The sequence below is a fragment of the Thauera sp. K11 genome (assembly GCF_002354895.1).
In the GTDB taxonomy this organism is placed as follows: domain Bacteria; phylum Pseudomonadota; class Gammaproteobacteria; order Burkholderiales; family Rhodocyclaceae; genus Thauera; species Thauera sinica.
This window is the reverse complement of record NZ_CP023439.1, coordinates 4,674,212-4,789,554: the sequence shown is the minus strand read 5'-3', so window position 1 is coordinate 4,789,554 and position 115,343 is coordinate 4,674,212. Positions and strand designations below refer to the sequence as shown.

The following is a 115,343-nucleotide window of genomic DNA, read 5'->3' as shown; positions in this document are numbered from 1 at the left end:
GACGCAAGGCCGTCGCCCTCCAGCTCGATACCGGCGACGTCGCTACCTTCGCGCCCTTCGCCGAGCGCCTGCGCAGCGCGTTGCACCAGACCTGGGGGCGCGAGACCTTCGAGCACCTCGTCAACAACGCCGGCCACGGCGACTATGCGCCGATCGCGCAGACGACCGAGGCGCAGTTCGACAGGCTGGTCGATGTTCACTTCAAGGGCGTGTTCTTCCTCACCCAGGCGCTGCTGCCCCTCATCGCCGACGGAGGCCGCATCGTGAACATATCCTCCGGCCTGACCCGGTTTGCCGTCCCGGGGTGGGCGGCCTATGCCGCGGCGAAGGGCGCCATCGAGGTGCTCACGGTCTACATGGCGAAGGAACTGGGCAGCCGCGGGATCGCGGTCAACACCGTCGCCCCGGGTGCCATCGAGACCGACTTCCTCGGCGGCGCCGTCCGCGACACGCCCGAGGTGAACAAACTCTTCGCCGACATGACCGCGCTTGGCCGTGTCGGCGTAGCGGACGACATCGGGCCGATGATCGCCAGCCTGCTCTCCGAAGACAACCGCTGGGTGAATGCCCAGCGCATCGAGGTGTCCGGCGGTCAATCCATCTAGATAGAAGAAGACTGGAGCGGAACCTGCGGGGCCGTCCTCACGACCCGTAGCCCTGGCTCAGCCAGTCCACCAGCCGCAGGCCGCGCGGACGCGGCTTGCGCGCCGCCTGGCGCTGTGCATAGACCTCGTTGAGCAGCACCTCGCCGCCGGCCAGGCGCTGCAGCGTCAGGCGGCGGGCGAAGGTTTCGGTGGAGCCCGGATGCGGGCCGATGACGATGGCGCCGGTGTGCGGCAGCGCCTCCGACAGCAGGCGCAGCATCTCGTCGGCGGAGGCCGGATCGAGCGCATCCAGCGCGCCGCCGAGCACGACCCAGCCCGGCGCATTGAGCAGCAGGCGGGCGATGGACAGGCGCTGCTGCTCGGCCCCGCTCAGCACGCGCGCCCAGTCGGCGTGCTCGTCCAGGCGCTCGGCGAGGTGCCTGAGGCCGACGCGGCCGAGCGCGCCGCGCAGCAGGGCGTCGACGTGCTGGCTGTCCGGCCGCGGGAAGACGAGCGCGTCGCGCAGCGTGCCCTGGGGCAGGAAGGGGCGCGTGCCCACCGCGATCATGTCGTCGTCGGCCGGCAGCGCCACATCGCCCCTGCCCCACGGCCAGATGCCGGCCAGCACGCGAAAGAGCGCCGCCGCCGCGTCCGAATCGCCGTCGACCAGCACGTGCTCGCCGGGCAATACTTCGACGTTGAGCGCCGGCAGTATCGCGGTGCCGTCGGGCGAGGCGATCCACAGGTCGCGGACGCCCAGCCGCGCCCGACGGTTGCGGTCGAGGTTGATGGCGGTGTCGCCGCTGCGCGCCGCCTCCGCCGCCACCGTGCGGACCGCCTCCTCGAGCGCCAGCACCCGTTCCACCGACGCGCGCCATTCGGCCAGCCGCGGCAGGTTGTCCACCGGCCAGGACAGCGCCGCGGTGACCTGCTGGAAAGCCTGCGCCGACTGCATCAGCCCGCCCAGCGTGAGCAGGCCGCCGAGAAAGCGCGGCGTGCTGACCAGGATGGGAAAGACCGGCGCGAGGATGGTGTAGGCCGACGAGAAGGCCAGCAGGCGCGCCAGGCTGGCCGACTGCGCGTGCCAGGACTGCACGATGGTCTCGAACAGCCTGCCGAGGCGGCCGCGCTCGACGGATTCGCCGCGCGCCAGCGAGATCGCCTCGCCCAGCTCGCGCGCCCGCACCAGGCCGAAGCGGAAATCCGCCTCGCGCGTCTGCCGGGTGTCGGTGGCGCGCACGAGCGGCCGGCCGAGCATGAAGGCGACGCCCGAGCCGACGCCGGCATAGGCGATGGCCAGGAACACCAGGTAGCCGGGCACATCCACCCCCGCCACCTCGACGCGGCCCGACAGCGACCACAGGATGTCGACGAAGGTCACCAGCAGCAGCACGCAGTAGAACAGCGAATTGGCCAGATCGAAGGCCGCCTCGGTGGCGATGCGGATGTCCTCGGCGATGCGTCCGTCGGGGTTGGCATGGTCGCCCGGGATGAGCGCCGCCTGGTAGTGGCGCGCTTCCACCATCCAGTGGCCGACGACGTGGCCGGTCAGCCAGCGCCGCCAGTCGAGCTGCAGCCAGCGGCGCACCACCAGGTGCAGGGTGTTGACGGCGACGGAGCCGAGCACGATCAGCACGAAGACGAGGATCTGCTCCATCGCGCGCTCGGTGGAACGGCGCTCGAGCGCATCGAACAGGTCGGCGTTCCACAGGTTGAGGCGGATCGCCAGCCCGACCTGGCACACGACCAGGAGCGCGAGCAGCAGCGTGAGCAGGCGCTGCCGCCAGCGGCCCGGCGCGGTCCAGTACGGGCCGGCCAGCCGCGCGAAGGCGTGGAAGAAGCGCAGCGGGCGGCCGTTGGCATCCTGCACGCTCACCGCGCTGTCCTCCTGCCGCCGCGCTGCGAAGGGCCGGCGGCGGCCTGTGCGGATGACGCCCGGACGGGAGCAGTGGAACCCATGGCGGAGAAAGGACGGCGGCGGGGAAGGGGCGTACGATCGGAATCGAGTATTTCGGGTTCCGTGACCTAGGTCAAATGCCGTACTTCACGGCGAGGCTAAGGTGAATGTCATTCGTCCGCCCGCGCGCATGCATGCGGACCGACCCGGGAAATCGTCATGAAGCACACCTTCACCATAGACGGCAACGAGGCTGCCGCCTCGGTCGCCTTTCGCCTGTCCGAGGTCATCGCCATCTATCCGATCACGCCGTCGTCGGGCATGGGCGAGCTGTCCGACGAATGGTCCGCGCAGGGCAGGACGAACGTCTGGGGCAGCGTGCCGCGGGTCGTCGAGCTGCAATCCGAAGGCGGCGCCGCCGGCGCGGTGCATGGCGCGCTGCAGGCGGGCGCGCTGGCGACGACCTTCACCGCGTCGCAGGGCCTGCTGCTGATGATCCCCAACATGTACAAGATCGCCGGCGAGCTGACGCCCACCGTCTTCCACGTCGCGGCGCGGGCGGTCGCGACCCATGCGCTGTCGATCTTCGGCGACCATTCCGACGTGATGGCCACGCGCGGCACCGGCTTCGCGCTGCTGTCCGCGGTGTCGGTGCAGGAGGCGCACGACTTCGCCGCGATCGCCACCGCCGCCACGCTCGCCGGCCGCATCCCGGTGCTGCACTTCTTCGACGGCTTTCGCACCTCGCACGAGGTGGCGAAGATCGAGACGGTCGCCGATGGCACGCTGCGCGCACTGCTGCCCGGCGAGCTGATCGCCGCGCACCGCGCCCGCGCGCTGTCACCGGAGCACCCGGTGCTGCGCGGCACGTCGCAGAACCCGGACGTGTTCTTCCAGGGGCGCGAAGCGCAGAACCCGCTGTTCGACGCCTTCCCGGACGTCGTGCAGCAGGCGATGGACCGTTTCGCCGCCCTCACCGGACGGCACTACCAGTTGTTCGACTACGCCGGCGCGCCCGACGCCGAGCGCGTGATCGTGCTGATGGGCTCGGGCGCCGACACCGTGGAAGAGACCGTCGAGCACCTGGCCCGCCGCGGCGAGCGCGTCGGCCTGCTCAAGGTGCGGCTGTTCCGCCCGTTCGCACCCGCCGCCCTGCTCGCCGCACTGCCGGCCAGCACGCGCGCGATCGCGGTGCTCGACCGCTGCAAGGAACCCGGCGCCGATGGCGAACCGCTGTTCAAGGATGTGACGGTGGCGCTGGCCGAGGACCAGGCGTCGGACGCGCCGCGCTTCGCGGCGATGCCGCGGCTGATCGGCGGACGCTACGGCCTGGGTTCGAAGGAATTCGATCCGCCGATGGTGAAGGCGGTGTTCGACGAACTGGCCGCGACGCTCGCCGGCAGCCGCCACCGGCGCCGCTTCACCGTCGGCATCGAGGACGACGTCACCGGCCTGTCGCTGCCCTTCGACCCCGCCTTCCGCACTGACGCGGCGCGCGAGTGCTTCGCCGCGGTGTTCTACGGCCTGGGCTCGGACGGCACGGTGTCGGCCAACAAGAACTCGATCAAGATCGTCGGCGACGAGACGGCGCTGTTCGCGCAGGGCTACTTCGTCTACGACTCCAAGAAATCGGGCGCGATGACGGTGTCGCACCTGCGCTTCGGCCCGCAGCCGATCCGCTCCGCCTACCTGACGGGCGAGGGCGACGCGCGCTTCGTGGCCTGTCACCAGCCGTTGTTCCTGGACAGCCACGACCTGCTGGCGCACGCCGCGCCGGAGGCGGTGTTCCTGCTCAACACCACGGTGCCGCCCGAGCGCGCCTGGGATGCGCTGCCGCCGGCAGCGCGGCGGCAGATGGTGGACAAGCGCATCGCCTTCTACGTCATCGACGCCTACGCCGTGGCGGAGGAAGCCGGCATGGGGCGGCGCATCAACACCGTCATGCAGACCTGTTTCTTCGCCATCTCCGGCATCCTGCCGCAGGAGCGGGCGATTGCCGCGATCAAGCACGCAGTGGAAAAGACCTACGGCCGCAAGGGCCGCCGCATCGCCGAGCAGAACTGCCGCGCCATCGACACCACGCTGGCGCGCCTCTACCGCGTCGAGGTGCCGGCGGAGGCGGACGGCATGGCGCTCCGCGGCGAGGCGGGCGCACGCCGGGTGATCGGCATCCGGCCGCTGGACGATTTCACGCGCGACGTGACCCTGCCGCTGATCGCCGGCCGCGGCGACGCGCTGCCGGTGTCGCGGCTGCCGGTCGACGGCACCTGGCCGACCGGCACTGCGCGCTTCGAAAAGCGCAACCTGGCGCTGCAGATCCCGGTGTGGGAGGCGGACCTGTGCACGCAGTGCGGCAAGTGCGTGTTCGTGTGCCCGCACTCGGCCATCCGCGCCAAGGTCTTCCCCGCCGCGCAGGCGGCCGATGCGCCGCCTGCCTTCAAGCACGTGCCCACCCGCAGCAAGGACTACCCGGCCGGCACCCGCATCGCCTACCAGGTGGCGCCCGAGGACTGCACGGGCTGCACGCTGTGCGTGGACGTGTGCCCGATCCGCGACAAGTCCAACGTGTCGCGCAAGGCGCTCAACATGGCCGAGCAGGCGCCGCTGCGCGCTGCCGAGGCCGAAAACTGGGACTTCTTCCTGCGCCTGCCCGAGCGCGACCCGCGCGAGGCCAAGCGCACCACGATCCCCGGCTCCATGCTGCTGCCGCCCTATTTCGAGTTTTCCGGCGCGTGCGCGGGCTGCGGCGAAACACCCTACATCCGGCTGGCGACGCAGCTCTTCGGCGACCGCATGCTGGTGGCCAACGCCACCGGCTGCTCGTCCATCTACGGCGGCAACCTGCCGACCACGCCCTACACCAAGGATGCGGACGGCCGCGGCCCGGCGTGGAACAACTCGCTGTTCGAGGACAACGCCGAGTTCGGCCTGGGCATGCGGCTGGCAACCGACCAGCTCGCCGGCGCGGCGCGCACGCAACTGCGCGCGCTGGCCGGCGAGGTAGGCGCGGACCTCGCCGCCGCGCTGCTCGACGCCGACCAGCACGGCGAAGCCGGCATCCACGAGCAGCGCGAGCGCGTCGCGGCGCTGAACGCCCGCCTGGCAGAGATCGGCACGCCGGCGGCCGCGGCGCTGGCCGCGCTCAGCGAACACCTGATCCGCCGCAGCGTGTGGATCATCGGCGGCGACGGCTGGGCCTACGACATCGGCTTCGGCGGGCTCGACCACGTGCTCGCCTCGGGCGAGGACGTAAACATCCTGGTGCTCGACACCGAGGTCTATTCCAACACCGGCGGGCAGAACTCCAAGGCCACGCCGCTCGGCGCGGTGGCCAAGTTCGCCGCCGGCGGCAAGCCCACGCACAAGAAGGACCTGGCGCGGATCGCGATGGACTACGAGAACGTGTACGTCGCCAGGGTCGCCTACGGCGCCAAGGACACGCACACGCTGAGGGCTTTCCTCGACGCCGAGAGCTACCCCGGCGTGTCGATCATCATCGCCTACAGCCCCTGCATCGCGCACGGCGTGGACATGTCCTTCAACCTGCAGCAGCAGGATCTGGCGGTGAAGTCCGGCCACTGGCCGCTGCTGCGCTACGATCCGCGGCTGCGGGCAGAGGGGCGCAATCCGCTGTCGGTGGACAGCGCGGCGCCCAGCATCCCGTTCCGCGACTTCGCCGCCCGCGAGGCGCGCTTCACCGTGCTCGAACGCCAGCGGCCGGAAGCCGCCGCGCGCTTCATGGAGCGGGCGGGCGAATTCGCGCGGCTGCGGCATCAGGAATACGTCGAGCTGGCCGCGCTGCCGCTGCCCGAGGCGCGCATCGCCGAGCTGGCCGCAAAAGACCGGACCGAGGGAGGAGGAGACCCCCATGACTGACCTGAGCACCCGCTACCTGGGGCTGCGGCTGAAGAATCCGCTCGTCCCCTCATCCACGCCGCTCAGCCACAAGATCGAGCGCGTGCTGCACCTGGAGGATGCCGGCGCGGCGGCCATCGTGCTGCATTCGCTGTTCGAGGAGGACGTGCGCAACGAGGAACGCATGCTCGACCGCTTCCTGCTGAACCCGGATGCCTCCGGCGAGGCGGCCGGCCATCTGCCGCTGCGCGACGACTACCTGAGCAAGCTCGACGCCTACCTCGAGACGATCGCGGTGCTCAAGGCGCGCTGCTCCATGCCCGTCGTCGCCAGCATCAACGGCGCCTCGCCGTCGGGCTGGGTGGAACTCGGGCGCGAGATGCAGAATGCCGGCGCCGACGCGCTCGAACTCAACGCCTGGTACCTGCCCGGCGACGCCGAGGTCGCCGGGCAGGCCATCGAGGACGACTACCTGGCCCTGCTGCGGAAGCTGACGTCCGGGGTGACGATCCCGGTGGCGATGAAGCTGTCGCCCTTCTTCTCGTCGCTGCCGCATTTCGTGCGCCGGGTCGAGGAGGCGGGCGCGGCCGGCGTGTCGCTGTTCAACCGCTTCTTCCAGCCGGACATCGATCTCGGCACGCTGACGGTGGTGGACCGCGCGCAACTGTCGTCCTCCGCCGACGTGCTGCTGACCATGCGCTGGATCGCCATCCTGCGCGGCCGCTGCTCGCTCACTCTGGCGGCGACCGGCGGCGTGCATACCGCGGCCGACGCGCTGAAGATGCTGCTCGCCGGCGCCGACGTGGTGCACATGGCGAGCGCGCTGCTGCTGCACGGCCCGGAACGGCTGCGCACGGTGCTGGCCGACATGGCGCGCTGGCTGGACGAGAACGAGTACGCCTCGGTGGAACAATTGACGGGCGCGATGAGCCAGCAGAACGTGCCCGACCCCTCGGCCTTCGCGCGCGCCGCCTACCTGCACGCACTCGACTCCTTCACGCCGCCCGCCGGCGTGCGCTACTGAACGCCCGGCCCGCCGCATCGCGGCACCGGGATTGATCGCCACGACAAAGGCCGCCACACTGTTCGCTTCCGAGAAACAATGGAGCGCGAACCCATGGATCGCCTGCAGGCGATGCAGCTCTTCACCCGCATCGTCGAACTGGGCAGCTTCAGCCGCGCGGCCGAACAACTGTCGCTGCCGCGCGCTTCCGCCACGCAGATCATCAAGCAACTGGAAGCCCATCTCGGCGTGCGCCTGCTGCAGCGCACCACCCGCCACGTCAGCCCGACGCTGGACGGCAGCGCCTACTACCAGCGCTGCGTCGCCATCCTGGCCGACATCGACGAGACCGAAGCCTCCTTCTCGCAGGCGGCGCGCCACCCGCAGGGCCGGCTGAAGATAGACCTGCCCGCCTCGCTCGGCCGCATCGTGGTGATCCCTGCCCTGCCCGCCTTCTGCGAACGCTATCCGCAGATCACGCTCGACATCGGCGTCGGCGACCGCTACATCGACCTCGTGCGTGAAAGCGTGGATTGCGTGGTGCGGCTGGGCGAACTGCGCGACTCCTCGCTCGTCGCCCGCCGGCTGGCCGCGCTGCGGCAGGTCACCTGCGCGAGCCGGGCCTACGTCGAGCGCTTCGGCGTGCCGGCCACGCTCGCCGATCTGGACGCGCACCGCGCGGTCGATTACGTGTCCGCCTCCACCGGCAGGTCGAGCCCGCTCGAATTCATCACCGGCGGACGGACGGAAACGCGCACGATCCCCAGCATCATCGCGGTCAACAACGGCGACGCCTACCTCGCCGCGTGCGAGGCCGGCCTCGGCATGGTGCAGATCCCGCGCTATCGCGCCGGACGGCAGATCGCCGACGGCACGCTGATCGAATTCCTGCCCGACTCGCCGCCTCCCAACCTGCCGCTGTCGGTGCTCTATCCGCACCACCGCCACCTGTCGCCACGCGTGCGCGTCTTCGTCGACTGGCTGGCCGAACTGCTGGGGCCGCTGCACTGACCGGACGCTGGACGGCGGCACCGCCGGTCCGTACAATGCGCGCCGTCATCGGGGAGTAGCCTCCCTTTGCCGTCCGCGGCGAAGGGGCCTGCGTCAACATGCTTGGCCAGCCGGCCATGGCGCAGGCAGTTCCGACCTGGCAAGACCTTTGACCATGCCGCCTCCGGATTGGCCGGGGAGGCGCATGGTCATCGGTTATCTTCCGGCCAGGGATCATTCATGGAAGCCTTCCTCGTCTCGACGAGCATCGTCGCCCTTGCGGAAATCGGCGACAAGACGCAACTGCTCGCCTTCATCCTCGCCGCAAAATTCCGCAAGCCGCTTCCCATCGTGCTGGGCATCCTGCTCGCGACGATCGCCAACCACGCCTTCGCCGGCGCCGTCGGCACCTGGCTCACCTCGCTGGTGAGCCCCGAAACCCTGCGCTGGGTGCTCGGCATCTCCTTCATCGCGATGGCGGTGTGGACGCTGATTCCGGACAAGTTCGACGAGGACGACGCCCGGCTGGCGCGCATGGGCGTGTTCGGCACCACGCTGGTCGCCTTCTTCCTGGCCGAGATGGGCGACAAGACGCAGGTCGCCACGGTGGCGCTCGCCGCGCAGTACCAGGCCCTCTTCGCCGTCGTGGTCGGCACCACGCTGGGGATGATGATCGCCAACGTGCCGGCCGTGCTGCTCGGCGACCGCATCGCCCAGCGCATGCCGACGAAGCTGGTGCACGCGGTGGCGGCGGCGATCTTCGCCGTGCTGGGCGTCGCGACGCTGCTGGGCGCCGGGGAAGGCCTTGGCCTGTAGACAGCCGCGGCGGGCGATCCGCGTCGCCCGCCGCGGCGGTCCGGGACGCCGCCCCGCCGGCCCGGCCGGCGGACAGGCGGGCGCGCCCGGCCGGGCTTACTTCAGCGCCGCGAGCGCGGCCGCGTAGTCGGGCTCGTCCTTGATCTCGGGCACGAGCTGCGAATGCACGACCTTGTCGGCGGCATCGATCACCACCACCGCGCGCGCGGTGAGGCCGGTGAGCGGGCCGCCGGTGATCGCGACGCCGTAGTCCTGCGCGAAGTTCGGGCTGCGGAAGGTCGACAGCGTCTTCACGTTGGCCAGCCCCTCCGTCTCGCAGAAGCGCTTGGCTGCGAAGGGCAGGTCGGCCGAGACGACCAGCACCACGGTGTCGGCAAGGTTGCCGGCCTCGGCGTTGAACTTGCGGGTGGAAGTGGCGCAGGTGGGCGTGTCCAGGCTGGGCACGATGTTGAGCACCTTGCGCTTGCCGACGAAGGCAGAAAGGCCGACGTCGGCGAGGTCCGCGCCGGTCAGGCTGAAGGCGGGCGCGGCGTCGCCGGCCTGCGGGAAGCGGCCGGCGAGCGGTATGGGATTTCCGGCCAGGGTCACTGTGCTCATGTTCCTCTCCTCTGTCGAGCTGGGGGCGTTCCGGCCGCCGGGGCGGCCAGGGTGGGGAAGCGTAGTAGCCCACACCGCCGCGCCCGCCGTCAACCCGGCTGGCATGTCGGGATTACCGTCATGCGGCCGCAGCGGAGAGCCACGCCGGAGACCCGCCGGATGCCGGGCCGCACCGCCCCGGCAGGCGCCGCGCCGGTTCGGCGTTCCTGCGCCTTCCAGCGCGCTACGGCCGGCCTGCCATTCGTCGGGGACATCGCGGCGGCGGATCGCCGGCCAGGAGCGAGGAAACCGGGTGGCGGAAGAGAATGGGAGTCGAACCCACCTGGGACCGGCTGACGGCCCCACCCGGTTTTGAAGACCGGTCGCCCCACCGGGGAACGCGTCTCTTCCGCAACCGGCAAGGATCATAGCCCGCCCCGCGGCGGTTTGGCAGCAGCCGGACGAACGACGCCGCGGCGAGGCGACACACCCGCGCCGCCTGCGGCAGGCGCCCGGCATGGCACCCCAAACGCGGAGTGCGGGTGCGGGTGCGGGTGCGGGTGCGGGTGCGGGTGCGGGTGCGGGTGCGGGTGCGGGTGCGGGTGCGGGTGCGGGTGCGGGTGCGGGTGCGGGAAATTGCGCTGCGCGCAGCCCCGGCCGGCGAACGCACACCCGGCGGGGCCGTTCCCCTCGCCGGGCCGTGCGACCTCAGGCGGGCATCTCGTCCGCCGGCACCGGCGGCTCGCCGCGCAGCACGTGGGCGCGGCGCTGCCCCTCGCCGACGCGGCGCGTGTATCCGACGCGGTCGAAGAACTCCAGGATCTGGATCGCGCGCTTGCGGCCGCCGCCGATGCGGTCGCGGAAATCCGCGGCGCGGATGCGGCGATCATCGCCGGCAGCCAGTCCGGCGGCGATCGCCTGCATCTCCGCCACGTTGCCGCGCGCGTAGAACAGATCCCGCACCACCTGGAACACTTCGCCGCGCATCGCCAGCCGGCGCAGCAGGCTGCGCACGTCCGCTTCGGCGAGCGCGCAGGCCGCCGCGAGGTCACGCACCCACGGCGGATCGAAGCCGCCGGCGGCGAGCCGGGCGATCAGTTCGTCGGCACGCGCGCGGTCGGCGGCGCCGAGTTCCGCCGTGTGCGCCGGCAGGTGCCAGGCCGAACCGGCGCGACCGATGAGTCCGTCGGCGAGCAGGGCTTCCAGCCGCGCCTGGAAGGCCGGCGAGGGCAGTTGCGGTGCGCACATGCGGCGCAGGCGCTCGCGCTCGACGCCGGGTTCGTCGGCGAAATCGGCGTGGTGCGCCGCCAGGCGGGCAAGGATGGCATCGCCCAGCCGGGCCCACGCGGCGGCGCCGAGCAGGCGGTTCGCAGGCCGCGGCAAGGCCACCGCGCCGGCCGGCAGCAGCGCACGCCAGCCGTCCCCGGGCAGGTTGTGCGCGGCAGCCACCTCGTCGGCATCCAGCCCGGCCGGCGCGGCTTCCAGCAGTGCGGCCAGCCGCGCGGCGGGGTCGGCATCTTCCAGCGCGGCGAGCAGCGCGAGGCGTTCGGGCCGGCGCCGGTGGCGCGCGGACGGAAACGGGTCGAGCACGCGGCCGCCGCCCAGCGTCTCGCGCCCGGCTGCATCGCGGATGACGACGCGGTCGCCGTGGCAGGCGAACACCGGGCGGTCGAGCACCGCCTGCACCAGCCCGGATGCGCCCGGCGCCAGCCCGCCGGCCTCGAGCGCGCCGTCGAGCAGCGCCAGCCGCGCCATCGCGTGCCCGCCGGCATGATGCAGCGTGACGCCGGCCCACTGGCCGAGCCTGCGTCCGGCTTCCGGCAGCAGGTGCAGGCGCAGATCGAGCCGGTCGGTGGCGCAGGCCAGCGCGGGCGCGAGCAGCCAGTCGCCGCGTTCGATGTCGCCGTAGTCGATGCCGGCGAGGTTCACCGCGCAGCGGCTGCCCGGCCCGCCGGCCTCGGCGCGGCGGCTGTTCACATGCAGGCCGCGCACCCTGACCTCGCGCGAGAAGCCGGAAGGCCGCGCCAGCAACAGGCGGTCGCCGATGCGCACCGTGCCGGCATGCACCGAGCCGGTGACGATGGTGCCGGCACCGGCGATCGCGAAACGGCGGTCCACCACCAGGCGGAAACCGCCCGCCGGCACCACTTGCGGCTCGGCCTTCGCCACCGCCTCGAGATGGGCGCTCAGCGCGGGGACGCCCTCGCCGCTGGCGGCCGACACCGCGAACACCGGGCTGCCGGCCAGCCGTGTGGGCGCGAGCAGCCCTCCGACCTCGGCCGCGACCTCGGCGACGCGCGCCGCCGGCACACGGTCGCACTTGGTCAGCGCCACCGCGCCGCGCCCCACGCCCAGCAGGTGCAGGATGGCCAGGTGCTCGCGCGTCTGCGGCATCACGCCGTCATCGGCGGCCACCACCAGCAGGGCGTAGTCGATGCCCGCCGCGCCCATCAGCATGGTGGGCACGAAGCGCTCGTGCCCCGGCACGTCGATGAAGGCCAGCACCTGCCCGTCCGCGAGCGGCGCGTAGGCGTAGCCCAGCTCGATGGTGATGCCGCGCTGCTTCTCTTCGGGCAGGCGGTCGGTGTCGACGCCGGTGAGCGCGCGCACCAGCGTGGTCTTGCCATGGTCGATGTGGCCTGCTGTGCCGATCAGCATGGGTCGGATTCCTCCCGTTGGAGTGCGAAGCGGGAACGACGGCGCAAGCAGCGCAGCATACAATCGCGCAACCGAACACGCTGCAGGAAAACCCGGCCCATGCAGGAAGCACCGACAAGGCGCAGGCGGCTCGCCAACGCGAAACTGCAGCTCGACGAACTGGTGCAGATGCTGGCGGCCGACGGCCACCTGGCGCCGGCCGACGGCGACAGGCTGCTCGCCACCCGCCCCGCCCGCGACCAGGACGTGCATCCGCTGGTCTGGGTCGGCGACCACCGGCTCACCGACGCGAAGGACGGCAGCCGCGTGCTGACCACCGAGACGCTCACCGAATGGCTGGCCGCGAGGACGCAGCAGCCCTACCTGCACATCGACCCGCTCAAGATCGACGTCGCGCGCGTGTGCGGCGTCGTCACCCATGCCTACGCCGCGCGCTACCACATCCTGCCGGTGGAGGTGAGCACGCAGGAAGTGACGGTGGCGACCGCCGAACCCTTCGACCGCGAGTGGCAGGGCGAACTCGAACGCATGCTCGGCCTGCGCATCCGCACCGTGCTCGCCAATCCGGCCGACGTGCGCCGCTACCTCGGCGAGTTCTACAGCCTGGCGCGCTCGGTGCGCCGCGCGATGGAGCGCCAGCAGGAACTGCCGCAAGGCATCACCAACTTCGAGCAGTTGGTGCAACTGGGCAAGAGCAGCAACATCGACGCCAACGACCAGGCGGTGGTGCACATCGTCGACTGGCTGCTGCAGTACGCCTTCGAGCAGCGCGCCAGCGACATCCACATCGAGCCGCGGCGCGAGGAATGCCTGGTGCGCTTTCGCATCGACGGCCAGATGCACCTGGTGTACCAGGCGCCGATGCAGTTGATGGCGGCGATCACCAACCGCATCAAGCTGCTCGGCCGCCTCGACGTGGTGGAAAAGCGCCGCCCGCAGGACGGCCGCATCAAGACGCGCTCGCCCGGCGGCGACGAGATCGAGCTGCGCCTGTCGACCATGCCCACCGCCTTCGGCGAAAAGCTGGTGATGCGCATCTTCAACCCCGAACTGCTGCTGAAGAACTTCGCCGAACTCGGCTTTTCCGACGACGAAAACCGGCGCTGGCGCGACCTCATCCAGCAGCCCAACGGCATCATCCTCGTCACCGGCCCGACCGGCTCTGGCAAGACCACCACGCTGTATTCCACGCTGCGCGAACTGGCCACGCCCGAGGTGAACGTATGCACCGTGGAAGACCCGATCGAGAACGTCTACCCGCACCTCAACCAGATGCAGGTGCAGCACAACATCGGCCTCGACTTCGCCGCCGGCGTGCGCACGCTGCTGCGCCAGGACCCGGACATCATCATGATCGGCGAGATCCGCGACCTCGAGACCGCCGAGATGGCGGTGCAGGCCGCGCTCACCGGCCACCTGGTGCTGTCCACCCTGCACACCAACGACGCGCCCTCGGCCGTCACCCGGCTGCTGGACCTCGGCGTGCCCGACTACCTGATCCGCGCCACGCTGCTCGGCGTGCTCGCGCAGCGCCTGGCGCGCACGCTGTGCCCGCACTGCCGCGCACCGGCCGACACCGACGAGCGGGCCTGGAACGAACTGGTGAGCCCGTGGAAGTCCAACATGCCGCGCCAGGTGTCGAAGCCGGTCGGCTGCCTCGAATGCCGCATGACCGGCTACCTCGGCCGCACCGGCCTGTACGAGATGCTCACCGTCACCCCGACCCTGCGCCGCCTGGTCGGCGAAGACAAGGACGGCGCGCAACTGCGCGAACAGGCGATCCGCGAAGGCATGCGCCCGCTGCGCCTGAGCGGCGCGCTGAAGGTCGCCGCCGGGGTCACCACCATCGACGAGATCCTGCGCAACACGCCGCCGGCACGGCCGCGGTGAACGTGCGGCGCGGAACTCCCGCGTTGCTTGATTCGACGGAACGCCATGCCGGTCAAGCCCGGCTCCAGAAACCGGCCGGATCGCCTTGCCCAAGGCCGTTGTCTACCGTCCGGCCTCGGCGGACTATTTCGACGCAACGCAGTTGCCGAAGAGGCCGGCCAACCTTCGTGGCTCGATTCCACATACCTTTCAAGAGTGGAGGAACGAAATGATCAGCAAGAACACGATTTGTCTCTGGTACGACGGCACCGCCCTGGACGCCGCGCAGTTCTACGCCGAAACGTTTCCGGACAGCGCCGTGGGAAGCATCCTCCACGCACCCGGCGACTATCCCTCCGGCAAGGAGGGTGATGTCCTGACGGTCGAGTTCACCGTCATGGGCATCCCCTGCCTCGGACTGAACGGCGGCCCGGCGTTCAGCCACAGCGAGGCTTTCTCGTTCCAGGTCGCGACCGACGACCAGGCCGAAACCGATCGCCTGTGGAACGCGATCATCAGCAACGGCGGCCAGGAAAGCGCATGCGGCTGGTGCAAGGACAAGTGGGGCCTGTCGTGGCAGATCACGCCAAGGGCCCTCACCGCCGCGATCACCGATCCCGATCGCGCAGCGGCCAAACGCGCCTTCGAAGCGATGATGCAGATGACGAAGATCGACATCGCCGCCATCGAAGCGGCTCGGCGGGGCTGACGTTGCTTGGCGTCTGCTTGCGCTGGTTGGGAGAGGGGGGACTGGGTGGGGAGTGGATGAACGGGCACGATGCCATTCGGCCAGTACCCACCATCGGCCGTGCTTGCCCATAGCGGACTTTCAGAGCCAACAATACGTAGGGTACTGGCACGCCGCTTTCCTTTTTTTTAGTAGATATGGTCACTGGGTCCAACACTCCGGGATACTCCAACGGTGCAGGTTTCCGGCGATATGACAGTCCGAAGTTAGGGCGCAAAACTGCCTCCCCAAAACAAAGTTGGCGTCTCAATAATGATCCCACTCCGAACTGCTTTTTATTGTCTCGTAGTGTTAATGATGACGGCCTGTGGTCAGCACGACCCGGGATGGACAACTCTCGCTCTAGAGCCGCAGGACATCGCGCCGCTTGCTTGGATTGATACCAATACTTTGGTAGTCGGCCACCGAGATTCGATTTATCGGTATGACTTAAAATCACGTCAACTCAAGCAACGCCTTGCAGAGAAGTACGATACGACGGACTTTCAACATTCGAATTGCTTCTCATCACGTGGAGGGCGTTTTGGAATCAATTTACCCGTTCGCTCTACCAAGAGCAATGTCACAATTATTTCCGCGCCTAAAGAGCAGCGATTTCGTCATGTGCGCGACTGGTCTCGGCCGGAACTGAATACTGAAGATTCGGATCTGTCGATATGGTGGAATACCAATCCATTGGATTGCAGCCCTTTTGACTACAAAGAACGCGAACGAAAGGTCGCCATACTTAAACGCGGCGAGACTCTGGTTCAATCTCCCCGCCCATTGCTGCTTGCAAGTGAAGGGGATGCATTCGTCACAGTGGACAAGAGCGCCAGAAGCACGGGAAGTCGTATCCTTCACCTGTTCAGCCATGGTTCTGATGCACCTTCCAGAGCAATCCCGCTACCCGGTGCAACAAACTCATCGCCCGACATGGGCTCGGAATTGCATTCGTTCCGCGACTCCGACGGCAGCTACGTAATCTACGAATCAAATCGCGAATTCGATGCCAACCGCAACGTCTGGCCACTTACCGCGTGGCGCCTTGCACCCGATCTTACGGTTACGCGAGTGCTCATGTTGCCTGGTGGGCCATGGGTTCGATCACATGGATTGCTTAAGGCATTTAGCTGTTTTTCTTGTGGGTGTTCGTGCTACGCGCATTTTGACCTAGCTGGGGCACAGGGCCGCATCTATGCACATATTTACGGCAAATCGGTTGGAGATTCCGTTGCCGGAGTGTACGAACTAACGCACGTTAAGGCTGAGACGCACTGGGTTCAGGGTGTTGCAGGCAACTTTAGCGGGCCGATCCTTGTCTCACCCGAAGGTTGTCGAATCGCGTATGCAGATGCAGATGGACGGCCTTGGATAGTCCAGGTCAAGTCTTGCAAATGAAATGCACCTTCAACATGGGATGAGCGCCCAACCCATCATTCCACCGGACCTGCGCGAAAAGCCGTACGGGCCGGTGAATTCAGACGTTGGACATCGCAGTCCTACTACCCTGCATTTTTCCGTATATCATAGGAGGATCAAATGGACGGTTTCGAAGGCCCGTTTAGGTTTGAGCTTGATGCCGAGGGAACTGTGCTTCCCTGGGAAACGCTTGACCCCACGATAAAGGCAGAATTGTTATCCGACGGCAATATTTCACAGGAGTCCTCCAAGGTATATTTATTCAAGATGGCCGTTATGCCTAACGATTACAGAATTGAGAAACATCACGATTGGCAGAAAGTTTCGAGGCTCTTTGTTCAGGCAACTGTCGGTCATGACTCAATGAAATTGGGTGGCATCTCGCCTCGCAACAAGAAGGCTGCCAATGCTCGACAGTTGGACATGGGGTTTGACGGGAGGTTAGAAGCCGAGGCCAATCTCTTCAGCATGGCCAAGGTAAAACTCGTGCTTTCGAACTTCATCAAGAAAAATGCGACAGCAGATCGGATGGCAGTACTTTCCTCCTGCACCAAGAAAATTGCTCAATGGGTTTACTCCAGCGCGTGGCCATTCATTGACTTTAAGAAATATGTTTACGTTGCGGTACCCGATCTGATTCCCGCAGATCAACGGTATCTCAAGGTTTCAATTAAGGTTGTGCGCAAGGGAAACATCGAGATCACCCAAGCTGGAGTACATGAGCACACCGTGCACCTCGCGTAGCGATGCCCAACCAGTTGGAGGGGACGCTCCGTCGAAAATCCGGCGGAGCGTCCCTGAACTCGAGCGTTGAAGTCCGCTTTCGCAATTCATGTCGCTAGCCCGTCTGATCACAATGATTCCGAATAATCGATCACGCCAAACCGGCGCAAACGCTCACCGGTCACCGGAATCCGCAATACAGCCCCGCCACCTCCCAGGACACGGCATTCAAACCCTGAAGCCGGTCCGGCAGCCGGGACACACCCGGCGTTCCACGCAAACGACCTTGCCGTAAACGCGCCCGCTCCGCGCATCCCTCACCACCATCCCGACAGCCGCGAAGGCTCCAGCGCGACCTCCCCCTGTTTTCCTGCGCCCCCGGGATAAACCCGGTAGCCGGCGGAGCGCGGCATGGCGCTGGACGGGTGAGCATGGGCGCCGGGGATGCACACCCTTTTCCAGTCGCGGCGCCGCATGCGCCGCGCGCAACCCGTGCCCTCCCCGGGCCGGACCGCCTTCGGGTGGCGGCCGGCATCCACACCACCCACGGAGGAAACGACATGAGCATGATGCGGGCTGCGCGCTTGCACGAGATCGGCGGACGGTTTTCGATCGACGAAGTCCCCATCCCGACTCCCGGCAAGCACGACGTGCTGGTGAAGGTCGAAGCCTGCGGGCTGATTCCCAACCTGCGCAACGTCGTCACGCACTTCCCCACCTGGTATCCCTTCCTGCCGCTGCCGGCGCTGCCCGCCACCTTCGGCCTGGACAGCGCGGGCACGGTGGCTGCGGTCGGCGACGGCGTCACCGCCTACCGGCTGGGCGACCGGGTGTATGTGAATCCCGGCGTCGGCTGCGGCGAATGCCGCTGCTGCGTGCAGGGCGAACCGACGCGCTGCGACAGCTACACCTTCATGGGCTATTTCGGCTTCGGGCCGGGCTCGCAGGCGGTGTTCGAGCGCTATCCCCATGCTGGCTACGGCGAGTACATGACCGCGCCGGCGGCAAACCTGGTGCGCCTGCCGGACAACCTCGGCTCGGCCCGGGCCGCCCGCCTCGGCTACCTCGGCACGGCGTATTCGGCGATCCGCAAGTCGGCGCTGCGGCCCGGCCAGAGCCTGCTGGTCCTCGGCGCCACCGGCACGCTGGGCGTGGGCGCGACCCTGCTCGCGCTCGCCTTCGGCGCCGCCCGCGTGCTGGTCGTCGCGCGCGACCGCAAGGCGCTGGACCGCCTCGTCGCGCTCGACCCGCGGCGCGTGGTGCCGGTGGTGCTGGGCGAAGGCGGCATCGCCGAGCAGGCGCGCCGGCATCTTCCGGGCGGCGTGGACGCGATGCTGGACACGCTGGGCGCGAAAGCCCCGGCCGAACTGTCGGTCGATGCCATGGGGGCGGTCGCCCGCGGCGGACGCATCGTGCAGATCGGTGGCGTGGCCGGCCCCATCCCGATCGACCCGCATCCCTTCATGTGCGCGCAACTGCAGTACATCGGCTCGCTGTGGTTCACCCCGGCCGAGGGCGCAGAACTGGTTGCGATGATCGAGTCGGGCATCGTCGACCTCGACCTGCTCGAACCCCGCGCCTACCCGCTGGAACGGCTCAACGAAGCGCTGGAGGCCGTGGAGTCGCAGGCCAACGGCTTCACCAACTTCCACATCGTGCACGCCTGAACCCCTCGCGCCGGCGGCCGCGCCCGCCTCGCCGAGGCGGGGACCGCCGGCGACATCCCGCAGGAAGGAGAACCCGATGCAAACGACACGAATCGTCACCGGCCACGACGCGAACGGCCGCGCCGACATCGCCATGCGCGCACCGCTCGCCGGCGCCTTCGAGCACCATCCCGGCTTCGCAGCCAGCCTGGTCTGGCGGACCGAGCCGCTGCCCACGATCCCCGCGAGCCCGTCCGATGCGGTGGCGGCGGTGGAATCGGTCATTCCGCGGCCGGGCGGCACCATCGCGATGGCGGTGACCTTCCCGCCCGACAGCGTCATGCGCTCGGACCAGTTCGACCCCGCCGCCGCCGGCATGGAATTCGCGCAGCGGCTGCCGGGACTGGCCGAGAGCTTCGACCCCGACGGTTCGGGCTTTCACCGCACCGACACGATCGACTACGGCGTCGTGCTCGACGGCGAGGTATGGCTGGACCTCGACGACGGACGTTCGAGCCGCCTGCAGGCGGGCGACGTCGTCGTGCAGCTCGGCACCCGGCATGCGTGGCGCAACCAGAGCGAGCGGCCGGTGCGCATGTTCTTCGTGCTGATCGGCGCGGTGCGCGGCTGATCCGAGACGGCGAGGGGCCCGCCTGTTGCGGGCCCTCGACAGCCCGGGCCGTGATAACATCCGTTATAACAAGACTCGCCGCGAGGCCAGACATGAAGCTCAAGATCACCAGCATCGGCAACTCCGCCGGCGTCATTCTTCCCAGGGAGCTGCTGGCGCACCTGCGCCTGGAAAAGGGCGACGAACTCTACGCCCTGGAAACGCCCGATGGCATCAAGCTGACCGCTTACGACCCGGTGCTGGCGGCACAGATGGCCATGGCCGAGCAGATCATGCGCGAAGACCGGCAGGTGCTGCACCAGCTCGCGAAATGAGCGGCGCGAAACGATGATCGTCTGGATCGGCAAGCCGCTGGTGCAGGCCATTCACGACCGCCAGCTTGCCGAACATGGCGGCGCCGGCGGCCCGCGTGACGAAACGCTGCTCGAATCCGCGCTGGCCCGTCCGCAGCAGCTCCATGCGTATGGGGAACCGCCGCCGGACCTCGCCGATCTGGCCGCCAGCCTCGCTGCCGGCCTGGCCCGCAACCATCCGTTCGTCGATGGCAACAAGCGCACTGCGCACGTCTGCTACCGGGTATTCCTCAAGCTCAACAACTGCGATCTGAAAGCCAGCGACGAAGAAAAATACGTCGCCATGGTCGGCCTCGCCGACGGCACCATCGAAGAAGCCGGGTTCGCCCACTGGCTGCGCTCGCGCATCGTCACCCAGGCGGGCGGCAGCGTGCAGGAAGCCGGCGCGGACTACCGCTGACGGTACGTCCGCCGGGGCGGAGTTCGAACCCGCCCCTGTGTCGTGCATCTCGATCCGATCGATGCGCCACGTGCGGCGCATGGCCGGCCGGCGCCTCGGGGCGGCCGGCCACGGCAGGGAATCTCCCTCAGAGATGCTTGTGCCCCCACATGCTGGTGACGTCGAACAGCTTCACGTCGCTGTCGTCCTCCATCTCCAGCCCGCCCCAGCCGCATTCGAACTGCAGCCTGGACGGCGATTCGCAGTAGAACGAGAACATGTTGTCGTTCACGTGGCGGCCGATCGAGCGCGTCTGGCGGAAGCCGTGCGCATGCACGCGGTCGAGCGTGAGGCCGACGTCGTCGATGCGGCTGACCTGCAGCATCAGGTGGCCCAGGCGCCGCGGGATGGGCAGGCTGCCGAAGGCCAGCGTGTGGTGGCGCGGATTGCAGCGCATGAAGATGAAGTCGCCGGCGAGCCCGCCGTAGTTCTTCGTCGACACGTAGTCGCTGGTGATGAAGCCCATGACGTCGCCGTAGAACTGCTGCACGCGCAGCGGGTCGTCGACCACCAGCATCAGGTGGCCCAGGCCCTGCTCGCCGGTGACGAAGCCGCCGTGGCCGACCGCCGCGCAGAAGGGCCGCTGCGGCTGCAGCAGCGATCCGTAGGAGACTTCGACCTCGATGCCGGACGGATCGACCAGCAGGCACATCTCGTACACGCCGCGCGCTTCGCACTGCTCCTTCGTCGCCATGCGGAACGGGTGCCCGGCCTTTTCCAGGCGGGCGCACACTTCCCGCAGGCCGTCGCGGCCGGCGACTTCCAGGCCGATCGTCTTCAGGTCGTCGCGCGCCCCGCGCGACACCTGGATGCGCCAGGGGCGCGCGTCGATGCGGAACTGCAGGCTGTCGGCGGTGCTGCCCGCCGCCAGTTCGCAGCCGAACACGTCGCGGCCGAACACCGTCCAGCGGTCGAGGTCGGAAGCCTCGATCTCCACGTAGGCAAGCCGTTTCACCAGTGACATCACAGCCTCCCGCCCGGTTTTTCGCGCCGCCACGCCAGCCGGGCGGTGCGTGCCTCGCGGGTGCCTTCCTCGATGCGCGCCACCAGCGTCAGTCCGCCGTCCTCGCCCCACACGATGCGGCGGCGCTGCTTGCCGCCCTGCCAGTTGGGGAAGATGCACAGTTCGACGTGGTGGGTGACGTAGTCGCCATCGACGCTGTAGCCGCCCGCATAGGAGAGGAACTCGTCGTAGGCAGTGGCCTTCTCCGCAGCGTCGGCGTCCCACTGGCCGCCGGTGGCGAACGGCGTGCGCGGCACCCTGGTCAGCAGGCAGAACATCGTGCCGTCGCCGTATTCGATGAAGCCGTCCAGCTTCTCGCCGAACGGGTGGACGACGCGGCCGTCGTCGTATTCCTGCGTCCATGACTGGACGTACCAGCGTCCCTTGATGTCGTTTTCCACTGTTGCACTCCTCGTCGTCATCCCGCGCCGCAGCGGCGGGATGGGTCATTGCTCGGTCAGGAAGTCGCGCACCAGGCGGGCGAAGCGCCCGGCGTGCTCGATCTGGGTCCAGTGGCCGCAGCGGCCATAGACGTGAAGCTGCGCGCGCGGGATCAGCTCGCACAGGCGCAGCGAATTGCCCAGGGGGATCACCCTGTCCTCGCGGCCGTGGATGATCAGCGTCTCGTGCTCGATGGCGCGGATCGCCGCCTCCGGGCTGGCCAGGGCCTGCACCCAGCGCTGGCGTGGCGCGGGAAACATGGCGGAGAACGCTTCCTGCGCGCCGGGCTGGACACTGGCTTCGAAGCGCGAGCGCACGATGTCCTCGGTGATGCGCGCGCGGTCGAAGGCGAAGATGTCCATCACGCGGCGCATGTCGTCCATCGACGGCTCGTAGCCCCATACCGCGTCCAGCCCCGGGGTCAGCTCGAAGTCGATGCCTGCCGCGCCCATCAGCACCAGCCGGCGGATGCGCTGCGGATGGCGGATGGCCAGCATCAGCGCGAGCGCGCCGCCGAAGGAGTTGCCGACGATGTCGGCCTGCTGGACGCCGAGCGCATCCATCAGCCCGACGGCCTGCGCCACCCACCGCTCCGGCGTGTAGCGGCCGTCCGGCGAGCGTGCGCTGTATCCGAAGCCCAGCATGTCGGGCACGATCACGCGGCAGGATTTCGCCAGTTCCGGCATGGCCAGGCGCCAGTTCACGAAGCCGCTCACGCCGGGGCCGGAGCCGTGGATCATCAGGACGGGATGCCCCTGTCCCACATCGTGGTAGTTGGTCTCGATGCCATCGACGTCGATCGAAAGCCCGATCTCGGGGTTCTGCTGCATTGCGCGTGTCCTGTATGGGCGTGCGCGCCGGGCGCGCCGCCGCGTACCGGGCGCCGGCGCTGTCCGCGGCGTGCGCGTATCTGCTGGAAACGGAGTCGCCCGGCCCGGCCCACGGCCGGGCCGCCGGTTCAGAAGTCGACCTTGTCGGTCTTGTAGCGCGGCGGCTTGCCGTCGGCCGTTTCCCTGTAGCGGATGGCCGAATCCTTCGTCGCCCCGTTCACACCGCGTCCCGGCTTGGCGATGCCGCGGTTCCAGCGCGAGGCCAGCTTGCGCCAGGTGATCGGCGACAGGTCGGTGGAGACGAGTTGCTCGTCGTCCCAGCCGGTGCCGTCGGCGTAGAAATACTGCATCGCCTCGCGCGCATAGACGTCGCAGTCGTTGAAGCCGTGCAGCGCCAGCGGCTTGTAGACGCGCTCGAAGCGGTACTTGTAGTCGTCCAGTTCCTGCGGCGTCCTGCACACGCGAACGAGCACTTCCCAGTATTCGTGCGTGTCGTCGGTGATCGGCACGTTCCACTCGTACTGCACGACGTGCTCTTCCGGCCAGTTCTCGACCATCAGCACGCCCGGCATCACGACCGACGTGCGGTAGGGACGCGCATTGACGCCCTTGACCTCGACGCCCAGTTCCTTGTTCTCGAGGATGGGCTGCCACTTGTCGGTGAACAGCCACTGCATCATGCCCTTCGGGCCGTTGTCGTCCTCGACCACGGTGATCGCGTCGTCGCCGGTCGGCACGATGCCCAGCGGCAGCACCCACTTCATCGCCTGGACGATGCTGCAATCCTTGTGCACCAGGATGTGCGCGTTGTCGAAGCCGTTCTCGATGGCGACGCGCCAGTTGCCGTAGCCGGTGCGGTGCATGCCCATCGCCACCGCGCCCTCGTCCAGCAGGCTGGGCGTGTCCGGCCACAGCGGATGCGGGAAGCGCTCGTTGTCCTTCGGGAAGCGGAACGGCAGGTCGTGTTCCAGCGGCGGCACGTCCTCGTCCGGATAATCGTCCTCGCGCACGAAGACGAAGATCATGCCGGCGACTTCATGCACCGGGTAGGTCGTCACGCCGGTGGTGCCGATCAGCTTGTCGTCCGGGTTGCCGACGATGGTCGTCAGGCGGCCGTCCTTCAGGTCGAACGTGAAACCGTGGTACCAGCAGGAGACGGTCTTCTTGTCGAAGCACATCTTCTTCTCGGACATGCGCACGCCGCGGTGCACGCACTGGTCCTTGAGCGCATAGACCTTGCCTTCCGAACGACGCAGCACGATGGGCACGCCGCAGATCTGGATGCCCTGCACCTCGTCTTCCGGAAGCTCGCTGCTGAAGAGGGCCGGATACCAGTGGTTGATGAACCCCCAGGCCGCATCCTTGTACGGCTGGTACTGGCTCTGCGTCTTCTGGTTGTTGACGCGCTCTTCGCTGATCGTGTTGAGCTTCTGGGTGCGCCTGCGGATGATGGGTTGGTCCGACATCTGAATCTCCCGGTTGCTGATTGAACGAGATTGCGGTGAATCCGGGAGTGATGTTATTGGGCCGCTTTTTGTTCGACGCTCCACCCAATGCCGCGCTTATCCCCTTAGCGCAAGAATGAAACGGCGGATGAAAACGCGGTTTCCGGCGGCCTGGAACGGACGCGGTTCGCCTGCGCGGCGGGCGCGCGGACCCGCGCCCGTCAGCGCGCCAGCGTCTGCGACGGGCTTTCGCCGAAGCGGCGTTTGTAGTCGGTGGTGAAATGGCCGAGATGGGTGAAGCCCCACTGGTAGGCCACCGCGGTGACGGTGGTCTCGCCCGGCGTGAGGCGCTTCAGCTCTTCATTGACGCGGCGCATGCGCACTTCCTTCAGGTACAGCATCGGCGAGGTGTTGCGGAAGCGGCGGAAGCCGTTGAAGATCGAGCGGCTGCTGACGCCGGCATGCTCGGCCAGATCGACGATGGTGATCGGCTCGTCGGCATGCTCCTCGATGTAGCTGTAGCGCTCGATGCGCTTCACGAAGGCCGGCGCGATCGAGCGTTCCTCCCCGGCCAGTTCCTCGCTGTAGTTGTGCGGCTGACAGGTGAGCAGCATGGTGATCACCATCTGCTCGATCTGCGCGGCGATGATGGCCGGGTCGAAGCTCTGCTCGTCGATCGCGAGGCTTTCGTAGATCCAGCGCATCAGGCCGGTCCATCGCATGCCGCCCTGGCTGTCGAGCGACATCGACGGCCGGAACTCGAGCGGGCGGCGCATGCCGTGGCCCAGGTGCTGGATGCAGTTGCGCTCCAGCGCCTCGCGGTCCACCCGCACCACCAGCTTCTCGGTATTGGGCTCGTGGCGGATCAGGACCGGCGCATTGGCATTGATCACAGAGCCGTTCTTGCCCGCCGAACAGACCGCCTCGCCGCCCACCTCCACCAGTTCCCGCCCGCTCAGCGGCACCTGGACGAGATAGAAGGACTCGAAACTGCCCGGATCGATGTTGACCTCGCCGCCATAGGTGATGCGTCCGAAGCCCACGCCCCTGACCTTGCGCAGGTGCAGGCGCGCATTGATCGAGCGCTGCCGGCTGACCGTGTTCAGCGTGCTCTCGCAAAAGGTGCGCACGCCCCACTGGCGTGCCTCCTCGACGTCCTGGGTCTGAAACAGGCTGGCGCCGGCGATCACCGAATACGGCACGGGCGCGCTTTCGTGACGAGCGAGTTCCATTGAAATCTCCTCTGTTGGGCAGATGCCCGCGGTATTTTTTTCCTGAATCCGGCATCCGTTCCGATATCGGCAACGAATGCATGAAGTCTTGCGACAGATGCAAGACACCTCGACGCGCCGTCCGCTTCGCGCCCGCCGAAGGCTTTTCATTTGAACATCCTTCAATTGAAAAAGCACTCATGCAGTGCAGCAATCCGCGCACCCTGCGCATGGCCGCGATGCACCGGCGGGCGACGCACCGGGGATCGCCCCCGGCGCCTTAGTCCATGATTTTCCTAAGCAAAGGCCGTGCCGAAGTGCACCGGCCGGGCGCGCGCCGTGCTCCTGGACGCAATTCGTGCACTCCAGGGATAAACTGTGCACTCCACGCATTGCGCGCAATTCCCGAATTGAATCCATTCGATTCGATCGAGGCCGGTTCCGGCAATGCGCATTTCCCCATTTCCGTGCGCGATCCGATTGCCGCGCACCGAAATACGCCATCAGAAAACTGCACTGCAGGGATAAACGCGTTCTCCAGCGGAGCGACTTCCACCGGCCCGATTCCTAGGATGCATCCGACGCGCCGCACTCCGGGCGCGGTGTAAGCAAGCCATGGAAACGAGCCTCATGAACGATCGACCGCACCAGATAACCCTGCGCTTCGCCGACGGCGTGACGCACCTGATCGACGTCGAGAACGACCGCACCGTGCTCGATGCCGCCCTCGAGGCGGGCGCGCCACTGATGCACCAGTGCCATTCGGGCAGTTGCTCCAGTTGCATCGCCACCCTTTCCGCGGGGCAGGCCGCCACGCGGGCCGGCTCGAGCGCCAGCCTGCTGGGCAGCGAATACGCCGCCGGCCAGCGCCTGCTGTGCGTCACCCAGGCGCAGTCGGACTGCACCTTCGAACTGCCCTACACCAGCACGGCCGGCCTCAACACCGCGGTGGTGGCGCATGCCTTCGTCGATGCCATCGAGCGCATCGCCTCCAACGTCGCCAGGCTGACGCTGGAACTGGCCGACGGCGACTGGCTGGACTTCCGCCCCGGCCAGTACGTGCAGGTCGAGGTGCCCGGCACCGAAGAGGTGCGCAGCTATTCGCCGGCCAGCATTGCCGCCGCCCTGCCGCGCCTCGAACTGCTCGTGCGCCTCCTGCCCGGCGGCGCCATGTCGGAATGGCTGCAGCACCGGGCGCGCCCGGACGACGTGGTCAAGCTCAAGGGCCCCTACGGCGCCTTCTTCCTGCGCGAAGAGCACCGCCGCGCCCGGCACATCTTCGTCGCCGGCGGCACCGGGCTGGCGCCGGTGCTGTCGATGATCGACGGCATCCGCCAGTGGGGCGGGCGCAAGCCGCCGATGCTGCTCAGCTTCGGCTGCGCCACGCCGGAGGCCCTGTTCTGCCTGGACGAACTCGAACTGCGCCGGCAGTGGCTGCCCACGCTGGAGACGCGCATCTGCGTCGACCGCTGCGCCACCGGATCGCTGATCGAGGGCAGCCCCGTGTCCGCCCTGCGCGAAGGCGACGGCGGCCCCGACACCGTCGCCTACCTGTGCGGCCCGCAGCCGATGATCGACGCCGCCAGCCGTCGCCTGGTCGAACTCGGCGTGCCGCAGGAACACATCTACAACGAACAGTTCGTCGCCAGCCATTGACCCGGGAGCCCGCCATGAATGCCTCGTTCCAGCCCACCTTCACCGCCGAGCAGCGCGCCTGGTACGACCGGGCCTGCGCCAGGATCGACCCGCAGCGCCTGCAGCAACTGCTGTTCGACATCGTCGACATCCACAGCCCCACCGGCGCCGCGCGCGCCGCGAGCGAGTTCATGGCCCGGCGCCTCGCCGCGGCCGGGCTCGACTCGCGCTACCAGCCGATGACCGACACCAGCGGCAACCTCCTCGCCGAACTGCGCGGCAGCGGCGGCGGCGCGACGCTGATGCTGTATGCGCCGATCGACACCCACCTCGAACTCGACGAGGCCGAGCGCGCATGGACCGGCGCCAAGGGCGAGGCCGACATGCAGCCGCGCGCGCAGATGCTGGACGACTGGGTGTTCGGCCTCGGCGCCTCCAACCCCAAGGCCATGGTGGCGACGCTGACCGAGGTCGCCACCGCGCTCATCGAGGCCGGCGTGCCCATCACCGGCGACCTGCTGGTCGGCATGGCCGACGGCGGCATGCCGGTCGACATCGCCGCGCGCAACCATGCCGGCATGTCCAATGGCGTGCTGCACCTGCTCAACCGCGGCGCGGCGGCCGACTTCGCGCTGATCATGAAGCCGTGGAACTGGGTCTATCACGAGGAACCCGGCATGGGCTGGTTCAAGCTGCGGGTGCACGGCACCCTGGGCTACGCCGGCGTGCCGCACGACCTGCCCGCCTTCCGCAGCTCGGTCGTGCCGGCGGCGACGGTGATCCGGGAACTGGACGACTGGCTGCTCGAATACGCCGACCGCAACACCTCGGGCGTGGTGAAGCCGCACGGCTGGATCGCCGGCGTGCGCTCCGGCAATCCGGAGCGGCCCGCCTTTCCGTCGGCGATCACCGAGATCTTCCTCGACGTCCGCATCAACCCGCGCACCTCGCCGGCCGAGGTGAAGTCGCAGTTCGCCGGCTTCGTCGCCGGGCTGCGGCAGCGCCATCCCGACATCGTGGTCGACTGGGAGATGTACGGCTCGGTGCCCGGCGGCACCACCGACCCGCACAACTGGGTCGTGCAGTCGGCCAGGCGCGGCTGGGAGCACGTCGAACAGCGCACGCTCGGCACCCCGGACCTGCTCGGCGGGCAGACCGACGGCACCGCGCTGCGCCGCTACGGCGTGCCCACCGTGCGCATCGGCTGGCCGTGGCCCGCGCCCAACCCGCCGCTGCCGGTCGCCGAAGGGCTGGGCGGCATGGGCGCGACCTACGTGCCGGACCTCATCCCCTGCGCGCACAAGATCATGTACGTGGTCATCGACACGCTGACGCGCACGCGCAAGGAACTCGGGCTGTGAGGCCGCGGCGGGCCGGCGTCCCCGCCCGCGCGGCCGCGCAACGACGACACGCAACAGGGAGTCCGACCATGAACCGAGGGCCAGACGGCGAGCCTTTCGTCCCCCCGGGCGCCAGCCGCTTCGCCACCGCAGCCGGCGTGCGCATGCACGTGACCGGCAACGCCGCGCACCCCCTGCCGGCCTTCCCGGAGGGCCGTTGAATGAGCGCCGCCAGCGAACCGCACTACCTGGAAATCGCCGAACTCGCCCCGCTGCTGCGCGGGCGCCGGCTGTCGCCGGTCGAGCTGACGGAGGCGATGCTCGCGCGCATCGAAGCGCTCGACGGCCGCCTGCGCGCCTATGCCCGCGTCACCGCCGACGAGGCGCGCGCCGAGGCCCGCGCCGCCGAAACCCTGATCATGCGCGGCGAGTACCGCGGCCTGCTGCACGGCATCCCGCTCGCGGTGAAGGACCTGTTCTGGACGAAGGGTGTCGCCACCGCCGCCGGCACCACCGTCCATGCCGGCTTCGTGCCCGCCGAGGATGCGACCGTGGTGCGCCGCCTGCGCCAGGCCGGCGCGATCATCCTGGGCAAGCTGCAGCTCACGGAAGGCGCCTTCGCCACCCATCACCCGTCCATCGCCCCGCCGGTGAACCCGTGGGGGGCCGACCACTGGACCGGCGCCTCGTCCAGCGGCTCCGGCGTCGCCACCGCCGCCGGCCTGTGCCACGCCTCGCTCGGCACTGACAGCGGCGGCTCGATCCGCTTTCCATGCGCGGCGAACGGCCTCACCGGGCTCAAGCCGACCTGGGGCCGGGTGAGCCGCCACGGCAGCTTCGAACTGGCGGCGCTGCTCGACCACGTCGGGCCGATCGCGCGCAGCGCCGCCGACGCGCGCATCCTGTTCGACGCCATCGAGGGCCACGACCCGCTCGACCCGACTTCGCTGCCCGGCCGTTCCCCTGTCGCGGCGGACGAAGCCAGCCTGAAGGGCTTGCGCATCGGGGTCGATCCCTACTGGAACTCCAACGGCACCGACGACGCCACCCAGCGCGCGGTGGAGAACGCGCAGGCCGCGCTGCGCAGCCTGGGCGCCTCGATCAGCGAAGTGCGCTTTCCCGATGCCTGGCACATCGCCGGCCAGTGGGAGGCGCAATGCGGCGTGCAGACCGCGGTCGCGCATGCCGGCACCTATCCCGCCCGCGCCGCCGAATACGGCCCGGCGCTGAGCCGGCTGATCGAGATCGGCCGCAGCCTCGACGGCATGGGCTACCAGCGCCTGCTGCTGTCGGCGGCCGCCTTCACCGGCCGCGTCAACGCCCTGCTCGAGACCATCGACCTGCTGCTGGTGCCGGTGCAGCCCTTCGCCGCACCCACGTACGACCGGCTCGGCGCGCTGGCCGCCGACCCGGAAGCCAACCAGCGCCTGATCCAATACACCGCACCGTTCAACATCTCCGGCCATCCGTCGCTGACCCTGCCCTGCGGCCACACCGCCGAAGGCATGCCGATCGGCTTCCAGCTCGTCGCCAGGAAGGGCGCGGAGCGGTCGCTGCTGGGCGCCGGCATGGCGCTGCAGCGCGACACCGGATGGCACAAGGCGCGCCCGCCGTGCTGACGCCGCCACGACCTTCATTCCCCGACAGAGGACAGACCATGCCCCAGACCACCGCCTCCCCGACGCCGGGCCGCGCCGCGGCCGTGGATATCGACCGCCTGACCCTGGCCGGCGCGCTGCGCGGCCTCGCCGACGGCAGCCTCACCAGCGAGGCGCTCGTCCGCGCCTACATCGGGCGCGCCCGCGCGCGCCGCGACCTCAACGTCTTCATCACGCTGGACGAGGACGGCGCGCTGGCCGCCGCCCGCGCGGTGGATGCCGCGCGCCGGGAAGGCCGGCCCCTCGGCCCGCTCGCCGGCATCCCGGTGGTGGTGAAGGACAACATCCACGTCGCCGGCATGCCCTCCACCGCCGGCACGCCGGCGCTGGCGGACTTCGTGCCGGCCGAGGACGCGCCGGTGGTGCGCAGGCTGCGCGAGGCCGGCGCCATCATGCTCGGCAAGACCAACATGCACGAACTGGCCTTCGGCGCCACCGGCTACAACGCCGCCTTCCACGTGCCGGACGTGGTCGGCGTGCGCAACCCCTACGACCCGGCGCGCATCGCCGGCGGCTCGTCGTCGGGCAGCGCCGCCGCACTGGGCGCGCGCATGGCGCCGGCCGCGCTGGGCACCGACACCGGCGGCTCGATGCGCATCCCGCCCGCGCTCAACGGCTGCGCGTCGCTGCGCCCGAGCATGGGCCGCTACCCGGGGCAGGGCATCGCGCCGATCTCGAGCAGCCGCGACACCGCCGGGCCGATGGCGCTGTGCATGGCCGACGTCGCCTTGCTCGACGGCCTCATCACCGGCGAGCAGGCGCTGCCGCCGGTCGAGCTGAAGGCGCTGCGCCTGGGCGTGGTGCCCGACTTCTGGGCCAACATGGACGGCGAAGTCGCGCCCATCGCCGCCGACGTGCGCCGCAGGCTCGAAGCCGCGGGCGTCACCTTCGTCGAGGTGGACGACAAGGACATCATGGCGCTGAACAACGCCGTCGGCTTCCCGGTGGTGTTCCACGAAGCCCGCGGCGACATGGCCGACTACCTGGCGACGCAAGGCCCCGGCATCGGCATCGAAGAACTGCGCGCCGGCATCGCCAGCCCCGACGTGGCCGGCATCTACGACACCTTCGTGCTGCCGCGCAAGGCGCTGGACGCCGACGGCAACATCGTCGATTCCGCCCCGCTGTACGAAATGGCGCAGAACACCGGCCGCCCGGCGCTGCGCGCGCACTACCGCGCGCTGTTCGAGCGCCACCGGCTCGATGCGTTCGTCTTTCCGACCACGCCGGTGGTCGCCCCGCCGGCGAAGCCGGACGTGAGCGAGCCGCAGAACTTCTCGCTGCTGATCCAGAACACCGAACCCTCGGCCAGCGCCGGCCTGCCCGGCATCCAGTTGCCGGTCGGGCTGGGCGCGAAGACCGGCCTGCCGGTGGGCTTCGAACTCGACGGCCACGCCGGCGACGACCGCCGCCTGCTGGCGATCGGCATCGCGCTGGAAGCGGTGCTCGGACGCATCCCGGCGGCGCGCTGAAAGAAAGCATTCCAACGACGGCGACACCCGCCGCAATCCAACCCGACAGGAGTCGAAACGTGAGCAACTACCCCGAACTCGAGGACAAGGTCGTCATCGTCACCGGCAGCGGCAGCGGCATGGGGCGCGATGCCTGCATGGCGCTGGCGGCCGCAGGCGCGCGCATCGTGCTCGGCAACCGCAACCGGGCCGCCGGCGAGGCGGTGGCCGCCGCCATCGCCGCCACCGGCGGCACGGCGGTGTTCCAGCCCACCGACGTGTCGAAACCGGCCGACTGCGCGGCGCTGGTGCAGCGCGCGCTGGACGCCTTCGGCCGCCTCGACGGCGCCTTCAACAACGCCGGCCTGCAGCGCGAGTTCTGCGACATCCACGAGACGCCCGACGCCGACATCTCGGACGTCATCGACATCAACCTCAAGGGCGTGCTGTACATGATGAAGTACGAGGCGGCGGCGATGCTCAAGACCGGCGGCGGCGCCATCGTCAACAACAGCTCCATCTTCGGCCTCAAGGCCATGCCGCACCTGGCCTACTACGTGGCCGCCAAGCACGGCGTGCTCGGCGCCACCCGCGCCGCGGCGCTGGACTACGCGCAGCAGGGCATCCGCGTGAACGCGGTGTGCCCCGGCCCGATCAAGACCGCGAGCTACGACCGCGTCACCGGCGGCGACGACCACATGTACGACGACGGCGTGCCCATGCACCGCATCGGCCAGCCGCGCGAGGTGAGCGACGCGGTGCTGTGGCTGCTCTCCGGCCGCTCGTCCTACGTCACCGGCAGCTTCATTTCGGTGGACGGCGGCATGTGCGCGGCCTGAGCGGCGCCCCACGCATCCACGCAGGCAAGGAGACGAAACGATGGGCAAACGCGTCAAGATGATCTTTCCGGTGCCGATGAGCGAGGCGACCCGGCCGATGGTGGAATCGCAACTGCCGCCGGAATTCCGCCGCGGCGACATCGAGGTGAGCTTCGTCGGCGCCGGCAGCACGATCACGCTGGCCGACAGCTACTACGACATGGCGATCATGGAACAGGCCGTCATCCAGGCCGGCCTGCAGGCGCAGGTGGAAGGCTTCGACGCGGTGTGCATCAACACCGTCAGCGATTCCGGCCTCGCCGCGCTGCGCTCGCGGCTGGACATCCCGGTGCTGTCGCCGGGGCAGAGCGCCTTCCACGTGGCATCCATGCTGGGCCACAAGTTCAGCATCCTCACCATGTGGGAGCGCTGGTTCCCGCTCTACCGCAAGACGCTGCGCGAATACGGGCTGGAATCGCGCGTGGCGTCGATCCGCGCCATCGAGGTGCGGCCCGACACGGTGGAACTGCTCAGCGGCAAGGAGGACATCGTCTTCGGCAAGCTGGAGGACGCCGCGCTGAAGGCGATCGGGGACGACGGCGCCGACGTCATCGTGCTGGGCTCCACCACCATGCACCAGTCGCACGCCTACCTGGCCTCGCGCCTGCCGGTGCCGGTGCTCAACCCGGGCGTCATCGCCTACAAGCTGTGCGAGATGTTCCTCGACCTCGGCCTGAGCCAGAGCAAGAGAGCCTATCCGTCGCCGGAAACGCTGAAGGACGCGGCGTTCGCGCTCGGCGCCGGTTGAGCCCGGCCCGAGCGCCGAAGGCGCGGCGACATGGCGCCGCCGACCGTCCGCCCGGCATGCCGAGAAGACGGCCGGCGGCACAAGGATGCGCATGTGCTTCGCGGACATCGGCCGGAGCGCCGGTCCGCGGGGCACGCATCACCGCGCCCGCGGACGGTCAATCGTAGCGGACGTCGGCCACCAGCCTCGCCGTCGCCGCGCGGGCCTTCAGGCGTTCGGCGGATTCGCCGCTCCACGCGTGGGAGTCGTGCCACGCGATCTCCCTGCCTTCGACGCCCGCGAAGACGATCTGCCCCGCCTCTCCACCGACCGTGGTCTCGTAGGTCCGGCCCCCGGACTCGAAGGCCAGGCGATGCGGACCCGGCTTGAGGCGCAGCCGTACCATCGAGCCGGGAACAGTCTCCACGACGGGATGCCCATCGACGGACACATCGATGGCGTGGAGCCAGTCTCCCCGGCCGTTGCGCACGATATACAGCGTCAGGGCGTCGGGCGATGCCCTGAACTGCTTGGCTTCGGCGTCCCGCTCGGGGCCGGGCGCGGCATTCTGCGTGCATACCCGGCTGCGTCCGTGCGTGTCCTTGTGGCAGAAGGGCACCTGCGCATGCGGGGCCGGCGTTGCGGTGGCCGCGCAGCCGGCGAGGAGCACGGCGGCGAGCCCGATGGACAGGGCGAAAACGAAACTGACGATGCGCATTGCGATCTCCTTTGAAAAAAAAGCGCTTTCGGGTCAGAAGGCCTCGGTATCGGCGTCGTCGAGCAGGCGCTCGGCGTCCCGGCGGCCGAACAGCCAGAACATCGCCGGAGTGAGGAAGGTGTCGAGCAGCGTGGAGCTGATGAGGCCGGAGAAGATGACCACGGCCACCGGGTTGAGGATCTCGGTACCGGGGCGCTCCGCCTCGAAGAGCAGGGGGGCGAGCGCGAAGGCCGTGACCAGGGCGGTCATCAGCACCGGGCTCAGCCGTTCCAGCGAGCCGCGCACGATCATCGCGTGATCGAAGCGCTCGCCCTCGATGCGCATCAGGTTGAGGTAGTGGCTGACCTTCAGGATGCCGTTGCGCACCGAGATGCCGGCCAGCGTGATGAAGCCGATCAGCGCCGCCACCGACAGCGGCTGGCCCGACAGCCACAGGCCCAGCACCGCGCCGACGAGCGCGAGCGGGATGTTCGCCATGATGAGCACCGACAGCGTCGCCGACTTGTAGCGGCTGTAGAGCACCACGAACATCATGACCAGGGACACGGCCGACAGCATGCCGACGAGGCGGCTCGCCTCCTCCTGCGCCTGGAACTGGCCGCCCAGGGTGACGAAGTAGCCGTCGGGCAGCCGGGTTTCGGCCACCGCCGTGCGGATGTCGGCGACCACCTCGGACAGGGGCCGTCCCTGTGCGTTGGCCGACAGCACGATGCGCCGCTTGCCGTCGTCGCGGCTGATCTGGTTGGGGCCGTCCCCGTCCTCGATGGTGGCCACCCTGGACAGCGGAATCCGGCCGCCGGGCGTCTCCAGCAGTATCCGGCCGAGGCCCTCGATCGAACGGGCGTCTTCCGGCAACCGGACGACGAGCGCGAAACGCCGCCCGCCCTCGACGATCTGGGCCACCTTCTCGCCTTCGACGAGGCTCTGCAGCGCCGACAGTATCCGGGGCACCGGCACCCCGTACTGCACGGCGGCGGCGTAGTCGATGCGCACCTTGATCTGCGGGGCGAGCACCTGCTTTTCCACCTCCAGGTCGGCCAGGCCCGGAATCCCCGCCAGGCGCGAGCGCAGCGCCTCCGCCTGGCCGCGCAGGGTGTCGAGGTCCTCGCCGAAGAGCTTGATGGCGATCTGCGAGCGCACGCCCGACAGCATGTGATCGATGCGGTGCGAGATGGGCTGCCCGATGGCGATCGCGGCGGGCAGGCCGGCGAGGCGCGCGCGGATGTCGGCCTGGATCTCGGCCATGCTGCGCGTCAGTTCGGCGGCCGGCTTCAGCCCCACGTCGAGTTCGCTCACATGCACGCCTTCGGCATGCTCGTCGAGTTCCGCGCGCCCGCTGCGCCGCCCCACGTGCGTGACTTCGGGCACCTGACCGACGAGGATCTCGGCCTGCCGCGCCAGCACCGCGGATTCGGTCAGCGTCACCCCCGGGTTGAGCCGGATGCCGATCAGCAGGGTTCCCTCGTTGAACGGCGGCAGGAAGGTCGTCGGGAACAGCGGCACCGCCGCCGCCGCGAGCAGGACGGCTGCGCCTGCGGCCGCGACCGCCGCCCTGGGACGGTCCAGGACTTTCTGCAGCGCGCCGCGATAGCGCGTCTTCAGCCACGCCAGGAAGCGCGTGTCGCCGTGCCCGAGCGACTTCATCGCCGGCAGCAGGTAGAAGGCCAGGACGGGGGTGATCGTCACCGACACCACCAGGGAGACCAGCGTCGACACGATGAAGGCGATGCCCAGCGGCATGAACAGCCGCCCTTCCATGCCCGGCAGCGCGAACAGGGGCAGGAACACCAGGACGATGATGACCGTGGCGTAGAGGATGGCGGAACGCACCTCCAGGGTGGCGGCCTTCACCACTTCCAGCGGGTGCAGGCGGCGGTGCGGATGCTCCTCCCGATCGACCTTCAGGCGGCGCAGCACGTTCTCGACCCCGACGACGGCGTCGTCCACCAGCCCGCCGATGGCGATCGCCAACCCGCCGAGCGTCATCGTGTTGATGGAAAGCCCGAAGTGCCTGAACACCAGCGCCGTCACGAGGATGGAGACCGGGATGGCGACCAGCGCGATGACGGTCGGCCGCAGCGTCCCCAGGAACACGAACAGGATCACCGCCACGAATACCGACGCGCCGATGAGCTTGCCTTGCAGCGTGGCCACCGAGGCTTCGATGAAGCTCGCCTGGCGGAAGGTGACCCGCGGCGCCTCCATGCCGGCCGGCAACGACTTCCTCAGGTCGACCAGCGCCGCTTCGACGGTCCGGGTCAAGTCGATGGTGTCGGCGGTCGGCTGCTTCTGGATACCCAGGATGACCGCCGGCTTGCCCTCGAATCCGGCGTCGCCGCGCTTGAGCGCGGCGGCGAAGCTGACCTCGGCAACCTGGCGCAGCAGCACCGGCTGGCCGTCCCTCGCGGTCAGCGCCAGGTTCTTCAGGTCGTCCAGCCGGGAGGTGCGGCCGAGGTGGCGGATGAGGTACTCGCGGCCGTTCAGCTCCAGGAAGCCGCCGGACGTGTTCGACGCGAACCCCTGCAGCGCCGCCTCGATCTGGTCGTGCGAGATGCCCAGCCCGGCCATGCGGACAGTGCTGGGCTGGACCTGGAACTGGCGCACCTCGCCGCCGATCGGGATCACCTGCGCCACCCCCGGGATGGCCATCAGCCGGGGACGCAGCACCCAGTCGGCGTACTCGCGCACCGCCATGGGCGAAATCCTGCCGGCGTCGATCGGGATGGCGATCTGCATGATCTCGCCCATCACCGAACTGATGGGCCCCATGCGCGGCGTCACCCCCTGCGGCAGCCCCTCCTCCATCGACGACAGCCGCTCGGACACCATCTGGCGCGCCCTGAAGATGTCGGTGCGCCAGTCGAAGGCGACGTAGATGAAGGACAGCCCCGCGCTGGAGACCGAGCGCACGCCATCCACGCCCGGCAGCCCGTTCATCGTCGTCTCGAGCGGAAAGGTGATGAGCTGCTCGACCTCCTCGGCGGCCATTCCCCCGCCTCGGTCATGATCGTGACCGTCGGCTTGTTCAGGTCGGGAAACACGTCCACCGCCGTGCGGGACAAGGTGAACGCGCCATAGGCCATCAGCGCCAGGCTGGCCATGAGCACCAGCAGGCGGTTGGACAGGCTGTTCTCAAGTAGCCACTTGAACATCGCGCGCCACTCCTTCAACGAACCTGGTTGACGAAGGCGGCCCCTTGGACCACCACCCGCTCGCCCGGCCCAAGGCCCGAGGTGACGGCAACCGAGGTACCGTCCAGCGGCTCGTAGCGCACCGTCCGCGGCACGAAATGCTCCGGCCGCTCCTTGACCCAGACGATGTCCTGGTTGGCAGGATTCCTCGTCAGCGCGGCAAGCGGCACGGGCACTCCCTTCACGCGCGCGGCCGAATGCGCCACGACCTGCACCGGCTGCCCCACCGCCAGCCGTTGCAGCGCTTCGCCGTCGGCCGAGAAGGTCACCGGCAGCGCCTGGTCGCGCAGACTGCGTGCGGTACCGACGAGGCGGAGCGGCACCCGCTCGCCGCCCAGGCCGAGGAAGGCCCCCGCAATGCCTTGCGCCTGCGGCACGTCGTAGGCCAGCGCTTCGATCTGCAGGCGGCGCGGGTCGACGACCTCGAACACGAGTTCCCCAGGCTCGACCACCTGCCCGGCGACGGCATGCGCCGACGCGATGACGCCGGACACCGGCGCGGCCAGCGCGTCGCGGCCGCCAAGGCCCGCCGCCACTGCCCCCAGGCGTTCGGCCAGGCTCTCCACCTCGCTTTCGGCAGCCTCGATCTCCTTGCGCGGCACGGTGTCGGAGAGTTCCCTCAGCCGCGCCAGGCGCTTCTCGGCCAGACTCCGGGCGGCGCGCAGTTCGGCCCGCTGGGCGAGTTGGTTCGCGCGCTCGATGGCGCCCGCGCTCGGTACCACATAGGCCAGCACCTCGCCCTTGCGGACGGACTGGCCGGCACGGGGCAGGCCGTTCGGCCTGGCCTCGATGCGCCCCGCGAGCGCCGCCTGCACCTTGCCGCCGGCGTCGGGGTCCATCATCACCCGGCCGGCAAGTTCGAAAGCCCTGGGCAGTTCGGCCTCGGCTACCTGCAGCGTCCGGACGGCGAACTGGCGCTGCGCCGGCTTGGGCAGGAACACGCTGCCGTCGGGCAGGCGCCTGGGGCCATCGCCGCTCGCGGCCGGCGGCGCATCGCCGTGATCGTGCCCGGCATCGGCCTTGGCCGCCGGCGCGGCCAGGGCCGCGACGGCCAGCATCGCCAGGATCTGCATCGGCGGGAAGATGTGCCGCTTCATGCCGCACCTCCGCTGCGCGCGGCCCGGACCCGCCCCAGGCCGTACAGGAAAGCGGCGGCGGCGAACGCGGCCGCGCTCCAGCCGGCAACGGCCGTCCACGCCGTGCCGCCGCCTTCCGTGCCGGCATGGGCGGCGCCGTGGATATCGAGTTCCCCCGCCAGCAGGTCGGTTTCGTCGCCGGCGACCACCGTCGCGGTCACCGGGACCTCGCCGGGTTCGGGCTCCGCCGCCAGCGTCGCCTCGAACATGCCTTCGCCGGTGCGTTCGACGGCGACCGCGGCGCCGCCCACCTCCAGTTCGAGCAAGGCGTCCGGCACGGGACTGTTGTCCGCCGCGCGGTCGAGGTAAAGGCTGAGCGTCCTGCCGTCGAGCACCCCAACCAGTTCGAAGGTCCCGGTGCTCGCTGCGAAGCGCGGCATGGCGGGAGCGCCGGCGGCAACCGGCTTCTCGCCGCCATGGTCGTGGCCATCGCCGGCAGGCGCGCCGAAGGAAGCGGTGGCGAGCATTGCCGCCACGGTCAGTGCTTTGATGTCTGTGGTCATCTTCATGTGATGTGAAATCGATCGAGGTTCTTGTCGTGCCATCCCGCCCGCCTACGGCAGCAGGCCGAGGGACTGGCGCAGCGCGGAGACCGCCGCCGCGGCATCGATGCGCGCCCGGGCGAGATCTCTTTCCGCTTCGGCCGCTTCGAGTTCCACGCGCAACCGCGCAGGCAGGTCTGATTCGCCCAGCTGGAAGGATTTGTCGAAGAAGCTCCGGGTCTCCCGCGCGAGCCGGGCGCGCCTGTCGGCGGCCTCGGCCTGCGCCTGCGTGGCACGCATGCGGGCGCGGGCCGATTCGATGCCGGCGGCCACCCTCGCGCGCTCGACCTCGGCCTGGGCCTCGGTGTCGAGCGCCTCGGCCCGTGCCACCGCCTGCCTGGCCTGCGCCCGCGCGCCGCCGCCGAACGGAATGCGGATGCCCACGGTGAATGACTGGCCGAAGTCCTCGCCGGACCGGCCGCGCTCGCGGGTGGCGGCGAGGATGAGTTCGGGGCTGGCGCGGTCCTGGACCGCCGCCAGCTCCGCCGCCCGCCTGGCCACGCTGGCGCGGTCGCTCAGTTCATCGATGGCCGGATGGCCGGACGGCGGCATCGCGTCCGGCACCTCCTCCGGCATCGGCTCCGGCCCGGCCTCCCCGGCACCCGGCGTCAAGCCGGCATGACCGACGACGCCCTGCAGCGCGGCCAGCGCCGCGTTCCTCGCGCCCAGCGCCTCGGCCTGGGCGGCCTCCGCCCGGGCCACCGCACCCTCGGCCTGGTGCTGGTCCGCCCGCGACAGTTCGCCGGCCTTGACGCGGCGCGCCACGTCGGCAGCCAGTTGCCGGGTGTTGACGAGGCGGTCCTGCGCGAGGGCCAGTTCGCTCGCGGCACGATGACAGGCCCACCACGCATCGCGGACGGCCTCGGCCAGGCTCAGCCTGGCGGCAAGGAAGCGGCTTTCCAGTGCCTTCGCTTCTGCGTCGGCGAGGGCGCCGGCACGCGGGCGCTCGCCCGGCAGCCACAAGGGAATGGCAAGGCCGACCTCGTATTCCCGGCTACCGTCGTTGGAGCCGGGGCGGTCCGACTTTGCGCTCAGTTCCAGTGCGGGTGCCTCGGCGGACCAGCTCGCGGCCACCGCCCGGGCCGCCTGGGCCGCATCGCGGCGTGCAGCGGCGGAGCGCGCCTCCGGCTGCCGTTCCCAGGCAAGGTCAAACGCGTCCTTCAGCGACACCGGTGCCGCCGCCCCGGGGGCTGCGCCCACGCCGGAACGCCGGCGGCCATCGCGATGGCCACCGCGCATAGCGCATTGATGCTGTTTCCGTGCATCCGATTCTTCTCCTGTGATGAACCACATGGGGGAATCGGCGAGGCACGGTTCGACGGGGCGCAGACGCGCGCCCGCGACGGCCTGCGAAAGGCCGCGTCGAATCGTCAGGAGGGATGGCCCGGGTCCGCCTCGCCGTTCAGGCGAGGGTGAGCCAGTCGGGGCGTTCGGGCAGGGACGGGGGTGGGGAGGGCAGTGCGTGCAGCCGGCCAAGCTCGTGCATCGGCCGGCCCGGGTCGGCGTGGGCCGCCTCGTCGGTCACCGGCAGGGCGCTGCACCATCCGTGGCAGGCGTGACAGTCGCCATGGTCGCCGCCGGGAAGCGGCATGGCCGGCGTACCGCTGCCCGACGCTTCGTGCTCGTGGGCATGATGGCCAAAGTGTACCGTCGCCGGCGCTCTTTCATGCTGGCAATACGGCGCCGCCGCAGCCCACAGGGCTTGCAGCGGCAACAGCACCAGGAGGAAAAGGGCAGCGAGGCGACGCACGGCAGGAGTATATCGCGAACCGTTCCCGCCCGGCCCCGTCGCCCAGCGCGCGCAAGCGGACACCGACGCGGTCATGCCCGCGGTGCCCCGCGCAGCAGGCGCAGCCCATTGAACACCACCAGCAGGCTCGCACCCATGTCGGCGAACACCGCCATCCACATCGTCGCGTCGTCGAACACCGCCAGCAGCAGAAAGACAAGCTTGATGCCCAGCGCCAGGACGATGTTCTGCCACAGCACGGCGTGCGTGCGCCGCGACAGCCGGATGGTTTCGGGGATGCGGCGGAGGTCGTCGTTCATGATGACCACGTCGGCCGCCTCCATGGCCGTATGCGTACCCGCGTGCCCCATCGCGAAACCGATGCTCGCGGCGGCGAGCGCGGGCGCATCGTTGATGCCGTCGCCGACCATGGCGACCCCGCCGCCGGCGCCGGCCAGCGACCGGATGGCTTCGAGCTTTTCGTGCGGCAGCAGGTTGGCCCGCACGTCGGCGATGCCCGCCTGATCGGCGATGCAGCGCGCCGTCGACGGGTTGTCGCCGGTCAGGACGACCGGCACGACCCCGAGCGCGACCAGTTCCCGCACGGCCGCCGCGGACGTCGCCCTGGGAACGTCGGCCACCGCGAACATGGCGAGCACGCGCTCGCCGCCCGCGAGCAGGGTCACCGTCCGCCCCTCGCGCTCGTGTCCATGCAGCAGCGCTTCGAGTTCGGGAGAGCACAGCCCGCGGTCGTGGAGGCAGCGATGGTTGCCGAGGACGTATTCCCGCCCGCCGACCATGCCGTGGATGCCCTGGCCGGGCAGGGCGCCGAAGCGCTCCACCGGCAGCGCCGGCCCGCCCAGCCCGGCCGCGATGGCCTTCGAGACCGGGTGGTCGGAGCGGGCGGCCAGGCTCGATGCGACGCGCAGGATTTCGCCCTCCGGCACGTCCTGCGCAAGAACCTGCCGCGCCACCAGCACCGGCCGCCCCTCGGTGAGCGTGCCCGTCTTGTCCAGCGCCACGTGCTTGAGCTTGCGCGCCTCTTCCAGATGGACGCCGCCCTTGATCAGGATGCCCCGGCGCGCCGCGGCGGCCAAGCCGCTGACCACCGTCACCGGCGTCGAGATCACCAGCGCGCAGGGGCAGGCGATGACGAGCAGCACCAGGGCCTTGTAGAGGCTGGCCGTCCACGCCCAGCCCAGCAGCAGCGGCGCCCCCACCGCGACCGCCACGGCCAGCGCGAAGACGAACGGCGTATAGCGCGCCGCGAACCGGTCCACGAAGCGCTGCGTCGGCGCGCGCTTGCCCTGCGCCTCTTCCACCGCGTGGATGATCCGCGCCAGCACCGTGTCGCCGGCCGGCGCCGCGACCTCGAACGCCAGCCCGCCGCTCTGGTTGATGGTCCCGCGAACACCGCGTCGCCCGGCCCCTTGTCCACCGGCATGCTCTCGCCGGTGACGGCGGACTGGTCGACCGCGCCCTGCCCCGACTTCACCACGCCATCGAGCGCCACGCGCTCGCCGGGACGCACGCGCACAAGGTCGCCGACGCGGATCGCCCCCACCGCCACCACTGCCCAGGAACCATCCGGCCGCAACACCTCCGCCTGCGGCGGCGCCAGTTCCAGCAGGCCCTTGATGGCATTGCGCGCCCGATCCACCGCGCGGGCCTCGATGAGTTCGGCCAGCGCGTAGAGCGCCATGACCATCGCCGCTTCCGGCCACTGGCCGATGACGAAGGCGCCGGCGACGGCGACCGACATCAGCGCATTGATGTTGAGTTCGCCGCGCAGCAGCGCGGACCACCCCTTGCGGAACACCGACGTCCCCGCCAGCACGATGGCGACCGCCGCCACGGCCATGCCCGCCAGTTCCCACGCAGCGGTATCCGGCACGACGAAGTCGATGGCCTCCGCCAGCACCGCGACCGCGAGCGCCGCCCCCAGCCGCATCCACGCCTGCCGCTGGCGCCGCATGCCCTCCCCGGCGGCGACCGGGCCTTCGAGCGTTTCGGACGGAAAGCCCGCATCGCGGATGGCGGCGACGATGTCCGGCCAGTCGCCCTGCGGCGCCTCGACCCTCAGCGCCCGCCCCGGCAAATCGAACCGCAGGCGCCGGATGGCGGGAAAGCGTTCGAGCGCGGCGCGGATCCGGCCTTCCTCCACCGGGCAGTCCATCTCCGGCACGCGCAGCAGCAGCGCACCGCCGCCCGCGTCCAGGACGGACGCCCGCGGCGCGGCCCCGGCCACCTCGCCGCAGCCGCCGGCACAACCGCAGGCCGACGCGGCCGACTCCCGCGGGTGCGCCTGGCCATGCACCGGCCCGCCGTGGTGGTGGTGGTGTTCGTCGTGAGCGCAATGGGTGGACATGTCGGCCTCTGGCAACGGCGGGCCCGGCGGCCCTTCGCGATCATTTAAAATCCCGTAGCCGCTACAGAGTCAACCCTGCCCGGACCCGCAACCGCCGGACGACGGAGAACCCGATGAAGATAGGCGAACTGGCTGCCGCCACCTCCACGCCGGTCGAGACCATCCGCTACTACGAACGCGAGGGACTGCTCCCCGAACCGGCCCGGTCCCAGGGCAACTTCCGCGTCTACGAGGAACGGCACCTGGAACGGCTGCAGTTCATCCGCTACTGCCGCAGCCTCGACATGTCGCTGGACGAGATCCGCACGCTGCTCAGGTTCAAGGATGCCCCCGACGACGACTGCGGCGAGGTGAACCACCTGCTCGACGAACACATCGGGCACGTCTCCCGCCGCATCCGCGAACTGCGCCTCCTCGAAAAGCACCTCAGGGAACTGCGCCGGCGCTGCGGCGAGATCCGCCCGGCGGACCAGTGCGGCATCCTCTCCGGCCTGTCGGACGCCTCGAAGGAAGCCCCGGCCGCCGAGAAGCCGGCGGGCCATCTGCGCTCGGTGCATGCGGGCAAATGAAGCACGTGGCGACGCGGCCGGCAGTGCCGCCGGGCCGGCAAGGAATGGCATGATCGCGCCTCGGATCAAGCACTGACCACAACCCGGAACGACACCGATGGACCTCTCCCAGATCACCGAATCCCTGCAGCGCGACGCGGTCTGGGTCGTGTTCGTGAACGTGCTGATGCAACAGGTCGGGCTGCCCGTGCCCGTCATGCCCACCCTGCTGCTCGCGGGCAGCCTGATGGCCGGCACCGGGCAGATGGCGGAGCTGCTGGCCGCAGCCGTCGTCGCCTCCGTGTTCGCCGACTGGCTGTGGTATCTCGCCGGACGCGCCTTCGGCTACAAGGTGCTGTCGGGACTGTGCAAGCTGTCGATCAACCCCGGCTCCTGCGTGACCCAGACCGAGGCGCGCTTCGTGCGCTGGGGCCTGGCCTCCCTGGTCGTGGCCAAGTTCATTCCGGGATTCTCGACGGTCGCGCCCCCGATCGCCGGCGCGCTGCGCATGAACCTGGCCGGCTTCGTGGTCGCGGCCGGGATCGGCGCGGCCCTGTGGGCGGGGCTGACCCTGTGGGCCGGATGGCTGCTGCGGTACGAAGTGCAGACCGCCATCGCCTATCTCGACCGCCACATGAGCACGGCGGCAATGGTCGTGGTGGCGATACTGGCGATCTGGCTGTGCTGGAAACTCTGGCAGAAATACCGCTTCCGCTCCCTGGCCGGGCTGCCGCACATCACCCCGGCGGAACTTCTCGCGGCGATGCAGGCGGAACAAACCCCCCTCTTCCTCGACCTGCGCGGCCCCACGATCGTGGCCCGGACGGGGCACATCGCAGGCGCGACCGCCGCGGAACTGGACCGCCTGTCCGAAGCGGTCGGCAACTGGCCCAGGGAACGGCCGATCGTCACGATGTGCGCCTGCCCCGGCGATGCCACCGCGATCGAAGCGGCAAGGCGCCTGCTGGACGCAGGTTATCTTTCCGTGCGTCCGCTCAAGGGCGGCTACGAAGCGTGGCTGGCGAACCAGCCGGCACGACGCTGACGGGCAGGGCTCCGGGCAGAATGCCATCCGCCCCGGCGCGACGCGGCTTCGCGTCCTGCTCAGGGCGGTAACGCACCGGCGACCGCAGCATTGACCGGAGAAAGGGCGGGAGTCCGTCCGGTCCGGTGCGAGTGATGTTGCTACGCAGTCAGCGCTGCGCGCTGGCGCCGCGCTTTCACCAGCGCCGGCACATGCAAGTTCTTCTGGTGCGCACCGCCATAGCCCAGGCGCGTGTAGATATCACCCCCCACGCCCGGCACGATCCACTTGCCGTCTCGCTTCTCGTCATCGATGGCGAGCGTGATGTACTCGAAGCGGCTGGAGACAGCCGGATCGAAATCGCGGCGCAGGCTATCGTCCGCACCCTTGAACATGACCGGGGCGACGACGAAGATGCGCTTCGGCATCGCCCTCGCAACCAGGTTGGCGAGGTTGGTCCGGACCACGCAGGCGCTGGAGATGATCGACTTGACGACGATCAGCGCAGAGTCTTCGACGTTGCAGGGCTCCCGGTACTCCTTGAGGATGGGAGCAAGAGACATCTCTTCCAGGTCGATGCGGTCGTTCCAGAAACAAACGATGCGAATGCGATCACCCAGCCCCTTTTCCTCGAGCCGGGTGATGATCCCCGCGCCCAGGGAATCGGCATCCTCAACGGTGCAGACGATGCACAGGCGATTTGGAAGATCGTTGCCGACTTCGACGAGCAGCGAATCGGCCAAGCTGCAGCCAAGGCCCCGAAGCGCCGCCTGGTATTCGACCGGCGAGGTGCGCTCGTCAGCCAGGATCGACAAGGACGTGCGGTCTTTGCTGGTTGCAAAGGGGGTGTACTCCCTCATAGCAACTGATCCTCCATCGACTCGAACGTTAAGGGGGCCAACTTGACCACGCGCGACTGCAGGGCTTTGAACTGATCGGAAAAGCAATCATGAGACAGCACGCCGGAGGTCATCGTCCCGTTTGCATGCCGCATTTCCCAGGCAAAAAACCCCTTCACGACACTATAAGAAAAATTCTCGACCCCGGCTATCGCGACTTTGAAGTCATCCCGCAGCGCATGGACCGCTTCATCGTCCGGCACCAAAGGCCGGATGAGGGTGGGCGAGCTACTCCGTGCCGCCTCGAACACCTGATGAGCCGTGACGGACCCGCCATGCCTGATCCAGGCCCCGCATAGAACGCCAAGTACCTCGACGACGTCGTGGAACGTGGGCTCGGCATGCTTCGACAGCCAGGCAAGGGCCGAGAATTCGGCTATCCATTTCTCGCACAGCAGCGGCAGCGATACCTCCCACGGAAACCACATCACCCGCGTGAAGCCCTTCAGGCCGTCAGGCATTGTGTCCTTCAATCGCTGAGCTGCTTTCCGATCGGACGTCACGATCACCAGATCTGTCCCTGTTTCACCCTTGAGGCGGCACAGTTGCTCCTGTTGGACGCAGTCGCAGGCAAGCGATCCCTGACCGGAGAACCAGCTCGCACCGGGGCTGTTCTTGAGCTGGAAGTAACGCCGGTGCGGAACCGCCGTGTCCGTCACGCAGAGATCATCCACGAAACAGAGCGGTACTTGTGCCTCCAGGCGCACGTCGCTGCATGCCTGTCCCTTGCTGCGGGCCGACTCGGCCACTTGGACGACAGCAAAGACGTCCTCGTAACGCACCCCTTTTGCTCCGCTGACCCCGCCAGCGTGCTTCTTCAACAGATAGGCCAGAGCGTCATCGCCGAGCCACTCTCGGATTCTCACTGCTTCGTCGGGTTGGCCACTACTAGATGTGTCGGTCGGCATATCCACCTGGCTAGCTCTTGCAAATTCCGTACTGCCAAAGCATGTCAGGCACAGATGATGCCACAGTCATCCACCTGTCGTGTTTCAGCGAGCGTGCAAGCGCCTCAACCCAAGCGCCGGCGGCATTCAAGCGAAATGCGATGGGCAGGGCGTCGCCGGTCTCCCGGTTTGTGCGCCCAAAGAAAATGGCCGGAAGGGCAACGCCCTTCCGGCCATCCTGCGGGGTAGTGCGGGTCAGCGCTGCGCGCGGCGACGGGACAGCGCGCCGATCAGGCCAAGGCCGGCGATCAGCATCGCATAGGTTTCGGGTTCGGGAACCGCGGCGGCAAAGGCGGTACGGCCCGGGCTGCCGATGTCGCCCAGGGTCGATTGCCAGGAACCTTCGCTGTCGCCCACCGACGAGAAGATCCATTGCGACACATCGTTGGCACCCAGTGCCTCGGCGCTGGTGGCGTGGCCGCTGATGCCGCGCGTACGCGGGTTGTTGCCATACTTCAGACGATCCACCAGGGTTCCCAGGTTGTCGTACAGGTTGATCTCGTCGCCATTGCCCAGGTTGTTGGTGTAGGGCCCCCACACCTTCACGCTGGCGTCCAGACCCCACGCGGTACGGAACGCATTCGGGTTCATCTCGGTGATGATGATCGATTCGCCGGACTCGACGATGCCGAAGAAGGACAGCGGAAAGGTACCGGCGTTGCGGGAGTCGTCGTCATAGCTCCAGCCGGTGAAATCGACCGCGACCGGGCCCAGGTTGGTGAATTCGATGAACTCGCGATTGGTGTCGTTGGCGCCCTGGTACATCCACTCGGTGATCACGACACCGCTGGGGTGCGCAGCGGAGGCGCTGCCGGCGGCGATGAGGGCGGCGATTGCGATCAGATACTTGTTGAGGCGATTCATGGCGTATTCCTTTTTGGTAGGAGTTGAAAATGGATTGAGACGGCTGGGGATGAACAATCAGGCACGACGGCGCGCAATGAAGCCGACGGCGCACAGGCCGGCAAGCATCAGCGCATAGGTTTCAGGCTCGGGGACGGGCGGAGCGCTGAGCACATAGACGTAGGGCGATTCATCGGTGATGAAGATCGTGCCGTCGCCGGCGATGGTCACACCCTCGGCGATGCCGCTGATAAACGTGAAATCGAAAGTGCTCACGATCTGGCCGCCGCGGGTAACCTCCAGCAGGCGCTGCGATTCCTGGCTGTAGATCAGCAGGTTGTCGGCAAAGCCGGTACCCGCGAAGCCCGACAACACCTGCACGTCGGACAGGTCGGACACACCGAGCGCCGGGGAGAACAGATCCGCCAGGGTATGGGTGCCCGTACCGAAGTCGATGCCACCGGCACGCACGGCCTGCGGGCTCTTCTCCTTCACGGTCACGAACGAGCCGTCGCGGCGATCGTAGGAGATGCCCTCCAGGCCCACGTTGCCGACGGTGCCACCCAGCGACACGGACGCGAGGCTGTTGCGGGCAACGGTCGTGCCAGCCTGGTAGGTGAGGCGATAGACGTCCTGGATGCGCTCTTCGCCGATGACGAACTGGCCGTTTCCGACGTAGGTCAGCGCCTCGGTGTCGTCGAAACCCGTCAAGCGCATGCTGCCGATCACCGTACCCGTTCTGGAGACTTCGGTGATGTATTCGCCTTCATCGCCCACGACGAAGAGCGTATCGCTATCCCAATTCCAGGTGATGGCGGAGGATTCCGATGCCGTTCCCGGAAGCGCAAAAGACGCCGTCAGGGTATATCGAGACAAGTCCAGCGCCTGGGCGGAGGCCAGAGAAGGAACAAAGGCAGCGGTAGCCAGAGCGGCAATGAAGCCCATCCGCAGAGATTTTCTAATCATGTTTATTTCCTTAGGTCGTTGGTGGCGCACCCGAACGAAGGGGCGCCGCAACGATAAAGTCCGCATGTGAAAACTCCCTGCGTAATCGATCTTTGAAAAATAGTCCGTTCGCCCTAGTGCCTGTTCCCACAAAGAGATCTGTAATCCGGCCCTGAAGAAATGCAATTCACATCAATACGCCGAATGGGAAAATTCCTTTTCAATTCCTGAACCCGAACCAGATATTTATATCTGGTAAACAAACCCGCACGACATGGCGGCGCAGCCGGCGGCACGTCAGGCGGCATGCCGTTCAGGGGATTGCGGCTGCAACCATCGCCCGGATGCATCAACCGCATGTATATAAACGGTTCTCCCGCACCGCCAAGCGCCGCCTCCCGGGTCTGTTGATGCAACCTGCCCACTACTTCGGATCGTGTTGCATGCCATGCCTTTCGCAAATCCCGCCAGAAATGATGCAACGGGCGATCTCGAGAAAGTCTTTGCGGACGGCGGCCAGCGGCACGAACCTGCATGGCCGGGAAGTGGCGCCGGCGCCAGGATCACAGGCGCGCGGCAAGCCGGCTCGCGCGAGCGAGCAATGCGGCCCATTCCCCAAAGTGGGCGGCGGCTACTGCGCCGCTACGGAGAAGCTTGCCCTCTGGCAGCCTTGTTCGGCCTCGGCGCCGGAGGCACCTGGCCCGGCCGGGACGATCATGAGGCCGCCGCGCAAGGTTCGCATCACGACCCGCTGGCAATACTCGCCGACCGGTTGGGCACGCTCGACCTTGTCCACACCGCCTTCGCGATAGCGGAAGGTTTTATATGGCACCTCGTCCGCCTGCGGCCGCACACGCATGTCGTCCAGCGCCGCATCGAGGGATTCCGCCAGCAAAGCCGCGCTCACCTCCTTGAGACGCCGGCCTTCGTCCATGGTCCAGAACGACACGGGATCATCTCCGGCCATCGCCTGCGACACCGCCCTGACAACGTTCCTGTAGCCGGACTCCGCCGGAACGCCGGGCGCATGGACCGCGATGGCGTTGTCCAGCACCAGCGCCCGTTGATCCTGCGTCAGTGAAAAGACCGGCATGCTGTCGACCAGCCAGGTACCCTCCGGATGCCCATCGGCCGGCGCCACGCACTGCTTTCCACCGGCGATCGCCATCTTCCCGATACCGAGCCGCATCAATTCGTCGTACCGGTAACCCTCCAGCACTGCCCGGTAAGGCTGCAAAATTGCGTCGGCAGCCTCTTCACGCGCGCTGCGCTGGCGACTCCTGGATGATTCGATCACGATGCCGTGTGTGATCAATGCCACCAGCAGGACGGCTGCATTCGGAGCGGGATAAGGCACGTTGCCGACCTCGGCGCCAACCCCATCGAAGCTGGCTATCCCCCGGTAGGCCACCGCCCCGTCCGCCGGCACGCGCAGAGACCACAGCGGCGCTTCGGACGCCTGTACCGTTTCCGCCGGAAGCGGCGCCTCGCCCTCATCGGCCCGCACAGCAGCCCCCGGTATTGCGAGCAGGCCAGCAAACAATGCGGCCAGGCCGGCTCGTCCTGCATTCATCATGATGGCAATCCAGTTCGGGCCTGCGCACATGGAGCGGACCCGGTCGATCAATTGCTGAAGGGCTTGAGAAGCATATCCCTGCCGGCCTCCACCGCCTGGAAATACGCATTCGTCACGCCGGGAAATTTCGGCGGCTCATCCCATTCACCGTCCACACTCTTTGTGACGCCCATGGGCTGATACCACTCGTAGCGGTTGCTGGCGAGATCGATCATGTAGCCAAGGCCGCCAATTGCGCCGTGCGGGTCGCTCGTCGGAAAATATGCGGAATACGAGCGCACGACACCAAGCCTATGGATGGAAATCACAACGAGCTTGTCGATGTCGTATTTCCTGCGCAGTGAGGAAAAATCCTTCAGTGCGATATCCGGCCCCTTGGTACCGAATTCGGGCAACGCATCGAGGTCGATACTCTCCTCGATCACATGCGCCTTCATGCCCTTCCCCGTGATCAGGCCGGCAATCTCGCCCTTCAGCCTGGACACATCCTCGGTTGGAAGCGTCTGCACGTGAGAAGTCAGCGTCGAATTGGCCAGCGACGCAGCGGCCAGACACAACAGGCAATAGGCTCCGGGAAACTGGGTGTCCGCCTTGGGCAACGGCGTCATTGCCACACCCACTCTCCCTGTTTTCGGCCCCAGCACTTCCTGGGCAAGGCTTACCTCTCGCTGCGGCGTGCCGGCGCACCCCCCGAGCAGCAAGGCGGCAATGGCAATAACAAGGCCAAAGTAACGTTTCATTGATAACTCCCTGATTGGATTGCAGAGAAGCCCCGTCATCCCCAATGACGTCGGCCGCTTCGATGAGCATCGAATTCACCACCCCCGCCCCCTGGCGGATTCAATCGCGCGAGCGATTGGGACGCAGGTAGTCGAGAAAGACCTCCGTCTGCCTTTCCGTCGCGTAGGCCACGTGCAGCAATATCTGGACCGGCTTGGGAATGTTGCGCCCGGACTCGTAGCGCGAACCCGCCGATTGGGTCACGCCGAGCACCCCCCAGAACGCCACTTGATTCATGCCAAGCCTGCGACGTGCTTCACGCACGTCCCCGCCCGTCTTGAAGCAGAGCGCAGGCGTCCTCTTGGACTTCGATCGCTTCGGCGTGTCGTTCGGTTTGTCGTCTGTTGTCACCATCAATGTTTTCTCCTTGCGCTTTCAAGAATTCATTTTTTCTTAAACCGGGCTCCCAATAACTACGAATTTCACCCCAACCGGGTACTCAATCCCTCCCCCTCCGGGGCGAGATCGTGGCTAGTTCCATTATTTCTCCTTGAACTTCAATTCTCTCTTGACCCTCTCCTGTTGGGCCTCGCCGGGTTGATATTCGGGCGGCGGGCGTAACTGCTTGGGCATCAGGCGGAGTTTCACAAAATCGGTTTTTGCAAACTCCTCTGGAGTCAGCCCCCACGCCCTAAATCGCAAAGGTCATACCAATATGGCTGAATATTTGGAATATCCAAGATGGTCCCCCATGATCCGGCCCATGTATGCCGTAAAGTAAAATGACTCTTCCAACTTCTTCGCAATGCACAAATCCAGAATTGGATTAAGCAGCTCAAGGGCGTAGTCGACACATCCAGCACTTCCCGGGCACCCCTCTTTCAGGAAGTCCTCTTTAGCCACACACAATACGTCCCTGAGTTTCAACGCCGCTTGTGCCAACTCCTTTTTCTGCATCACATATTCTGGCATGGCTTACTCCTTGATCTTGACCGTGGCAATCGGTACGGCTCTGTACCATAAATTACCGTTATTACACGGACCCCAATAACCACAAAATGGAGTTGGGGGACAATCGAGGCACATGTCGCCCGCGCTTTCGATGTTGCCCGAACGACAGCAGTAGCCATTTCGCCACTAATCGAGTTCGAACTTCCTAATCAATCTAGAAATCTCTGCCTTTAACTGGTCACTATCAAACTCATGTTCTTCTCGTGAAATAGCATCTTCACAATACATATCTGCCGCACAAAATATGCTAGACAAGCACTCACTTAATAGTGGAGCATCCTCCTGAAGGAGATTTTTATCCCTCTCTATTTTCCAAAGCTCAATATATGCCTCAGAAAAAACCTTGCCAGACAACCGATCCGCCACAAAAGATTTTGCAAACTCCAGAAGGATAGAACTCATCGTAAGACACCGTTTTTAATAAAGTTATTAAACTGCGGGGTCCCAGGAGCAAGTTTGAATCCTGTGACAAAACTCCCCGTACTATCGATAACAACTACATTATTCGTGGTTGAATTAAAGAAAACCTTTGAGTCCTTTACAAATCCATATGTACCTTGCTGCATAGTAGAGGGAGAATCCATGTGGGCCTTGATTGCCGACTCGAACTGAGCAATCGTTTCAGGGTTCTTCTTTGTGGTTACTACACCGAAATCAGATGCGTGCTTAAACTTCTTGTCAAGCTGCTTCTGAGCAATGCTAGTGAGTTCTCCGGCAACACTACCTCCTTGTTCTCCACTCTTACCCACAAGGCTTGCAATCCAATTTGATATTGGGCCGCTATCCTTTGTCGCAGCGGCCAACCCTTTCGTACCGATATTCTTCAGTGCGCTGGCTGCCCCTCCAAGAAGAGTTCCGGCAAGTTCAGCGTCCTCCATGAAATCCAGCCGCTGCTGTTCTGATTCGGTCGGCACATACAAAAAGTCCTTCAACCCCGGAGACAACGCAAACATGTAGTTGTTGACGAAGGCCAGGGCTTCCGGCTTGGCGTTCTCGAAACCGACCCCGTGCTGTGCTTCAGCCTCCATTGCAGCCAGCACATCCCCCGTCGTCAGCCGCACGAAACTCGGATCGCATTGCTCTGGCCTGCTCTTGCAGTGTTCCAGCGCCTGCTCCGCTACCTTGGCGGCGTCCTTGTGCAATTCGTGGTTGTACTGCGTGTCGGATAGCGCGATGTCCGAGGCCAGATTCGGATCGCCGCCCGAGAGCGCCGACGACACCGCCCCCACCAGTTGCGAGGCCATGCCGGTCAGTTGCGGGTCGTGGTCGGCCAGGTCGGCCAGATGCTTGACCAGCGCCTCGTTGGCGCCGGCCGCCAGCGCGCCGGTGGCGAAGTCCCCGGTGGCTGCCTGGCTGATGAGCCCGCCCACCAGCGCTTTCACCGCGACCTTCTCGATCGAGCCGTCCTGCAGCTTCAGATCGCCGATCTCGTGGAACGCCACCGCCGAGACCGTGTGGACGGCCGCCAAGGTCAGGGCCGCGCCGAGCTTCTCTTCGAAGTTCCCGCCGTTGATCGCCGTATCCACCCCGGCCGAAACCAGGGCACGCGTGCCCTGGTAGGCCGCGAACTGGCCAATGCCCGCCGCCGTATCGAGGTTGAAACCGGACGCGCTGGTACTGGCCGTGGCCTGCCCGGCCTGCGAGACATCCCCCTCCACCCCCGCGCCGCTGCCGCCCTCGCCCTTGAAATAGCGGTCGACCAACCCGGTCATGAGGCCGGCCACCACCGCACTGGTCAGGTAGCCCTTCATGGCGCGCTCGGAGAAGGTGTTCTCCAGCGCCTTGCCCAGGTCGCCGCCGCTGTTGAGGGTGTGGATGGCTGCGTTGCTCGCCATCGAGGTCACCGTGGCCGTCAGTGCGGCATTGGCCCAGCCGGCGGAAACCCCCGCCGCGGTGGCGGTGGCCGGCACCGCCACGGCCATCGCGCTGCCGGCCGCCGCCCCCGTCCCGAGCCAGGCACTCACCGTCCCCCACGTCAGCGCCGTCACCACGATCGCCGTCACCAGCGTCAGCCCCGGCCCCATGCCCGACTGGCTGTACTGGAAGCGCTCATGCACTTCCTTCACCCGCTGCCAGTCGATGTCGCCGCGGCGCTCCATCTGCTTGAGCCACGCCAGTTGCGGTTCGGCTTCCGCCAGCGCCGTGATGGTCTGCGAGACCGTCTGCGCATTGACTTCGGGGACGTCGATGCGGATGTGCTGCGCCGCCCGGATCGCCAGTTCGCCCCCGGCGATCAGTTCGCTCTGGCGCAGCGTCTCGTCCGTCTTGCCCTTGCCCCGGGCCGAGGTCCACGCCCAAACGCTGTCGCTCTTCTCGTGGATCGCCTGCTCGAGGTCCTTCACGCCCTCGAAGGCGATCCCGCCACCCGAGTCCAGCGTGAGGTCTTGGCCGCTCTTCAGGTTCGCCACCTGGTAGCGCTGGTCGCCACCGCTCTCCACCGTCAGATCCGTGCCGGCGGAAACGCTGCTGCCCACCTGCGTGACGACGTTCACTTCGTCATGCCGCGTGCGCTTGCTGCCGAAACCGCCTTTCGACTTCTTGTCGTAGAGGAACGCGTCCTGATCCGTCTGCGCCAGCAGCGCGACGTCGCGGCCGGCGTAGAGGTAGGCTTCCCGCCCCGCGCTCGCGGTGCTGGCCACCAGCGTCAGGTCCTGCCCGGCCGCCAGCGTCAGGTCACCCCCGGCCTCGACCTCGGCGGCCTGCTGGCGCACCGTGCGCGTTTCCTGATGAAGCTTCTTGCCGCGGCGCCTGTCGCGTTCGTCCTCGTGCGACGCGTCGGCCGCCGAGGACAGCGTCAGGTCGTTCCCGGCCAGCAGCGTCGCGTCACCCCCGGCCTCGACCCGGCTGCCGATCACCGACAGGTCCTGGCCCGCCACCGCGGTGAGGTCGCCGCCGGCGCTCACCGCGCCGCCGTACGGGGTCACGCTTTCGATCCGGTGCGTGCGCCGCCTGGTGCGCAGCAGGCTGTCGTCGCGTTCCTCCGCCGCGGCGATGACGAGGTCGCGGCCCGCCGACAGGTCCAGGTCGGCGATCGCCGAGATCACGCCGCCCAGGTTGTAGAGATCGCGCCCGGCCGACAGCGACAGGCTGCCCAGCGCTTCGATGCGCGCGGCCGAGTCGGCCAGCCCGAGGGTGAAGGTGAGGCGGCTGGCCGTGCCGTCGACGTGGGTGACGGTGCGCTCGTTGATGAGGTCGCCGTCCAGCGCGGTGACGTCCACGTCGCGCCCGGCGAGGATGCCGCCGCGGGTGTTGACCACGCTGTCCCCGCCCAGCACCGACAACCGCTCGCCCGCTTCCATCAGTCCGGCGTTGAGCACCGTCGTGGCTGACGCCGACAGGTCCCCGGTCGCCCTCAGCGTGCCGCGGTTGGCGAGCGTGCCGCCGCTCCCGGCGATGCCCTGGCGGTTGTCCAGCGCGCCGGACAGGTGAAGGTCAATGGCGCCGGCGCCGATCCGGATGCTGCGGTTGGCGAGAATCATGCAGGTCGAGGGGCGAACCCATCAGGACCGAAACAAGCCCCCTGCACTGAATTCCCCCACCCTGGCGGATTCAATCGCGCGAGCGATTGGGACGCAGGTGGTCGAGAAAGACCTCCGTCTGCCTTTCCGTCGCGTAGGCCACGTGCAGCAATATCTGGACCGGTTTGGGAATGTTGCGGCCGGACTCGTAGCGCGAACCCGCCGATTGGGTCACGCCGAGCACCCCCCAGAACGCCACTTGATTCATGCCAAGCCTGCGACGTGCTTCACGCACGTCCTCGCCCGTCTTGAAGCAGAGCGCAGGCGTCCTCTTGGACTTCGATCGCTTCGGCGTGTCGTTCGGTTTGTCGTCTGTTGTCACCATCAATGTTTTCTCCTTGCGCTTTCAACGTGGTCAGTTTTCATGGATGTCTTGTGCATTCGTGATGTCTGTTGATGGTCGGAGAACTTCACGGCATGCCTCAATGACTGGTTACACACACTTATGAATTCGATGTGGATTCACTCAATCCCTCCCGTCGCCCCCACGTCCTACGGTTTCCTCATTGCCCCCGCCGGCATCCGATGCGGTGCCATAGAGATCCTTAGCGGTCAGGTCGGGGCGGTCGTACCACTGGCCGATTGCACTCTTGCGGGCGCGGTGGCGGTTGATAGCAAGCATAGCCATCGACAAAATCGACGTAAAAACTCCCGACCCACCAATGATTAGCGCCCATAGCCGTGCCCAGCTTTGTTTTCCTCGGTCGATCTCATAAGGAATATCAAAAACCCACCGACACCACGCGTAAAAATCATGGGTGTGCCACAACACATACATGGTGACAATCGACACTCCCAATGCTCTAAGACATCCGCGATACGTCGATACATTCAGCAGCTCGCGAAAAACCCATTCATCAAACCTGTGCAAGAATTCCCTATACGTCACTTTTCACCCCCTTCTGCTGATTCACGAAACGAAGGGATATTTGAAACACCTTGTTCAACCGCGGAGCCAACATAGCCCGGATAAGAGTTCGGCTTGACATTCTGCAGCAGGATTGGAATTGTAGGATCGTAAGGCTTCTCCCCTACAAATAGCGGCAATCTCTTTTGCAACTGACCGGTGACAAGACGGCCAAAAGCCGTCCCCGCCCCACTGAACAGAAGACCATCAAGAGCGGCATTAGTTACCTGCACATTCTCGCCATACCACCAATTCGTTATCGCGGTATTAGTTCCACCCACCGCACCGCCGAGAAGTGCATTGCCTAGGATGGCTCCACTCACTAAGGGCGCGGTCAACGCGCCCGTACCACTGGCAATGACTGTTTGGGCAAGGCGGTACTCATCCTGCGTGCCCGTATAAAGCTTATACGCCTGCCCGGCCGCATCGAATCCGCCACCAATTGCTCCCCCCGCCGCCATCTTGCCCAAGCCCATCGCGGCCAGAACCTCCGGCGCATAAACGACTGATGCTGTTGCAGCAAGCGGGAGCGAAAGGTTCGTGGACTGCCCGTAGTGCCAATTATTGAGCATCGTCTGCCGGTTGACGTCGTCCTGGTTGATGCCGGAGGTCAATACCGGCGTATTGTCCGCCACGCTCCGGTGATCGGCGTTGATGCTGGCCAATTCGTTCAAACGGCGCTGCGAGATCATGCCGTAATCCAGACCGCTGGCGGCCCATTGCAGCATCTGTTCCGCAAAGGCTGCATCCCTGTTCAGCGAAGGATCAAGCAATTCGTGGGGACTGCGACTGCTGCTCAATGCGATCGCATCTTTCAACAGAATATCCTTGCAATTGTTGTCGCCACCGCACTCGCGCAAACCTTTCAACAATTGGTCTGTTTCCTGGTGACTCAAATAGTTGTACTGCGTGTCGGATAGCGCAATATTCGAAGCCAGATTCGGATCGCCGCCGGAGATCGCCGACGACACCGCCCCCACCAGTTGCGAGGCCATGCCGGTCAGTTGCGGGTCGTGGTCGGCCAGGTCGGCCAGATGCTTGACCAGCGCCTCGTTGGCGCCGGCCGCCAGCGCGCCGGTGGCGAAGTCCCCGGTGGCTGCCTGGCTGATGAGCCCGCCCACCAGCGCTTTCACCGCGACCTTCTCGATCGAGCCGTCCTGCAGCTTCAGATCGCCGATCTCGTGGAACGCCACCGCCGAGACCGTGTGGACGGCCGCCAAGGTCAGGGCCGCGCCGAGCTTCTCTTCGAAGTTCCCGCCGTTGATCGCCGTATCCACCCCGGCCGAAACCAGGGCACGCGTGCCCTGGTAGGCCGCGAACTGGCCGATGCCCGCCGCCGTATCGAGGTTGAAACCGGACGCGCTGGTGCTGGCCGTGGCCTGCCCGGCCTGCGAGATATCCCCCTCCACCCCCGCGCCGCTGCCGCCCTCGCCCTTGAAATAGCGGTCGACCAACCCGGTCATGAGGCCGGCCACCACCGCGCTGGTCAGGTAGCCCTTCATGGCGCGCTCGGAGAAGGTGTTCTCCAGCGCCTTGCCCAGGTCGCCGCCGCTGTTGAGGGTGTGGATGGCTGCGTTGCTCGCCATCGAGGTCACCGTGGCCGTCAGTGCGGCATTGGCCCAACCGGCGGACACCCCCGCCGCGGTGGCGGTGGCCGGCACCGCCGCGACCATCGCGCTGCCGGCCGCCGCCCCCGTGCCGAGCCAGGCACTCACCGTCCCCCACGTCAGCGCCGTCACCACGATCGCCGTCACCAGCGTCAGCCCCGGCCCCATGCCCGACTGGCTGTACTGGAAGCGCTCGTGCACCTCCTTCACCCGCTGCCAGTCGATGTCGCCGCGGCGCTCCATCTCCTTGAGCCACGCCAGTTGCGGTTCGGCCTGCACCAGCGCGTCGATGGTCTGGCTCACGCTGTGCGCATTGACCTCCGGAACGTCGATGCGGATCTTTTCCGCGGCACGGATCGCCAGTTCGCCCCCGGCGATCAGTTCGCTCTGGCGCAGCGTCTCGTCGGTCTTGCCCTTGCCCCGGGCCGAGGTCCATGCCCAATCGCTGTCGCTCTTCTCGTGGATCGCCTGCTCGAGGTCCTTCGCGCCCTCGAAGGCGATCCCGCCGCCGGCATCCAGCGTGAGGTCGGCGCCGCTCTTCAGCTTGGCCACCTGGTAGCGCTGGTCGCCGCCGCTTTCCACCGTCAGATCGGTGCCGGCTTCGATCCGGCTGCCCACCTGCGTGACGACGTTCACTTCGTCATGCCGCGTGCGCCTGCTGCCGAAACCGCCTTTCGACTTCTTGTCGTAGAGGAACGCGTCCTGATCCGTCTGCGCCAGCAGCGCGACGTCGCGGCCGGCGTAGAGGTAGGCTTCCCGCCCCGCGCTCGCGGTGCTGGCCACCAGCGTCAGGTCCTGCCCGGCCGCCAGCGTCAGGTCACCCCCGGCCTCGACCTCGGCGGCCTGCTGGCGCACCGTGCGCGTTGCCTGATGAAGCTTCTTGCCGCGGCGCCTGTCGCGTTCGTCCTCGTGCGACGCGTCGGCCGCCGAGGACAGCGTCAGGTCGTTCCCGGCCAGCAGCGTCGCGTCGTCCCCGGCCTCGACCCGGCTGCCGATCACCGCCAGGTCCTGGCCCGCCACCGCGGTGAGGTCGCCGCCGGCGCTCACCGCGCCGCCGTACTGGGTCACGCTTTCGATCCGGTGCGTGCGACGCCTGGTGCGCAGCAGGCTGTCGTCGCGTTCCTCCGCCGCGGCGATGACGAGGTCGCGGCCCGCCGACAGGTCCAGGTCGGCGATCGCCGAGATCACGCCCCCCAGGTTGTAGAGATCGCGCCCGGCCGACAGCGACAGGCTGCCCAGCGCTTCGATGCGCGCGGCCGAATCGGCCAGCCCGACGGTGAAGGTGAGGCGGCTGGCCGTGCCGTCGACGTGGGTGACGGTGCGCTCGTTGATGAGGTCGCCGTCGAGCGCGGTGACGTCCACGTCGCGCCCGGCGAGGATGCCGCCGCGGGTGTTGACCACACTGTCCCCGCCCAGCACCGACAACCGCTCGCCCGCTTCCATCAGCCCGGCGTTGAGCACCGTCGTGGCTGACGCCGACAGGTCCCCGGCGCCCTCAGCGTGCCGCGGTTGGCGAGCGTGCCGCCGCTCCCGGCGATGCCCTGGCGGTTGTCCAGCGCGCCGGACAGGTGAAGGTCAATGGCGCCGGCGCCGATCCGGATGCTGCGGTTGGCGAGAATCATGCAGGTCGAGGGGCGAACCCATCAGGACCGAAACAAGCCCCCTGCACTGAATTCCCCCACCCTGGCGGATTCAATCGCGCGCGCGATTGGGACGCAGGTGGTCGAGAAAGACCTCCGTCTGCCTTTCCGTCGCGTAGGCCACGTGCAGCAATATCTGGACCGGCTTGGGGATGTTGCGGCCGGACTCGTAGCGCGAACCCGCCGATTGGGTCACGCCGAGCACCCCCCAGAACGCCACTTGATTCATGCCAAGCCTGCGACGTGCTTCACGTACGTCCCCGCCCGTCTTGAAGCAGAGCGCAGGCGTCCTCTTGGACTTCGATCGCTTCGGCGTGTCGTTCGGTTTGTCGTCTGTCGTTACCATCAATGTTTTCTCCTTGCGCTTTCAACATTACAGAATGAATACCGCTTTCATGCCTATCGCCATTAGACTGACGGCTACCACATGCGGAGTAAGAGACATCAAGTGAACTCAACCTTGCACTCTGACAAACGAAATAAGCGTCCGTCTGAAATAACAAATTGATCGCCCTCTATTCGAGCAAGAAGCAAACCAAGTCCTTTGGCACCTTCTTCTATATCCCTTCTCCAGCCGTCAATATCACCGTGATATACAATTGCATGAAAGAGTGGGCCACTTGGCGGCGTAATGTCACACCCTGCTTCATTAACACCGCCGCTAGTTGCATAGGGAAGCTTAGTAAAGCAAGTTATGTTCTTGAACTGTTTCCGGAACTTATTTTTTCCATCGTCAGAAAAATAAATGGCCTCGCGAGTGGGTATGCCATCTGTCCCAGGAATAACTCTGGCATTTTTCCTTTCTAGTTTCCCACCAAGTATTTGCTCTAGCTCCCTTAACTTATCACTCATACCATCACCTCAATTCTTAACTGGAGTAATTACGAATTTAAATTTTTCAACACCCGCATCGGTAAAAATCTTAGAGTAGTGATTAGCTAGCTCTAAGCTGTTCGTATGATATATGACACCACCCTCAAAGCTCGCAGAGTATTTCTTCGCCTGCTCCACCATGTTGGTTTGCTCTGCAACAGACCAAGGCTTTGAGCCTTGAGAACCTATGGGGTTTCTAATCGAACCTCCCCAGTCTTCTACAAACTTAGCCTCAACAGCCGTTCGTTTCCCATCCAGGATCGTTACGGTATCAGCAACCCCATTGACACGCTTTCCATCTACGATCGTTGTGTACTGGCGGTCAGCATACGAGACATTTTCATACTTTTCCCGAACGCCACTTTCATAACTCTTTGCCTGATCGATGGCCCGCTTCCCACTAATGACTACGGGACTGGTGGTTTCCAGCACCGTATCTGCACCTTTCACTCCATCAACCATTTTATCGGCCGGCACATCGTCCACAACCTTTGCGGAGTTCTTGATAGCGGCCTCCACATCACCCGCCCTTTGCGCCGCACTCTCCAGTGCATCCGTCATTTGGGTGGTCTTTCCCGCCCCCTTCAACGCCTTGACGGCATCGCCAAGCGGCCCGGTCACAGCCCCAAGTACGGCCAGCGAGTAATCCCCGAGGGTGTTCGCTTCGGCAAACGCCTTCAGATCACTCAGGATGGGCGTGAAATCGAGAAGGACGCTGCTGATCAGCTCCTTCTGCGATTGCAGCCTCGCCGCGCACTGGTTTGCGCTCAGGTTCTGGCAGTTGCCCTGCTGCCAGAGCGTGAACTCCCGTGCGGCGTCCTCTGCGCGCTGGATCTTGGCGGCGGTGTGCTGGACGTTGAGATTCGTCTGCTGCATGGCGAGCAGCGCACGTGCATTGCCTCCCGTGTTTTCCAGCGTCTTGAAGACGTCGTCCTCGATCTGCTTGGCCCGCTCGATCTCCGCCAGATGCCCGTTGACGCATTCCAGCGTGACGCAGGAGGCCAGCGCGTCGTTGTTCCGGGTGGAGACCGCCTCGTAGCGCTGGCTGATCGCGCCAAGTTCGGCAGCCGAGCACTGCCGCGCATTGCAGTCCTGGATTTCCTTGCGCAGCGCCGTGAGTTCGTCGTGGCGCAGGTAGTTGTACTGCGTGTCGGACAGCGCGATGCTCGCGGCCAGCCCCGGATCGCCGCCCGAGAGCGCCGTCGATACCGCGCCGACCAGTTGCGAAGCGATGCCGAGCAGTTTCGGGTCGCGGTCGACCAGGGGCGCGAGCCTGTCGATCAGCGCCTCGTTGGCGCCGGCCGCCAGCGCGCCGGTGGCGAAGTCCCCGGTGGCCGCCTGGCTGATGAGCCCGCCCACCAGCGCTTTCACCGCGACCTTCTCGATGCTGCCTTTTTCCAGGCCGAGATTGCCGATTTCGTTGAATGCGAGCGTGGAAACCACCTGGACGGCCTGCTGGGCCAGGGCCACGCCGAGCTTCTCCTGGAAGCGGCCGCCGTTGATCGCCGCATCGACCCCGGCCGAGATCACCGCGGACCCGCCGGTCTGGACGGCGAAGCGGCCGATGGCCGCCAGCGTCTCGAAGCTGCTGCTGGCACTGGCCGCGGCCTGCGACGCATCGACGGCCGCCGCGGCATTCCCGGCGGCACCGAAATAGCCGTCGATCAGCCCGGTGGTGAGGTCGGTCACCAGCATGCTGGTGAGGTAGCTTTTGAGCGCGCCCGCCGACAGACTCTTTTCCAGCGCCTTGCCGATGTCACCGCCGTTGTTGAAGGTGTGGATGGCCACGTTCGAGGCGGCCGAGGTCGCCACCGTCGTCAGCACGACGTTGGCCCAGCCGGCGGAAGCCCCCGCCGCAGCGGCGGTGGCCGGCACCGCCGCGGCCATCGCGCCACCGACCGGCGCGCCCGTGCCGATCAAGGCGCTCAACTGCGGCCCGACCACCGCCGTCACCACGATCGCCGTCACCAGCGTCAGCCCCGGCCCCATGCCCGACTGGCTGTACTGGAAGCGCTCGTGCACCTCCTTCACGCGCTGCCAGTCGATGTCGCCGCGGCGCTCCATCTGCTTGAGCCACGCCAGTTGCGGTTCGGCTTCCGCCAGCGCCGTGATGGTCTGCGAGACCGTCTGCGCATTGACTTCGGGGACGTCGATGCGGATGTGCTGCGCCGCCCGGATCGCCAGTTCGCCCCCGGCGATCAGTTCGCTCTGGCGCAGCGTCTCGTCCGTCTTGCCCTTGCCCTTGGCCGAGGTCCACGCCCAATCGCTGTCGCTCTTCTCGTGGATCGCCTGCTCGAAGTCCTTCGCACCCTCGAAGGCAATCCCGCCGCCGGCATCCAGCGTGAGGTCTTGGCCGCTCTTCAGGTTCGCCACTTGGTAACGCTGGTCGCCGCCGCTCTCCACCGTCAGATCCGTGCCGGCGGAAACGCTGCTGCCCACCTGCGTGACGACGTTCACTTCGTCATGCCGCGTGCGCCTGCTGCCGAAACCGCCTTTCGACTTCTTGTCGTAGAGGAACGCGTCCTGATCCGTCTGCGCCAGCAGCGCGACGTCGCGGCCGGCGTAGAGGTAGGCTTCCCGGCCCGCGCTCGCGGTGCTGGCCACCAGCGTCAGGTCCTGCCCGGCCGCCAGCGTGAGATCACCCCCGGCCTCGACCTCGGCGGCCTGCTGGCGCACCGTGCGCGTTTCCTGATGAAGCTTCTTGCCGCGGCGCCTGTCGCGTTCGTCCTCGTGCGACGCGTCGGCCGCCGAGGACAGCGTCAGGTCGTTCCCGGCCAGCAGCGTCGCGTCGCCCCCGGCCTCGACCCGGCTGCCGATCACCGACAGGTCCTGGCCCGCCACCGCGGTGAGATCGCCGCCGGCGCTCACCGCGCCGCCGTACTGGGTCACGCTTTCGATCCGGTGCGTGCGCCGCCTGGTGCGCAGCAGGCTGTCGTCGCGTTCCTCCGCCGCGGCGATGACGAGGTCGCGGCCCGCCGACAGGTCCAGGTCGGCGATCGCCGAGATCACGCCCCCCAGGTTGTAGAGATCGCGCCCGGCCGACAGCGACAGGCTGCCCAGCGCTTCGATGCGCGCGGCCGAGTCGGCCAGCCCGACGGTGAAGGTGAGGCGGCTGGCCGTGCCGTCGACGTGGGTGACGGTGCGCTCGTTGATGAGGTCGCCGTCCAGCGCGGTGACGTCCACGTCGCGCCCGGCGAGGATGCCGCCGCGGGTGTTGGCCACGCTGTCCCCGCCCAGCACCGACAACCGCTCGCCCGCTTCCATCAGTCCGGCGTTGAGCACCGTCGTGGCTGACGCCGACAGGTCCCCGGTCGCCCTCAGCGTGCCGCGGTTGGCGAGCGTGCCGCCGGCGATCAGGTCCAGGTTCTGCCCCTGGATCAGCGCCCCCGTGGGGCCCAGCCGGCCTTCGGCCTGCGCCAGGTACAGCACCGGCGCCAGCACGCGCTCGCCATTGACCTCGACGGTTTCGAGCCACACGATGTCGTGCGTGAGCGCCGCCACCTGTCCAGCCGTCAGGCTCACGCCCACCGACAGGTTCAGCGCCGCCTTGCTGGCGAGGGCGTTGTCCATCAGGTGGCGGTAGGTCGCCTCGTCCGAATCCAGGCCGGCCAGGAAGCGCTGCCCGGTGCGCGCCACCACCGCCTGCTGGACCAGCCGCTGTTCGTACAGGCCGTCGCCCAGGCGGCGCCAGGCCGTGTCGCCGTCTTCGCCCAACCGGCCCAGCAGGTAGTCGGAACCGAGGAACGCGGTGAGTTCGGTCAGGGCCGGGTTGGTTTCGATCAGGTATTTGTGCGGCTGCGCGACGGTATTGACCGGTACGCCCTGGGCGCGCGGCAGGGGCGTACCGCTGTCGGCGGCGGGAGGCTGCGCCGGCGCGGCACCCACGCCGCCCGCGCCCTGACCGGCGTCGGCCGGCAGCGGCGTACCGCCCACGGCCAGGTCGCCCAGGCGCACGTCGCCGGCCTGCACGCCGGGGACGGCCGGGCCGCGCTGCACCGGTTCGAGCGTGGCGCCGGACAGGGTCCAGTCCTGCCCGGCCGGCGCGGCGCTCGCCCGGGTGTCGCGGCCGGCCTCGCCGTTCAGGCGGAACAGGCCATTCTGCCCGCTGGGCAGGCTGAAGCCGGGCAGCGTCAGCGGATTGACCTGCTGCTGGGCGAGGTCGGGGGGAAGCTGCGGGTTCAGTTGGACGACGGTGGTCGCGACTGCGGCGGGCGTGGTGTCGACCGTGGGCCGGGTGCCCGGCTGGGAGGCGGTGCCGGCGTTGATGACGCCGTTGTTCAGGTTCTGGCTGGCGGCGATGGCCACGTTGCCGCCGGCCTGGATCACCGCGGCGTACCCATGGCCGCCGCCGGTGGCGGTGGCCACTTCGACGTCGCTGGTCAGGATGAGCGAATCGAAGTCAGCCGGAAGGGGGAGCAGGTTGTTCGGGTCGTATTGGGATTGCGCCGGTTCGAATTCGGCAAGCAGAGCAAAGCTCGTTCCGAATTCGAGGAGCCTGGTCAGGGTCTTGCCGGTTTCCATGTCGAAATAGACCAGTCGGCGATAGTCGACCATTCCAACATCCGGAATCCACATCCGCCCATCGACCCATTCGCTCCTCGCCAGCCTCATGTCCCCGACGCCGTTGACGTAATAGATATTCGGGAAATCCGCGTTGTTGTACTCGTTGTAGGGAATGACGTTGGCCTTGATGAAGCGCTTCACCACGCCGTCCTTGACCTGATCGTGCCCGCCGTAGATGCGGGTGCGCTCGATCGTGCCGCTGAGCCCGCCCTCGTTGCTGAACTGCGCGGCGTCGATGCTCAGGTCGCCGCCGGCCGCGACCGTGCTGAGCCGGTTGACGAAGGTCCCGCCCACGAAATCGAAATGGCCGCCCGCGGTGAGGCTGGCTGGCGCCTCGGCCTGGACGCCGCTCTGGTAGGTCTCCCGGACGTAGTAGTCGACCGTGTAGTGGTCGTTCGAGCAGTCGAAGCAGCGCACCGCGATGGCGCCCGAGATCAACTGGCGCTCGGTCTCGACGGCATCGGCGGTGTTCTCCAGCGATAGCGCGCGGAGATGCATGTCGCCCGCGCTTTCGATGGTGCCGGACGGGTTCTCCACCGCGGTCGCGCTGCCGCTCCCATCGACACTGGCGATGCCCAGGTCGCCCAGGCTGTAGACGTCCGCATGACGGTTGGTGAAGCGGCCCACCCGCAGCGCCATGTCGCCGCCACTGAAGATCAGCCCGCCCTCGTTGAGGAGCGCCGGCGTGCTCAGCGTCAGCCGCCCGGCGCTGCCCAGCGTGCCGCGGTTGGTCAGCGCCGCGGCGCTCAGCGCCATGTCGCCGGCGGCGGTGATGCGACCGCGGTTGTCCGCCTGCCCGCCCAGGGCGAGCACGGCCTGGCCGCCGCCGGCGATGGAGGCCATGTCGGTCAGGTCGAGGCGGGCGGCGGCCAGGCTCAGGGTGCCCAGGCTGGTGAGGCGCCCGCTGCCGCCGTAGCCGCCGGTGAGCGTCAGCGACAGCGTGCCGTCGCTGGCGATGAGGCCGTCGTGGGTCCAGTCGGCGCCGCTGCCGGTGAAGGATTCGGTGGCCAGCAACTGGCCCCCGGCGCTCTGGCTGAGGGTGCCGACGTCAAGCCTCAGGCGGGCGGCCTGCAGGACGCTGCGGTTGTGCCAGGTGTCAGCCACGATGTCGAGGCCGCCGCGGGTGACGAGGGTGCCGCCGGCCTGGGCGATCTGCGCCGGGGCGAGGCGCAATTCGCCCTCGCCCGCGTGCAGCAGGCTGCCGCCTTCGTTGGCGAGGTCGCCCACGGCCAGCGTGAGATCGGCGTTGGCGGTCTCCAGCGCGCCGTCGCGGTTGTCCAGGCTGCCGGAGAGCCGGAAGGACGTTTCGCCCTCGGTGCCCAGCGCGCGCAGTTGGCCGCCCTGGTTGTCCACGTCCGTGCCGGTCACGGCGAGCGTGCCGCCGCTCTCGACGAGGCCCTGGCGGTTGTCCAGCGCGCCGGACAGCAGAAGCGCGATGGCGCCGGCGCCGAGCCGGCCGCCGCGGTTGTCGACGGCGCCGCCGGCGAAGCGCAGCGTGTCGCGGGCGTAGAGCACGCCGTGCCGGTTGTCCAGCGCGGCGGCCGACAGGCGGGCGTCGCCGCCCAGCGCGTGGATTCGGCCGCCGTCGTTGCTGAGCGTGCCGGCGGCGAGCGCCAGCCTCTCGCCCTGGATCAGGCCGCCCTCGCCGTTGTTCAGCCCGCCCGACAGCACCGTGCGCACCCACCCTTCGATGCTGGCGAGCGTGCCCTGGCGGTTGTCGAGGTGCGTGGCCCGGACGTCGACGTCGCCGGTGCGGCTCACCACGGTGCCGCCCGCGTTGCGCAGGTCGCCGCCGAGCACCAGGGCGAGGTCGCCCTGGCCCTGCAGCGTGCCGCCCGCGTTGTCCAGCGCACCGGCGGCCAGATGCACGGTGGCATCGCGGCTGTCGATGAGACCGTCGTCGCGGTTGTCGAGCAGGCCGGCCACGGCAAGGCCGAGCGCACCGTTGGCAGCCAGGGTGCCGCCGGCCGTGTTGTCCAGGGTGGCGGCGTCCAGATCGAGCGTGCTCCGGCTGGCGAGCGTGCCGCCGCGGTTGTCCAGCGCACCGGCGGTGATGGCCAGCGGGCCGCCGCTGGCGAGTTGGCCGCCGGCGTTGCCGAAGGCGCCGCTCAGTCCGAGCCGGGCGGTGGCAGCGGCGCTGATCCGGCCGCCGGCGTTGTCCACCGCGCCGCCGGTCACTTCCAGCGCCTGGGCCGACAGCACGAGGCCGCCGCGGTTGTCCAGGCGGGCCGCGGCCAGCGCGAGCGCGGCGCCGCTGTCGATCTGCCCGCCGCGGTTGTCGAGGGTGTCGTCGATGGCGAGGCGCTGCCCGGCGCCGCTGGAGAGGAGGCCTTGTTCGCGGTTGTCCACGCCGGCCGCGGCCAGTTCGAGCCGGCCGGCGGCCGCCAGCGCGCCCTGCCCGCTGTTGAGCAGTTCGCCCGCCAGCGTCAGCGCGAGGTCGCCGCTGCGGCTGGACACGGTGCCGAACTGGCGGTTGTCCAGGTCGCCGCCGGTGAGCACGAGGCCCAGCCAGCCCGAGAGCAGGCCGCCCTGGTTGTCGGTGTCGCCGAGCGCGAGCGCGAGCCGGTCGCGGCTGATGAGGCGGCCGGCGCGGTTGTCGAGGGTGGGGGCGGACACGGTGAGGGCGCCGAGGCCGGAGATCTCGCCGCCGCGGTTGTCCAGCGCGCCCAGGCTCGCCAGGGCGAGGGCGCCGCGGCTGCCGATGAGCCCGCCCTGGTTGTCCAGGCCGCCCGCACCCAGCGCCAGGCCGAGGGCGGCTTCGCCGATCAGCACGCCGTGCTGCTGGACGAGCGTGCCGAGCGAGAGCTGCATGTCGCCCCTGGCGGAGACTTCGCCGCCGGCGCTGGAATCCAGGTGCGCGGCGCCGAGGGCCAGGCCGCCCTGGCTGTTCACGAGGCCGCCGTCGCGGTTGTCCAGGGTGTCCGCCACCACCGCGTCCAGGGACTGCCCGGCCAGCAGGCGGCCGCCGCGGTTGTCGAGGTGGCCGGCGGCGAGATCCAGCCCCTGGCCGGCCTGGATCAGGCCGCCGGCGCGGTTGTCCAGCGCGCCGGCCACCGTCAGGCCGAGCTCGCCCCGGGCGTGGAGGGTGCCGCCGGCGTTGTCGAGGCGGCCGGCGGCCAGCGCCAGGCGGCTGGCGCTGATGAGCCCGTGCGCATTGCCGAGGCGGCCGTCGATGCGCAGCGCGAGGCCGGCCTCGGACAGGAGGCGGCCCTGGGCATTGTCCAGGGCGGTGGCGGCCAGTTCGAAGCCCGCCGCGCTGGCGATTTCGCCGCCGCGGTTGCGGACGGCGCCGAGGTGTTGCAGGACGAGGGCGTCGGGGGCGCGGATGAGGCCGTCGTCGTTGTCCAGGTCGCCGCCGTGCAGGTCCAGGGTGAGTGCGCGCTGGCTGAAGAGTTCGCCGCCGGGCTGGAGGAGGCCGCTGGCGCTCAGGGCCAGCGGGCCGGCGCTGGCGATGCGGCCCGCAGTATTGGTGAGCGCGCCGGCGACGAGGTCGAGGCGGCCGCCGGCGGTCAGGTGCCCCCGGGTGTTGTCGACGGCGCCGGTGCCCAGGTCGAGCGCGCCTTTCGCGGCGATCCGGCCTTCGCGGTTGTCCAGGCCGGCGCTGCGCAGCCGCAGCGCGGCATCGGTGAGGAGGTAGCCGCCCGCGTTGGACAGGGCGCCGCTGGCGCTCACGCGCAGGTCGCCGGCGCTGGAGAGCGTGCCCCCGAGGTTGTCGATGCGCACGGCCGAGAGCGTCAGCGTGCCGTCGCTGTCGAGGCGGCCGCCGGCGTTGTTCAGGCTGCCGTCCAGGGGAGCGTCGCCGGCCACGGCGGCGAGGTCGACGGTCAGGGCCGTGCCGCCGGCGAGCGTGCCGCCGTCGTTGTCCAGGCGCGCGCCCGTCACCCGGGCGGCGTCCCGGCCGTGGATCAGGCCCTGGTTGCGGTTGAGGAGGTGCAAGACGTCCAGGTCGAGGCCGGCGGCGAGCAGGTGGCCGGCGTCGCCATTGTCCAGCCGCCGGGCCTGGATGGCGGCGGCGGACCGGGTGGAGAGGTCGCCGCCACGGTTGTCGATGGCGTCGATGGCAAGCCGCAGGCCGCCGTTGGCGGCGACGCGCCCGCCGCGGTTGTCGAGCAGGTGGCCGGTGAGGGTGAGCGCGCCTTCGGCGAGCAGTTCGCCGTCCGCCTGCCACAGTTCGCCGATGGCGGCGGCGAGGTCGCCGCGGCTGGCGATGCGCCCGGCGGCGTTGTCCGCGCGGGCGGCGGCCAGCTCCAGGCTGTCGGCGCGGATGAGGCCGTGCGCGTTGCCGAGGAGGTCGTCGAGGCGCAGCACGAGGCCGGCGCCGGACAGCAGGCGGCCCTGGGCATTGTCCAGGCCGGCGGCGGCCAGCATGAAGCCGGCCACGCTGGAGATCTCGCCGCCGCGGTTGCGGACGGCGCCGAGGTTCTTCAGGGTCAGGGCGCCGGCGGCGTTGATGAGGGCGCCGTCGTTGTCCAGGTCGCCGCCGTCCAGGTCCAGGGTGAGCGTGCGCTGGCTGTAGAGTTCGCCGCCGGGCTGGTCGAGGCCGCTGGCGCGGACCGCGAGCGGGCCGCCGCTGGCGATGCGCCCGGCGGCGTTGGTGATGTGGCCGGCGGCGAGCGTGACGCGGCCAAGGCCGACCAGGCTGCCGCCGGTGTTGTCGAGCAGGCCGGTGTCCAGGGCGAGCGCGCCTTGTCCTTCGATGCGGCCCTGGCGGTTGTCGAGACGGGCGGCGGCGATCTCCACGGCGGCGTCGCCGGCGATCAGGCCGCCGGTGTTGTCCAGGCTGCCGTCGAGGCCGTCGCGCGCGGCCAGCCGAATCCCCAGCGCGCCGTCGCTGGCGAGCGTGCCGCCGGCGTTGTCCAGGCGGGCGGCGGCCAGCTCCAGGCCGTCGGCGCGGATGAGGCCGTGCGCGTTGCCGAGGAGGCCGTCGAGGCGCAGCACGAGGCCGGCGCCGGACAGCACACGGCCCTGGGCATTGTCCAGGCGGGCCGCGGCCAGCATGAAGCCGGCCACGCTGGAGATCTCGCCGCCGCGGTTGCGGACGGCGCCGAGGTGTTCGAGGACGAGGGATTCGGGGGCGCTGATGAGCCCGCCGTCGTTGTTCAGGTCGCCGCCGTCCAGGTCCAGCGTGAGCGTGCGCTGGCTGTAGAGTTCGCCGTCCTGCTGGATGAGGCCGCTGGCGCGGACCGCGAGCGGGCCGCCGCTGGCGATGCGCCCGGCGGCGTTGGTGATGTGGCCGGCGGCGAGCGTCAGGCGCTCGGCCGCGGTGAGCCGGCCCCGGTCGTTGTCCAGGCGGGCGGCGGCCACGGTGGCGTGCCGGTCGGCGACGAGCCGGCCGTCGCGGTTGTCCAGGGTCTGGCCGGCGTCCGCCTGCAGGTCGCGGCTGGCGAGCAGGCTGCCGCTGTTGCGCACGTTCTGGCCGGACAGGCGGAGGTCGCCGCCGGCGTTGCGGCTGTCGTCGGGGTTCACGCCCGCTTCGACGTGGCCCGGGTTGGCGAGCGTGCCGCCGCTGGCGAGCACGACGGCGTCGCGGGCGGCGAGCGTGTGCAGGTTGGTGAGATCGCCGGTGGCGGCCAGGTCGAGCTGCGTGCCCGCGTACAGGCGGCCTTGCGTTTCGAGGCTCGCGGCGCGGGCGGCGATGCCGGCCGTGGCGGCGGCGTCCTTGATCGTGAGCCGGCCGGCGGTGTCGATGCGGATGTCTCCAGCGCTGGCGGCCATGTCGCCGGCAAGACGCACGCCGACGCCGGCCTCGGTGCCCAGCAGCACGATGCTGCCGGCGTACATGCCGCCGAGCGCGGTGCTGTCCAGCGCGAACAGGGGCGGGGTGCCGTCGGGCGCGAGCGCGGTCGCCGACAGCGCGTCCGCGGCCACGTCGTTGCGGCCGGTGACGAGGTTCAGCCGCTGGGCGTGGAGGGCGGCGTTGATCCGGGCGCTGCGGGTGACGAGGTCGAACTGGTCGAGGTTGCCGGCGTTGAGCCCGGCGCCTTCGATGGCGATTTCGCCGCCTTCGACGCGCAGGCCCGCCAGCCGTCCGTCCTCGATCCGCGGCGTGCCGGTGGTGAGCGTCACGCGCGGGGTGTTGAGAAAGCCGCAGCCGTCGCAGGCGAGGCCCCACGGGTTGGCGACGACCAGCCGCGCGGCCGGGCCGGCGATCTCGGTGTAGCCGGCGAGCGTACTCGGCCGCCCGCCGGTGACTTCATTCACGATGAGGCTGGCCGCCGTGCCGCCGAGCCGGGCGTTGCCGACGATGAGCCCGCCCAGTTGGGTGGGCTGCGTGGCGCCGGGGGCGTTGTTGAGGATGAGCCCGGCGCGGCCGACGTTGTAGTCGGTGAAGCGGTTGTGCGAGAGCCCCCGGGCGTTGGGCGCGGCGATGTCGACCACCGGCACGCCGTTGCCCGCCGCCCCGACCGTGGTGCCGCCGCCGGCCGCGGTGACCTGGGCCAGCGCCGGGCCCAGCGGGTTCATGACCAGCGTGGCGCTGAGCACCCAGGCCAGGGCACTGCGGGCCGGGCTGGGCAGGTTCATCGGCATGTCCGGAGCGCGGGCGGCGGGCTTCTTCATGGCGGCGGTTCGGTCAGAGGAGGAATTCGAGGCGCACGTGCAGCGGGTGCTCGCGCTGCGGCAGGGCGTCCGGCCGGGCGAGGGATCGGGCGGCCGTGACGCTCGCGCGCAGGTGCTTGCCGCGCGCGGAGAATTCGATGGCCTGGCCGCTGAGGCGGCCGTGCTGGCCGCTGGCGCGGTTGTGGCGGTCGCGCTCGATCACGCCCGTGTCCCACGCCAGCGCGATGCCGAACTCGGCGAGCACCGCCGGCAGCCAGGCCGAGGCCCCGGCGCCCAGCGCGTCCGGCGCCACCGGCACTCGCCAGCGCAACTGGTTGCGCCAGTAGCCGCCGCTGTCGCCCGACAGGGACTGGTCCTGGAAGCCGCGCACCGATCCGGGGCCGCCGATGCTGATGCGGCGCGGGCCGTGGAGCACGTCCTCGCTCTTCTGGAGGAAGGCGAGGCTGTCGAAGGTGAAGTCGTGGCCGGCCAGCGCGAAGGGCTGCAGGAGGCTCGCGGCGAGGGTGTATTTGTCGTATTGCGCGCGCGGTCCGCCGGGCGCGGGGTGGCGGTCGGCGAGCCCGCCGAAGGCGTCGATCCCGCGCTGCCAGCCGAGGTCGAGGTTGACGAAGGCCGAGCCGATGCGCTGGCCGTGGTTCAGCCCCAGCGCGGCTTCGCTCAGGCGCTGGCTGCTGACGTGCAGCAGGCTGCCCTCGACGTAGTTGCGCGCGTCGATCCGGCCGACGGCGAGATTGACCGCGCTCTTGCCGGCGGCGTCGCGGTGCAGCAGCCGCTCGGCCTTCAGCTCGTGGCTGCGGCTGTTGCCGGAGAGGTCGAAGGGAAAGCCGGTCGTCGCGTTCACGCTGCGGTACCGGCTCTGGCTGTGGGTGTAGGAGAAGGTCCATCCGCCCCAGGGCAGGCCGTAGTGCAGGAAGCCGTTGCCGGAGGCGCGGGTGGGGACCCGGTCGATGTTGGCGCCGCCGCGCACCGCGAGCTGGTCGGCGAGGCCGAGCGGCGAATCCAGTTCGAGGCCGGCCGCCCATTGCTGCCGGCCGGTGCTGCGCTGGCCGTCGTCGTGGCGCGACAGGGACAGGCGCCAGGGCTTGTCGGGCCGGTTGGCGATCACCGCGTGGCTGGCGCCGACGGCGTCGCCCGGGATCAGTTCGACGCTGGCGTGGTTGGAGGGCAGGCGGTTCAACTGGTCCACCAGTTGCTCGAGTTCGCGCAGGTTGAGCGGTTCGCCTTCGCGCCCGGGGAAGGCGATGCCGAGTTCGCGCGGCGTGAGGCCGCTGTCCGGCCCGGGCCGGAGGCTTTCCAGCCGTCCTTCGACGACGATGACGGCGAGCGTGCCGCGGCCCAGGTCCTGCTCGGGCAGGTAGGCGCGCGAGGTGACGTAGCCGCGGTCGAGGTACCAGTCGGTGATCCGCCGCAGCACGGCGTCGAGGTCGGCGGTGGTCAGGCAGCGCCCTTCGGCGGGGGCGACGAGGCGCCGGCGTTCGTCGGCGTCCGGCAGCGTGGCGCCCTCGAGTTCGATGCGGCGGATCTCGAAGCAGGTGCCGGGTTCGGCGGCGGGCGCGACGGGGGCGGGCGCGGCACCGGGCAACCGGCGCAGTTCCTGCAGGCGCTGCTGCTGCTCCTGCAGCAGGCGCTCCTGCCGCTCCCGGTTGAGGTCGAGATCGCCGGGCAGCAGGGCCTGGGCGTGCAGGTGGGGCGCCACGCCGGCCAGAATCAGCGGCAGGAGCCGGCGGAAAGCGCGGCCAAGGCAGGCACGACGTGAGCGGCGCGGCGAAAGCATGACGATGGAGAAGCGTCCGATGTCGATGGGAAAGCGGTGTCGTTTCTTGACGAACGGGCGACGGGGGTGGCTTCCATGGCCTGCCAAGGCGTCCAGTCATTGCCTTGGCATGGAACCGGAGGCGCGTTTCCCGCGGGTCATTCCGTCCGCGGGGCGCATTCTGGCGTCTCGCCCGCACGGCGATGTTTGCCATCCGGCTCGGTTTCTTTGATTGCGGGCTCCGAGTGCCAAAAAAATGCCCGGAATCGGCAGCCGCGGCGCAGGGCGCTCGTGATCGGCCTGGATTCGGCGTGATCGCCGGGCCGATATCCATCGGGCGGCCTATCCGGAATCGATCCGGCTTGCATGGCCTCTACAGGCCCGCCGGGCTGCCGGCCAGGCGCCGGCGCGGGGAGGCCGGGGCGAAGGGCGGTGTCGAATTGCCGCAATGCCCGCGGGCCCGGTCCGTGCGCCGGGCTCCTGCCGATCCGCTGCGGTTCGCGATGCCGGCCCACAAAGAAAACGCCCGGCGATCTGCCGGGCGTTCCAGGGTCCGTTGCCGGGCGGTGCCGGCTTCGGGTTACGCGGCCGGGGCGGTCCCGGTCACGCTTCGTAGGCCGTCAGCACGACATCCGCGGCGGCGTCGCGCAGGGGAACGAGTGCCTGGTAGGCGGGGGAGTCGAACCAGCCCTTGAGGGCGTCGACGCTCGGAAAGCGCAGGACGACCACGCCGGCGTGCGGGCACTGTCCGGCGAGCGCGGCGAACTGCCTTCCCCGCAGCACGGGTTCGCAGTTCCACTGGACGAAGGTTTCGGGGACCTTCTTCTGGTATTCGGCCCATTTGCCCTCGTCCTTGACCGTCACCTGCCCCACTACGTATGCAAAGCCCATGTTGCTCCTCCTGATCCGGTATGGGGCGTCAAGTCTAGCGGAACGGGCCATGGGGGACATGGCCCGCGGCGGGCCGGGCGGGAAGGCGCCCTTGCGCACGTCGCCGGGCGCCGGTGGAATGCGTCACGGCAGCAGGATCGAGCAGCCCGTCGTCCTGCGTTCGGCAAGGTCGCGGTGCGCCTGCTGCACGTCGGCCAGGGCGTAGCGCTGGCCGATGGGGATCTTGACCACGCCGCGGCGGACGACGTCGAACAGGGCGTCGGCCATCTGCTGCGTGCTGTCGCGGGTGGCGATGTGGTGGAACAGGCCCTGGTAGGTGATGTAGATGGAGCCTTTCTCGACCAGCCGGATCGGCACGATGGGCGGGGCGAGGCCGGACGCGTCGCCGAACGCGACCAGCAGGCCGAAGGGGGCGAGGCAGTCGAGCGAGGGTTCGAAGGTGTCCTTGCCCACGCCGTCATACACGACCTTGACCCCCTTGCCGCCGGTGATCTCGCGCACGCGGGCGACGAAGTCCTCGCGCCGGTAGTTGATGGCGTGGCTGGCGCCGTGTTCGAGCGCGAGCGCGCATTTTTCGTCCGTGCCGGCGGTGCCGATCAGGCGCAGGCCGCGGGCCTTCGCCCATTGGGTGGTGATCAGCCCGACGCCGCCCGCGGCGGCGTGGAACAGCACGTAGTCCCCGGCGGAGAGGCCCTCCACCGGCTTGCAGCGGTGCAGCAGGTAGTACGCCGTCCAGCCTTTGAGCATCATCGCCGCGGCGGTGTCGAAGCCGATTTCGTCGGGCAGCCGGCAGACGTTCATGGCGGGCATCACGCGCACGTCGCTGTAGCTGCCCGCCGGGTAGCCGGCGTAGGCGGCGCGGTCGCCGGCCTGCAGGTGGGTGACGCCGGGGCCGGCCGCCTCGATGACGCCGGCGCCTTCCATGCCGAGATGCGCCGGCAGCGGCAGGCCGATGAGGCCGGTGCGGTGGTAGAGGTCGAGGAAGTTGAGGCCGATGGCGTGGTGCCGGATGCGCACTTCGCCCGGGCCGGGGTCGCCGACCCGCACGTCCGCGAGCTGCATCACTTCGGGGCCGCCCGTGCGGTCGATGCGGACTGCCCGCTGCTTTTCGCCGTTCATGCCGTGTCTCCGGAATTCCCGATGTCCGCGCGCTGCGCCGGGCGCCTTCCTTCAGGCGGGGGCCTGAGCGCCGCCATGCCCGCCTCGGCGCAGCGTTCGTCCTGCTCCACGCTGCCGCCCGATACGCCGATCGCGCCGATCACCTGCCCGTCCACCTCGATCGGGATGCCGCCGCCGAAGACCACGAGGCGCGGACGCTGCAGGATGTTCTGCTGCACCACCGGCGGAAAGCCGGCGAGGGCGTCGGCCCATCGAGCGGTGGGAAAGCGGAAGCTGGCGGCGGTGTAGGCTTTGTCCATGGCGGTTTCCATGGCGTGCAGCGATGCGTCGGGCATGCGCAGGAAGGCCATCAGGGTGCCGGCGCGGTCGACGACGGCGGCATTGACGCTGATGCCCAGGCGCTCGGCCTCGTCGAGCGCAGCGCCGGCGATGCGCTGCGCGGCGTGCCGGCCGATGCTGCGCTGCAGGTGGTCGACCGCGCCGGCTGTGCGTGCGGATTCGTGCGGTTCCATTGCGTTCTCCCGTGACGGTGCGCGGCAATGCGGAAAAAAGGGGGCGCGCCCACCAGCGACGCCCCCAAACCCCATAGGGGAGGAGTCAGGAAAGGGACATCAGCGGCCCGCGGCCTGCAGGGTCTGCAGCGACACGTCGGATTCCTTCACGCCGGCCGGGTTGGTCTTCCACGTGGTGGTGTCGATGAGCGACACGGTGGCGTGGTTGCGCTGGAAGTCGATGACCGCGCCGCCCGCGGTGCGGATGTCGATGAATCCGTCCTCGCCCTTGCCGGGGTAGGAGTGCCATTCCATGAACTTCCAGAATTCGCCCTTGCGGTTGTAGGCTTCGCCGTAGTGGATGCGCGGGAACTTGGTGTCCACGTAGATGACCTTCTTGCTGTACGGGTGCTCGGGCGGCGTGGTGGCTTCGATCACATAGACCTCGCGCGGCTCGAAGCTGTTGTTGTTCATGTTCCAGTACGGCGGCTTGTTCTCCAGCACCGGGAATTTCTCTTCGAAGCTCTTGCCCTTGGTGTTCCACAGCGGGTACTTGCTGTGCATGACGGCGAGGACGTGGCGCTTGCCGAGCAGCTTGTAGCCGGGGTACCAGCACGGGCGGGCGTTGAAGATGTCGAGGTCGTCCTGCAACTGGTCGGACGAGCCCACCGGGTCCATCCACGCGCCGCCGGAGAGGCGGCGCACGCGGCGCACCGCCGGCACGTAGGCCCACACGTCGTTCACCTTGGCCGAGTCGTACTGGATGGTGAAGGTGCCCAGGCCCTTCATGTCGGAGGGCGACTTGAAGTACAGCAACTGGCGGCCGCGCTCGCTGCCGTCGCCCTGGGTGGATTCGCCGTTCAGCCTGCCTTTCATCGAGTAGCGGGTGAATTCGGCGACGGGGTCGGCATGCACGCCCTTTTCGCCGTCGATCAGCACCTGGGTGTAGTAGGGGACGATGGCGACGTCGCCGAGCAACTGGCCGAGGTGCCAGTTCCAGACGATCTTCTCGGCGGCCTGCGGGTCCTTCATGTCGATGTCGGGGAAGGGCTGGCCGGCCACCCAGCCATCGATCTGGCAGGTCTGGGCGTTGATCTTGGTCTTGCCGGCATTGGCCTGCGAGGCTTTGACCCAGCTCGGGTCGAGCGGGACTTCCTTCGACTTGGCGAGCGGCAGCTTCCAGCCGTTGTTGCGGATGCGCCATTCCATCTTTTCGGTCAGCAGGCTGCCGATCTTGTGGCCTTCGAAGGTGTCGTCCTTGATCTTGTCGATGTTCTCGGCCGAGATCACGGTGCCCGGCGGCAGTTCGGCGGCCTGGGCGGCGAAGGCGGACAGCGTCAGCGCGGCGGCGGCGCCGAGCACGGGTTTGCGGATTCTTTCCATGGTCATGGGCTCCGGAGGGTCAGAAGAGGTAGGTCAGGCTGGTGTAGAGCTGGTCGCGCTTGTGGAAGTAGCCGAACAGGCTGGCGCTGTCGCAGCTTGCGGCGTCGGGGTAGCCGCACTTGCGGGCGTCGCGGATGTCGTCGTTCCAGAACTTGTCGTACTCGACCTTCCAGCGCCAGTTCCGGGCCAGTTCGAAGGTCACCGACGGGACGATGAAGCCGCCGCCGTAGCTGAGATCGGCGCCGACGACGAGGTTGGGCTTGATGCGGCCGCTGTCGTAGCTCAGGTCGAAGATGCCGGTGAGCAGGAAGGAGTGCTCGTTGGTGCGCTGGCCGGCGCCGACGGCATTGAGCAGGCGCTCGTCCTTGTCGTAGTCCTGCACCCATTTGTCGAACAGTTGCACCGAGAAGAACATCGGTTTTTCGGTGCCCAGCCATTGCTGGGTGGCGGCGATGTTCTTGTCCATGCGCAGCATCCACGCCAGCAGGTTCTTGCGCTTGATGCCGTCGAAGCCGGGCGCCACCGCCTGGCTCAGCGGGCCGCCCTGGCCCCCTCTCAGGAACTGGTAGGGGGCGTCCTTGATGTAGGCCACTTCGGCGCTGAACACCGCATCGGCCCATTCGGAATAGCCGCTGGCGGTGGCGCCGAAGACGTCGACGGTCGGGTAGATGAGTTCGCCGGCGGCGCCGATGGTGTCCCGGTGGCCCAGCGTCTTCACGCCGGAGGGCGCGCCGGGCGCGCCGAACAGCTTCAGCGTGCTCGATGCGTTGAGCATCGGGCTGGTCCAGAAGGTCTTCAGGTAGGACAGCGAGTAGTTGATCTCCCTGGCCAGGCCGGTCCAGCGGACGCCGCCGGTGACCTCGCGCGCGTCGCCTTCGCTGTTGCGGAAGTTGTAGGGGTCGATGTTGCGGAAATCGACGCCGGCGGTGGATTGCGTGGACCAGCGGCTGCCGTAGACGTCGAGTTCGGTGCCGATGTCCGACTTGCGGTCCCAGCCCGGGCGCACGAACATCTCGAGCCCGCCGCCGAGTTCGGGCACGTCGATGTTGAGCTTGGCGATGATGTTGGCCTTGCGCAGTTCCTCGTTGGCCGGCTCGAGGAAGGAGCGCCAGGTGTAGTCGAAGCCGTGCACGAGGTCGTTGGCGGTGAAGAAGTCGGTCTCGCCCCACACCACCTGCTGCTTGCCCAGGCGCACGCGGGCGCGCTCGCCGAGCGGGAAGTCCACGTACAGCTCGCGGATGACGTCGCTGGCCTCGTTCTTGTTGTAGAGGTCCATCAGGTCGCCGCGGCCGTCGGTCTCGCCGTAGTTGTAGGCGCCCATCTTCTCGAGGTGCTTCAGGAAGGCCGTGCGCGGTTCGCCGACCAGGCGCAGCTTGGCCACCACCGTGACGTCGCTGGCCGGCTTCCAGTCGACGTTCACGCGCGCGGTGGTGCGCGCCATCGACAGCTTGCCGCGGTCGTTGTAGCCGGGTGTGTCGGCCCAGTCGAGGGTGTTCCAGGACAGCTCCTGCCTGAGAAAGCCGTCGACCTTGATCTCGCCGGCCTCGTCCGCCCGCGCCGCATGGCCGGCGGCGGCCAGCATTGCCGCGACGGCGATGCCGGTGAGCCGGGAAGGTAGGTGCAGACCGCTCGATTTTCCGCTTGTCATTGTGTGCTCCTGGGTTGCTGGGGATGGGCGCCGGGCAGCCGGCAGACAGGTGAATCGGGAAGGACGGGCGGCCCGCGCCCGCCCGCGGATCAGGCTTGCTGCAGCCGGGCCTGCCCGCCGCCGGGCACGGCGGATTCCTTGCCGCCGAAGATGAAGTCGGGGCGGAAGACGTAGATCACCGCGGGCATCACGAACAGCGCGGACATCGCCGAGATGCCGAGCCAGATCGCCATCAGCAGGCCCATCTCGGCCTGGAAGCGCAGCGACGAGGCCCACCACAGGAGGGTGCTCAGGATCAGCACGCTGGCGGTGACGAGCACCCCCATGCCGGCCGAGTGCAGCGAGGTGCGGATGGCGCCTTCGGGGGTGTTGCCGATGGCGATCTCTTCCTTGATGCGGTCGGCGACGTAGAAGGCGTAGTCGACGCCCAGGCCGATGCCCAGCGCGGCCACCGGCACGGTGTTGATGCTCATGCCGATGCCCTTCCACGCCATGAAGGCGAAGGTCAGCGTGTTGGAGATGATCACCGGCACCATGAACAGCATGCCGGCGACGGTGGAGCGGTAGACCATGGTGCAGATGATCATCAGCACCAGCAGCGCCAGCGCCACGCCTTCGATCTGGCTGGCGAGGATCACCTCGTTCATCGCCGCGGTGATGCCGATCAGGCCGCCGGCGAGCTGCCAGTGGCCGCTGGCGAGCGGGTTGGCGGCGATGAATTCCTTGATGCGCGCCATCGCGGTGCGGATCGTCTCGCCCTGGCGGTCGCGGAACATCAGCGTCACCGAGCCGTTGGCGGCGTGGCCGTCGACGAAGCGGTCCATGTCGCCCGGCTCGGACACCGATTCGAGGATGGCCATCAGGCTGCCATTGACGGCGGCGGTGGCGCCCAGTTCCTCGTAGCGCGGGTTGCCCTCGCGCAGCGTGCGGTTGAGCACCGGCACGACGTCGGCGATGGAGATGGAGCCGCCGATCTCGGGCTGCACTTCCATGAAGCGCTGGAAGCGGTTCATGGCCTGCAGGGTTTCGTTGGACTTGACCAGGCCCTCCTTGCCGTCCTCGCCGACCACCACGAACAGCCGGTCGACGCCGTCGAAGCGGTCGTTGATCGCGGTGGAGTCGCGGTTGTAGGTGGCTTGCGGCCACAGGATGGGCGAGCCGGGGTTGGCATCGCCGACCTTGAGCTTGAGCGCGTACCAGCCCGAGCCGAGCAGCACGAGCACGCTGCAGACGATGACCACGTAGCGGAAGCGGCTGAGCGCCATCCACAGGCCGAAGTCGAGCACACCGCGCAGCAGCGGCGACAGGTCCACGCCATGCACGGTGCCGTGCGGGCGGCGGATCCACGACAGCAGCACCGGCGTCAGGATCACCGCGCTGATGGTGAGCGTCGATACCCACACCACGGCGAGCACGGTGAGCTTCTGCAGCATCGGGATCGGGCTGAGCGCGACCACCGCCATGCACGCCGCGTCGGCGATGACGCCCACCATGCCCGGCCGGAACAGGTCGGCGAGCGCGATGCGGGCGGCCTGGCGCGAGGTCTCGCTGCCCTCGGCGATGTGTTCCAGCTCGTCGTCGAAGCGGTTGACGATCTGCACCGAGTGCGACACGGCGCGCGAGGTGATCAGCATCGCCACGACGATGACCAGCGGTTCGAAGTGGATGCCGAGCAGATTGCAGATGCCCAGCGCCCATATCGCGCTGACGGCGCCGGCGAGCAGGGGCAGCAGCACGCCGCGCCAGGTGCGCAGCAGCAGGAACAGCATCGCCAGCGTCAGCGCCAGCGCGAACGCCACCAGCTTCAGCGTCTCGGGCAGGTAGTGCTCGACCCAGCCGTACAGGATGGGCGCGCCGACGACGCGCACGCCCACGCGGCCGTTCTCGACCTTCCGGACCAGCGCGCTGATCTCGTCGAAGACCTTGGAGTAGTCCACCTCGCGGTCGATGAAGTCGACGGTGATCAGCGTCGCCTGCAGATCCTTGGACACGTAGGGGCCATAGACCAGCGGGTTGCGCAGCACCGCCTGCCGGAGTTCGGCGATCTCGCCGGCGCCGGCGGGCAGGTCCGGCCACATCAGCGGCCGGGTCTCGATGCCGTCGGTGGAGGCGCGGACTTCCTTGAGCTTCTTGGAGGCGAGCGAGATGATCTGGAACGGATTGACCGCCGACACCTCGCGCAGGCCGAGGGTGACCGTGCGCACCTTCTCCAGCACTTCCGGATCGAAGATGTCGCCCTGCTCGACCTCGAGCATGATGGTGACCATGTTCGAGCCGCCGAAGGTGTCCTTGAACTTCTGGTGCGTCTTCACGTACTCGTGGCGCGAGGGCAGCATGTCCTCGAACACGGTGCGCACCTCGATGTGCAGCGCGAACCAGCTCAGCGCCACCGTCAGCAGGGCGATCAGGGCTGCGACGGGGCGGCGCCGGCGGATGCAGAAAGCGGCGATTGTCTCGATCATGACGTGGGTCTCTGAAGGGGAAAACGGGGCGCCGACGCTCTTGCGGCGTCCGGTGGCGGTCAGTGGCCGAGCGCGCTCCAGCGCCGGCCGTCCCAGCGGCCGACGTTGGCGCCGGCGAACCAGGCTTCCTTGCCGGCGGGCAGGACGCGGGTGTGCCAGGCCAGGTCGCGCTCGTCGAGGCGGCCGGCCTGCCAGGCGCCGCCGGCATCGGTGCCGACCCAACCGCCCAGCGCGCCCGCGCCCAGCCAGCGCTGGTTGGCTTCGTCCCAGGCGACGTCGAAGAGGTGGTCGCGGCTGTCGAGCGCGGCCCGGCTCCAGGTGGCGCCACCGTCGTGCGACACCAGCACCACGCCTTCCAGGCCGACCGCCACGCCCTCGCGCGCGTCGCGGAACGCCACCGACATCAGCGAGCTTTCGACCGGCGACGCGGGTTCGGTCCAGTCGGCGCTGCCGTCGGTGCCGAGCAGGATGCGGCCGAACTCGCCGACGACGACGATGCGCCCGTCCGGCAGCATGGCCGCGTCGTTCCAGGCGACGTCCTCTTCCTCGCGCAGCCGCGACCAGGTCGCGCCGTAATCCGCGGTGTGCAGCAGCGCGCCCATCTCGCCGGTGGCGATCGCCCGGCCGCCGCCGGCCACGCGCACCCGCGTCAGCTTGTTGGCGACGTCCGAGCGCGGCGTGCCGTCCACCTTCCGCCAGCTTGCGCCGCCGTCGGCGGTGACCAGCACCACGCCGTCGTTGCCCACCGCGACCGCGTGCTGCGCATCCCACACGGCGATGTCCTGCAGCGTCTGCGCGGTCGGCGTCGGCAGGCGCTCGGCACGCCCGGCGGCGTCGATCGCGACGATCTTGCCGCCCGAGCCGGCCACCCAGATGCCGCCCGACGGCGCCGGCGCGACGCCGAAGTAGTGGTCGCGGCGCTCGATCACCGGCGGCTGCACCGTGCCGCCCACCGGCTGCGGCTTGATGAAGAGGCCCGCCCACAGCAGGCCGCCGATGATGATCCAGGGCACGCTGGAAACCGCGATCTTGATCGCGGTGTGGCGGACGCCCTGCGGGGGCGCGTGCTCCGGTGCGGCCTGCGAGGCGAGTTCCCGTGCGGCCACGGAGGAAATCCGATCCATGTATCGACTGTCCGGTTGGAGGTGGAGGAGGCCCGCCGCGGCGCGCCGCCTTGACATGGCTCAAAACTAAGGACCGGCGGACGTACGGGCTATCCGGCCAGCGCAGCCTCTGTCCTGTGGATGCAGGGGATTGCGAAAAGCGTGCCCCGGCGCCGCGCGGGGGCGGAAAACGGCGGCCGGCGGCCGTGAAACGCGCACTGGCGGGATAGGCGGTGCAGTCCGCGCATAGTCCGCGCCGGGCCGGGTGGCAGAAATTGAATGCGCCATCGATGCCGCACCCGACCCGACCTTCAACAGAGGAGCTTCAACACCATGCGCAAGATCACCATCGTCGGCGCCGGCCAGGCCGGGCTGCAGCTCGGCATCGGCCTGCTCGGCAAGGGCCACCAGGTCACCATCGTCTCCAACCGCAGCGCGGCGGAAATCGCCGGCGGCAAGGTGCTGTCCAGCCAGTCCATGTACGACATGGCGCTGGGTTGCGAGCGGGAGCTGGGGCTGTCGTTCTGGGACGAGAGCTGTCCGCCGATCCAGGGCATCCACGTGCGCGCCGGCAACGACCAGGCCGGCATGCTGATCGACTTTCGCGCGCGCATGGCGGCCAGCGGCCAGTCGGTCGACCAGCGCATCAAGATGCCGAAGTGGATGGACGAATTCGAACGCCTGGGCGGCAGGCTGGTGATCGCCGACGCCGGCATCGCCGAGGTGGAAGGCCATGCCGCCGCCAGCGACCTGGTGATCGTGGCGACCGGCAAGGGCGAGCTGGGCAAGCTGTTCGAGCGCGACGCCGCGCGCTGCCAGTTCGACCGCCCGCAGCGCACCATCGCGCTCACCTACGTCCATGGCATGAAGCCGCGCGAGGACTTTACCGCGCTCAACATCAGCATCAATCCAGGCATCGGCGAGTTCGTCCATTTCCCCGCCCTGACCCACAGCGGCCCGTGCGACATCATCAACCTGGAAGCCGTCTGCGACGGCCCGATGGACCGCTGGGGCGAGGTCAGGACGCCCGCCGGGCACCTGGAGATGACGAAGACGCTGGTGAGGGAGTTCTTCCCCTGGGAGGCGGAACGCGTCGCCGACATCCGCCTGACCGACGACGACGGCATCCTCGTCGGCCGCGTCGCACCCACCGTGCGCAAGGCGGTGGGCACCCTGCCCTCGGGCAGGAAGGTGCTCGGCATGGGCGACGTGCTGGTCCTCAACGACCCGATGACCGGCCAGGGCTCGAACAATGCCAGCAAGGGCGCCAACCTCTACCTGGAGGCCATCGACGCGCACGGCGACGCCCCCTTCGACGCGCAGTGGATGGACGGCCTGGCCGAGCGCTACTGGGACTACGCGCAATGGTCGGCGCGCTTCACCAACAGCATGCTGGTGCCCCCGCCGCCGCACGTGCTGAAGCTGCTCGACGCCTGCGGCCGCAGCGAGGGGCTGGCGCGCCGGTTCGCCGACGCCTTCAACGACCCGAAGAGCCTGGCCGGCTGGTACTACGACCCGGCCGATGCCGAACGCGCGATCGGGGCGTGCCTCGCGCCGGCCTGACGGCGCCCGCCGCCCCCTCGCGGACGCAGCGCGCGGTGGGCGGCAAGCGGTCCGGCCCGGCGGCAATGTTCTTGGCATTCAATGCGTTGGGCCGGTTTGCGCGAACCTCTGGACAGCCCGCGCCCGGCGGGTCGATGATCCTGCGGGTAGGTACCCCGCAGGGTGCGGCGTTGCCGGAGGATGCGTGATGGCGGAGGCTCGCCCCGAGAGCTTCGAACTGCTCAGATCCACCGATCTCGACGAGACCCGCCAGCTCGTCGCGGGCAAGTTCTGCGAACATCGCCTCGCCCTGGCACGTGCCGACAGTGTGCTCGACTACGCGCACCGGCACACGAGGGTCGGCCAGCTCAGCTTCGGCCTGATGCGCTACGGCGCGGAAGTCCGCATCGAGCCGCGCGAACCGGAATCCTTCTACCTGGTGCAGTTGACGCTGGCGGGCGCCGACCGCATGGAGGTCGACGCGCGCGCCCTGGACTGCACGGCCGCGCTTGCATCGGTCGTCGGCCCCGACCAGTCCTTCCGCATGAACTGGAGCGCCGATTGCTCCAAGCTGGCGGTGCGCATCGAGCGCGAAGCGCTGGAACGGCACGCCCGCAGCCTGCTCGGCGACATGCGCTGTCCGCCCCTGCGCTTTCGGCCCGACATGGACGTGCGGCGGGGCGGCGCCTCGGTCTGGATGCGGACGGTGCAGCAGTTGCTGGCCGAGCTGGGCGGTGCAGCCGGGCTGCTCGATTCGCCGCTGCTGCAGGTCCAGTTCGAGCAACTGGTCATGTCCGGCCTGCTCGTGTGGCAGCCCAACTCGCTGAGCGATCTGCTCGGCCGCCCCGCGCCGGAGCCGCTGCCGCGCCACGTGCGGCTCGCCGAGGAATACATGCACGCCAATCCGGGCGCGCCGATCACGGTGGAAGAACTGGCCGGGCTCACCGGCGTCAGCGTGCGCACGCTGTACAACGGCTTTCGCAGGCACCGCGGCATGACGCCGATGCGCTACCTGAAGGACTTGCGCATGGAGCGCGTGCGGCAGGACCTGCTGGATCCCGGACAGCCCCGCAGCGTCACCGCGCTCGCCATCCGCTGGGGCTTCCTGGAACTGGGCCGCTTCTCCGCCGACTATCGGGAAAGGTACGGCGAGTTGCCGAGCGCCACGCTGCAGCGGGCCTCCCCGGCCCGGCTCCGGCCCGGCGCGTGACCGGCCGCGCGCAGCCGGCCGTCAGTGGTCGGCGAAGTTGCGGAAGATCTTCTGCAGCGACTGCATCAGGAACTTCATCTCGGCGGCCGACATGCCCTCGTAGCCCCGCGCCAGGACCTTCCGCGTGGCCTGCTCGATACGGGCGGCCAGTTCCTCGCCCCCGGGCGTGATCAGCACGTCGGTGACGCGCGCGTCGCTGGGGTTGGTGCGGGTCTCGACCAGGCCGTCGTCGCGCATGCGCTGGACGATGCGCGTCAGCGTCGACATCTTGATGATGGTGTGCCGGGACAGGTCCGAAATGCTCGCCGTGCCGCGCAGCCGCAGCATCAGCAGCACGCGGCGCACCGGCATGTCGGTGCCGAGTTTCTTGAGCACCTTCTCCATCTCGACGACGTAGATCGCGTGCGCATGCGCGAGCCAGTAGAAGGGAAACTCCTCGAAGCGGAAATCTTCGGCCTCCTCCACGGACTGCAGACTCTTTCTTGCGGGCATGACGGACTGGCTCGGAATGACGGATGGGCGGGCAGGGCGACAGGCGTGAATACTAGAACAGAACAGGCGCCGGAATTTGGGCTGGTGGCGCGGAGGAGGCGTTCCGTCGGGCTGCGGAACCCGGCCTCGCTTTGTCCGGTGCCCGGACAGTCTCCATTTGCGCCGTCCGTCTCCCGGATCCTGGCTGATCAGTCTCTCGAATCCGGGCTGGTCGGTCTCCGCCTGCGCGGTCCGTCTCTCGAATCCGGTCTGGTGGCGGGGGAGGCGTTCCGCGGGCTGCGGAACTCGCCCTCGCTGCGCTCGGGGCTCGGACAGTCCTCGCCCGCTCCACGCCTCCCCCGCCACCAGACCTGCCGCGTTGCGTGATCCAGGCGCCTGAAAGACCCTCGTGCGATTGATGTGGTCACATCGTACGAAGGCGTCCCGTACCGGTGCCCGGGCCGCCGGCCGCATCTGTTCCGTTGTCGTCCTGGCGCCGATCCTCCCCTCATTGCTCCTTGTACGGCCCGGCCCCCAGCCCGATGGGCGCCGGCGCCGCGGCCACCAGCTTCGAGAAGATCCGCCCGAAGTCCTCCTCCCCCTCGCCCGTGCGCGTGCCCCGCAGCGGATCGTCCGCCAGGAACCCCGCCTCCGCCGCCGCCCAGTCCGCTTCCGTGAAGTGCGCGATCACCAGCGGCAGCACCTCGCGCTCCTCCAGCAGCATGTGCTCCCGGTAGAACGCCGCATACCCCTCGAACGCCTGCGCGAAGCCCTCGAAGCCCCCGGGCTCGCCCGCCCGGTAGCGCCCCAGCGCCGCCTCCAGCACCTTGATCCGCGCCTCCGCCTCGCCGTGCTCGCGCGCGAGCCGCTCCAGTGCCGCCGCCCCCTCTCCCGTCTTCGCCTTCAGCGGACCGAACAGGTACCGGTCCTCCTTCGGGTGGTGGCGCTTCTCCGGGTAGGCGTCCAGGTAATGCACCATCGCCGCCAGCAGGCCCTGGTCCGCTTCCAGCCGCCCGGCCCTGATCTCGCCGATCAGGTGCCGGATCGCGTGGATGATCGCCGCCAGCGACTGGTGTTCGTCCATCAGGATGCGCATCGCTTCCATGGCTCTCGTCCTCCTTCTGTCCTTCTCGGTTCCGTTTCTCAGGCCCGCCGGATCACGCGACGCGGCAGGGCGGGGGGTGGGGGCGGCGTGGAGTGGGCGAGCACGGTCCGAGTCCCGAGCGTGAGCGAGGTCGCGTTGCGCAGCCCGACGCAACGCCGCCCCCGCCCGCCGACCGGATTCCCCGCACCCGCCGTTCCCGCTCCTCAGGTACTGAGCATCGCCTGGTGCTTGCCCCCCAGCCCCAGGTACGCCTCGATCACCCGCGGGTCGTCCGCCAGCTGGTGCGCCGGGCCCTGCATCGCCACCTGACCCGTCTCCAGCACGTACGCGTAGTCGGCCACCTGCAGCGCCGCCCGCGCGTTCTGCTCCACCAGCAGGATCGACACCCCACGGCGCCTCAGCTCCGCGATGATGCGGAAGATCTCCCGCACGATCAGCGGCGCCAGCCCCAGGCTCGGTTCGTCCAGCATCAGCAGCTTCGGCCGGGCCATCAGCGCACGGCCCACCGCCAGCATCTGCCGCTCCCCGCCCGACAGCGTGCCCGCCAGTTGCGTGCGCCGCTCCTTCAGCCGCGGGAACAGCCCATACACTTCTTCCATCGTCTGCCCGTGGTCGCGGTGCCCGCTGCGGTAGCGCTGGAAGGCGCCCAGCACCAGGTTGTCCTCGACGCTCATCTCGCCGAACAGTTCGCGCTTCTCCGGCACCAGGTTCATGCCGCGCGCCACCCGGCGCTCCACCTCGGGCACCGCTTCGACCGTGCCGTCGAAGCGCACCTCGCCCTTCGCCTCGAGCACCCCCATGATCGCCGACAGCATCGTCGTCTTGCCCGCCCCGTTGGGGCCGATCACCGTCACGATCTGACCTTCGCCCACCGTCAGCGTCGCGTTCGTGAGCGCTTCCACCTTGCCGTACGACACGCACAGCCCTTTCACTTCGAGCACCGGGGACGTCGCGCCGGCGTTCGACGGGGTGGGCTGAGGGTGGGCCTGGGCCTGCGCTTGCGTCTGCATCGTCATCTCCTGTCCCCTCCGCTCAGTCCACGCCGCCCAGGTAGGCTTCGAGCACCGCCGGGTGCTGCTGGATCTCGTCGGGCAGCCCTTCGGCGATCTTCTGACCGAACTCCATCACCACCACCCGATCCACCAGCCCCATCACGAAGTCCATGTCGTGCTCCACGATCAGCGTCGCCATCCCTTCGGCCCGCAGCTTTCTCAGAAGCTCCCCGAGCGCTTCCTTCTCCTTGAAGCGCAGCCCCGCCGCCGGTTCGTCCAGCAACAGCAGGCACGGGTCCGAGCACAGCGCGCGCGCGATCTCGAGGATGCGCTGCTGGCCCAGCGCCAGGCTGCCCGCTTCGTCGTACAGGTGGTCCTTCAGACCCACGCGCTCGATCTGGTAGGCGGCTTCCTTCAAGAGCCGCGCTTCTTCCTGCCGGTCCAGCCGCCAGGCCGAGCGCAGGACGCCCTGCCGGCTGCGCAGGTGCGCGCCGATCGCCACGTTCTCGAGCACCGTCATCGTCGGCAGCAGCTTCACGTGCTGGAAGGTGCGGCTCATGCCCATCCTGGCGATCTCGCGCGAGTCGTGCCCGGCCACCGCCTTGCCCAGGAAGCGCACTTCGCCCGAGGTGGGGGTGTCCACCCCCGAGATCTGGTTGAACATCGTGCTCTTGCCCGCGCCGTTGGGGCCGATCAGCGCCAGGATCTCGCCCGCCTTCACCGTGAGGCTCATGTTGTTGTTGGCGATGAGCCCGCCGAACTTCTTCGTGACGTCCTGCGCTTCGAGGATCGGCGTGCCCGCCGCCGGCAGCGTGCGCCGCGGCAGGGGCTCGGCCGCCGCGTCGATGCGCTTGGGCACGCCCTGCACCGGCACGCATTTCTTCAGCAGCGGCCACAGGCCGTTGCGCGCGCGCTGCAGCACCAGCACCATCATGAGGCCGAACACGATCACTTCGAAGTTGCCGCTGGCGCCCAGCAGCTTGGGCAGCAGGTCCTGCAGCCATTGCTTGAGCACGGTGATCACCCCCGCGCCCACCAGCGCGCCCCACACGTGGCCCGCGCCGCCCACCACCGCCATGAAGAGGTATTCGATGCCGATGTGCAGCCCGAACGGGGTCGGATTGACGAAGCGCTGCATGTGCGCGTACAGCCAGCCCGAGGCACAGGCATGCAGCGCGGCGATCACGAAGATGATCATGCGCGAGCGCGCGGTGTCCACCCCCATCGCCTCGGCCATCACCCGCCCGCCCTTCAAGGCCCGGATGGCCCGCCCTTCGCGCGAATCCAAGAGGTTCTGCGTGGTGAGCACCGCCACCAGCACGAAGGCCCAGATGAGGTAGTAGATCTCGCCGCCTTCGTCCAGCGTCCAGCCGAACAGCGTGATCGGCGGGATGCCGGTGAGCCCGGTGTGCCCCCCGAGGCTTTCCATGGTGCCGAACAGGAAGTACAGGCTGATGCCCCAGGCGATCGTGCCCAGCGGCAGGAAGTGGCCCGACAGTTTCAGCGTGAGCGAGCCCAGGATCAGCGCAACCGCGGCGGTGAGCACCAGCCCCACGCCCAGCGCGAGCCAGGGGGAGGTGCCGGCCCAGGCGATCCAGCCGGGCAGCGCCGTCGCGGTGGTGAGCGCGGCGCTGGTGTAGGCGCCCAGCCCGACGAAGGCGGCCTGCCCGAAGCTGGTGAGCCCCCCGACGCCGGTGAGCAGCACCAGACCGAGGGCCACCAGCGCGTACAGGCCGATGTAGTTGAGCAGCGTGACGTAGAACGGCGACAGCAGCGCCGGCACCCCCAGCAGCAGCGCCAGGAAGGCGCCCAGGATCAGACGGTCGGGCCTCATTCTTCTTCCTCCACGTGCCGGCTGGTGAGCGAGCGCCACAGCAGCACCGGGATGATCAGGGTGAAGACGATGACTTCCTTGTAGGCGCTGGCCCAGAACGAGGAGAACGCTTCGAGCAGCCCCACCGCGACCGCGCCCAGCGCGGCGATCGGGTAGCTGGCCAGTCCGCCGATGATGGCGGCCACGAACCCCTTCAGCCCGATCAGGAAGCCGGTGTCGTAGTAGATGGTGGTGAGGGGGGCGATCAGCACGCCCGACAGCGCGCCGATCAGCGCCGCCAGGAAGAAGGTGAGCTTGCCCGCCAGCGACGGCGAGATGCCCATCAGCCGCGCCCCCACCCGGTTGATCGCCGTGGCGCGCAGGGCCTTGCCGTACAGCGTGCGCTCGAAGAACTGGTACAGCCCGACGATGAGCACCAGCGAGGCCACGATCACCCACAGCGTCTGCCCCGACACCAAGAGCGGCCCCACTTCGAGGCTGGCGTCGCTGAAGGCCGGGGTGCGCTGGCCTTCGGCACCGAAGAACAGCAGCCCCAGCCCGACCATGGCCACGTGCACCGCCACCGAGACGATCAGCAGGATCAGCACCGGCGCCGAGGCGATGGGCTGGTAGACGAGCCGGTACATGAAGGGGCCCATCGGCACCACCACCGCCAGCGCCAGCCCCACCTGCACCGCCAGCGGCAGGGACGGGACCGGCAGCACCGCCAGCAGGCCCGCCAGCGCCAGCGGGCCGGCGAGGTTCCAGCCCAGCACCGCCGCCAGCCGGCGACCCTGCCCGGCCTTGAGCGCCGCCGCGCCGTCGAGCACCGCCACCGCCGCGCCCAGCGCCACCAGCAGCCACACCGTCGCCGGCACCGACCCCGACTGCATCATCGCCAGCGTCAGCGCCCCGTACGCCACGAATTCCCCCTGCTGGATGCAGATCACCCGCGTCACCGCGAACACCAGCACCAGCGCCAAGGCCAGCAGCGCGTAGATCGCTCCGTTCGTCAGCCCGTCCTGGGCCAGCATCAGCGCTATCGTCAGATCCATCGATTGCCCCATCGCGGCGCGGCGCGGCTGGTCGCCGACACGATCACGCCGACATCGACGTCCGCCTGGGCGGAAACTGCAAAGGCACGGCCGGGGGCGGCCATCAGGGTGCTACGCGGCTTCATGGTCTCTCCTCCAATGCACCGGAACGGGTTTGCCCGGCGTCCGTTGTGCATTGCGCCTTTCAGGCTTGCTGTCCACGAAAATCAAGATTATCTAATAAATTTGAACATATCAAATTCATCGCTCGGTGACGACCTCTTCCGCAGCAGACGAAGGCGCTCGAACGGCGGGGACGGACCGGGATGAGCCCGCGCCCGATCAGGAGTGCATCGTCCGCAAGACCGGGTCGGCCCGCGGCGGGCCGACCCGTCGCGGGCTTACTTCAGCAGCGACCAGTTGCCGTTGACGACGGTGATCAGCTCGCGGCCGCGCTCGTCGAAACCGCTGTGGTCGGTCGGCGTCATGTTGTACACGCCCTGGGTGGCCGGCAGTTCCCTCGTCTGCTCGAGCGCGTCGCGCAGGGCGGAGCGGAATTCGGCCGTGCCCGGCTTGCCCTTGGCCAGCGCGAGCGGGATCGCCTTCTCGAGCAGCAGGCCGGCATCGAAGACGTTGCCGCCGAAGGTCGCCGGGACCGCGCCGTACAGCTTTTCGTAGGCGGCGACGTAGTTCCTGGCGATCGTCTTGGACGGGTGCGTGTCGGGCACCTGGTCGAGCACCAGCATCAGGCTGGCCGCGAGGATCGTGCCTTCGACCTTCTTGCCGCCGAGCTTCAGGAAGTCGGGCAGCGCGGCACCGTGGGTCTGGTAGAACTTGCCCTTGTAGCCGCGCTCGACCAGCGCCAGTTGGGGCAGCACCGCCGGCGTGCCCGGCGCGGCGATCAGCACGGCGTCGGGCCGGGTGCCGATCACCTTGAGCGCCTGGGCGGTGACCGAGGTGTCCTGGCGCTGGAAGCGCTCGTCGGCGACGATCTTGATGCCCTTCTGCGCCGCGCCTTCGGCGAACACCTTGGCCCAGTTCTCGCCGTAGGGGTCGGCGGTGCCGATGAAACCGACGGTCTTCACGCCTGTAGCGGCCATGTGGTCGAGCAGCGCGGAGGCGATGAGGCCGTCGTTCTGGGTGGTCTTGAACACCCACTTCTTCTTGTCGTCCATCGGCAGCACCACGGCCGCGGTGCCCACCGGCGCCAGCAGCGGCACGCCCGCCTCGGCGACGAACTGGATCGCGCCCATCGCGTTCGGCGAGCCGGACGGCCCGACGATGGCATCGACCTTGTGCTCGGAGATGAGCTTCTTCACCGCGACGACCGACGCGGTGGGGTCGCTGCCGTCGTCGATGGCGATGTATTCGATCGCCTGCCCGCCGGCCTTGGCCGGCAGCAGGGCGACGGTGTTCTTCTGCGGGATGCCGACCATCGCGATCGGACCGGTGGAGGAGGAGATGACGCCGACCTTGACCTGCGCGAAGGCGGTGCCGACCGACAGCGCGGCGATCAACAAGGAACCGGCAAGATGCTTGAGCTTCATGGGATGCCCCCTTCAAAAAGGAAAGACTGCACACAACGACGAGAGCCGGCACGGGACACCGACTCGATCCACCTGCTTCTTGAAATACGCATATTCATGTGATTGATCACATTTTTGCGTAGATGCTTCATACATGCGTTCCGGTTGCCGCGCTGGCGGCAACCGGCCGGCACGGCCCGTGGCATGCATCGAAAAGGCTCGAACCCTTCAAAGCATCAGGCGTGCCAGATCCGAAAGAAATCCAGGCTCTGTTCCCGGGCGATTTCCGGGGGGACCGGGATCGCCACCTGCGACGGGCGCCCGAAATCGGTGCCGCGGACGATTTCCTGCACCAGCTTCGTGCTGCGACGCACAAGGCCGCTTCAGCGTCCGAGCGACTTCGCCGTCACCCCCTTCATGCCGAAATCGGTACTGGCGACGTCGAAGATCATGACGCGCACCGGATCGGGCGGGATCGCCAGCGTTTCGCCGATCGCGCGCGTGATGCCGCCGATCAGCGCTTCCTTCTGCGCATCGCTGCGGCCGGCGATCAGGAACGCATGCACGGTGGGGCCGCCGGGCGGCACCGGGCGGCCGGCCAGTTCGTCGGCCAGCAGCGTGACGCCGCCGACGCAGACGTGCGCCCGCGGCAGCTCGATCAGGAAGATCCGCACGGATTCCTTCGGCGATCCGACGCTGTCGACCACCGCATCGGTCATGCGCTGCAGCAGTGCGGCCTTCTGCGCGACGGTGTGGCCTTCGGCGACATAGACGTTGAGGTTCGGCATGGCGGCTCCGGCTTCAGGCGGCGACCACGTCGGCATCGCCGACGCCGTGGTAGTTGCGGTCGAAATACACCAGCCCGTCGCGCGCGGCGCCGTGGCGGATGGCTTCGACCTCGCAGAAGAACACGCTGTGCGAGCCGAACTCGGCCGTCTGCACGATGCGGCAGTCGAAGCTGACCAGCGCCTCGTCCAGCGCCGGGCTGCCGGTTTCCAGCGCGCCCCAGGCGACGCGGGCGAAACGCTCGTCCATGGTCACGTTGCGGTCGGCGAACAGGCCCGACACCGATTGCTGGCCGGCGGCGAGCACGTTCACACAGAGCGCGCCGTTGCCGGTGAACAGCGGATGCGCGTAGGAATTGCGGTTCATGCAGACCAGCAGCGTCGGCGGCTGGTCGGTGACGCTGCTCACCGCGGTGGCGGTGAAGCCGGCCAGCCCTTGCGGCCCGCCGCTGGTGACGACCGTGACCGCGCTGGCGAGCATGGCCATGCCGTCGCGAAAGGCGTTGATTTCGACCATGATGTGCTCCTCTCTGTCGTTGTGATCGGCCGGATTCAGATGTCCAGCACCAGGGTTTCCGTCTTCGCCCGCGAGCAGCACAACAGCATCTGGTCGTTGTCTGCCTTTTCCTCGTCGGTGAGGAAGATGTCGCGGTGGTCGGGCACGCCTTCCAGCACGTTGCACAGGCAGGTGCCGCACACGCCCTGCTCGCACGACACCTGGATCTTGATGCCGACGGCGGCCAGGGCGTCAACGATGGTCTGGCCTTCCTCGACGCGCACGGTCTTGCCGCTCTTCCTGGCGACGACGTCGAACGCGCCGCCGCTGGAGTCGGTCTCGACCTGGAAGTATTCCTTGTGGATCCGCGCCTCGGGCAGGCCGAGCCTGCGCGCCTCGCCGATCACCCAGTCCATGAAGCCGGACGGCCCGCACACGTAGATGTGCGCGCCCGGATCGGCCTTGCCCAGCACGGCGCCGAGATCGAGGCGCTGCGCCTCGCCGCCGTCGTCGAAGTGCGGATGCACGCGGTCGGCGAACGCGCCGGCGGTCAGTTCGTCGAGGAAGGCACAGGCGGCGCGGGTGCGGCCGCAGTAGTGCAGTTCGAAGGATTTGCCGGCGTCCGACAGCGCATGCGCCATCGCGATCATCGGCGTGATGCCGATGCCGCCGCCGACGAGCACGGTGTGGCGTGCGTCCATCGCCAGCGGGAAATGGTTGCGCGGCACGCCGATGCGGATCTCGGTGCCCTCGCGCAGGCGTTCGTGGGCGGCGACGGAGCCGCCGCGCGACTTGGGGTCCTTGAGGATGCCGAGGCGGTACACGCTGCGGTCGGCCGGCGTGCCGGCGAGCGAATACTGGCGCACCAGCCCGTCGCCCAGATGCACGTCGACGTGGGCGCCGGCCTCGAACGGCGGCAATGCGCCGCCCTCCGCGCTGGCCAGGTCGAGCACCAGCACGCCGTGCCCCTGTTCCTCGCGTCGCCGCACGACGACCTTGATCGTTTCCTCGGACATAAACACCACCTGCTCTCTGCTGGGAGCGCCGCGCGTGGCATCGCTCCTCGATGATTTTCGCCCCCGCGCGGACGGGAGGCCGGTCGCCGCGCGATGCCGTTCAGGCTGGCATCGCGCCGGCGCCGGTACCAAGACTGCTTTCTGTTTCCTGCAAACGCTATCCGCTCAGCGCATGAAGATGCCGCCGTTCACATCCCAGGTGGCCCCGGTGGTGAAGTCGGCCTCGGGCGAGGCGAGCTTGACGACGAGGTCGGCGACGAACGTCGGATTGCCCAGCCGGCGCACGGGGATGGCCTCGATCAGCTTCTCCAGCCGTTCGGGCGGCACCGCCGCGCGCACCGAGGGCAGTTCCATCGGCCCCGGCGCGATCGCGTTGACGGTGACGTTGGAGGCGGCCAGTTCGCGGGCGAAGATCTTGTTCAGCGTCAGGATCGCGCCCTTGGACGAGGCGTAGTGCGCGCCCGACGCGGTGCCGCCGTTCTGCCCCGCGAGCGAGGCGAGGTTGATGATGCGCCCGTACCCGGCCGCGGCCATGTGCGCACCGAACACCTGGCAGCCGAACAGCGTGCCGCGCAGGTTGACCGCGATCACCTCGTCGAACTCCTCGGCGGTGATCTGCATCACCGGGGTGGTGGGCGTCATCGCGGCGTTGTTCACCGCCACCTGCAGCCCGCCCCACTTCGCCACGACCGCCGCCAGCGCCGCCTCGAAATCCTCCTTGCGCTTGACGTCGAGCTTGAGGGCCAGCGCGGTGGCGCCGCCGGCGTCGAGCCGCGCTGCGGCCTCGCGCGCCAGTTCCTCGATGCGGTCGGTGACGGCGACCTTGTAGCCGGCCGCGTGCAGTTGCCCGGCGATGGCGTTCCCCAGGCCCTGCGCGGCTCCCGTGACCAGGGCGACCTGCGACATGTGCGGCTCCTTACAGGATGTAGCCGATACCTTGCAGCGTATCGGTGGAGTTGATGAGACGGACGATCTTGCGCCGGATCAGGAAGCTGCCGCCGCTGCGCACCAGCTCGAAGCTGACGTCGGCGGTGTAGTGCTTGAGCACGTCCTTGCGGAATTCGCGCAGGTTCTGCGCGCAGCGCACGGTGACGCTGGTGCCGTCGTTGGCCAGCACGCGGAAGCGCGACACGTCGCGCACGGTGCGCGGCACCGGCGAGGTGGAGATCGATTCGCCGCTGCCCAGCCGCGCGACGCGCTTCTCGCGCATGTCGGCGTTGTCGCAGGCGTAGTTCAGCGTGTTGGCGAAGTCGGTCTCCTGCGGGTCGATCGGCACGATGTAGAGGCCGTCGGGGGTCCAGGATTCCAGCCACTGCGCGTATTCGCCGTGGTCGAGCATGTCGGCTTCCTGCCAGATGAAGGCGGCGACTTGGGTGATCAGTTCGGTGTTCATGTGCGGTTCTCCGGTCAGGCGGTCATCAGTTTCTTCCACTGCTGGTAGGCGGCGCGCATGCCGGTCTCGGCACTCACGTCGCTCGCCCGCCCGTCGGCCGTCGGCTTCTCGCCCGGCAGCCCCCGGTTCAGCATGATCCACAGGTCGGTACCGGCGCCCGCGCCCTTCTGCACGCGCTCCCAGGCTTCGGAGTCGTCCGGCGTGCCGAAGCCCATCGGCCCCTGGAAGTGTTCGTGCAGCCGCAGCCGCGCCTGGTTGGCGGCCTGCGGGCCGCCGTCCATCGTGATCACCGCGTGGTGGATCTCGGTCTCGATCACCGAGATCGGCTGCAGCACGCGGAAGAAGGCCATGGAGCAGGCGACGTTGGGGAAGATGTTCAGGTTGAAGCCCGAACCGCCCACCGCGCGCACGATGCGGCGCACTTCCTGCTCGGGGTACTGCTCGGCGCGCAACTGCTCGGCCAGCTCGGCGAAGCGCCCGGGGATGGGCGCGTCGAGGTTTTCCTCGAGGTCGATCAGTTGCGGGATCATCACCATCACGCTGTGGCCGTTGCCCAGGTCCTCGACGTAGCCGGGGCCGCCGACGAAGTCGAGCATCTCTTCGGTCTGCTTGTCGACCGAGCTGAGGAAGGACTTGTGCACCAGCGGGAAGTGGTAGGCGTCGGTGGTGTTCTCGAGCTGGATCTTCCAGTTGCCGGGGAAGCGGAAGCGGTGTTCGCCCAGCACCTTGACGGGGTAGCCGCCGCCCTGCTTCATGAACAGATCAATCCACTTCTTCGCCGGGCCGAGGTAGTCGGCCAGCGGCTCGATGTCGTCCTTGAAGGTGGCGAAGATCATGCCGGCGTACTCTTCCACGCGCAGGCTCACCAGCCCCAGTTCGCCCTTGTCGAGCTGGTCGGCGTAGCTCTCGGGATGCGGCACGCCACGCAGCGCGCCGTCCAGCGAGTAGCTCCAGCCGTGGTAGGGACAGACGAAGCTGTTGGTCTTGCCCTTCTTGCCTTCGCACACGGTGGCGGCGCGGTGGCGGCAGCGGTTGAGCAGCACGTGCACCTGCTGCTTGCGGTCGCGCACGGCGATGACCGGCTGGCGGCCGATGTAGGTGTTCTTGTAGCTGCCCGCCTCGGGGATCTCGCTGGCATGGGCCACCCACACCCAGGTGCTGGAGAAGATCTTGTCCATCTCCTGCTCGAAGATGGCGGGATCGGTGTAGAGCGAGGTATGCACGCGGTCCGCCTGGACCCGGTCACCCAGCGTGAGCGTCTGATGCGCGTCGGTCTTGTTCGTCATGATGCGTTCCTCTTGCTTGGTCCGGGACGGGCCCGGATCGGAAAAAAACGTTCTGTCAGTGCGGCACCGGCAGCGGTTCGGTCCGGTTCCACGCGTCGATCGGCCGGCTGAAGAGGTTCCGGGTGCGGAAGTGCGACATCCGCCACCCGCTCTTGCCGCGCACGAAATCCACCGTCAGCCGGGCGGCGTTCAGGTGCGAAGCGCCGCTGGCGAAGGTCGAGGTCTGCAACATCACCCAGTTGCCGCGGGCGGCATCGGCGGCATGCACCTCGATCAGTTCGGAGGTCAGGAAATGCACGTTGAGCGCGAAGTGGGCCGGCTCGGTCATGTACTTGCCGAACATCTCCCGCAGCGCCGCGCGCCCCTGGATGCGGCCGAAGGAGTCGCGGTACTTGTCGCCCACGCCTTCCCAGATCGCGTCTCTGGTGAACAGCCCGGCCAGTTCGTCCAGCGGCGTGGCCGCGTCGAGCGCATCGCACAGCACCATGTAGCGGTCCATGCAGGCGCGGATGGCGTGCTCGGCCTCGAAGCGTTCGAGGCGGGCCTCGAGGCGGCGCAGCTTCTTGCTGTCGGACATGGCGGGCGCTTCCTCTGCCTCAGTCGGGGATGGCCAGTTCGCGGCCGATGCGGGCCTCGACGCGCATGTACTTCCACAGCTTGCAGGTGCCGTCGCCGACCGGGGTGACACGGAACAGGTTGCAGGCCGCGGTCACCGTGTCGTAGTCGGGCACGTCGGCCAGCACATAGGTCGTCCACGGAAAGGCGACCGAGGGGCCGACCATGATGCGGTCGTCGTCCATGTTGCCGAGCACGCGCACGCCGGGCAGGCGGGCGATGCCCTGCATCATGGCCACGAAGGCGGCCCACACGTCCTTCATCTCGTCGGCGGTGCCGTCCATGAAGTTCTGGTTCACGCCCATGCAGAACAGCACGCGCAGGGGGGTCTTGTCGCTCATTTCTCGCTCCGTCTGAGTGGTGAAGGTCACAGGTAGCCCGGCAGGGGCTTGAGGCCGAACATCATGGCGCCGGCATTCTGGTAGGTGATGTCGCCCATGAAGGCGTGCTGGGTGATCATCTGCGCGTCGCGCACCTGCGCCGCGAGCGGGCTGGATTCATAGACGCCGGTGCCGCCCGACACCATCTGCGCGCGGCGCGTCACGTCGGCCGCCACGCGCGAGGCGTGCGTGGTCGACAGCCGCAGCATGCTCACCTGGTGGTCGGTCGGCGTGCCGCCGGCGAGCAGCACCTGCCAGACGTCGTCGATGGCCTGGTAGAACCAGGCGCGCGCGGCGCGCAGTTCGGCCTCGATCCTGGCCATCTCGAGCTGCACATAGACGCGCTCGCCCAGGTTGGGGGCGCCGGTGACCGAGGCGCGGCCCGCGGCCATGCCGATCACCTCGTCGATCGCGGCACGGGCGATGCCCAGGCCGACGACGGTGAGCACCTGCGCCGCGAAGGACAGCGTCGGGTAGCGGTACAGCGGCGTTTCGAGCGACGAGGCGCCGCCGCGCACGAAGGTCCATTCCTCGGGCACCACCACGTCCTTGACGACGATGTCGTGGCTGCCGGTGCCGAGCAGGCCCATGACCTCCCAGTTGGGCACGATCTGCACCTTGTCGCGCGGCATCACCGCCATGCGCGGCAGGCCGGAGCCGTCGGCACTCTTGGGCAGGATGCCGGCGCCGACCACTTCCGAGCCCATGCTGCCGCTGCCCCAGCTCCAGCGGCCATTGACCTTGTAGCCGCCTGCGACCAGTTCGGCCGGCTGCGGCGGGAAGATGCCGCCGGCGAACACGACGTCGGGGCCGTCGGCGTAGACCTTTTCCAGCGTCGCAACCGGCAGCGCGGCCAGGTACACGCCGCCGATGCCGAAGCTCGCCACCCAGCCGGCCGAGCCGTCGGCGTGCGAGATCGTTTCGATCAGCTCACAGAATTCGGCGGGCGATTTCTCCTCGCCGCCGAAGCGCTTCGCCACCAGCGCGCGATACACGCCGATCTTCTTGAAGCGCTGGATGATGTCGGGCGAGATGAAGCGCTGCGCCTCGAACTCCTTGCGCCGCGCGCGGATGTCGCGCAGCAGTTCGTCCATTTCGGTGGCAGACGGGGCCACGGCCGTGCTGCTGACGGTGTCTTTCAGGCTTGCCAACATTGACGCCTCCGGTTTTCGTTCAGTGTTGATCCAGGCGGCCGGCGATCTGCCGCGCCACCGCACAAAGCAGTTCGTCCCGGCCTTTGGCCGCCACGAGCTGCAGGCTCATCGGGAAGTCGCCGGCCCCCTGCAGCGGAATGGCGATGGCCGGATGGCCGGACAGGTTGAAGGGCCGCACCAGCGAGGTCATGCCGACCAGCTTGCTGGTGTCGGCGCCGGATTCGAGCAGCGGCGGGGCATCGGCCATGGTCGGCAGCGCGAGGATCGGGAAGGTGCGCAGGGCTTCGTCCACCTGCGCGGTGAAGGCGGCGCGCACCGCCTCGGCCGCCTGCACGTCGGCCGCCGTGGTCCGCGACGCGGCCAGCAGGCGCTTGGCGACGTCCTCGCCGACGCGGCCGGTGGCGACCAGTTCGCCGCAGGCCGCCCAGGTTTCGGCGTTGATCACCACCAGCCCCGCGTCGTAGGCACGGACGAATGCGTCCAGCACGACGCGTCCGGCGGCGAAACCGCCGGCCGCGACCGCGGCCTCGACCGCACGCCGGATCTCCGGCCTCGCCTCCACCTCGACCAGGCCGACCGTCACGCCCGCCGTGTCGGGGAGCGCGCCGAAGTCCGGGTCGATCGCCCGCATACAGGCGATCAGCGCGTCCATGTCGCCGGCGAAGGGGCCGACGCAGTCCAGGCTGGTCTGCGCCGGCATCACGCCGTCGCGGCTGACGCGGCCGAAGGTCGGCTTCAGGCCGAACACGCCGCAGCACGCCGCGGGGATGCGGATCGACCCGCCGGTGTCGGTGCCCAGCGCGGCCTCGGCCAGCCCCGCCGCCACGGCGGCGGCGGAGCCGCTCGACGATCCGCCGGGCACGTAGGCCGGATGGCGCGGATTGACCGGCGTGCCGGTCCAGGCATTGAGGCCGGTGGTGCCGAAGGCCAGTTCATGCATGTTGGCCTTGCCAACGAGGTGATAGCCCGCGGCGAGCAGCCGGTCGACGACGGCCGCGTTGGCGGCGGCCGGCGCCGCGTCCTCGAAGGCGCGGCTGCCTGCGCGGGTCGGCACGCCGGCGACGTCGATCGTGTCCTTGATCGCCACCGTCGGGCCGCTGCCGCCCAGGTCCAGTTTCACCACGAAGATGCTCATCGGTCCGTCCTCGTCTCGTTGCCGCCGCGCCCTGCTTGCCGGGCTCGAATTCACTTTGTTGATGCAAAGATTAGAATCGCTTTTGTGCTTAGTCAAGAGATTTTTCATGTGAATATTCACATTTTTGATCGTGGCCGGGAGCGCTTGGCTGGCGAACTTCATGGTTCGGCCCACCGCATTGCCGACCTGCCGCCGCAGCCGGCTCAGGGACGCCGGTCGGGCAGACGATCCAAAGCAGGCTGCGTGCCAGTTTTCTGCCACTTGTTTTTCAAGGTTTTTTCACCGGGGGCGCGCCTGCGGCCGCGGCGGACGCACCGAATCGGGAAGCCGCCGGCCGGGAAATGCACCGGTGTTGGGCAGGCCGGCCGGCAGCGGGAGGGAGGATCAGAGCAGCGAGAACTTCGCCACGAAGGCGGCGGCGATGAGCGCCACCGCCGGCGCGGCTTCGGTGAGGTCGTCCCAGGCGATCTCGGCGCCTTCTTCAGCCGCGGCAGGCGGCCCGCCTCGTCGAGCAGGCCGGTGTGGTGGCAGACACCGATCAGCGTGCCGGACGCATCGGTGAGCCGCCGGCCCGCGCCTGCTCAGCGCGCGATGTCCCGCAGCAGCCGTCCGACGTCCGCGATCGCGGCTTCCCTGGCGGCGCCCTCCGCCGGGCTGTCCGCCAGATAGGCGGCGACCAGCAGCGGCGCGCGACCGGGTGGCCAGACCACGCCGACGTCGTTCGCATCCATCCCGGCGGTGCCGGTCTTGTCGCCGATGCGCCAGTCCGCGGGCAACCCCGCCTTCAACCGCCTGCCGCCCGTCGTATTGCCGAGCAGCCATTGCTGCAGGCGCTCGCGCGACGCGGCGGACAGCGCCTCGCCCAGCACCAGCTTGCGCATGCTGCCGACCATGGCGCGCGGCGAGGTGGTGTCGAACGGCTCGTGCGGATGCTTGTCGTTGAGCGTGGGTTCGTTGCGGTCCAGGCGGGTGACGGTGTCGCCGAGCTGCCGCAGGTAGGCCGTCAGCGCCGCCGGCCCGCCATAGCTGGCCAGGATGAGATTGGCCGCGGTGTTGTCGCTCGTGGTGACCGCCGCTTCGCACAGCCCGGCCAGCGTCATGCCCTCGCCGCCGGCGTGGCGCCCGGTCACCGGCGACCAGGGCACCAGGTCCTCCCTGCCATACGAGATGCGCCGCGCCAGCGAATCCAGCCCCGCATCCACCCGATGCAGCACCAGCGCACTCGCCAGCAGCTTGAAGGAACTGAGCATCAGAAAGCGCTCGTCCGGGCGATAGCCGTATCCGGCGCCGCTCTGCGTATCCACCACATACACGCCGAGACGCCCGCCGACGTCCGCCTCCAGCGCCTGCAGCCGGGCCGCCACGGCATCCTGGCGTTCCGGCATGCCGGAAAGACCGCGCCGCGGCCACAGCCCGGCGGCAAGCGCGATCGAAACCGCGGAGGAAAGGAAATGCCTTCTGTGCATCGACGTCCTGGAGGCCATGCCGGCAGACCCGCGCGCCGACGAATCATGCCATCGGCCGGTGCATCGCGGGCCGCCGGCCGCAACGGCGAAGGCCGCGGGACTTGATCTACGCCAACCCAATTATCCCCACCGGCGTAACATTTCGCCCTCCGCTCAACATCGACGTCCCTCGACCCCATGGCTGCCTACATCACAGAGAAGGTCCTCAGTGTTCACCACTGGAACGACACCCTTTTTTCCTTCACCACCACCCGCGATCGTTCCATCCGCTTCGAGAACGGCCAGTTCGTGATGATCGGCCTGGAAGTGGACGGCCGCCCGCTGACCCGGGCCTACTCCATCGCCAGCCCCAACTACGAAGAGACGCTGGAGTTCTTCAGCATCAAGGTGCAGAACGGCCCGCTCACCTCCCGCCTGCAGCACCTGCAGCCCGGCGACGACCTGCTCGTGTCCCGCAAGCCGACCGGCACCCTGCTGCTGTCGGACCTGCTGCCCGGCAAGCATCTCTACCTCTTCTCCACGGGCACCGGCCTGGCCGCCTTCATGAGCGTCATCCGCGACCTGGATCTCTACGACCGCTTCGAGAAAATCGTGCTGGTGCACGGCGTGCGCTACGTGAGCGAACTGGCGTACCACGACTTCATCACCAAGGAACTGCCCCACCACGAGTTCCTCGGCGAAGCGATCGCCGAGAAGCTGATCTACTACCCCACCGTGACCCGCGAGCCCTACCGCAACCAGGGCCGCCTGACCGATCTCGTCGAGAACGGCAAGCTCTTCGAGGACATCGGCCTGCCGCCGCTGGACCCGGCGGTGGACCGGGCGATGATCTGCGGCAGCGCCCCCATGCTCAGGGACTGCCGCACCATGCTGGACACGCGGGGCTTCCGCATGTCCAAGCGGATCGGCGACGTGGCCGACTACGTGATCGAGCACGCCTTCATCGAGAAGTGAGGCGGGTTTGACGGGCCGGCCGGGCAAGCCGGCCGGATGCGAGGCCGGCGGCGGGAGTCGCCGGCAGCCTCTTCCCGCGCGCAGCGCGCCGGGCGACGGGATCGCCTTCAGCGGCCGTCCGCCAGTTGCTCCATCAAGTCCGGCATCGCCGGGCAGGCACACTCGGCCCTCAAGCCGTCGATGACCCCCTGGCGGTCGGCCGGCAGGCGGTTCTGGCTGAGCTTCCACTTCCCCTGCATCGAACGGATGGGAATCTCGACGCCGACGATGCCCTTGAGCTGCGCGGCGATGAAGTCGCCGGGGGCGTCGGAAACCTTCCACGGGTGCCCGCGTCCGTTCTCGAGGTCACCGGTGAGCCGCTCGACCTGGGCGCGCAGCCAGGCCGCGTCATCGATCACCCGGGGTTCGCCGCGAACCTGGACCATCGCGTAGTTCCAGGTCGGCACGACCTTGCCGTGCTCCGCCTTCGACGGGTACCACGACGGCGTCACGTAGCACGCCGGCCCCTGGAAGATCACCAGCGCCTCGGCCCCTTCGCGGAGCGCGTCGAGCTGTTCGTTCTTCCTCGCAAGGTGCGCCCGCAGGATGCCGTGCCCGCCGCCGCCGCACAGCGAGAACGGAACCAGGTTGGCCATCAGGCCGCTGCTCCCCGCGGTGACCAGCATGGCCAGCGGGTGAGCCGCAATCAGTCCGTGGAGGACGTCCAGTCGTTCCTCGCGGAACATTGCCGGGCAGTGCATCTCGACTCCTTGTCTTTCAGGGATGGCGAATCGTCGCGGGATATTCTTGCGGACGAACGGACGGCCAAGAAGAGCCAATCGGGGAAGAATCCACCGGGCCGGTCTGCGGGACGGGCAGCGCCGGGGGGCGGCATCGCCGCAGCGCCCTGATCGCAAAGCCAATTTTGATCCAGATCAAATCCGCTTGACAGGCGTGCTCGAACCGGCATACGCTTCAATCAAGCGCTTGCTTGATTCTCGCGCGGACCAATTTCCCGGAGGTTGCGATGTCAGCTTTTCAACCCGTTTGCGAAGTCCCTTCGTCCATGGATTCGTCTCCCGACTACTCGCGGCTCATCCAGTCCGACAGCGTCCATGCCTCGCTCTACACCAGCCAGGCGGTGTATCGCGAAGAACTGGAAAAGATCTTCTACCGCGGCTGGGTCTATGTGGGGCACGAATCCGAGATTCCCCATCCCGGCGATTTCGTGCGCAGGAACATCGGGGAAGAGCCGGTGATCCTTCTGCGTGACAGGAAGGGCGAGCTGCGGGTCCTGAAGAACCGCTGCTCCCACCGCGCAAACCTCATCTGTAGCGACGGCAAGGGCAATGCGAAGAATTTCATGTGCCCTTACCACGGCTGGGTATTCAGCCTCGATGGCCAGCTCCTGGATGTCCCGTATCCCCAGGGGTTCAGCCGCGACAAGAGTGAATCGGGGCTCGTGGCACTGCCGCTGGTGGACAGCTACCAGGGCTTCGTCTTCGCCAGCTTCAATGCCGGCGCGGGCACGCTCGACGCGCACCTCGGCAATGCGAAGCAGGTGATCGACCGCGCCGTGGCCATGTCGCCGGTCGGCAGGATCAAGCTCACGGCGGGCTGGGTGAAGCACAAGTTCTATGCCAACTGGAAGATGCTGCCCGAGAACGATACCGACGGCTATCACGTGAACTTCGTCCACGCCTCCTTCGCCAAGGTGCTCCGTTCCCACTACGACGACGCGGCGCTGCAGGCCGAGGAAGACCTGGAATCGGAGACGATCGACTGGGGCAACGGCCATACCGAACTCAACCTGGGCCCTTCGTACAAGAACGAAATGGTGTGGCTGGGCTACACGGATGCATCCCGGTTCCCCGGCTACGTCGCCGCACTCGAGCAAGCCTATGGCCACGGCAGGGCACACGAGACGCTGCGCGCCGGCCCGCCCCATACCGTCATCTTCCCGAATCTGTTCATCGCCGAGATGAACATCGTGATGTTCGAGCCGCGCGGCCCGAACGAGTGCGTCCAGTGGCACACGCCCATGCTGCTCGAAGGCGTGTCCGACGACCTCAACGAGCGGATCCTGCGGCAATGCGAGGCTGCGCTCGGGCCCGCCGGCTTCCTTCTCGCCGATGACGGAACGATCTCCGAGCGCCAGCAGATCGCGCTGAAATCGGGCAATGCCTGGCTCGACATCAGTCGCGGCGAGCAGAGGGAGAAGGAAGGGCCCGGCGATATCCGCGTCGGCCACGTCACCGACGAAACGACCAACCGCGGCTTCTGGAAGCACTACCGCAGACTGCTGTCGCGCTGATCCTCCGGATTCCCGGGGCCCCCGCCCCGGGCCATCTTCCCGTCATGCTGAAAACAGAAGGATCGACCATGCAACTGGTGTCCATCGAAGAAGTGCGCCGAATCGAAGCCCTGCTCTACCAAGAGGCACGGCTGGCCGACGAGTCCCGTTACACCGAATGGGAGGGCCTCGTCGACGACGACATGTACTACTGGGTCCCGGCGGGCCATGCCGACGGCGACCCCTCGCTCGCGGTATCGGTCATCGCCGACAACCGCAGGCGCCTCAAGAGCCGCATCGCCCAGTTGAACACCGGGGCCCGCCATGCGCAATTGCCCGCGTCGCCGATGCGCCGGGTGCTTTCGAACATCGAAGTGAACAAGGTGGAAACCCCGAAGGAGCAGGGGACCCGCGAATACGCCGTGCGGGCGAACTTCGTCCTGTATGAACTGCGCGCCCAATCCACCAATACGCTCGAGGTGTGGCCGGGCAGCGTGGAATACCGGGTGCGCGCCAGGCCCTCGGGCGACTGGAAGATCTTCTACAAGAAAGTCCAGCTGGTCCATGGCTCGGAGCCCCTGGCCACGATGGGATTCCTGATCTGACGCCGCCGGCGTGTCGCAGGTCTTACGCGGGAAGCACCGGACGGAACGCTTTGGGGGAAACATGGCAAGTCGAGGCAAGGCGCGAGGCGCGATCATCGGGCTCGGGCACAGCGAATTGTCGCGCAGGCACATCGGCAGCGCGCGGCATCTCGCGGTTGCCGCGGTCGATGCGGCAATTGCGGACAGCGGTCTGCGGCACCGGGACATCGACGGCCTGCTGATCAACCGCAGTCCGCTGGCGCCGCACGAGGTGCTGCCCCTCAAGCTCCAGGAAGACCTGCAGCTCGATGGCCTCAGGCTGCTGACCTCGATCGAGGGCGAAGGCTCGTCGGCCGTGCAGATGATCCAATACGCCGCGCTCGCGATCGAAGCCGGCATGGCGACGAAGGTGGCCTGCGTCTTCGCGGACGATCCCCTCGGCGCGGCGACGACCGGCGGGCAGGCATTCTCCCCGGCGCTCGGCATTTCGGGCATCGAGGGTTGGGAGGAGCACTGCGGCCTGCACGGTGCCGCGGGTGCCTACGCCCTGGCCGCCCGCGAATATCTGTGGCACTACGGCCTGGACGACGATGCCCTGGGCGGGGTCGCCCTGTCGGATCGCGCCTGGGCCCGGCTGAACCCCGACGCCTTCCTGAGGCAGCCGCTGTCCATGGACGACTACCTGCGCTCGCCCTGGGTCGTGGAGCCGTTCCGCGTGCTGGACTGTGCCTATCCGGTGAATGGCTCGATCGCGGTCATCGTCTCCTCGGCGGATGCCGCGGCCGATCTCGCGGAGCGCCCCGTGTACGTATACGGGATGGGGCAGGGGCATCGCGGATTCACCGGATTCGGACGACCCGGCGAGCCGCTCACCGGTGCCGCGATCGCCGGCGGCGTCGCGTTCGACATGGCCGGGGTGTCGCCGGAAGACGTCTCCGCCTGCCAGTTCTACGAGGCGTTTTCCTTCACCACCCTGCTCGCGCTGGAGGAATACGGCCTGTGCCCGCCCGGCGGGGCGGCCGATTTCGTGCGCGGCGGCAATACCGCGCCCGGCGGACGCCTGCCGTGCAACACGGGCGGCGGGCATCTGTCCGGCTTCTATCTGCAAGGCATGACGCCGGTTGCCGAAGCCGTCGTCCAGGTGCGCGGTCTCGGCGGGGAGCGGCAGCTCGACGATCCGGGGCTGATGCTGGTCACCGGCAACGGCGGACGCCTCGACTATCACGCGGCGCTGCTGGTCGGGCGGAACAGATCGATCGGATGACCCGGCCCGGAAATCGACAGGGGATGAGGATGAGCGCTGCAAACCTCGACTGGCAGTCATCGGCCGATCAGGCCGGCGCCGCACTTCGGCCTGGACCGGATGACGAAGGACCGGGCCGGGGCGGCCCCGGACAGGATCGACCGCTGCAGCGCCCCGGAACGAACCGGACGGATGCCGCGGTTTTCGCCGAACTGGCGGCGCGGCGCATTTCCGCCCGCGCCTTCCTGCCCGAGCCGCTGCCGCGCGCCGACATCGAACGCGCACTCGCACTCGCCTGTCGCGCGCCGTCCAACTGCAACACCCAGCCGTGGCTGATCGCGGTGGCCTGTGGCGCGGCGCGCAACCGCCTGGCCGCCGCCATCGGCGCCGAGATGCGCGCGGGGCGCATGAAGCCCGACCTGCCCTACGACGCCCGCTACGAGGGCATCCACCGCGAACGCCAGTTCGCCGCGGCCGCCGCGCTGTACGCCGCCGCCGGCATCGCGCGCAAGGACAAGGCGGCGCGCGAGGCGCAGTTCATGCGCAACTACGACTTCTTCGGCGCGCCGCACGTGGCCTTCTTCTTCCTGCCGCCCGGCTTTGGCACGCGCGAGGCGGCCGACCTCGGCATGTGCGCGCAGACCTTCATGCTGGCGCTCACCGCGATGGGCCATGCCAGTTGTCCGCAGACCGCGCTCAGCTTCCATCCGGAGCTGGTCCGCGCCGAATTCGGCCTGCCGGCGGACTGCCGCTTGCTGTTCGGCATCTCCTTCGGCCGCGCCGATCCGTCGGCGGCGGTCAATGCCCTGCAACTGCCGCGCGACGTCGCGGCCTGTACGCTGATCCGGGAGGACTGAGTGGAAAACTTCGACCACGTCGTCGCCGGCACGGACGGCGCCGGCTGTACCGTCCGCCATCTGCGCTGCGAGGCATGCGGCGACCCGCTGCCCTATGGCGCACGCCTGTGCCCCCGCTGCGGCCCGGCCCGTCTCGCATGGGCACCCGGCAGCGGCAAGGGCGTGCTGCGCTCGTACGTGATCTACCACCGCAGCTACGACCCGGACATGCCGGCGCCCTACGCGGTTTCGATCGTGGAACTGGACGAAGGGCCGCGTCTGCTCGCCCGGCTGGAAATGCCGGACCGGGGCAGCCCCGCGCCCGGCATGCGGGTCACCGCGGAGCTGAAGAATGGCTGCCTGGTGTTCCGTCCCGACGACAAGGGCTGAACGCTGCGGATGGACACACGCCCGTCGCCCGGGCGGAACGCCCATCCGCCACGGATCGGCCCGATTGACTCAACCCGAGAAAACGCCTCATGGAGACAAAGATGCTGCCACGTGACTTGATCAAACGCTGTGCCCGCAATTATCCGAACAAGACCGCGTACTACATGGGGGAGCACAGCGCGACCTGGCGCCGGATGGACGAGCGCTCCGACTGGCTGGCCGCCGGCCTGCAGAAACTGGGCATCGGGAAGGGCGATGCGATCGGGGTGCTCTCCCAGGAAAGCATCGAGATCTACGAGCAGTTCATGGCCTGCATGAAGATCGGCGCGGTGCGCGTCGGCATCAACTGGCGCTACGCCTCGGAAGAGGTGCTGCACTGTGCCAGGGACAGCGGCATCAGGGCGCTCGTCGTCCAGGGCAGGCTCGTGGAGCAGTTGAAGAACGAGCTGGAGCGGTTCGCGGACGCCGGCGTGCTGGTGATCGGCTACGACGACGGCCACGGCCTCGACCTGGACTACGAGGCGATCATCGACCAGGGCCGGCAGCGCGCGGTCGACTACCCCGCGCTCGACCGCGACGACACCTTGTTCGTGACCTACACGTCCGGTACCAGCGGCCTGCCCAAGGGGGTCGTGCTCAGTCACGGCGGGCTCCACGACGTGATCCTGCATTCGGTGCTGTCGGTCGGGCTGGGCCCCGACGACGTGTGGTACATGCCGGCGGCTTCGTCGTGGGTGGTGATCGCGATGAACGTGTGGGGGCTGGCGAACGGCATGGCGCACGTGATCCCGGAGGGCGCCTTCGACGTGAAGGCTTATCTGCGCGACGTCGAGCGCCACCGCGTGACCGTCGTCATGCAGGTGCCCACCACCCTGCGCTGGCTGATGCGGGAGTTCGCCACCGGGCAGTACGACTTTTCGTCGGTGCGCCTGCTGGTGTTCGGGTCCTCCCCGGCATCGCCGGAACTCATCCACCAGATCCACGGGACATGGCCGGATGTCGGACTGCTGCAGACCTACGGCCAGACCGAGGTGACCGGCGGCTGGGTCACCTTCATGACGCCGGCGGATTATCGCCTCGCCTTCGACGGCCGTCCCGAGCTGCTCAAGTCGGTCGGGCGCGTCGGGCTCCATTTCGAACTGACCGTCCGCGACGACGAGGGCAAGGAGCTGCCGCCGGGCGAGACCGGCGAACTGTGGATGCGCGGGACGCCGATGATGAAGGGGTATCAGAACCTGCCCGAGAAGACGCGCGAGGTGATGCCGGGCGACGGCTGGCTGCGCAGCCACGACATCGTCAGCATCGATGCCGACGGCTACGTGTACCTGCACGACCGCAAGAACTTCCTCATCATCACCGGCGCGGTGAACGTCTTCCCCTCCAGCGTCGAAGCCGTCGTCATGACCCACTCCGCGGTGGAGGAAGTGGCCGTCATCGGCGTCCCCCATCCGGAATGGGGAGAAGCCGTCGTCGCGGTGGTGAAGCCGAAGGACGGGGAATCCCTCGCCGCCGACGAGCTGATCGACTTCTGCCGCAGCCACCTCAGCAAGCCCGAAACGCCCAAGCACGTCCTGATCGTCGACCATCCCCTGCCCAAGACCCTGACCGCCAAGCTGCAGAAGGCCGAGATCCGCCGCTGGGTGCTGGACGATCCGAAGCGCCTGCCCTGGTCCGTGGCGGAGGCGAAATGAACGCCCCGGCCGAATTCCGCGACGAGCTTCGCAGCGTCGTCGACTCCCCCGCGATGCACGCACTCGAAGTCCGGCTCGAATACGCGCGCGACGGCGCCGCGAAAGGGCTGTGGCGCCCGCCGGGCGGCTTCCTGAACGGAAACGGCGTCGTCCAGGGCGGATTCGTCGGCGCCGTGTGCGACCAGATCATGGCCGCCGCCATCGCCAGCCTGGCGGGAGCGCGCAAGTTCGCGTCGATCAATCTCCAGACGACCTATCACCGCCCCGCCATGCAGGAAGAATACGAAGTGCTGGCGCAGGTCGTCCGCGCCGGAAAGCGCATTGCATACCTGACGGCGGAGGTGCGAAGGAACGACGATGTTTTCGTGAGTTGCCAGAGTTCCGTGATCCTGCAAGGAGGAATGGCCGAACCGAGAGATGCGGATTGAATTCTTTCCGAGAACGAGAAAATCACTACACCAGAGGAATGACAATGAAGAGACAAACGCGCGAGAGCAGGCGATCCATCGTACGCAACGCCTGGAAGGCCGCCGTCGGGCTGTCGATCGGGGTGCTGTCCACGGTCGCCGTCGCCGCCGACCCCATCAGGATCGGCCTCGTCACCACCAGCACCGGGCCGGGCTCGTACCTCGGAGGGGCCGAGGAGCAGACCATCAAGCTGATGGCCGAGACGATCAACAAGCAGGGCGGGGTGCTCGGCCGCCGGATCGAGCTGGTTCATTACGATGACGGCACGAATGCCGATCGGGCGAGAACCCTGATGCAGCGCCTGGTCACCGAGGATCGGGTCAGCCTGGTGATCGGCAGCAGCACGACGCCCAGCACGCTTTCGATGGCCGACGTCGCGACTCGCGGCAAGGTCCCGCTGATCTCGATGGCAGGCGCGAAGGTGCTCACGGAGCCGCTGCGGCCCTGGCTCTTCGTCATACCCGAGAACGACGTGATGGCGCTGGGCGTCATGTTCGACCACCTCGCCAGGCACAAGCTGACGAACGTGGCGCTCCTGTCCAGCACCTCGGGCTTCGGCCGCGCGGCGCGCGAAGTGGCCCTGGAGCTGAGCAGCAAGCGCGGCGACGTGAAGGTCGTCGCGGATGAAACCTACGCGGCCGGCGATACGGACATGTCGGCCCAGCTCACCCGTATCCGGGGCAACGCCCAGGTCCAGGCCGTCATCAACCTCGACTTCGGCAACCAGCCCGCGATCGTGACGCGCAATCACGCGGCGCTCGGCATCAAGGCGCCTCTCTACCTGAGCCATTCCACCGCCGCGCCGAAGTATCCGGAACTGGCCGGCCCGGCGTCGGAAGGGGCGCGCCTCGCCGTCCCTTCATTGATGGTGGTCGAGCAACTGCCGGATTCGGCGCCCGAAAAGGCCAAGGCCCTCGAGTTTCGCAATCTCTACCAGGCCAGCTACAAGGAACTGCCCCACGGCTTCCACGGCTACGGCTACGACGCGCTGCTCGTCGCCGTCGATGCGATCAAGCGCGCCGGCTCCGTCGACCGGCAGGCGCTCAGGGATGCGATCGAGAAGACCGCGGGGCTGGCCGGCGTGACCGGCGAGTACAACTACTCGCCCACGAATCACGGCGGCTACGTGCCTCAGAGCAAGCTCCGCATGGCCGAGATCCGGAACGGAAAGTTCGTCCTCATCGATTGATCTCCGGACGCCCTCCCTCGCGGCGCCCAGGCGGCATGCCGCGAGGGAGGCGCTTTCCGGCGTCTTCGTGCCTCGGTGCCCGAGGCTGCAGGGCTTGCGGGAGAAGCAGGATATGACCGAATTACTTCAATACGTGATCACCGGGGTGACCGTGGGCTCGATATACGGCCTCATCGCCCTCGGTTTCGTTCTCGTCTACAACTCGAGCCACGTGATCAATTTTGCGCAGGGCGATCTCCAGATGATCGGCGGCATGATGGCGGTGGCGGTCCTGACCGCCGGCCTGCCGCTCCCAATCGCGGTCGTCCTCGGCACGCTGGGGGGCGCGGGCGTCGGCTTCCTGCTGTACAAGGCGGCCATCCAGCCTGCCGGAAATGCCGGGCCACTGCCGCTCGTGGTCATCACCCTGGGGGCTGCGCTCGTCATACGCGGCGCTGCCGAATCGGTCTGGGGCCGGGGCTACTACTCCCTGCCGGCCTTTTCGGGCGACGAGGCCATCCACGTGATGGGCGTGACGGTGATGCCGCAGAGCCTGTGGGTGCTGGGCCTGACCGCGGCCGTGGTGATCGTGCTCACGCGCTTCTTCGATGCGACGAAAACGGGCAAGGCGATCCTCGCGACCTCGATCGATCCGGATGCCGCCACGCTGATGGGAATCGATACCCGGCGCATGAAGCTCCTCTGTTTCGGACTGGGCGGATTCCTGGCTTCGGTCGCGGGCGTCGCCATCGCCCCGATCGCATTCACGTACTCGACCGTCGGCCTGATGCTGGGCCTCAAGGGCTTCGTCGCGGCGGTGCTGGGCGGGCTGGGCAATTTCAAGGGGGCCGTCCTGGGCGGCCTGATACTGGGGATCACGGAAACCATGATGTCCGGATACGGCGCGTCGGACTACAAGGACGCCGTCGCATTCCTGCTGATCCTCGTCATCCTGGTCTTCATGCCCCGCGGACTGTTCGGGGCCTCCGGGGCGGAGCGCGTCTGATGGCAAACATGAACGAAATGGCGACGCCCGCCGAGGTCGTCCCCGCGGCGCCGTCCGCAAACGCGAAGGTGGAGACCCGCTCGCCGCTGCGGATGGGCCCCGTGATCGCGCTCGGCGGGATCATCGCGCTGCTGCCCTTCGCCACAAGCTCGGAATACCAGCTCCATATGGCGGTCATGATCGGCATCCATGCGGTGATCGCGATCAGCCTCAACCTGCTCGTGGGCCATGCCGGCCAGATCAGCCTGGGCCATGCGGGATTCATGGCCATCGGCGCATATGGCACGGCGATCCTGTCCTCCCGCTACGGCTGGCCGCCACTGCTCGGGGTCGCCGTCTCCGCGGCCGCGGCGGGGGGCCTCGCCTTCCTGGTCGGCCACCCGATCCTGCGCCTGAAGGGCTATTACCTCGCGATGGCGACCCTGGGCCTGGGGATGATCATCTATCTCGTCATCAGCAACGAGGTCTGGCTGACGGGGGGGCCGGACGGCATGTCGCTGGCGGTCCTCACCGTCTTCGGCACCGAGATCGACAGCGCCGCGCAGTGGTACTGGATCGTCGGCGGCATCCTGCTGCTGGTGTACTGGATGGCCTGCAACCTCGTCGACGCGCCTATCGGCCGCGCCCTGCGCGCGCTGGAGGGGCCCGACGCGCTCGCGGCCTCGTCCGGCATCGACATCTCCTGGAACAAGGTGCGCATCTTTACGGTTTCCGCGGTGCTGACGGCGATGATGGGCGGCGTCGGAGCGCTGTATTCGGGCTTCATCACGCCCAAGAGCGCGGATTTCATGCAGTCGATCGAACTCATCCTGATGGTGATCCTCGGCGGCATGGGATCCGTGGCCGGCGCAGTCGTCGGCGCGGGCATCGTGACCATGCTGCCGCAGGTCCTCACCTCGCTCGAGCACCATGAATCCCTGGTGTACGGGCTGATCCTGATTCTCGTCATGGTATTCATGCCCAAGGGGCTGGTGCCGACGCTCGCGCAACTGGCCAGGAGGTTCCACCGATGAGCGACCTCCAGGTTGTTTCGCTGTGCAAGGTTTTCGGCGGATTGCGGGCCACCGACGACGTCTCGTTCGCGATCGAGGCCGGAACGGTGAATTCCATCATCGGCCCCAACGGTGCCGGCAAGACGACGCTGCTCAATCTCATCACCGGCATCTACGAGCCCTGCAGCGGCGACGTCCGGCTGGGCGGACGCAGCCTGATCGGCAAGCCGACGCATACCAGGGTCGGCCTGGGCCTGGGACGCACGTTCCAGACCCCGCAGATCTGCTACAACATGTCCGCGGTCGAGAACGTCATGCTCGGCAGCCACCTGCAGCTCGACAGCCGGCTGACGCCGGCCGCGCTGCGCCGCAGGTCCATCGTCGCCGCGGACAGGGAATGCCGCCAGCGGGCCGCTTATCTGATGGCCTACGTCGGACTGGACCGCTACATCGGCGAGAATCCCGGCGCCATGCCCTACGGCGCCCTGAAGCGGCTCGAGATCGCCCGCGCGCTGGCCGGTTCGCCCAAGCTCATCCTGCTGGACGAGCCGGCCGCCGGGCTCGGCGCGCCGGAGAAGGCGGACCTGTCCGAACTCATTGCGAAACTCAGCGCGTCGGGCGTGACGACGGTACTGGTCGAACACGACATGAAGCTCGTCATGTCCGTGTCGAGGCATATCGTCGTGCTCAACTACGGGAAGAAGCTGGCGGAGGGAGCCCCGGAAGCCGTTCGCGACAATCCGGAGGTCGTTGCAGCGTACTTGGGACGGGCTGTCTGATGAATGCGAAGATCGACGATGCGGTGTTCGCGGCCGGGCAGGCCCCGGCCGCACGGGGCGGCGAGCCGGTGCTGGAAGTGGAGGGGCTGTCCGTGTTCCACGGCAGCGTCCGTGCGCTGGACGGCGTCTCGCTCGAGGTCCGCCAGGGCGAACTGGTGGCCCTGGTGGGGAGCAACGGCGCGGGGAAATCCACGCTCCTGCGCACGCTCTCCGGCCTGCATGCGCCGGGTGCGGGGAGCATCCGCTACATGGGCCGCGACATCGCCGCCCTCAGGCCGCCGCGGCGGGTCGAGGCCGGCATCGCCCACGTGCCCGAGGGGCGCCGCGTCTTCGCGCCGCTGACGGTCGAGGACAACCTCATGCTGGGCGCCTATTCCCGCAAGGAGAAGCGCGACCGGCTCGCACAGGAACTCGAGCAGGTCTATGCCCTGTTTCCCATCCTGCGCGACAAGCGTTCGCTCGCCGCCGGCACCCTGTCGGGCGGGCAGCAGCAGATGCTCGCGATCGGCCGCGCGCTGATGGGCAAGCCCCGCCTGCTCCTGCTGGACGAGCCGAGCATGGGCCTGGCGCCGCTCCTGATCGCGGAAGTCTTCAATGTCGTCAGGCGGCTGCAGAAGCAGGGCATGACGATCCTGATCGTCGAGCAGAACGCGACCGCCGCCCTCGAACTGGCCGACTACGGCTACGTCCTCGAGGCCGGGCGCGTGACCCGGGCCGGAGAGGGTTTCGCGCTGTGCAACGATGAGGAGGTGCGGAGGGCCTATCTCGGAGCCTGACGGCCGTGCTCCGCACCACGTTCCCGCCCGCCCGGCCCATGCATTTCCGCTTTGCCGGCCAAGCGCCGGGAATGGCCGCAGGCTTGGCTTTGCGGCGGGCTGGTGTAAAGTTCCGGGACGTGAGACCAACTTCCGGGCGGGCCTCGATCCGTTCCGGAGCGCCTCCCGAAAATCATAGAAATGAAGCAGATGAATGAAATCTCTTCACCGCCCGCAGCCGACAAGGGCGCGCGGCGCAGGGGCCGTCCGGGGGCCTATCAGGGGGATCGCCAGCAGGCGCTGGTGGAAGCGGCCGCCAAGCTGTTCTACGAGCGCGGCTACGAAGGCGCGACCGTCCGGGAAATCGCAAGGGAAGCGGGGATCACCTCCGGAAGCATCTTCTATCACTTCGAGTCGAAAGAGGAGATCCTGGCCGCGGTACTCCGCCAGGGGATGGAGGAAGGCGTCGCGATCGTCAGGGTGACGGTGGAAGGCGTGACAGGCGCGCGGGCCCGGTTCGATGCGCTCGTCCTCGGCCATCTGCGGGCGCTGCATGGCGAGAAGACGCACTTCCACCATATCTGGCTGCAGGATCTGCGCTGCCTGCCGGAACACATGCAGGCGCCGCTGCTGGAGCTGAGCCGGGACTACAGGGCGCTTTGGTACCAGGTGCTCGACGAGGTCAAGGCGGCCGGCCTGATCCGCGGGGACAAGAACCTGTTCCGCAAGGTGGCGATCGGAGCGCTCAACTGGACTGCGCAATGGGTCCATCGCCCGCGGCCGGCCCAGATCGACGAACTGGCGAAGGCCATGACCCGATCATTGCTGAACGAACCCGATCCCACGCCTTTCAGGATGCTCGAAGGTCGCGACGGATTTTCCGGCATCGCCGGCGACGGCGATCTGTGACGTAGCGCCTCTCCGGTGCTACGCGGGCGCGCGGCCGCCGATCCGCGGGAGCGTGCCGCATTCCATCGCCCCACGTCGCATCGCTGCGTGCATCGCGGCCCGTTTCCGCGCCGCCCGCCTAGCGCGGCCCAGCCGCGGGATGCCGCATGAAGACCACCTTCCCGGCGTGCAGCGCATCGATCTCGGCCGGCGAGAAGCCGTGGCCCTCGAGAATGGGTTGCGTATGTTCGCCGATGCGCGGGACGCCGCCCGCCATCCCGGGCGGCGTGCGGGACAGCCGGGGGGCCGGGCTCGGTACGCTCATGCCGTGCATGCGGGTGAAGGTCGAGCGCGCGGCGTTGTGCGGGTGCTGCGGC

General features: G+C 68.3%; 96 protein-coding genes, 1 tRNA gene, 2 pseudogenes and 1 riboswitch (2 of these 100 running past the window's edge). Of the genes and pseudogenes, 38 read left to right on the top strand and 61 right to left on the bottom strand.

Annotated features, from left to right (window positions below; translation table 11 throughout):
• Positions 1-605, top strand: the 3' portion of a protein-coding gene (locus CCZ27_RS20930; protein ID WP_096451447.1) for an SDR family NAD(P)-dependent oxidoreductase. It extends 151 nt beyond the left edge of the window; 605 of the gene's 756 nt are visible here — the last part of the coding sequence; its start codon lies beyond the left edge, outside the window; its stop codon occupies positions 603-605.
• A 37-nt stretch (positions 606-642) separates the two neighbouring features.
• Here the strand turns inward: CCZ27_RS20930 and CCZ27_RS24090 are convergent, their stop codons facing one another.
• The gene (locus tag CCZ27_RS24090; protein ID WP_198363217.1) at positions 643-2,460 is read right to left on the bottom strand and encodes an ABC transporter ATP-binding protein/permease; all 1,818 of its coding nucleotides are present in this window, start codon (positions 2,458-2,460) and stop codon (positions 643-645) included.
• A 240-nt stretch (positions 2,461-2,700) separates the two neighbouring features.
• Between CCZ27_RS24090 and nifJ the strand changes: the two genes are divergently transcribed.
• From nifJ to CCZ27_RS20905, 4 genes are all read left to right on the top strand, one after another.
• Positions 2,701-6,357, top strand: a complete 3,657-nt coding sequence (gene nifJ / locus CCZ27_RS20920; RefSeq protein WP_096451443.1) for a pyruvate:ferredoxin (flavodoxin) oxidoreductase — start codon at positions 2,701-2,703, stop codon at positions 6,355-6,357.
• Positions 6,350-7,360, top strand: coding sequence for a dihydroorotate dehydrogenase-like protein (locus CCZ27_RS20915; protein WP_096451441.1), 1,011 nt, complete (start codon positions 6,350-6,352; stop codon positions 7,358-7,360). The genes nifJ and CCZ27_RS20915 overlap by 8 nt, the downstream gene beginning before the upstream one ends.
• Positions 7,361-7,453: 93 nt before the next feature.
• Positions 7,454-8,350, top strand: a complete 897-nt coding sequence (locus tag CCZ27_RS20910) for a LysR family transcriptional regulator (protein WP_096452856.1) — start codon at positions 7,454-7,456, stop codon at positions 8,348-8,350.
• A 38-nt stretch (positions 8,351-8,388) separates the two neighbouring features.
• Positions 8,389-8,568: riboswitch (yybP-ykoY riboswitch) on the top strand.
• A 1-nt stretch (position 8,569) separates the two neighbouring features.
• A complete protein-coding gene (locus CCZ27_RS20905) occupies positions 8,570-9,145 on the top strand; it encodes a TMEM165/GDT1 family protein (RefSeq protein ID WP_096451439.1) in 576 nt (191 codons plus the stop codon).
• A 96-nt stretch (positions 9,146-9,241) separates the two neighbouring features.
• Here the strand turns inward: CCZ27_RS20905 and tpx are convergent, their stop codons facing one another.
• The 3 genes from tpx to selB all read right to left on the bottom strand — a co-directional run bounded on the left by tpx (position 9,242) and on the right by selB (position 12,379).
• A complete protein-coding gene (gene tpx / locus CCZ27_RS20900; RefSeq protein ID WP_096451437.1) occupies positions 9,242-9,742 on the bottom strand; it encodes a thiol peroxidase in 501 nt (166 codons plus the stop codon).
• A gap of 293 nt (positions 9,743-10,035) precedes the next feature.
• A tRNA-Sec gene (locus tag CCZ27_RS23780) sits at positions 10,036-10,132 on the bottom strand.
• Positions 10,133-10,429: 297 nt separating this feature from the next.
• Positions 10,430-12,379, bottom strand: a complete 1,950-nt coding sequence (gene selB / locus CCZ27_RS20890; protein ID WP_096451435.1) for a selenocysteine-specific translation elongation factor — start codon at positions 12,377-12,379, stop codon at positions 10,430-10,432.
• A 99-nt stretch (positions 12,380-12,478) separates the two neighbouring features.
• On the opposite strand from selB, the gene tfpB reads away from it, so the two are divergent.
• The 8 genes from tfpB to CCZ27_RS20855 all read left to right on the top strand — a co-directional run bounded on the left by tfpB (position 12,479) and on the right by CCZ27_RS20855 (position 20,150).
• Positions 12,479-14,269, top strand: coding sequence for a type IV pilus assembly ATPase TfpB (tfpB, locus tag CCZ27_RS20885; protein ID WP_096451433.1), 1,791 nt, complete (start codon positions 12,479-12,481; stop codon positions 14,267-14,269).
• A gap of 208 nt (positions 14,270-14,477) precedes the next feature.
• Positions 14,478-14,957, top strand: coding sequence for a VOC family protein (locus tag CCZ27_RS20880; protein WP_096451431.1), 480 nt, complete (start codon positions 14,478-14,480; stop codon positions 14,955-14,957).
• Positions 14,958-15,290: 333 nt separating this feature from the next.
• Positions 15,291-16,376 carry a hypothetical protein gene (locus tag CCZ27_RS23775; RefSeq protein WP_157748671.1) on the top strand — a complete coding sequence of 362 codons (1,086 nt, stop codon included), beginning with the start codon at positions 15,291-15,293 and terminating at the stop codon, positions 16,374-16,376.
• 141 nt (positions 16,377-16,517) lie between these two features.
• A complete protein-coding gene (locus CCZ27_RS20875) occupies positions 16,518-17,141 on the top strand; it encodes a hypothetical protein (protein ID WP_096451429.1) in 624 nt (207 codons plus the stop codon).
• Positions 17,142-17,680: 539 nt separating this feature from the next.
• Positions 17,681-18,787: an alcohol dehydrogenase catalytic domain-containing protein gene (locus CCZ27_RS20870; protein WP_096451427.1), complete on the top strand. Its 1,107-nt coding sequence runs from the start codon at positions 17,681-17,683 to the stop codon at positions 18,785-18,787.
• A 76-nt stretch (positions 18,788-18,863) separates the two neighbouring features.
• The gene (locus tag CCZ27_RS20865; protein WP_096451425.1) at positions 18,864-19,397 is read left to right on the top strand and encodes a cupin domain-containing protein; all 534 of its coding nucleotides are present in this window, start codon (positions 18,864-18,866) and stop codon (positions 19,395-19,397) included.
• Between the two features lie 92 nt (positions 19,398-19,489).
• Positions 19,490-19,711, top strand: coding sequence for an AbrB/MazE/SpoVT family DNA-binding domain-containing protein (locus CCZ27_RS20860; RefSeq protein WP_096451423.1), 222 nt, complete (start codon positions 19,490-19,492; stop codon positions 19,709-19,711).
• A gap of 13 nt (positions 19,712-19,724) precedes the next feature.
• Entirely contained in the window at positions 19,725-20,150 is a 426-nt protein-coding gene (locus tag CCZ27_RS20855) for a type II toxin-antitoxin system death-on-curing family toxin (protein ID WP_096451421.1), read from the top strand.
• Between the two features lie 127 nt (positions 20,151-20,277).
• On the opposite strand, the gene CCZ27_RS20850 is transcribed toward CCZ27_RS20855, so the two are convergent.
• The 5 genes from CCZ27_RS20850 to CCZ27_RS20830 form a co-directional block, all read right to left on the bottom strand.
• Complete coding sequence (locus CCZ27_RS20850; RefSeq protein WP_096451419.1) at positions 20,278-21,153, bottom strand: VOC family protein; 876 nt, start codon at positions 21,151-21,153, stop codon at positions 20,278-20,280.
• A complete protein-coding gene (locus CCZ27_RS20845) occupies positions 21,153-21,593 on the bottom strand; it encodes a lipocalin-like domain-containing protein (protein ID WP_232516485.1) in 441 nt (146 codons plus the stop codon). Before CCZ27_RS20845 ends, CCZ27_RS20850 begins: the two co-directional genes overlap by 1 nt.
• A 45-nt stretch (positions 21,594-21,638) precedes the next feature.
• Positions 21,639-22,463, bottom strand: a complete 825-nt coding sequence (locus CCZ27_RS20840; RefSeq protein ID WP_096451415.1) for an alpha/beta fold hydrolase — start codon at positions 22,461-22,463, stop codon at positions 21,639-21,641.
• Positions 22,464-22,591: 128 nt separating this feature from the next.
• Positions 22,592-23,929 carry a Rieske 2Fe-2S domain-containing protein gene (locus CCZ27_RS20835; protein ID WP_096451413.1) on the bottom strand — a complete coding sequence of 446 codons (1,338 nt, stop codon included), beginning with the start codon at positions 23,927-23,929 and terminating at the stop codon, positions 22,592-22,594.
• Positions 23,930-24,129: 200 nt separating this feature from the next.
• Entirely contained in the window at positions 24,130-25,140 is a 1,011-nt protein-coding gene (locus CCZ27_RS20830) for an AraC family transcriptional regulator (protein WP_096451411.1), read from the bottom strand.
• 609 nt (positions 25,141-25,749) lie between these two features.
• Between CCZ27_RS20830 and CCZ27_RS20825 the strand changes: the two genes are divergently transcribed.
• The 7 genes from CCZ27_RS20825 (at position 25,750) to CCZ27_RS20800 (ending at position 32,829) form a co-directional block, all read left to right on the top strand.
• Positions 25,750-26,775, top strand: coding sequence for an FAD-binding oxidoreductase (locus tag CCZ27_RS20825; protein ID WP_096452854.1), 1,026 nt, complete (start codon positions 25,750-25,752; stop codon positions 26,773-26,775).
• A gap of 14 nt (positions 26,776-26,789) precedes the next feature.
• Positions 26,790-28,115 carry a M20 family metallopeptidase gene (locus CCZ27_RS20820; RefSeq protein ID WP_096451409.1) on the top strand — a complete coding sequence of 442 codons (1,326 nt, stop codon included), beginning with the start codon at positions 26,790-26,792 and terminating at the stop codon, positions 28,113-28,115.
• Between the two features lie 68 nt (positions 28,116-28,183).
• On the top strand, positions 28,184-28,315 hold the full coding sequence (locus tag CCZ27_RS24585; protein WP_269769084.1) for a hypothetical protein: 132 nt from the start codon (positions 28,184-28,186) through the stop codon (positions 28,313-28,315).
• The gene (locus CCZ27_RS20815; protein ID WP_096451407.1) at positions 28,316-29,713 is read left to right on the top strand and encodes an amidase; all 1,398 of its coding nucleotides are present in this window, start codon (positions 28,316-28,318) and stop codon (positions 29,711-29,713) included.
• Between the two features lie 38 nt (positions 29,714-29,751).
• Positions 29,752-31,224 (top strand): indoleacetamide hydrolase, encoded by a 1,473-nt coding sequence (gene iaaH, locus CCZ27_RS20810; RefSeq protein ID WP_096451405.1) that lies wholly within the window; start codon positions 29,752-29,754, stop codon positions 31,222-31,224.
• A 59-nt stretch (positions 31,225-31,283) separates the two neighbouring features.
• Positions 31,284-32,042 carry an SDR family NAD(P)-dependent oxidoreductase gene (locus CCZ27_RS20805; protein ID WP_096451403.1) on the top strand — a complete coding sequence of 253 codons (759 nt, stop codon included), beginning with the start codon at positions 31,284-31,286 and terminating at the stop codon, positions 32,040-32,042.
• Between the two features lie 40 nt (positions 32,043-32,082).
• Positions 32,083-32,829, top strand: a complete 747-nt coding sequence (locus CCZ27_RS20800; RefSeq protein WP_096451401.1) for an aspartate/glutamate racemase family protein — start codon at positions 32,083-32,085, stop codon at positions 32,827-32,829.
• 157 nt (positions 32,830-32,986) lie between these two features.
• Here the strand turns inward: CCZ27_RS20800 and CCZ27_RS20795 are convergent, their stop codons facing one another.
• From CCZ27_RS20795 to CCZ27_RS24850, 8 genes and pseudogenes are all read right to left on the bottom strand, one after another.
• Entirely contained in the window at positions 32,987-33,526 is a 540-nt protein-coding gene (locus tag CCZ27_RS20795; protein ID WP_096451399.1) for a hypothetical protein, read from the bottom strand.
• 33 nt (positions 33,527-33,559) lie between these two features.
• Positions 33,560-36,678, bottom strand: a pseudogene (locus tag CCZ27_RS20790) (efflux RND transporter permease subunit).
• Positions 36,679-36,692: 14 nt separating this feature from the next.
• Positions 36,693-37,814 (bottom strand): efflux RND transporter periplasmic adaptor subunit, encoded by a 1,122-nt coding sequence (locus tag CCZ27_RS20785; protein ID WP_096451397.1) that lies wholly within the window; start codon positions 37,812-37,814, stop codon positions 36,693-36,695.
• Complete coding sequence (locus CCZ27_RS20780) at positions 37,811-38,362, bottom strand: hypothetical protein (RefSeq protein ID WP_198363216.1); 552 nt, start codon at positions 38,360-38,362, stop codon at positions 37,811-37,813. The genes CCZ27_RS20785 and CCZ27_RS20780 overlap by 4 nt, the downstream gene beginning before the upstream one ends.
• A 45-nt stretch (positions 38,363-38,407) precedes the next feature.
• Positions 38,408-39,595: a TolC family protein gene (locus tag CCZ27_RS20775; protein ID WP_198363215.1), complete on the bottom strand. Its 1,188-nt coding sequence runs from the start codon at positions 39,593-39,595 to the stop codon at positions 38,408-38,410.
• Positions 39,596-39,797: 202 nt separating this feature from the next.
• Positions 39,798-40,145, bottom strand: a complete 348-nt coding sequence (locus tag CCZ27_RS24580) for a hypothetical protein (RefSeq protein ID WP_096451393.1) — start codon at positions 40,143-40,145, stop codon at positions 39,798-39,800.
• A gap of 71 nt (positions 40,146-40,216) precedes the next feature.
• Positions 40,217-41,506, bottom strand: a complete 1,290-nt coding sequence (locus tag CCZ27_RS20765) for a heavy metal translocating P-type ATPase (protein WP_503660840.1) — start codon at positions 41,504-41,506, stop codon at positions 40,217-40,219.
• 77 nt (positions 41,507-41,583) lie between these two features.
• Positions 41,584-41,826, bottom strand: a pseudogene (locus tag CCZ27_RS24850) (P-type ATPase actuator domain-containing protein); the annotation flags it as partial.
• Between the two features lie 779 nt (positions 41,827-42,605).
• On the opposite strand from CCZ27_RS24850, the gene cadR reads away from it, so the two are divergent.
• Together cadR and CCZ27_RS20755 are read left to right on the top strand one after the other, a co-directional pair.
• Positions 42,606-43,061: a Cd(II)/Pb(II)-responsive transcriptional regulator gene (cadR, locus tag CCZ27_RS20760; RefSeq protein ID WP_096451391.1), complete on the top strand. Its 456-nt coding sequence runs from the start codon at positions 42,606-42,608 to the stop codon at positions 43,059-43,061.
• Positions 43,062-43,158: 97 nt separating this feature from the next.
• Positions 43,159-44,085, top strand: coding sequence for a VTT domain-containing protein (locus CCZ27_RS20755; protein ID WP_096451389.1), 927 nt, complete (start codon positions 43,159-43,161; stop codon positions 44,083-44,085).
• Positions 44,086-44,225: 140 nt separating this feature from the next.
• On the opposite strand, the gene CCZ27_RS20750 is transcribed toward CCZ27_RS20755, so the two are convergent.
• The 24 genes from CCZ27_RS20750 to CCZ27_RS20635 form a co-directional block, all read right to left on the bottom strand.
• Positions 44,226-44,924, bottom strand: coding sequence for a hypothetical protein (locus CCZ27_RS20750; RefSeq protein WP_096451387.1), 699 nt, complete (start codon positions 44,922-44,924; stop codon positions 44,226-44,228).
• On the bottom strand, positions 44,921-45,877 hold the full coding sequence (locus CCZ27_RS20745) for a hypothetical protein (RefSeq protein WP_157748670.1): 957 nt from the start codon (positions 45,875-45,877) through the stop codon (positions 44,921-44,923). The genes CCZ27_RS20750 and CCZ27_RS20745 overlap by 4 nt, the downstream gene beginning before the upstream one ends.
• A gap of 228 nt (positions 45,878-46,105) precedes the next feature.
• Positions 46,106-46,774 (bottom strand): lamin tail domain-containing protein, encoded by a 669-nt coding sequence (locus tag CCZ27_RS24420; protein WP_096451383.1) that lies wholly within the window; start codon positions 46,772-46,774, stop codon positions 46,106-46,108.
• A 57-nt stretch (positions 46,775-46,831) separates the two neighbouring features.
• Positions 46,832-47,719, bottom strand: a complete 888-nt coding sequence (locus CCZ27_RS20735; protein ID WP_198363214.1) for an SdiA-regulated domain-containing protein — start codon at positions 47,717-47,719, stop codon at positions 46,832-46,834.
• Between the two features lie 610 nt (positions 47,720-48,329).
• On the bottom strand, positions 48,330-49,274 hold the full coding sequence (locus CCZ27_RS20730; protein WP_157748669.1) for a hypothetical protein: 945 nt from the start codon (positions 49,272-49,274) through the stop codon (positions 48,330-48,332).
• A 47-nt stretch (positions 49,275-49,321) separates the two neighbouring features.
• The gene (locus CCZ27_RS20725) at positions 49,322-50,014 is read right to left on the bottom strand and encodes a hypothetical protein (protein WP_198363213.1); all 693 of its coding nucleotides are present in this window, start codon (positions 50,012-50,014) and stop codon (positions 49,322-49,324) included.
• A 100-nt stretch (positions 50,015-50,114) separates the two neighbouring features.
• A complete protein-coding gene (locus CCZ27_RS24800) occupies positions 50,115-50,408 on the bottom strand; it encodes a helix-turn-helix domain-containing protein (RefSeq protein ID WP_385960798.1) in 294 nt (97 codons plus the stop codon).
• Between the two features lie 291 nt (positions 50,409-50,699).
• A complete protein-coding gene (locus tag CCZ27_RS20715) occupies positions 50,700-50,966 on the bottom strand; it encodes a hypothetical protein (RefSeq protein WP_157748668.1) in 267 nt (88 codons plus the stop codon).
• A 165-nt stretch (positions 50,967-51,131) separates the two neighbouring features.
• Entirely contained in the window at positions 51,132-51,407 is a 276-nt protein-coding gene (locus tag CCZ27_RS20710; RefSeq protein WP_096451373.1) for a colicin immunity domain-containing protein, read from the bottom strand.
• Complete coding sequence (locus CCZ27_RS20705) at positions 51,404-54,484, bottom strand: DUF637 domain-containing protein (protein WP_096451371.1); 3,081 nt, start codon at positions 54,482-54,484, stop codon at positions 51,404-51,406. The genes CCZ27_RS20710 and CCZ27_RS20705 overlap by 4 nt, the downstream gene beginning before the upstream one ends.
• Before the next feature lie 70 nt (positions 54,485-54,554).
• A complete protein-coding gene (locus tag CCZ27_RS24655; RefSeq protein ID WP_332460887.1) occupies positions 54,555-54,848 on the bottom strand; it encodes a helix-turn-helix domain-containing protein in 294 nt (97 codons plus the stop codon).
• A 141-nt stretch (positions 54,849-54,989) separates the two neighbouring features.
• Complete coding sequence (locus CCZ27_RS23770) at positions 54,990-55,316, bottom strand: hypothetical protein (RefSeq protein ID WP_157748667.1); 327 nt, start codon at positions 55,314-55,316, stop codon at positions 54,990-54,992.
• 92 nt (positions 55,317-55,408) lie between these two features.
• Positions 55,409-58,498: a DUF637 domain-containing protein gene (locus CCZ27_RS20695; RefSeq protein WP_096451367.1), complete on the bottom strand. Its 3,090-nt coding sequence runs from the start codon at positions 58,496-58,498 to the stop codon at positions 55,409-55,411.
• A gap of 231 nt (positions 58,499-58,729) precedes the next feature.
• On the bottom strand, positions 58,730-59,023 hold the full coding sequence (locus CCZ27_RS24795) for a helix-turn-helix domain-containing protein (protein WP_385961560.1): 294 nt from the start codon (positions 59,021-59,023) through the stop codon (positions 58,730-58,732).
• A gap of 98 nt (positions 59,024-59,121) precedes the next feature.
• Positions 59,122-59,529 carry a hypothetical protein gene (locus tag CCZ27_RS20680; RefSeq protein WP_096451361.1) on the bottom strand — a complete coding sequence of 136 codons (408 nt, stop codon included), beginning with the start codon at positions 59,527-59,529 and terminating at the stop codon, positions 59,122-59,124.
• 9 nt (positions 59,530-59,538) lie between these two features.
• Positions 59,539-70,671 carry a two-partner secretion domain-containing protein gene (locus CCZ27_RS20675; RefSeq protein WP_096451359.1) on the bottom strand — a complete coding sequence of 3,711 codons (11,133 nt, stop codon included), beginning with the start codon at positions 70,669-70,671 and terminating at the stop codon, positions 59,539-59,541.
• Positions 70,672-70,684: 13 nt separating this feature from the next.
• Positions 70,685-72,367, bottom strand: a complete 1,683-nt coding sequence (locus CCZ27_RS20670) for a ShlB/FhaC/HecB family hemolysin secretion/activation protein (protein ID WP_232516484.1) — start codon at positions 72,365-72,367, stop codon at positions 70,685-70,687.
• A gap of 660 nt (positions 72,368-73,027) precedes the next feature.
• On the bottom strand, positions 73,028-73,315 hold the full coding sequence (locus tag CCZ27_RS20665) for a DUF1330 domain-containing protein (protein ID WP_096451355.1): 288 nt from the start codon (positions 73,313-73,315) through the stop codon (positions 73,028-73,030).
• A 123-nt stretch (positions 73,316-73,438) separates the two neighbouring features.
• Positions 73,439-74,434 carry a quinone oxidoreductase family protein gene (locus CCZ27_RS20660; RefSeq protein WP_096451353.1) on the bottom strand — a complete coding sequence of 332 codons (996 nt, stop codon included), beginning with the start codon at positions 74,432-74,434 and terminating at the stop codon, positions 73,439-73,441.
• Positions 74,431-74,946 (bottom strand): GlcG/HbpS family heme-binding protein, encoded by a 516-nt coding sequence (locus CCZ27_RS20655; protein WP_096451351.1) that lies wholly within the window; start codon positions 74,944-74,946, stop codon positions 74,431-74,433. The genes CCZ27_RS20660 and CCZ27_RS20655 overlap by 4 nt, the downstream gene beginning before the upstream one ends.
• A 99-nt stretch (positions 74,947-75,045) precedes the next feature.
• Complete coding sequence (locus tag CCZ27_RS20650; protein WP_198363212.1) at positions 75,046-76,308, bottom strand: DUF1329 domain-containing protein; 1,263 nt, start codon at positions 76,306-76,308, stop codon at positions 75,046-75,048.
• A 19-nt stretch (positions 76,309-76,327) separates the two neighbouring features.
• A complete protein-coding gene (locus CCZ27_RS20645) occupies positions 76,328-77,956 on the bottom strand; it encodes a DUF1302 family protein (protein WP_096451347.1) in 1,629 nt (542 codons plus the stop codon).
• A gap of 89 nt (positions 77,957-78,045) precedes the next feature.
• The gene (locus CCZ27_RS20640) at positions 78,046-80,418 is read right to left on the bottom strand and encodes an efflux RND transporter permease subunit (protein WP_096451345.1); all 2,373 of its coding nucleotides are present in this window, start codon (positions 80,416-80,418) and stop codon (positions 78,046-78,048) included.
• A gap of 59 nt (positions 80,419-80,477) precedes the next feature.
• Positions 80,478-81,542 (bottom strand): YCF48-related protein, encoded by a 1,065-nt coding sequence (locus CCZ27_RS20635; protein ID WP_096451343.1) that lies wholly within the window; start codon positions 81,540-81,542, stop codon positions 80,478-80,480.
• 312 nt (positions 81,543-81,854) lie between these two features.
• Here CCZ27_RS20635 and CCZ27_RS20630 point away from each other — a divergent pair, with 312 nt between their 5' ends.
• Complete coding sequence (locus tag CCZ27_RS20630) at positions 81,855-83,084, top strand: styrene monooxygenase/indole monooxygenase family protein (protein ID WP_096451341.1); 1,230 nt, start codon at positions 81,855-81,857, stop codon at positions 83,082-83,084.
• 187 nt (positions 83,085-83,271) lie between these two features.
• Entirely contained in the window at positions 83,272-84,273 is a 1,002-nt protein-coding gene (locus CCZ27_RS20625; protein ID WP_096451339.1) for an AraC family transcriptional regulator, read from the top strand.
• A gap of 21 nt (positions 84,274-84,294) precedes the next feature.
• Here the strand turns inward: CCZ27_RS20625 and CCZ27_RS20620 are convergent, their stop codons facing one another.
• The 18 genes from CCZ27_RS20620 to bla all read right to left on the bottom strand — a co-directional run bounded on the left by CCZ27_RS20620 (position 84,295) and on the right by bla (position 100,859).
• A complete protein-coding gene (locus CCZ27_RS20620; RefSeq protein WP_096451337.1) occupies positions 84,295-84,765 on the bottom strand; it encodes a MarR family winged helix-turn-helix transcriptional regulator in 471 nt (156 codons plus the stop codon).
• A 487-nt stretch (positions 84,766-85,252) separates the two neighbouring features.
• Positions 85,253-85,849: a hemerythrin domain-containing protein gene (locus tag CCZ27_RS20615; RefSeq protein ID WP_096451335.1), complete on the bottom strand. Its 597-nt coding sequence runs from the start codon at positions 85,847-85,849 to the stop codon at positions 85,253-85,255.
• A 203-nt stretch (positions 85,850-86,052) separates the two neighbouring features.
• On the bottom strand, positions 86,053-86,865 hold the full coding sequence (locus CCZ27_RS20610; protein WP_096451333.1) for an ABC transporter ATP-binding protein: 813 nt from the start codon (positions 86,863-86,865) through the stop codon (positions 86,053-86,055).
• Positions 86,866-86,881: 16 nt separating this feature from the next.
• Entirely contained in the window at positions 86,882-88,675 is a 1,794-nt protein-coding gene (locus CCZ27_RS20605; protein WP_096451331.1) for a branched-chain amino acid ABC transporter ATP-binding protein/permease, read from the bottom strand.
• Positions 88,672-89,709 carry a branched-chain amino acid ABC transporter permease gene (locus CCZ27_RS20600; protein ID WP_096450460.1) on the bottom strand — a complete coding sequence of 346 codons (1,038 nt, stop codon included), beginning with the start codon at positions 89,707-89,709 and terminating at the stop codon, positions 88,672-88,674. The genes CCZ27_RS20605 and CCZ27_RS20600 overlap by 4 nt, the downstream gene beginning before the upstream one ends.
• Positions 89,700-89,834 (bottom strand): hypothetical protein, encoded by a 135-nt coding sequence (locus CCZ27_RS24575; RefSeq protein ID WP_269769083.1) that lies wholly within the window; start codon positions 89,832-89,834, stop codon positions 89,700-89,702. Before CCZ27_RS24575 ends, CCZ27_RS20600 begins: the two co-directional genes overlap by 10 nt.
• A gap of 255 nt (positions 89,835-90,089) precedes the next feature.
• Complete coding sequence (locus CCZ27_RS20595) at positions 90,090-91,235, bottom strand: ABC transporter substrate-binding protein (protein WP_096451329.1); 1,146 nt, start codon at positions 91,233-91,235, stop codon at positions 90,090-90,092.
• A gap of 362 nt (positions 91,236-91,597) precedes the next feature.
• Entirely contained in the window at positions 91,598-92,002 is a 405-nt protein-coding gene (locus CCZ27_RS20590; RefSeq protein WP_096452848.1) for a tautomerase family protein, read from the bottom strand.
• A gap of 13 nt (positions 92,003-92,015) precedes the next feature.
• On the bottom strand, positions 92,016-92,516 hold the full coding sequence (locus tag CCZ27_RS20585) for a flavin reductase (RefSeq protein WP_096451327.1): 501 nt from the start codon (positions 92,514-92,516) through the stop codon (positions 92,016-92,018).
• A gap of 35 nt (positions 92,517-92,551) precedes the next feature.
• Positions 92,552-93,511 (bottom strand): PDR/VanB family oxidoreductase, encoded by a 960-nt coding sequence (locus CCZ27_RS20580; protein WP_096451325.1) that lies wholly within the window; start codon positions 93,509-93,511, stop codon positions 92,552-92,554.
• A 165-nt stretch (positions 93,512-93,676) separates the two neighbouring features.
• The gene (locus tag CCZ27_RS20575) at positions 93,677-94,417 is read right to left on the bottom strand and encodes an SDR family NAD(P)-dependent oxidoreductase (RefSeq protein ID WP_096451323.1); all 741 of its coding nucleotides are present in this window, start codon (positions 94,415-94,417) and stop codon (positions 93,677-93,679) included.
• A 10-nt stretch (positions 94,418-94,427) separates the two neighbouring features.
• Complete coding sequence (locus CCZ27_RS20570) at positions 94,428-94,904, bottom strand: aromatic-ring-hydroxylating dioxygenase subunit beta (RefSeq protein ID WP_096451321.1); 477 nt, start codon at positions 94,902-94,904, stop codon at positions 94,428-94,430.
• Between the two features lie 14 nt (positions 94,905-94,918).
• Entirely contained in the window at positions 94,919-96,190 is a 1,272-nt protein-coding gene (locus tag CCZ27_RS20565; RefSeq protein WP_096451319.1) for an aromatic ring-hydroxylating oxygenase subunit alpha, read from the bottom strand.
• Positions 96,191-96,245: 55 nt separating this feature from the next.
• The gene (locus tag CCZ27_RS20560) at positions 96,246-96,767 is read right to left on the bottom strand and encodes a nuclear transport factor 2 family protein (RefSeq protein WP_096451317.1); all 522 of its coding nucleotides are present in this window, start codon (positions 96,765-96,767) and stop codon (positions 96,246-96,248) included.
• 19 nt (positions 96,768-96,786) lie between these two features.
• Positions 96,787-97,146: an IacB protein gene (locus tag CCZ27_RS20555; protein ID WP_096451315.1), complete on the bottom strand. Its 360-nt coding sequence runs from the start codon at positions 97,144-97,146 to the stop codon at positions 96,787-96,789.
• A gap of 26 nt (positions 97,147-97,172) precedes the next feature.
• On the bottom strand, positions 97,173-98,339 hold the full coding sequence (locus tag CCZ27_RS20550; RefSeq protein ID WP_096451313.1) for an acyl-CoA dehydrogenase family protein: 1,167 nt from the start codon (positions 98,337-98,339) through the stop codon (positions 97,173-97,175).
• Positions 98,340-98,358: 19 nt separating this feature from the next.
• A complete protein-coding gene (locus CCZ27_RS20545; protein ID WP_096451311.1) occupies positions 98,359-99,474 on the bottom strand; it encodes an amidase in 1,116 nt (371 codons plus the stop codon).
• 581 nt (positions 99,475-100,055) lie between these two features.
• Complete coding sequence (gene bla / locus CCZ27_RS20540) at positions 100,056-100,859, bottom strand: class A beta-lactamase (protein WP_232516483.1); 804 nt, start codon at positions 100,857-100,859, stop codon at positions 100,056-100,058.
• Between the two features lie 258 nt (positions 100,860-101,117).
• Here bla and CCZ27_RS20535 point away from each other — a divergent pair, with 258 nt between their 5' ends.
• On the top strand, positions 101,118-101,894 hold the full coding sequence (locus tag CCZ27_RS20535; RefSeq protein WP_096451309.1) for a ferredoxin--NADP reductase: 777 nt from the start codon (positions 101,118-101,120) through the stop codon (positions 101,892-101,894).
• A gap of 107 nt (positions 101,895-102,001) precedes the next feature.
• On the opposite strand, the gene CCZ27_RS20530 is transcribed toward CCZ27_RS20535, so the two are convergent.
• Positions 102,002-102,634 (bottom strand): FMN-binding negative transcriptional regulator, encoded by a 633-nt coding sequence (locus CCZ27_RS20530; protein WP_096451307.1) that lies wholly within the window; start codon positions 102,632-102,634, stop codon positions 102,002-102,004.
• A 305-nt stretch (positions 102,635-102,939) separates the two neighbouring features.
• Here CCZ27_RS20530 and CCZ27_RS20525 point away from each other — a divergent pair, with 305 nt between their 5' ends.
• The 13 genes from CCZ27_RS20525 to CCZ27_RS20465 all read left to right on the top strand — a co-directional run bounded on the left by CCZ27_RS20525 (position 102,940) and on the right by CCZ27_RS20465 (position 114,987).
• Complete coding sequence (locus CCZ27_RS20525) at positions 102,940-104,187, top strand: aromatic ring-hydroxylating oxygenase subunit alpha (protein ID WP_096451305.1); 1,248 nt, start codon at positions 102,940-102,942, stop codon at positions 104,185-104,187.
• Between the two features lie 68 nt (positions 104,188-104,255).
• Positions 104,256-104,771 carry an aromatic-ring-hydroxylating dioxygenase subunit beta gene (locus tag CCZ27_RS20520; protein ID WP_096451303.1) on the top strand — a complete coding sequence of 172 codons (516 nt, stop codon included), beginning with the start codon at positions 104,256-104,258 and terminating at the stop codon, positions 104,769-104,771.
• A gap of 61 nt (positions 104,772-104,832) precedes the next feature.
• Positions 104,833-106,014 (top strand): thiolase family protein, encoded by a 1,182-nt coding sequence (locus CCZ27_RS20515; RefSeq protein ID WP_096451301.1) that lies wholly within the window; start codon positions 104,833-104,835, stop codon positions 106,012-106,014.
• A 29-nt stretch (positions 106,015-106,043) separates the two neighbouring features.
• Positions 106,044-106,850, top strand: coding sequence for a nitroreductase (locus CCZ27_RS20510; RefSeq protein WP_096451299.1), 807 nt, complete (start codon positions 106,044-106,046; stop codon positions 106,848-106,850).
• Positions 106,851-107,219 carry a Zn-ribbon domain-containing OB-fold protein gene (locus tag CCZ27_RS20505; RefSeq protein WP_096451297.1) on the top strand — a complete coding sequence of 123 codons (369 nt, stop codon included), beginning with the start codon at positions 106,851-106,853 and terminating at the stop codon, positions 107,217-107,219.
• A 101-nt stretch (positions 107,220-107,320) separates the two neighbouring features.
• Complete coding sequence (locus CCZ27_RS20500) at positions 107,321-108,910, top strand: class I adenylate-forming enzyme family protein (protein ID WP_096452844.1); 1,590 nt, start codon at positions 107,321-107,323, stop codon at positions 108,908-108,910.
• Positions 108,907-109,338, top strand: coding sequence for a PaaI family thioesterase (locus CCZ27_RS20495; protein WP_198363211.1), 432 nt, complete (start codon positions 108,907-108,909; stop codon positions 109,336-109,338). The genes CCZ27_RS20500 and CCZ27_RS20495 overlap by 4 nt, the downstream gene beginning before the upstream one ends.
• Positions 109,339-109,382: 44 nt before the next feature.
• Positions 109,383-110,567 (top strand): ABC transporter substrate-binding protein, encoded by a 1,185-nt coding sequence (locus CCZ27_RS20490; protein ID WP_157748666.1) that lies wholly within the window; start codon positions 109,383-109,385, stop codon positions 110,565-110,567.
• Between the two features lie 94 nt (positions 110,568-110,661).
• Positions 110,662-111,552 (top strand): branched-chain amino acid ABC transporter permease, encoded by an 891-nt coding sequence (locus CCZ27_RS20485; RefSeq protein ID WP_232516482.1) that lies wholly within the window; start codon positions 110,662-110,664, stop codon positions 111,550-111,552.
• A complete protein-coding gene (locus tag CCZ27_RS20480; RefSeq protein ID WP_232516481.1) occupies positions 111,552-112,565 on the top strand; it encodes a branched-chain amino acid ABC transporter permease in 1,014 nt (337 codons plus the stop codon). Before CCZ27_RS20485 ends, CCZ27_RS20480 begins: the two co-directional genes overlap by 1 nt.
• Positions 112,562-113,323 (top strand): ABC transporter ATP-binding protein, encoded by a 762-nt coding sequence (locus CCZ27_RS20475; protein ID WP_096451291.1) that lies wholly within the window; start codon positions 112,562-112,564, stop codon positions 113,321-113,323. Before CCZ27_RS20480 ends, CCZ27_RS20475 begins: the two co-directional genes overlap by 4 nt.
• On the top strand, positions 113,323-114,099 hold the full coding sequence (locus CCZ27_RS20470; RefSeq protein WP_096451289.1) for an ABC transporter ATP-binding protein: 777 nt from the start codon (positions 113,323-113,325) through the stop codon (positions 114,097-114,099). The genes CCZ27_RS20475 and CCZ27_RS20470 overlap by 1 nt, the downstream gene beginning before the upstream one ends.
• A 282-nt stretch (positions 114,100-114,381) precedes the next feature.
• Positions 114,382-114,987 carry a TetR/AcrR family transcriptional regulator gene (locus CCZ27_RS20465; protein ID WP_198363210.1) on the top strand — a complete coding sequence of 202 codons (606 nt, stop codon included), beginning with the start codon at positions 114,382-114,384 and terminating at the stop codon, positions 114,985-114,987.
• A gap of 118 nt (positions 114,988-115,105) precedes the next feature.
• Here CCZ27_RS20465 and CCZ27_RS20460 read toward each other — a convergent pair whose 3' ends face one another.
• A protein-coding gene (locus CCZ27_RS20460; RefSeq protein ID WP_198363209.1) for a CaiB/BaiF CoA transferase family protein crosses the window boundary here: on the bottom strand, positions 115,106-115,343 show its 3' end. It continues 944 nt past the right edge of the window; only the last 238 of its 1,182 coding nucleotides appear in the window; the start codon falls outside the window, past its right edge; its stop codon occupies positions 115,106-115,108.

Bases quoted from the DNA above. Each gene is read 5' to 3' on its own strand.
- CCZ27_RS20510 (WP_096451299.1), top strand. From the start codon at position 106,044: ATGAGCGCTGCAAACCTCGACTGGCAGTCATCGGCCGATCAGGCCGGC.
- CCZ27_RS20755 (WP_096451389.1), top strand. From the start codon at position 43,159: ATGGACCTCTCCCAGATCACCGAATCCCTGCAGCGCGACGCGGTCTGG.
- CCZ27_RS20655 (WP_096451351.1), bottom strand. From the start codon at position 74,946: ATGGAACCGCACGAATCCGCACGCACAGCCGGCGCGGTCGACCACCTG.
- CCZ27_RS20495 (WP_198363211.1), top strand. From the start codon at position 108,907: ATGAACGCCCCGGCCGAATTCCGCGACGAGCTTCGCAGCGTCGTCGAC.
- CCZ27_RS23775 (WP_157748671.1), top strand. From the start codon at position 15,291: ATGATGACGGCCTGTGGTCAGCACGACCCGGGATGGACAACTCTCGCT.
- CCZ27_RS20785 (WP_096451397.1), bottom strand. From the start codon at position 37,814: ATGAAGCGGCACATCTTCCCGCCGATGCAGATCCTGGCGATGCTGGCC.
- CCZ27_RS20570 (WP_096451321.1), bottom strand. From the start codon at position 94,904: ATGAACACCGAACTGATCACCCAAGTCGCCGCCTTCATCTGGCAGGAA.
- CCZ27_RS20590 (WP_096452848.1), bottom strand. From the start codon at position 92,002: ATGCCGAACCTCAACGTCTATGTCGCCGAAGGCCACACCGTCGCGCAG.
- CCZ27_RS20515 (WP_096451301.1), top strand. From the start codon at position 104,833: ATGGCAAGTCGAGGCAAGGCGCGAGGCGCGATCATCGGGCTCGGGCAC.
- tfpB (WP_096451433.1), top strand. From the start codon at position 12,479: ATGCAGGAAGCACCGACAAGGCGCAGGCGGCTCGCCAACGCGAAACTG.
- CCZ27_RS20550 (WP_096451313.1), bottom strand. From the start codon at position 98,339: ATGTTGGCAAGCCTGAAAGACACCGTCAGCAGCACGGCCGTGGCCCCG.
- CCZ27_RS20600 (WP_096450460.1), bottom strand. From the start codon at position 89,709: ATGGATCTGACGATAGCGCTGATGCTGGCCCAGGACGGGCTGACGAAC.
- CCZ27_RS20730 (WP_157748669.1), bottom strand. From the start codon at position 49,274: ATGATGAATGCAGGACGAGCCGGCCTGGCCGCATTGTTTGCTGGCCTG.
- CCZ27_RS20750 (WP_096451387.1), bottom strand. From the start codon at position 44,924: ATGAGGGAGTACACCCCCTTTGCAACCAGCAAAGACCGCACGTCCTTG.
- CCZ27_RS20565 (WP_096451319.1), bottom strand. From the start codon at position 96,190: ATGACGAACAAGACCGACGCGCATCAGACGCTCACGCTGGGTGACCGG.
- cadR (WP_096451391.1), top strand. From the start codon at position 42,606: ATGAAGATAGGCGAACTGGCTGCCGCCACCTCCACGCCGGTCGAGACC.
- CCZ27_RS20630 (WP_096451341.1), top strand. From the start codon at position 81,855: ATGCGCAAGATCACCATCGTCGGCGCCGGCCAGGCCGGGCTGCAGCTC.
- CCZ27_RS20800 (WP_096451401.1), top strand. From the start codon at position 32,083: ATGGGCAAACGCGTCAAGATGATCTTTCCGGTGCCGATGAGCGAGGCG.
- iaaH (WP_096451405.1), top strand. From the start codon at position 29,752: ATGCCCCAGACCACCGCCTCCCCGACGCCGGGCCGCGCCGCGGCCGTG.
- CCZ27_RS24420 (WP_096451383.1), bottom strand. From the start codon at position 46,774: ATGAATCGCCTCAACAAGTATCTGATCGCAATCGCCGCCCTCATCGCC.
- CCZ27_RS20585 (WP_096451327.1), bottom strand. From the start codon at position 92,516: ATGGTCGAAATCAACGCCTTTCGCGACGGCATGGCCATGCTCGCCAGC.
- CCZ27_RS20820 (WP_096451409.1), top strand. From the start codon at position 26,790: ATGAATGCCTCGTTCCAGCCCACCTTCACCGCCGAGCAGCGCGCCTGG.
- CCZ27_RS20530 (WP_096451307.1), bottom strand. From the start codon at position 102,634: ATGCACTGCCCGGCAATGTTCCGCGAGGAACGACTGGACGTCCTCCAC.
- CCZ27_RS20595 (WP_096451329.1), bottom strand. From the start codon at position 91,235: ATGAAGCTCAAGCATCTTGCCGGTTCCTTGTTGATCGCCGCGCTGTCG.
- CCZ27_RS20860 (WP_096451423.1), top strand. From the start codon at position 19,490: ATGAAGCTCAAGATCACCAGCATCGGCAACTCCGCCGGCGTCATTCTT.
- CCZ27_RS20735 (WP_198363214.1), bottom strand. From the start codon at position 47,719: ATGATTAGAAAATCTCTGCGGATGGGCTTCATTGCCGCTCTGGCTACC.
- CCZ27_RS24575 (WP_269769083.1), bottom strand. From the start codon at position 89,834: ATGAAGCCGCGTAGCACCCTGATGGCCGCCCCCGGCCGTGCCTTTGCA.
- CCZ27_RS20615 (WP_096451335.1), bottom strand. From the start codon at position 85,849: ATGGAAGCGATGCGCATCCTGATGGACGAACACCAGTCGCTGGCGGCG.
- CCZ27_RS20705 (WP_096451371.1), bottom strand. From the start codon at position 54,484: ATGATTCTCGCCAACCGCAGCATCCGGATCGGCGCCGGCGCCATTGAC.
- CCZ27_RS24795 (WP_385961560.1), bottom strand. From the start codon at position 59,023: ATGGTAACGACAGACGACAAACCGAACGACACGCCGAAGCGATCGAAG.
- CCZ27_RS20795 (WP_096451399.1), bottom strand. From the start codon at position 33,526: ATGCGCATCGTCAGTTTCGTTTTCGCCCTGTCCATCGGGCTCGCCGCC.
- CCZ27_RS20490 (WP_157748666.1), top strand. From the start codon at position 109,383: ATGAAGAGACAAACGCGCGAGAGCAGGCGATCCATCGTACGCAACGCC.
- CCZ27_RS24585 (WP_269769084.1), top strand. From the start codon at position 28,184: ATGAACCGAGGGCCAGACGGCGAGCCTTTCGTCCCCCCGGGCGCCAGC.
- CCZ27_RS20580 (WP_096451325.1), bottom strand. From the start codon at position 93,511: ATGTCCGAGGAAACGATCAAGGTCGTCGTGCGGCGACGCGAGGAACAG.
- CCZ27_RS20665 (WP_096451355.1), bottom strand. From the start codon at position 73,315: ATGGGCTTTGCATACGTAGTGGGGCAGGTGACGGTCAAGGACGAGGGC.
- CCZ27_RS20605 (WP_096451331.1), bottom strand. From the start codon at position 88,675: ATGAGGCCCGACCGTCTGATCCTGGGCGCCTTCCTGGCGCTGCTGCTG.
- CCZ27_RS20725 (WP_198363213.1), bottom strand. From the start codon at position 50,014: ATGAAACGTTACTTTGGCCTTGTTATTGCCATTGCCGCCTTGCTGCTC.
- CCZ27_RS20875 (WP_096451429.1), top strand. From the start codon at position 16,518: ATGGACGGTTTCGAAGGCCCGTTTAGGTTTGAGCTTGATGCCGAGGGA.
- CCZ27_RS20850 (WP_096451419.1), bottom strand. From the start codon at position 21,153: ATGTCACTGGTGAAACGGCTTGCCTACGTGGAGATCGAGGCTTCCGAC.
- CCZ27_RS20830 (WP_096451411.1), bottom strand. From the start codon at position 25,140: ATGGAACTCGCTCGTCACGAAAGCGCGCCCGTGCCGTATTCGGTGATC.
- CCZ27_RS20840 (WP_096451415.1), bottom strand. From the start codon at position 22,463: ATGCAGCAGAACCCCGAGATCGGGCTTTCGATCGACGTCGATGGCATC.
- CCZ27_RS20545 (WP_096451311.1), bottom strand. From the start codon at position 99,474: ATGAGCATCTTCGTGGTGAAACTGGACCTGGGCGGCAGCGGCCCGACG.
- CCZ27_RS20470 (WP_096451289.1), top strand. From the start codon at position 113,323: ATGAATGCGAAGATCGACGATGCGGTGTTCGCGGCCGGGCAGGCCCCG.
- nifJ (WP_096451443.1), top strand. From the start codon at position 2,701: ATGAAGCACACCTTCACCATAGACGGCAACGAGGCTGCCGCCTCGGTC.
- CCZ27_RS20835 (WP_096451413.1), bottom strand. From the start codon at position 23,929: ATGTCGGACCAACCCATCATCCGCAGGCGCACCCAGAAGCTCAACACG.
- CCZ27_RS20525 (WP_096451305.1), top strand. From the start codon at position 102,940: ATGGATTCGTCTCCCGACTACTCGCGGCTCATCCAGTCCGACAGCGTC.
- CCZ27_RS20865 (WP_096451425.1), top strand. From the start codon at position 18,864: ATGCAAACGACACGAATCGTCACCGGCCACGACGCGAACGGCCGCGCC.
- CCZ27_RS20575 (WP_096451323.1), bottom strand. From the start codon at position 94,417: ATGTCGCAGGTCGCCCTGGTCACGGGAGCCGCGCAGGGCCTGGGGAAC.
- CCZ27_RS20535 (WP_096451309.1), top strand. From the start codon at position 101,118: ATGGCTGCCTACATCACAGAGAAGGTCCTCAGTGTTCACCACTGGAAC.
- CCZ27_RS20625 (WP_096451339.1), top strand. From the start codon at position 83,272: ATGGCGGAGGCTCGCCCCGAGAGCTTCGAACTGCTCAGATCCACCGAT.
- CCZ27_RS20500 (WP_096452844.1), top strand. From the start codon at position 107,321: ATGCTGCCACGTGACTTGATCAAACGCTGTGCCCGCAATTATCCGAAC.
- CCZ27_RS20640 (WP_096451345.1), bottom strand. From the start codon at position 80,418: ATGATCGAGACAATCGCCGCTTTCTGCATCCGCCGGCGCCGCCCCGTC.
- CCZ27_RS24655 (WP_332460887.1), bottom strand. From the start codon at position 54,848: ATGGTGACAACAGACGACAAACCGAACGACACGCCGAAGCGATCGAAG.
- CCZ27_RS20680 (WP_096451361.1), bottom strand. From the start codon at position 59,529: ATGAGTGATAAGTTAAGGGAGCTAGAGCAAATACTTGGTGGGAAACTA.
- CCZ27_RS20480 (WP_232516481.1), top strand. From the start codon at position 111,552: ATGGCAAACATGAACGAAATGGCGACGCCCGCCGAGGTCGTCCCCGCG.
- CCZ27_RS20855 (WP_096451421.1), top strand. From the start codon at position 19,725: ATGATCGTCTGGATCGGCAAGCCGCTGGTGCAGGCCATTCACGACCGC.
- CCZ27_RS20715 (WP_157748668.1), bottom strand. From the start codon at position 50,966: ATGCCAGAATATGTGATGCAGAAAAAGGAGTTGGCACAAGCGGCGTTG.
- CCZ27_RS20825 (WP_096452854.1), top strand. From the start codon at position 25,750: ATGAACGATCGACCGCACCAGATAACCCTGCGCTTCGCCGACGGCGTG.
- CCZ27_RS20915 (WP_096451441.1), top strand. From the start codon at position 6,350: ATGACTGACCTGAGCACCCGCTACCTGGGGCTGCGGCTGAAGAATCCG.
- CCZ27_RS20645 (WP_096451347.1), bottom strand. From the start codon at position 77,956: ATGACAAGCGGAAAATCGAGCGGTCTGCACCTACCTTCCCGGCTCACC.
- CCZ27_RS20675 (WP_096451359.1), bottom strand. From the start codon at position 70,671: ATGAAGAAGCCCGCCGCCCGCGCTCCGGACATGCCGATGAACCTGCCC.
- CCZ27_RS20520 (WP_096451303.1), top strand. From the start codon at position 104,256: ATGCAACTGGTGTCCATCGAAGAAGTGCGCCGAATCGAAGCCCTGCTC.
- CCZ27_RS20560 (WP_096451317.1), bottom strand. From the start codon at position 96,767: ATGTCCGACAGCAAGAAGCTGCGCCGCCTCGAGGCCCGCCTCGAACGC.
- bla (WP_232516483.1), bottom strand. From the start codon at position 100,859: ATGCCGGAACGCCAGGATGCCGTGGCGGCCCGGCTGCAGGCGCTGGAG.
- CCZ27_RS20475 (WP_096451291.1), top strand. From the start codon at position 112,562: ATGAGCGACCTCCAGGTTGTTTCGCTGTGCAAGGTTTTCGGCGGATTG.
- CCZ27_RS20910 (WP_096452856.1), top strand. From the start codon at position 7,454: ATGGATCGCCTGCAGGCGATGCAGCTCTTCACCCGCATCGTCGAACTG.
- tpx (WP_096451437.1), bottom strand. From the start codon at position 9,742: ATGAGCACAGTGACCCTGGCCGGAAATCCCATACCGCTCGCCGGCCGC.
- CCZ27_RS24800 (WP_385960798.1), bottom strand. From the start codon at position 50,408: ATGGTGACAACAGACGACAAACCGAACGACACGCCGAAGCGATCGAAG.
- CCZ27_RS20870 (WP_096451427.1), top strand. From the start codon at position 17,681: ATGAGCATGATGCGGGCTGCGCGCTTGCACGAGATCGGCGGACGGTTT.
- CCZ27_RS20620 (WP_096451337.1), bottom strand. From the start codon at position 84,765: ATGCCCGCAAGAAAGAGTCTGCAGTCCGTGGAGGAGGCCGAAGATTTC.
- CCZ27_RS20650 (WP_198363212.1), bottom strand. From the start codon at position 76,308: ATGGAAAGAATCCGCAAACCCGTGCTCGGCGCCGCCGCCGCGCTGACG.
- selB (WP_096451435.1), bottom strand. From the start codon at position 12,379: ATGCTGATCGGCACAGCAGGCCACATCGACCATGGCAAGACCACGCTG.
- CCZ27_RS20780 (WP_198363216.1), bottom strand. From the start codon at position 38,362: ATGAAGATGACCACAGACATCAAAGCACTGACCGTGGCGGCAATGCTC.
- CCZ27_RS20710 (WP_096451373.1), bottom strand. From the start codon at position 51,407: ATGAGTTCTATCCTTCTGGAGTTTGCAAAATCTTTTGTGGCGGATCGG.
- CCZ27_RS20815 (WP_096451407.1), top strand. From the start codon at position 28,316: ATGAGCGCCGCCAGCGAACCGCACTACCTGGAAATCGCCGAACTCGCC.
- CCZ27_RS20905 (WP_096451439.1), top strand. From the start codon at position 8,570: ATGGAAGCCTTCCTCGTCTCGACGAGCATCGTCGCCCTTGCGGAAATC.
- CCZ27_RS20555 (WP_096451315.1), bottom strand. From the start codon at position 97,146: ATGAGCGACAAGACCCCCCTGCGCGTGCTGTTCTGCATGGGCGTGAAC.
- CCZ27_RS20610 (WP_096451333.1), bottom strand. From the start codon at position 86,865: ATGACGATGCAGACGCAAGCGCAGGCCCAGGCCCACCCTCAGCCCACC.
- CCZ27_RS20880 (WP_096451431.1), top strand. From the start codon at position 14,478: ATGATCAGCAAGAACACGATTTGTCTCTGGTACGACGGCACCGCCCTG.
- CCZ27_RS20635 (WP_096451343.1), bottom strand. From the start codon at position 81,542: ATGGATCGGATTTCCTCCGTGGCCGCACGGGAACTCGCCTCGCAGGCC.
- CCZ27_RS20660 (WP_096451353.1), bottom strand. From the start codon at position 74,434: ATGAACGGCGAAAAGCAGCGGGCAGTCCGCATCGACCGCACGGGCGGC.